The sequence below is a fragment of the Micromonospora lupini str. Lupac 08 genome (genome assembly GCF_000297395.2).
GTDB classification, from domain to species: Bacteria; Actinomycetota; Actinomycetes; order Mycobacteriales; family Micromonosporaceae; genus Micromonospora; species Micromonospora lupini.
Map to the genome: position 1 here is coordinate 695685 of NZ_HF570108.1, position 112619 is coordinate 808303.

At 70.9% G+C, this 112619-nt stretch carries 106 protein-coding genes, 1 tRNA gene and 3 pseudogenes (1 of these 110 only partly in view); 56 read left to right on the forward strand and 54 right to left on the reverse strand.

The window, feature by feature from the left end; translation table 11 throughout:
* Nucleotides 1–17: 17 nt before the first annotated feature.
* Nucleotides 18–1316 carry an NAD(P)/FAD-dependent oxidoreductase gene (locus MILUP08_RS04480; RefSeq protein ID WP_007455115.1) on the reverse strand — a complete coding sequence of 433 codons (1299 nt, stop codon included), beginning with the start codon at nucleotides 1314–1316 and terminating at the stop codon, nucleotides 18–20.
* Nucleotides 1317–1488: 172 nt separating this feature from the next.
* Between MILUP08_RS04480 and MILUP08_RS04485 the strand changes: the two genes are divergently transcribed.
* Nucleotides 1489–1887, forward strand: a complete 399-nt coding sequence (locus MILUP08_RS04485) for a ChaB family protein (protein ID WP_007455116.1) — start codon at nucleotides 1489–1491, stop codon at nucleotides 1885–1887.
* Nucleotides 1888–1896: 9 nt separating this feature from the next.
* On the opposite strand, the gene MILUP08_RS04490 is transcribed toward MILUP08_RS04485, so the two are convergent.
* The 3 genes from MILUP08_RS04490 to MILUP08_RS04500 all read right to left on the reverse strand — a co-directional run bounded on the left by MILUP08_RS04490 (nucleotide 1897) and on the right by MILUP08_RS04500 (nucleotide 7048).
* Entirely contained in the window at nucleotides 1897–2604 is a 708-nt protein-coding gene (locus tag MILUP08_RS04490) for a GAF and ANTAR domain-containing protein (RefSeq protein WP_007455117.1), read from the reverse strand.
* 298 nt (nucleotides 2605–2902) lie between these two features.
* Nucleotides 2903–5359, reverse strand: a complete 2457-nt coding sequence (locus MILUP08_RS04495) for a ricin-type beta-trefoil lectin domain protein (RefSeq protein ID WP_007455118.1) — start codon at nucleotides 5357–5359, stop codon at nucleotides 2903–2905.
* A 309-nt stretch (nucleotides 5360–5668) separates the two neighbouring features.
* Nucleotides 5669–7048, reverse strand: coding sequence for a ricin-type beta-trefoil lectin domain protein (locus MILUP08_RS04500; RefSeq protein ID WP_007455120.1), 1380 nt, complete (start codon nucleotides 7046–7048; stop codon nucleotides 5669–5671).
* 529 nt (nucleotides 7049–7577) lie between these two features.
* Here MILUP08_RS04500 and MILUP08_RS04505 point away from each other — a divergent pair.
* Both MILUP08_RS04505 and MILUP08_RS04510 read left to right on the forward strand, forming a co-directional pair.
* Complete coding sequence (locus MILUP08_RS04505) at nucleotides 7578–8747, forward strand: sensor histidine kinase (RefSeq protein ID WP_237747031.1); 1170 nt, start codon at nucleotides 7578–7580, stop codon at nucleotides 8745–8747.
* Nucleotides 8735–9394 carry a response regulator gene (locus MILUP08_RS04510; RefSeq protein WP_007455123.1) on the forward strand — a complete coding sequence of 220 codons (660 nt, stop codon included), beginning with the start codon at nucleotides 8735–8737 and terminating at the stop codon, nucleotides 9392–9394. The genes MILUP08_RS04505 and MILUP08_RS04510 overlap by 13 nt, the downstream gene beginning before the upstream one ends.
* A gap of 19 nt (nucleotides 9395–9413) precedes the next feature.
* On the opposite strand, the gene MILUP08_RS04515 is transcribed toward MILUP08_RS04510, so the two are convergent.
* The 3 genes from MILUP08_RS04515 to MILUP08_RS33625 form a co-directional block, all read right to left on the reverse strand.
* Complete coding sequence (locus MILUP08_RS04515) at nucleotides 9414–12023, reverse strand: ABC transporter permease (RefSeq protein WP_083915802.1); 2610 nt, start codon at nucleotides 12021–12023, stop codon at nucleotides 9414–9416.
* Nucleotides 12017–12826, reverse strand: a complete 810-nt coding sequence (locus MILUP08_RS04520; protein WP_007455127.1) for an ABC transporter ATP-binding protein — start codon at nucleotides 12824–12826, stop codon at nucleotides 12017–12019. The genes MILUP08_RS04515 and MILUP08_RS04520 overlap by 7 nt, the downstream gene beginning before the upstream one ends.
* 131 nt (nucleotides 12827–12957) lie before the next feature.
* Nucleotides 12958–13938: an AraC family transcriptional regulator gene (locus MILUP08_RS33625; protein WP_007455132.1), complete on the reverse strand. Its 981-nt coding sequence runs from the start codon at nucleotides 13936–13938 to the stop codon at nucleotides 12958–12960.
* Nucleotides 13939–14297: 359 nt separating this feature from the next.
* Here MILUP08_RS33625 and MILUP08_RS04530 point away from each other — a divergent pair, with 359 nt between their 5' ends.
* On the forward strand, nucleotides 14298–15686 hold the full coding sequence (locus MILUP08_RS04530; protein ID WP_007455136.1) for a glycoside hydrolase family 6 protein: 1389 nt from the start codon (nucleotides 14298–14300) through the stop codon (nucleotides 15684–15686).
* Nucleotides 15687–15814: 128 nt separating this feature from the next.
* Here the strand turns inward: MILUP08_RS04530 and MILUP08_RS04535 are convergent, their stop codons facing one another.
* Both MILUP08_RS04535 and MILUP08_RS04540 read right to left on the reverse strand, forming a co-directional pair.
* Nucleotides 15815–16798, reverse strand: a complete 984-nt coding sequence (locus tag MILUP08_RS04535) for an aldo/keto reductase (protein ID WP_007455138.1) — start codon at nucleotides 16796–16798, stop codon at nucleotides 15815–15817.
* A 71-nt stretch (nucleotides 16799–16869) separates the two neighbouring features.
* Nucleotides 16870–17754 (reverse strand): aldo/keto reductase, encoded by an 885-nt coding sequence (locus MILUP08_RS04540; protein WP_007455140.1) that lies wholly within the window; start codon nucleotides 17752–17754, stop codon nucleotides 16870–16872.
* Nucleotides 17755–17902: 148 nt separating this feature from the next.
* Here MILUP08_RS04540 and MILUP08_RS04545 point away from each other — a divergent pair, with 148 nt between their 5' ends.
* Entirely contained in the window at nucleotides 17903–18778 is an 876-nt protein-coding gene (locus MILUP08_RS04545; RefSeq protein ID WP_007455142.1) for a helix-turn-helix transcriptional regulator, read from the forward strand.
* 36 nt (nucleotides 18779–18814) lie between these two features.
* Here MILUP08_RS04545 and MILUP08_RS04550 read toward each other — a convergent pair whose 3' ends face one another.
* On the reverse strand, nucleotides 18815–20035 hold the full coding sequence (locus tag MILUP08_RS04550; RefSeq protein ID WP_007455144.1) for an MFS transporter: 1221 nt from the start codon (nucleotides 20033–20035) through the stop codon (nucleotides 18815–18817).
* A gap of 155 nt (nucleotides 20036–20190) precedes the next feature.
* Here MILUP08_RS04550 and MILUP08_RS33630 point away from each other — a divergent pair, with 155 nt between their 5' ends.
* The 4 genes from MILUP08_RS33630 to MILUP08_RS04570 all read left to right on the forward strand — a co-directional run bounded on the left by MILUP08_RS33630 (nucleotide 20191) and on the right by MILUP08_RS04570 (nucleotide 23473).
* Complete coding sequence (locus MILUP08_RS33630; protein WP_007455146.1) at nucleotides 20191–20841, forward strand: CGNR zinc finger domain-containing protein; 651 nt, start codon at nucleotides 20191–20193, stop codon at nucleotides 20839–20841.
* A 196-nt stretch (nucleotides 20842–21037) separates the two neighbouring features.
* Nucleotides 21038–21727 (forward strand): DUF998 domain-containing protein, encoded by a 690-nt coding sequence (locus MILUP08_RS04560; RefSeq protein WP_007455149.1) that lies wholly within the window; start codon nucleotides 21038–21040, stop codon nucleotides 21725–21727.
* 68 nt (nucleotides 21728–21795) lie between these two features.
* Nucleotides 21796–22167, forward strand: coding sequence for a YciI family protein (locus tag MILUP08_RS04565; RefSeq protein ID WP_007455152.1), 372 nt, complete (start codon nucleotides 21796–21798; stop codon nucleotides 22165–22167).
* A gap of 37 nt (nucleotides 22168–22204) precedes the next feature.
* Nucleotides 22205–23473 (forward strand): RNA polymerase sigma factor, encoded by a 1269-nt coding sequence (locus MILUP08_RS04570; RefSeq protein WP_007455153.1) that lies wholly within the window; start codon nucleotides 22205–22207, stop codon nucleotides 23471–23473.
* 127 nt (nucleotides 23474–23600) lie between these two features.
* Here the strand turns inward: MILUP08_RS04570 and MILUP08_RS04575 are convergent, their stop codons facing one another.
* Nucleotides 23601–23900, reverse strand: coding sequence for a helix-turn-helix domain-containing protein (locus MILUP08_RS04575; protein ID WP_007455156.1), 300 nt, complete (start codon nucleotides 23898–23900; stop codon nucleotides 23601–23603).
* Between the two features lie 1026 nt (nucleotides 23901–24926).
* On the opposite strand from MILUP08_RS04575, the gene MILUP08_RS04580 reads away from it, so the two are divergent.
* From MILUP08_RS04580 to MILUP08_RS04600, 5 genes are all read left to right on the forward strand, one after another.
* Nucleotides 24927–25394 carry a hypothetical protein gene (locus tag MILUP08_RS04580; RefSeq protein WP_039905365.1) on the forward strand — a complete coding sequence of 156 codons (468 nt, stop codon included), beginning with the start codon at nucleotides 24927–24929 and terminating at the stop codon, nucleotides 25392–25394.
* A 122-nt stretch (nucleotides 25395–25516) separates the two neighbouring features.
* Nucleotides 25517–26035, forward strand: a complete 519-nt coding sequence (locus MILUP08_RS04585) for a SigE family RNA polymerase sigma factor (protein ID WP_007455161.1) — start codon at nucleotides 25517–25519, stop codon at nucleotides 26033–26035.
* Nucleotides 26035–26529: a hypothetical protein gene (locus MILUP08_RS04590; RefSeq protein ID WP_007455163.1), complete on the forward strand. Its 495-nt coding sequence runs from the start codon at nucleotides 26035–26037 to the stop codon at nucleotides 26527–26529. Before MILUP08_RS04585 ends, MILUP08_RS04590 begins: the two co-directional genes overlap by 1 nt.
* A gap of 614 nt (nucleotides 26530–27143) precedes the next feature.
* Nucleotides 27144–27524 carry a hypothetical protein gene (locus tag MILUP08_RS33635; RefSeq protein WP_007455167.1) on the forward strand — a complete coding sequence of 127 codons (381 nt, stop codon included), beginning with the start codon at nucleotides 27144–27146 and terminating at the stop codon, nucleotides 27522–27524.
* A gap of 118 nt (nucleotides 27525–27642) precedes the next feature.
* Nucleotides 27643–29739, forward strand: a complete 2097-nt coding sequence (locus tag MILUP08_RS04600; RefSeq protein ID WP_167626030.1) for a tetratricopeptide repeat protein — start codon at nucleotides 27643–27645, stop codon at nucleotides 29737–29739.
* 338 nt (nucleotides 29740–30077) lie between these two features.
* On the opposite strand, the gene MILUP08_RS04605 is transcribed toward MILUP08_RS04600, so the two are convergent.
* Nucleotides 30078–31211, reverse strand: coding sequence for a hypothetical protein (locus tag MILUP08_RS04605; RefSeq protein WP_144056861.1), 1134 nt, complete (start codon nucleotides 31209–31211; stop codon nucleotides 30078–30080).
* A 298-nt stretch (nucleotides 31212–31509) separates the two neighbouring features.
* On the opposite strand from MILUP08_RS04605, the gene MILUP08_RS04610 reads away from it, so the two are divergent.
* From MILUP08_RS04610 to MILUP08_RS04625, 4 genes are all read left to right on the forward strand, one after another.
* Complete coding sequence (locus tag MILUP08_RS04610; protein WP_007455172.1) at nucleotides 31510–34404, forward strand: AfsR/SARP family transcriptional regulator; 2895 nt, start codon at nucleotides 31510–31512, stop codon at nucleotides 34402–34404.
* Between the two features lie 119 nt (nucleotides 34405–34523).
* Nucleotides 34524–35204: an NAD(P)-dependent oxidoreductase gene (locus MILUP08_RS04615; protein WP_007455174.1), complete on the forward strand. Its 681-nt coding sequence runs from the start codon at nucleotides 34524–34526 to the stop codon at nucleotides 35202–35204.
* Nucleotides 35205–35208: 4 nt separating this feature from the next.
* The gene (locus MILUP08_RS04620; RefSeq protein ID WP_007455176.1) at nucleotides 35209–36060 is read left to right on the forward strand and encodes a sigma-70 family RNA polymerase sigma factor; all 852 of its coding nucleotides are present in this window, start codon (nucleotides 35209–35211) and stop codon (nucleotides 36058–36060) included.
* Nucleotides 36061–36154: 94 nt separating this feature from the next.
* A complete protein-coding gene (locus tag MILUP08_RS04625; RefSeq protein WP_007455178.1) occupies nucleotides 36155–38119 on the forward strand; it encodes a serine hydrolase domain-containing protein in 1965 nt (654 codons plus the stop codon).
* Nucleotides 38120–38192: 73 nt separating this feature from the next.
* Here the strand turns inward: MILUP08_RS04625 and MILUP08_RS04630 are convergent, their stop codons facing one another.
* The 4 genes from MILUP08_RS04630 to MILUP08_RS04645 all read right to left on the reverse strand — a co-directional run bounded on the left by MILUP08_RS04630 (nucleotide 38193) and on the right by MILUP08_RS04645 (nucleotide 48604).
* Nucleotides 38193–41051: a glycosyl hydrolase family 95 catalytic domain-containing protein gene (locus MILUP08_RS04630; RefSeq protein WP_007455180.1), complete on the reverse strand. Its 2859-nt coding sequence runs from the start codon at nucleotides 41049–41051 to the stop codon at nucleotides 38193–38195.
* Between the two features lie 220 nt (nucleotides 41052–41271).
* Nucleotides 41272–44160 carry a glycosyl hydrolase family 95 catalytic domain-containing protein gene (locus tag MILUP08_RS04635; RefSeq protein WP_007455183.1) on the reverse strand — a complete coding sequence of 963 codons (2889 nt, stop codon included), beginning with the start codon at nucleotides 44158–44160 and terminating at the stop codon, nucleotides 41272–41274.
* A 135-nt stretch (nucleotides 44161–44295) separates the two neighbouring features.
* On the reverse strand, nucleotides 44296–46995 hold the full coding sequence (locus MILUP08_RS34360) for an RICIN domain-containing protein (protein ID WP_007455185.1): 2700 nt from the start codon (nucleotides 46993–46995) through the stop codon (nucleotides 44296–44298).
* A gap of 400 nt (nucleotides 46996–47395) precedes the next feature.
* Nucleotides 47396–48604, reverse strand: coding sequence for an MFS transporter (locus tag MILUP08_RS04645; RefSeq protein WP_007455187.1), 1209 nt, complete (start codon nucleotides 48602–48604; stop codon nucleotides 47396–47398).
* 565 nt (nucleotides 48605–49169) lie between these two features.
* On the opposite strand from MILUP08_RS04645, the gene MILUP08_RS04650 reads away from it, so the two are divergent.
* Nucleotides 49170–49245, forward strand: a tRNA-Arg gene (locus MILUP08_RS04650).
* 36 nt (nucleotides 49246–49281) lie between these two features.
* Here the strand turns inward: MILUP08_RS04650 and MILUP08_RS04655 are convergent.
* From MILUP08_RS04655 to MILUP08_RS04670, 4 genes are all read right to left on the reverse strand, one after another.
* Nucleotides 49282–50373: an IS630 family transposase gene (locus MILUP08_RS04655; protein WP_007455197.1), complete on the reverse strand. Its 1092-nt coding sequence runs from the start codon at nucleotides 50371–50373 to the stop codon at nucleotides 49282–49284.
* Between the two features lie 336 nt (nucleotides 50374–50709).
* Entirely contained in the window at nucleotides 50710–52041 is a 1332-nt protein-coding gene (locus tag MILUP08_RS04660) for a collagen-binding domain-containing protein (RefSeq protein WP_039907300.1), read from the reverse strand.
* 259 nt (nucleotides 52042–52300) lie between these two features.
* Nucleotides 52301–52687 carry a hypothetical protein gene (locus MILUP08_RS36540; protein ID WP_007455202.1) on the reverse strand — a complete coding sequence of 129 codons (387 nt, stop codon included), beginning with the start codon at nucleotides 52685–52687 and terminating at the stop codon, nucleotides 52301–52303.
* Nucleotides 52684–52902, reverse strand: a complete 219-nt coding sequence (locus tag MILUP08_RS04670) for a hypothetical protein (protein WP_007455204.1) — start codon at nucleotides 52900–52902, stop codon at nucleotides 52684–52686. The genes MILUP08_RS36540 and MILUP08_RS04670 overlap by 4 nt, the downstream gene beginning before the upstream one ends.
* Nucleotides 52903–53212: 310 nt before the next feature.
* On the opposite strand from MILUP08_RS04670, the gene MILUP08_RS04675 reads away from it, so the two are divergent.
* Both MILUP08_RS04675 and MILUP08_RS04680 read left to right on the forward strand, forming a co-directional pair.
* Entirely contained in the window at nucleotides 53213–53443 is a 231-nt protein-coding gene (locus tag MILUP08_RS04675) for a GntR family transcriptional regulator (protein ID WP_007455206.1), read from the forward strand.
* Between the two features lie 308 nt (nucleotides 53444–53751).
* The gene (locus MILUP08_RS04680; RefSeq protein WP_144056863.1) at nucleotides 53752–53994 is read left to right on the forward strand and encodes a hypothetical protein; all 243 of its coding nucleotides are present in this window, start codon (nucleotides 53752–53754) and stop codon (nucleotides 53992–53994) included.
* Nucleotides 53995–54043: 49 nt separating this feature from the next.
* Here the strand turns inward: MILUP08_RS04680 and MILUP08_RS04685 are convergent.
* Nucleotides 54044–55018, reverse strand: a pseudogene (locus tag MILUP08_RS04685) (sigma-70 family RNA polymerase sigma factor); the annotation flags it as partial.
* Between the two features lie 178 nt (nucleotides 55019–55196).
* Here MILUP08_RS04685 and MILUP08_RS04690 point away from each other — a divergent pair.
* Entirely contained in the window at nucleotides 55197–55475 is a 279-nt protein-coding gene (locus tag MILUP08_RS04690; protein WP_007455212.1) for a hypothetical protein, read from the forward strand.
* Nucleotides 55476–55501: 26 nt separating this feature from the next.
* On the opposite strand, the gene MILUP08_RS04695 is transcribed toward MILUP08_RS04690, so the two are convergent.
* The 4 genes from MILUP08_RS04695 to MILUP08_RS04710 all read right to left on the reverse strand — a co-directional run bounded on the left by MILUP08_RS04695 (nucleotide 55502) and on the right by MILUP08_RS04710 (nucleotide 58137).
* Nucleotides 55502–55852 carry a DoxX family protein gene (locus MILUP08_RS04695; RefSeq protein WP_007455214.1) on the reverse strand — a complete coding sequence of 117 codons (351 nt, stop codon included), beginning with the start codon at nucleotides 55850–55852 and terminating at the stop codon, nucleotides 55502–55504.
* A gap of 131 nt (nucleotides 55853–55983) precedes the next feature.
* A complete protein-coding gene (locus MILUP08_RS04700; protein ID WP_039905372.1) occupies nucleotides 55984–56601 on the reverse strand; it encodes a hypothetical protein in 618 nt (205 codons plus the stop codon).
* 213 nt (nucleotides 56602–56814) lie between these two features.
* Nucleotides 56815–57414, reverse strand: a complete 600-nt coding sequence (locus MILUP08_RS04705) for a ClpP family protease (protein ID WP_007455216.1) — start codon at nucleotides 57412–57414, stop codon at nucleotides 56815–56817.
* Between the two features lie 135 nt (nucleotides 57415–57549).
* Entirely contained in the window at nucleotides 57550–58137 is a 588-nt protein-coding gene (locus MILUP08_RS04710; protein WP_007455217.1) for a helix-turn-helix domain-containing protein, read from the reverse strand.
* Nucleotides 58138–58326: 189 nt separating this feature from the next.
* On the opposite strand from MILUP08_RS04710, the gene MILUP08_RS04715 reads away from it, so the two are divergent.
* The gene (locus tag MILUP08_RS04715) at nucleotides 58327–59340 is read left to right on the forward strand and encodes a potassium channel family protein (RefSeq protein WP_007455218.1); all 1014 of its coding nucleotides are present in this window, start codon (nucleotides 58327–58329) and stop codon (nucleotides 59338–59340) included.
* Between the two features lie 49 nt (nucleotides 59341–59389).
* Here the strand turns inward: MILUP08_RS04715 and MILUP08_RS04720 are convergent, their stop codons facing one another.
* Entirely contained in the window at nucleotides 59390–59869 is a 480-nt protein-coding gene (locus MILUP08_RS04720) for a MarR family winged helix-turn-helix transcriptional regulator (RefSeq protein WP_007455219.1), read from the reverse strand.
* 82 nt (nucleotides 59870–59951) lie between these two features.
* Here MILUP08_RS04720 and MILUP08_RS04725 point away from each other — a divergent pair, with 82 nt between their 5' ends.
* Nucleotides 59952–60596, forward strand: a complete 645-nt coding sequence (locus MILUP08_RS04725; RefSeq protein ID WP_007455220.1) for an FMN-dependent NADH-azoreductase — start codon at nucleotides 59952–59954, stop codon at nucleotides 60594–60596.
* Between the two features lie 71 nt (nucleotides 60597–60667).
* Here MILUP08_RS04725 and MILUP08_RS04730 read toward each other — a convergent pair whose 3' ends face one another.
* The 3 genes from MILUP08_RS04730 to MILUP08_RS04740 form a co-directional block, all read right to left on the reverse strand.
* Nucleotides 60668–61702, reverse strand: coding sequence for a 2-oxoacid:ferredoxin oxidoreductase subunit beta (locus MILUP08_RS04730; RefSeq protein WP_007455221.1), 1035 nt, complete (start codon nucleotides 61700–61702; stop codon nucleotides 60668–60670).
* Complete coding sequence (locus MILUP08_RS04735; protein ID WP_007455222.1) at nucleotides 61695–63542, reverse strand: 2-oxoacid:acceptor oxidoreductase subunit alpha; 1848 nt, start codon at nucleotides 63540–63542, stop codon at nucleotides 61695–61697. Before MILUP08_RS04735 ends, MILUP08_RS04730 begins: the two co-directional genes overlap by 8 nt.
* Nucleotides 63543–63829: 287 nt before the next feature.
* Nucleotides 63830–65275 (reverse strand): hypothetical protein, encoded by a 1446-nt coding sequence (locus MILUP08_RS04740; RefSeq protein WP_007455223.1) that lies wholly within the window; start codon nucleotides 65273–65275, stop codon nucleotides 63830–63832.
* Nucleotides 65276–65403: 128 nt separating this feature from the next.
* Here MILUP08_RS04740 and ndhC point away from each other — a divergent pair, with 128 nt between their 5' ends.
* The gene (ndhC, locus tag MILUP08_RS04745) at nucleotides 65404–65781 is read left to right on the forward strand and encodes an NADH-quinone oxidoreductase subunit A (protein ID WP_007455225.1); all 378 of its coding nucleotides are present in this window, start codon (nucleotides 65404–65406) and stop codon (nucleotides 65779–65781) included.
* 70 nt (nucleotides 65782–65851) lie between these two features.
* On the opposite strand, the gene folP is transcribed toward ndhC, so the two are convergent.
* Nucleotides 65852–66721: a dihydropteroate synthase gene (gene folP, locus MILUP08_RS04750; RefSeq protein ID WP_007455226.1), complete on the reverse strand. Its 870-nt coding sequence runs from the start codon at nucleotides 66719–66721 to the stop codon at nucleotides 65852–65854.
* Between the two features lie 151 nt (nucleotides 66722–66872).
* Here folP and MILUP08_RS04755 point away from each other — a divergent pair.
* The 4 genes and pseudogenes from MILUP08_RS04755 to MILUP08_RS04770 form a co-directional block, all read left to right on the forward strand.
* Nucleotides 66873–67274 (forward strand): annotated as a pseudogene (locus MILUP08_RS04755) (DivIVA domain-containing protein); the annotation flags it as partial.
* A gap of 391 nt (nucleotides 67275–67665) precedes the next feature.
* The gene (locus MILUP08_RS04760) at nucleotides 67666–68163 is read left to right on the forward strand and encodes an SRPBCC family protein (protein WP_007455234.1); all 498 of its coding nucleotides are present in this window, start codon (nucleotides 67666–67668) and stop codon (nucleotides 68161–68163) included.
* Between the two features lie 66 nt (nucleotides 68164–68229).
* On the forward strand, nucleotides 68230–68799 hold the full coding sequence (locus MILUP08_RS04765) for a DNA-3-methyladenine glycosylase I (protein ID WP_039907311.1): 570 nt from the start codon (nucleotides 68230–68232) through the stop codon (nucleotides 68797–68799).
* Between the two features lie 25 nt (nucleotides 68800–68824).
* Nucleotides 68825–69448 (forward strand): hypothetical protein, encoded by a 624-nt coding sequence (locus MILUP08_RS04770; RefSeq protein WP_007455238.1) that lies wholly within the window; start codon nucleotides 68825–68827, stop codon nucleotides 69446–69448.
* Here MILUP08_RS04770 and MILUP08_RS04775 read toward each other — a convergent pair.
* From MILUP08_RS04775 to MILUP08_RS04790, 4 genes are read right to left on the reverse strand one after another with little or no spacing between them, the layout of a single operon-like run.
* Nucleotides 69445–70686 (reverse strand): DUF1501 domain-containing protein, encoded by a 1242-nt coding sequence (locus MILUP08_RS04775; protein WP_007455239.1) that lies wholly within the window; start codon nucleotides 70684–70686, stop codon nucleotides 69445–69447. The two genes, MILUP08_RS04770 and MILUP08_RS04775, sit on opposite strands and share 4 nt — an antisense overlap.
* A gap of 16 nt (nucleotides 70687–70702) precedes the next feature.
* Nucleotides 70703–72001, reverse strand: a complete 1299-nt coding sequence (locus MILUP08_RS04780; RefSeq protein WP_007455240.1) for a DUF1800 domain-containing protein — start codon at nucleotides 71999–72001, stop codon at nucleotides 70703–70705.
* 59 nt (nucleotides 72002–72060) lie between these two features.
* Nucleotides 72061–72852, reverse strand: a complete 792-nt coding sequence (locus MILUP08_RS04785; protein ID WP_007455241.1) for an enoyl-CoA hydratase-related protein — start codon at nucleotides 72850–72852, stop codon at nucleotides 72061–72063.
* A 4-nt stretch (nucleotides 72853–72856) separates the two neighbouring features.
* Entirely contained in the window at nucleotides 72857–73675 is an 819-nt protein-coding gene (locus MILUP08_RS04790) for a PaaX family transcriptional regulator (RefSeq protein ID WP_007455243.1), read from the reverse strand.
* Between the two features lie 190 nt (nucleotides 73676–73865).
* Here MILUP08_RS04790 and MILUP08_RS34255 point away from each other — a divergent pair, with 190 nt between their 5' ends.
* Together MILUP08_RS34255 and MILUP08_RS04795 are read left to right on the forward strand one after the other, a co-directional pair.
* On the forward strand, nucleotides 73866–74033 hold the full coding sequence (locus tag MILUP08_RS34255; protein ID WP_007455245.1) for a DUF3117 domain-containing protein: 168 nt from the start codon (nucleotides 73866–73868) through the stop codon (nucleotides 74031–74033).
* A gap of 149 nt (nucleotides 74034–74182) precedes the next feature.
* Nucleotides 74183–75670: a leucyl aminopeptidase family protein gene (locus MILUP08_RS04795; protein WP_039907312.1), complete on the forward strand. Its 1488-nt coding sequence runs from the start codon at nucleotides 74183–74185 to the stop codon at nucleotides 75668–75670.
* A gap of 3 nt (nucleotides 75671–75673) precedes the next feature.
* Here the strand turns inward: MILUP08_RS04795 and MILUP08_RS04800 are convergent, their stop codons facing one another.
* The gene (locus tag MILUP08_RS04800) at nucleotides 75674–76261 is read right to left on the reverse strand and encodes an O-methyltransferase (protein ID WP_007455249.1); all 588 of its coding nucleotides are present in this window, start codon (nucleotides 76259–76261) and stop codon (nucleotides 75674–75676) included.
* A 296-nt stretch (nucleotides 76262–76557) separates the two neighbouring features.
* Between MILUP08_RS04800 and MILUP08_RS04805 the strand changes: the two genes are divergently transcribed.
* The gene (locus tag MILUP08_RS04805; protein ID WP_007455251.1) at nucleotides 76558–77889 is read left to right on the forward strand and encodes a S1C family serine protease; all 1332 of its coding nucleotides are present in this window, start codon (nucleotides 76558–76560) and stop codon (nucleotides 77887–77889) included.
* A 76-nt stretch (nucleotides 77890–77965) separates the two neighbouring features.
* Nucleotides 77966–78388 carry a twin-arginine translocase TatA/TatE family subunit gene (locus MILUP08_RS04810; RefSeq protein ID WP_007455253.1) on the forward strand — a complete coding sequence of 141 codons (423 nt, stop codon included), beginning with the start codon at nucleotides 77966–77968 and terminating at the stop codon, nucleotides 78386–78388.
* A 572-nt stretch (nucleotides 78389–78960) separates the two neighbouring features.
* On the opposite strand, the gene MILUP08_RS04815 is transcribed toward MILUP08_RS04810, so the two are convergent.
* The 3 genes from MILUP08_RS04815 to MILUP08_RS04825 form a co-directional block, all read right to left on the reverse strand.
* Nucleotides 78961–80109, reverse strand: coding sequence for an Mrp/NBP35 family ATP-binding protein (locus MILUP08_RS04815; protein WP_007455256.1), 1149 nt, complete (start codon nucleotides 80107–80109; stop codon nucleotides 78961–78963).
* Nucleotides 80110–80197: 88 nt separating this feature from the next.
* Nucleotides 80198–80824, reverse strand: a complete 627-nt coding sequence (locus MILUP08_RS04820; protein ID WP_007455258.1) for a DUF1003 domain-containing protein — start codon at nucleotides 80822–80824, stop codon at nucleotides 80198–80200.
* Complete coding sequence (locus MILUP08_RS04825) at nucleotides 80817–82103, reverse strand: magnesium transporter MgtE N-terminal domain-containing protein (RefSeq protein ID WP_007455259.1); 1287 nt, start codon at nucleotides 82101–82103, stop codon at nucleotides 80817–80819. The genes MILUP08_RS04820 and MILUP08_RS04825 overlap by 8 nt, the downstream gene beginning before the upstream one ends.
* Nucleotides 82104–82136: 33 nt before the next feature.
* On the opposite strand from MILUP08_RS04825, the gene MILUP08_RS04830 reads away from it, so the two are divergent.
* Complete coding sequence (locus MILUP08_RS04830; protein WP_007455261.1) at nucleotides 82137–83012, forward strand: PhzF family phenazine biosynthesis protein; 876 nt, start codon at nucleotides 82137–82139, stop codon at nucleotides 83010–83012.
* Nucleotides 83013–83024: 12 nt separating this feature from the next.
* Nucleotides 83025–83555: a hypothetical protein gene (locus MILUP08_RS04835; protein ID WP_007455264.1), complete on the forward strand. Its 531-nt coding sequence runs from the start codon at nucleotides 83025–83027 to the stop codon at nucleotides 83553–83555.
* A gap of 98 nt (nucleotides 83556–83653) precedes the next feature.
* On the opposite strand, the gene MILUP08_RS04840 is transcribed toward MILUP08_RS04835, so the two are convergent.
* A complete protein-coding gene (locus tag MILUP08_RS04840; RefSeq protein ID WP_007455266.1) occupies nucleotides 83654–84400 on the reverse strand; it encodes an HAD family hydrolase in 747 nt (248 codons plus the stop codon).
* Nucleotides 84401–84496: 96 nt separating this feature from the next.
* Between MILUP08_RS04840 and MILUP08_RS04845 the strand changes: the two genes are divergently transcribed.
* Nucleotides 84497–85465, forward strand: coding sequence for a DMT family transporter (locus tag MILUP08_RS04845; protein ID WP_051065669.1), 969 nt, complete (start codon nucleotides 84497–84499; stop codon nucleotides 85463–85465).
* A gap of 6 nt (nucleotides 85466–85471) precedes the next feature.
* On the opposite strand, the gene MILUP08_RS04850 is transcribed toward MILUP08_RS04845, so the two are convergent.
* On the reverse strand, nucleotides 85472–85747 hold the full coding sequence (locus MILUP08_RS04850; protein ID WP_039907318.1) for a hypothetical protein: 276 nt from the start codon (nucleotides 85745–85747) through the stop codon (nucleotides 85472–85474).
* Between the two features lie 10 nt (nucleotides 85748–85757).
* Nucleotides 85758–86582 carry an SDR family NAD(P)-dependent oxidoreductase gene (locus MILUP08_RS04855; RefSeq protein ID WP_039905383.1) on the reverse strand — a complete coding sequence of 275 codons (825 nt, stop codon included), beginning with the start codon at nucleotides 86580–86582 and terminating at the stop codon, nucleotides 85758–85760.
* A gap of 125 nt (nucleotides 86583–86707) precedes the next feature.
* Here MILUP08_RS04855 and MILUP08_RS04860 point away from each other — a divergent pair, with 125 nt between their 5' ends.
* On the forward strand, nucleotides 86708–87664 hold the full coding sequence (locus MILUP08_RS04860; RefSeq protein WP_007455274.1) for an HpcH/HpaI aldolase/citrate lyase family protein: 957 nt from the start codon (nucleotides 86708–86710) through the stop codon (nucleotides 87662–87664).
* Between the two features lie 76 nt (nucleotides 87665–87740).
* Here the strand turns inward: MILUP08_RS04860 and MILUP08_RS04865 are convergent, their stop codons facing one another.
* Nucleotides 87741–88244 (reverse strand): DUF4190 domain-containing protein, encoded by a 504-nt coding sequence (locus tag MILUP08_RS04865; RefSeq protein ID WP_007455276.1) that lies wholly within the window; start codon nucleotides 88242–88244, stop codon nucleotides 87741–87743.
* 117 nt (nucleotides 88245–88361) lie between these two features.
* Here MILUP08_RS04865 and MILUP08_RS04870 point away from each other — a divergent pair, with 117 nt between their 5' ends.
* Nucleotides 88362–89267 (forward strand): SDR family NAD(P)-dependent oxidoreductase, encoded by a 906-nt coding sequence (locus MILUP08_RS04870; protein ID WP_007455277.1) that lies wholly within the window; start codon nucleotides 88362–88364, stop codon nucleotides 89265–89267.
* A gap of 13 nt (nucleotides 89268–89280) precedes the next feature.
* Here MILUP08_RS04870 and MILUP08_RS04875 read toward each other — a convergent pair whose 3' ends face one another.
* Nucleotides 89281–89817 carry a DUF4190 domain-containing protein gene (locus MILUP08_RS04875; RefSeq protein WP_007455278.1) on the reverse strand — a complete coding sequence of 179 codons (537 nt, stop codon included), beginning with the start codon at nucleotides 89815–89817 and terminating at the stop codon, nucleotides 89281–89283.
* Nucleotides 89818–89993: 176 nt separating this feature from the next.
* On the opposite strand from MILUP08_RS04875, the gene MILUP08_RS04880 reads away from it, so the two are divergent.
* Complete coding sequence (locus MILUP08_RS04880; protein ID WP_007455279.1) at nucleotides 89994–91190, forward strand: acyl-CoA dehydrogenase family protein; 1197 nt, start codon at nucleotides 89994–89996, stop codon at nucleotides 91188–91190.
* Here the strand turns inward: MILUP08_RS04880 and MILUP08_RS04885 are convergent.
* From MILUP08_RS04885 to MILUP08_RS04895, 3 genes are read right to left on the reverse strand one after another with little or no spacing between them, the layout of a single operon-like run.
* A complete protein-coding gene (locus MILUP08_RS04885) occupies nucleotides 91171–91911 on the reverse strand; it encodes a hypothetical protein (protein WP_007455280.1) in 741 nt (246 codons plus the stop codon). The two genes, MILUP08_RS04880 and MILUP08_RS04885, sit on opposite strands and share 20 nt — an antisense overlap.
* Nucleotides 91912–91937: 26 nt before the next feature.
* The gene (locus MILUP08_RS04890; protein WP_007455281.1) at nucleotides 91938–92345 is read right to left on the reverse strand and encodes a CoA-binding protein; all 408 of its coding nucleotides are present in this window, start codon (nucleotides 92343–92345) and stop codon (nucleotides 91938–91940) included.
* Between the two features lie 26 nt (nucleotides 92346–92371).
* Nucleotides 92372–93418: an Rv2578c family radical SAM protein gene (locus MILUP08_RS04895; protein WP_007455282.1), complete on the reverse strand. Its 1047-nt coding sequence runs from the start codon at nucleotides 93416–93418 to the stop codon at nucleotides 92372–92374.
* 92 nt (nucleotides 93419–93510) lie between these two features.
* On the opposite strand from MILUP08_RS04895, the gene MILUP08_RS04900 reads away from it, so the two are divergent.
* Nucleotides 93511–93930 carry a thiol-disulfide oxidoreductase DCC family protein gene (locus MILUP08_RS04900; RefSeq protein WP_007455284.1) on the forward strand — a complete coding sequence of 140 codons (420 nt, stop codon included), beginning with the start codon at nucleotides 93511–93513 and terminating at the stop codon, nucleotides 93928–93930.
* Here the strand turns inward: MILUP08_RS04900 and MILUP08_RS04905 are convergent.
* The 3 genes from MILUP08_RS04905 to trxA all read right to left on the reverse strand — a co-directional run bounded on the left by MILUP08_RS04905 (nucleotide 93894) and on the right by trxA (nucleotide 95804).
* Nucleotides 93894–94850 carry an HTTM domain-containing protein gene (locus tag MILUP08_RS04905; protein ID WP_007455286.1) on the reverse strand — a complete coding sequence of 319 codons (957 nt, stop codon included), beginning with the start codon at nucleotides 94848–94850 and terminating at the stop codon, nucleotides 93894–93896. The genes MILUP08_RS04900 and MILUP08_RS04905 overlap by 37 nt on opposite strands.
* Nucleotides 94847–95287, reverse strand: coding sequence for a hypothetical protein (locus MILUP08_RS04910; RefSeq protein ID WP_007455288.1), 441 nt, complete (start codon nucleotides 95285–95287; stop codon nucleotides 94847–94849). Before MILUP08_RS04910 ends, MILUP08_RS04905 begins: the two co-directional genes overlap by 4 nt.
* Nucleotides 95288–95441: 154 nt before the next feature.
* A complete protein-coding gene (gene trxA / locus MILUP08_RS04915) occupies nucleotides 95442–95804 on the reverse strand; it encodes a thioredoxin (RefSeq protein ID WP_007455291.1) in 363 nt (120 codons plus the stop codon).
* A gap of 548 nt (nucleotides 95805–96352) precedes the next feature.
* Between trxA and MILUP08_RS04920 the strand changes: the two genes are divergently transcribed.
* The 11 genes from MILUP08_RS04920 (at nucleotide 96353) to MILUP08_RS04965 (ending at nucleotide 105042) form a co-directional block, all read left to right on the forward strand.
* On the forward strand, nucleotides 96353–96868 hold the full coding sequence (locus tag MILUP08_RS04920; protein ID WP_007455293.1) for a MaoC family dehydratase: 516 nt from the start codon (nucleotides 96353–96355) through the stop codon (nucleotides 96866–96868).
* Between the two features lie 123 nt (nucleotides 96869–96991).
* Nucleotides 96992–97516, forward strand: coding sequence for a hypothetical protein (locus MILUP08_RS04925; protein ID WP_039905387.1), 525 nt, complete (start codon nucleotides 96992–96994; stop codon nucleotides 97514–97516).
* Nucleotides 97517–97569: 53 nt separating this feature from the next.
* A complete protein-coding gene (locus MILUP08_RS04930) occupies nucleotides 97570–98193 on the forward strand; it encodes a TrmH family RNA methyltransferase (protein WP_039907321.1) in 624 nt (207 codons plus the stop codon).
* Between the two features lie 48 nt (nucleotides 98194–98241).
* The gene (locus tag MILUP08_RS04935; RefSeq protein WP_337588092.1) at nucleotides 98242–98952 is read left to right on the forward strand and encodes a DUF6758 family protein; all 711 of its coding nucleotides are present in this window, start codon (nucleotides 98242–98244) and stop codon (nucleotides 98950–98952) included.
* Between the two features lie 116 nt (nucleotides 98953–99068).
* Nucleotides 99069–99227, forward strand: a complete 159-nt coding sequence (locus MILUP08_RS35775) for a hypothetical protein (protein ID WP_007455302.1) — start codon at nucleotides 99069–99071, stop codon at nucleotides 99225–99227.
* A 6-nt stretch (nucleotides 99228–99233) separates the two neighbouring features.
* The gene (locus MILUP08_RS04940; protein ID WP_007455304.1) at nucleotides 99234–100109 is read left to right on the forward strand and encodes a PH domain-containing protein; all 876 of its coding nucleotides are present in this window, start codon (nucleotides 99234–99236) and stop codon (nucleotides 100107–100109) included.
* A gap of 103 nt (nucleotides 100110–100212) precedes the next feature.
* Nucleotides 100213–101103, forward strand: a complete 891-nt coding sequence (locus MILUP08_RS36545; protein ID WP_007455306.1) for a SigE family RNA polymerase sigma factor — start codon at nucleotides 100213–100215, stop codon at nucleotides 101101–101103.
* Nucleotides 101100–102362, forward strand: coding sequence for a hypothetical protein (locus MILUP08_RS04950; protein WP_007455307.1), 1263 nt, complete (start codon nucleotides 101100–101102; stop codon nucleotides 102360–102362). The genes MILUP08_RS36545 and MILUP08_RS04950 overlap by 4 nt, the downstream gene beginning before the upstream one ends.
* A 185-nt stretch (nucleotides 102363–102547) precedes the next feature.
* The gene (locus MILUP08_RS04955) at nucleotides 102548–103420 is read left to right on the forward strand and encodes a PHP domain-containing protein (protein ID WP_007455309.1); all 873 of its coding nucleotides are present in this window, start codon (nucleotides 102548–102550) and stop codon (nucleotides 103418–103420) included.
* A 41-nt stretch (nucleotides 103421–103461) separates the two neighbouring features.
* Nucleotides 103462–104076: a MarC family protein gene (locus tag MILUP08_RS04960; RefSeq protein ID WP_007455310.1), complete on the forward strand. Its 615-nt coding sequence runs from the start codon at nucleotides 103462–103464 to the stop codon at nucleotides 104074–104076.
* Nucleotides 104077–104091: 15 nt separating this feature from the next.
* The gene (locus tag MILUP08_RS04965) at nucleotides 104092–105042 is read left to right on the forward strand and encodes a RecB family exonuclease (protein ID WP_144056865.1); all 951 of its coding nucleotides are present in this window, start codon (nucleotides 104092–104094) and stop codon (nucleotides 105040–105042) included.
* Nucleotides 105043–105108: 66 nt separating this feature from the next.
* On the opposite strand, the gene MILUP08_RS04970 is transcribed toward MILUP08_RS04965, so the two are convergent.
* Nucleotides 105109–105972 (reverse strand): oxygenase MpaB family protein, encoded by an 864-nt coding sequence (locus tag MILUP08_RS04970; protein ID WP_007455314.1) that lies wholly within the window; start codon nucleotides 105970–105972, stop codon nucleotides 105109–105111.
* A 57-nt stretch (nucleotides 105973–106029) separates the two neighbouring features.
* The gene (locus MILUP08_RS04975) at nucleotides 106030–106458 is read right to left on the reverse strand and encodes a Fur family transcriptional regulator (RefSeq protein ID WP_007455316.1); all 429 of its coding nucleotides are present in this window, start codon (nucleotides 106456–106458) and stop codon (nucleotides 106030–106032) included.
* Nucleotides 106459–106661: 203 nt separating this feature from the next.
* Here MILUP08_RS04975 and MILUP08_RS04980 point away from each other — a divergent pair, with 203 nt between their 5' ends.
* Nucleotides 106662–107144, forward strand: coding sequence for a DUF2231 domain-containing protein (locus MILUP08_RS04980; protein ID WP_007455318.1), 483 nt, complete (start codon nucleotides 106662–106664; stop codon nucleotides 107142–107144).
* A 69-nt stretch (nucleotides 107145–107213) separates the two neighbouring features.
* On the opposite strand, the gene MILUP08_RS04985 is transcribed toward MILUP08_RS04980, so the two are convergent.
* Nucleotides 107214–107585, reverse strand: a complete 372-nt coding sequence (locus tag MILUP08_RS04985) for a hypothetical protein (protein WP_039905391.1) — start codon at nucleotides 107583–107585, stop codon at nucleotides 107214–107216.
* Nucleotides 107586–107691: 106 nt separating this feature from the next.
* On the opposite strand from MILUP08_RS04985, the gene MILUP08_RS04990 reads away from it, so the two are divergent.
* On the forward strand, nucleotides 107692–107874 hold the full coding sequence (locus tag MILUP08_RS04990) for a hypothetical protein (protein ID WP_007455325.1): 183 nt from the start codon (nucleotides 107692–107694) through the stop codon (nucleotides 107872–107874).
* A 456-nt stretch (nucleotides 107875–108330) separates the two neighbouring features.
* Nucleotides 108331–108711 carry a hypothetical protein gene (locus MILUP08_RS36550; protein ID WP_007455327.1) on the forward strand — a complete coding sequence of 127 codons (381 nt, stop codon included), beginning with the start codon at nucleotides 108331–108333 and terminating at the stop codon, nucleotides 108709–108711.
* Nucleotides 108712–108773: 62 nt separating this feature from the next.
* On the opposite strand, the pseudogene MILUP08_RS37065 reads toward MILUP08_RS36550, so the two are convergent.
* Together MILUP08_RS37065 and MILUP08_RS05000 are read right to left on the reverse strand one after the other, a co-directional pair.
* Nucleotides 108774–108902, reverse strand: a pseudogene (locus tag MILUP08_RS37065) (FmdB family zinc ribbon protein); the annotation flags it as partial.
* 27 nt (nucleotides 108903–108929) lie between these two features.
* Nucleotides 108930–109607, reverse strand: a complete 678-nt coding sequence (locus MILUP08_RS05000) for a 5-formyltetrahydrofolate cyclo-ligase (protein WP_007455329.1) — start codon at nucleotides 109605–109607, stop codon at nucleotides 108930–108932.
* An 85-nt stretch (nucleotides 109608–109692) separates the two neighbouring features.
* Between MILUP08_RS05000 and MILUP08_RS05005 the strand changes: the two genes are divergently transcribed.
* On the forward strand, nucleotides 109693–112077 hold the full coding sequence (locus tag MILUP08_RS05005) for a GGDEF domain-containing protein (protein ID WP_007455331.1): 2385 nt from the start codon (nucleotides 109693–109695) through the stop codon (nucleotides 112075–112077).
* 9 nt (nucleotides 112078–112086) lie between these two features.
* Nucleotides 112087–112619 carry the 5' portion of a UTP--glucose-1-phosphate uridylyltransferase gene (locus MILUP08_RS05010; RefSeq protein WP_007455333.1) on the forward strand. The gene runs 430 nt beyond the window's last position, so the window shows 533 of its 963 coding nt (coding positions 1–533); its start codon is at nucleotides 112087–112089; its stop codon lies beyond the right edge, outside the window.

Here is a 112619-nt window from a genome sequence, read left to right on the forward strand (position 1 = left end):
CGGATTTCGCGGAGGAGTCAGCGGTGGGCCCGTTCCGGTGCGGCCGTGTCCAGCGGCACCGCGGCGCCGGGCACCAGTCCGAGTTGGACGCTGGGCCGGGAGCCGACGGCGGCGAAGAGCCAGTCGGCGGCGGTGCGGGCACGGTTGGCGGGCAGGGACAGCAGGTGGTAACCGCGGGCCACGGCGCGGGCCGGCAGCCCGGACAGCGGCACGTGCAGGGGATCGGCGGTGGCCTGCCAGCCACCGAGGTCGACCACGAAACCGAGGTCGCGGTGGCGGTACGGGCGGCGGCGGCCGACGCCGTACGAGGCGGCGATGTTGTCGGCGGCGAGTCGGCCCTGTCGGACGGCGTGCTGGGCGGTCATCGGGGTGATCTCACCGGGTCGGGCCGGGTCCGGTACGGCGGCGGCGTCGCCGCAGGCGAGGATCTCCGGGTGGCCGGGCACGGCGAGGTGTTCGTCGACAGTGATCCGCCCCCTGGTGGTGGGCAGGCCGGTGGCCCCGACGAGCGGGTCGGGTCGCACCCCGACGCACCACACGAGGGTGCGGGACGCCACGAACCGGCCGTCGGACAGGTGGACGCCGTCGGCGGTGGCCTCGACGACGGACGTACCCAGGCACACCTCGATTCCGCGCTCGCCCAGGACCCGCCCGGCGACCCGGGACATGCGGTCGGCGAGCCCGGGCAGGACGCGGTCGGCGGTGTCCAGCAGCAGCCAGCGTGGGCGGATCCCGCTGAGTCTCGGGTGGTGGCGGACGATCTGGTCGGTGAACAGTTGGCCCTGGGCGGCGACCTCGGTGCCGGTGTAGCCGGCGCCGACCACCACGAAGGTGCAGCGCGCTTCCCGTTCGACCGGGTCGTCGGTGGCGTCGGCCATCTCGATCTGCTGGATCAGCTGTTCGCGCAGGTGCAGCGCCTCGGGGATGCCACGGAAGCCGTGGGCGTGATCGGCGACGCCGGGGATCGGGAGGAGCTTGTTGACGCTGCCGGCGGCGAGGACCAGCCGGTGGTACGCGAGCCGGCCGGGGCGTCCCTCGGGGTCCGCGTAGGAGACGGTACGACCGTCGGTGTCGATACCGTCCACCGCACCGAGGATCACCCGTACGCCGGGCAGGGTGTCGGCCAGCGGCACGGTGACCCGGCGTGGGTCGAGCACACCGCCGGAGACCTCCGGCAGCAGCGGCAGGTACAGGAAGTAGTCGGTCGGATTCACCAGCACCACGTCGGCGGCGCCACGGGCCACGCGGGTCAGGCGGCGGGCGGCGTGGAAGCCGGCGAATCCCGCGCCGACGATGACGATCCTGGGTCGGGCCATGACGGGTCCCCTCGATGATCGGCTGTCGTTCCTCGTCCCGAGCAAGAGGTAACCCCACTCGTGCGGCGGAAACCTGCCCGGCGGCAGCGGGCCGCATCTCCCGCCGGAACCGGTGTTTGGTGCGGCCACGACGCGGGCACGTCACCCGGGACGGCCGATGAGAGGAGCGATGATGCCGGCACGGAAGGACATGCCCAGCACCCTGAAGCGATCCCCGAAGAAGGCACAGGACACCTACGCGGAGGCGCACGACTCGGCGGTCGACTCGTACGGCGAGGGCGAGCGCGCCCATCGAACGGCGTTCGCGGCGGTCAAGCACTCCTTCGAGAAGGTGGGCGACCACTGGGAGCCGAAGAGCAAGAAGGGGCCGAGCGACGAGAAGGCCGCCGGCGGCCGTGGTTCCTCCGGCAGGACCGCCGATGGAGTCGACGCCAACGCCAGCAAGGATCATCTGATGGGCGTGGCGCGGAAGCTCGACATCCGTGGCCGGTCCCGGATGAAGAAGTCCGACCTCGTCGAGGCCATCCGCAAGGCCAGCAACAACAGCACCCGCAAGGCTCGCGGCAGGTAAGCGCAGCGCTCAGGTGTTCCGGGCGGCCCGTTCGACGAGGGCCTGAGCCACGTCGCGGACCTTGCGGTTGGAGTCCTGCGACACCTTCGACAGGACCGCGAACGCCTCGTCGGGAGTGCAGCGGCGTTCGGCCATGATGATGCCCTTGGCCTGTTCGATGACGGCGCGGCTGGCCATCGCCTCCTGCATCTGCTGGGCGAGGGTGGCCGTGCTGTCGTAGAGGTGCGCGTTGGCCAGGGCGACGGCGGCGTACGCGGCGAAGGTCTGTAGCACCGTGATGGTGTCGTCGTCGAAGGCGTGCGGGGTGCGGGCGTAGACGTTCAGCGCGCCGACGACCGCCTCCTGGATCGGCAGGCCGATCGACACGGAGCTGCCAAGCCCCGCTGCCCGTCCGAGTTCGGCCCACTCGGGCCACCGGTCCTCGGCGGGGAGGTCGGGCACGGACAGGACGTTGCCACCGGCGGCGGCCTCCAGGCACGGGCCGCGCCAGTGCGCGTACTGCCGCTCGTCCATCTCGAAGGCCAGGGCGTCGGTGAACGCCGCGGTGTGCCCGGTCCGGCCGCGAACCAGCGTGACGGACACCTCCACCGGCGGGGCAAGCACCCGTTTGGCCAGCTCCGCGACGCGCTGCAGGACGTCGTCGAGCGCCATCTCGCCGAGCCTGATGCGACCGAGTTCGGCGAAGGCGTCGGCGGGTTCCGTCGGCGGGCGGGGCATGGCACCAGGTCCTCACGGCCGGCGCGCCGCCACCAGAATCGGACCGGGGGATGAGGGCACGCGGGTGGCGGCCCACGCGTGGCGGACCGCTGCACGGACCCACCGGGGCGGATTCGGGACCAACGCCGTTGCTTGACGCCGATTCGCCACACCCGATACGGCGGATGTGGGCTACAGGCCCGTCACGATACTCCCGCCCGGGTCGAGCACCCCAGCGACGACATGGCGACGGCCGGCCGCTCACCTGAGCGGCCGGCCGCCACGATCCGGTACGGGTCCTCGTGCGGATCTCAGCCCGTCAGCCGCGGATCCACTGCTGGTTGCTGCCACCGGTGCAGGTCCAGGTCTGGACGGCGGTGCCGTTGGCGGTGCCCGCACCGTTGACGTCCAGGCAGAGCCCCGAGCCGACCCCGGAGATCGTGCCGTCGGAATTGACCCGCCACTGTTGGCCGCTACCGCCGTTGCAGGTCATGATCCGCGCGCGGCTCCCCGTTGCGGTGCCCGCCACGTCGAGGCACTTGTTGCCGTAGACGGTCAGTTGGTTGCTCGCGGTGAGCGTCCACTGCTGGTTGGCGCCGCTGTTGCAGTCCCAGATCTGCACGACCGAGCCGTCGGCCTGGCTGGCCCCGTTGACGTCCAGGCACCGGTTGGAGCCCGCGCCCCGGATCGTCCCGGTCGCGCCCGGCTCCCCGGAGTTGCCGACCGGCGTGATGGTGAGGTTGTCGAACTGGGCGGTGACTCCCTGACCCGTGCCGTACCCGATCTGGCCGGCGACCCAGGTCGAGTCGGAGACGGTGCCGACGGTGGTGCCGTCGATGGAGGCGCTGAGGGTGCTCCCGTTGAGCGTCAGCGACAGGGTGTGCCAGCGGCCGGTGCCCAGCGCCGAGGTGTTTCCGCTGGCCAGCGTGCGCCAGTTGCCGCTCGTGTTGTTGCTCCGGATGGACCACGCACCGCCGTCGGTCACCCGGAAGTAGTAACCGTTGAGGTTCTGCGGCCCCTGGTGGTTGTACGTGTTGGCGCGGCCGATGAGCTGCGCGTAGCCGGACTTCTCCAGCAGCACGTCCGAGGAGACCGTGTAGTTGCGCCACGACAGGTCACCCAGCAGGGTGAACGGCTCGGCCTGGCCGGACGTCCAGAAGATCGGCGTCTGCTCCGACATCTGCCGTACGCACAGGCCGGCGCGACCAGCCGCGCAGCCGGCGATCTCGAACGAGCCCTGCTGGTCCATCAGGTACTTCGCCTCGCGCCCGACGGCGTAGCTGTCGAAGGTGTCGTTGTACGGCAGCTTCAGGGCGCCCGCCGCCGGGCTGGTCGCCGTGCTCTTACCCTGACCGGTGGTGGTGGTGATGCTGTAGACGTAGCCGGGCTGGACGGTGAGCGAGAAGCGCCCGCCGCTCGGCGTGATGTCGCTGCCCCGGACGAAGTGGTCGGCGGTGTTGTTCGACCGGACGTTCGTCGACCAGACGTGCACGGCGCCGGTGGACAGTCCGCCGGTGACGGTGAAGTCGAGGGTCTGCGCGGAGCCGGCGTCCATCGTCTCGATGATGGTGCTGTAGTCGCTGTTGTTCGTGGACTTCAGCGAGACGTAGCTGCCGTTGTTGCGGTTGCCGCCGAGGTAGCCGCTCGAGGAGTCGAGGTAGCGCCAGCCCGGGGCGGTGAACTGGGTGGTCTGCGCCATCACCCAGGTGTTCTTGCCGATGGAGTAGGCACCGGACCAGGGCTGCTGGGCGACCGCCACGCCAGTGGTCGCCCAGGGGATGTTGGGGGTGATGGCGGCGATGGCGGGCCAGTTGATGTAGCCGGTCATCTTGCCGTCGATGTAGCCACGGTTGATGCCCCGGGCGAGGGCCTGCGCTCCGGCGTTGTAGTCGTCGGAGCCGTTCTCACTGGCCCAGAGCTGCTTGCCGGTGGACACCGCGTTGCCGGAGCTGGGGCAGCTGGTCTGGGCGCTGCGGTAGCCGCAGACGTAGTGGCTGCCGAAGACCTGCACGGCGTTGGCGAACGCCGGGTCGCGCAGCGATTCGTCCGCCGCGCCCCAGCCGAAGTCGTCCGAGGCGACGATCTTCACGTTGCTGTAGCCGTGGGAGTTGAGGGCCGAGCGCAGGTTCTTGTACCAGCCGGCGTTGTAGCCCTTCTCGTTCCACCCGCCGAGGTAGTTGATGGTCAGACCGTGGGTGGCCGCGCAGTCCAGCCAGGCCACCAGGTAGTCGATCGAGTCCTGGGACCAGAAGTTGCGGTTCCCGATCCAGCCCGGCGCTCCCCAGGCCAGGCCCGCCAGGGCGATGTTGGCGTTGCGCGACCTCGCCTGCTCCATCAGCCACCACTCGTAGCCCCGGTTGCAGTTGATGGCGCCCCGGGTGTGTTCGTGGCTGGGCTCCGCGCCGGAGGTGGAGTTGGTGTCCCCGCCGATCTCCGTCTTCAGCAGCTGCATCGCGGCGCCGCGGCCCGGCTTGAACAGGTAGTCCAGGATGTCACTGCGCTGCGGTTCCGGGTAGTCGATCAGCAACCGGCTGTTGCCGCCACCGCCGCTGACCGCGCCGATCCCGTCGAGCGCCCGTCCACCGGATCCGCCGTTGATCGTGATGGCGGTCGCCGCCTGGGCCGGGGAGGCGAATCCGGTAAGCACGGCTGCCGCCAGCACCACCGCCCCCGCCAGCGAAGCGGTCAACCGCCGCGGACGCCACGTGCTGCGCCATGATCGGCGGCGTGGGCCGCCCTCTCCAGCGCCGCGCCGATGACTCTCTCTGTCGAACATCTGGCTCGCCTCCCCAGGCAGGTTCGGCCCCGAGGTCGTACGGCGCGCGTCGAGCCGCCCGTACCGCACACAGGGCCGCCTATTGAAGATCATTAATGCAAAGACGTCATATGTTAGGCACCGGATCGATCGGCGGTCAACGCCCGGCTACCAGGCAATGTTCGGATCGATACCGCCAGCATCGGCGACGGATGCGTCGGAATCTCGGAAAGAGATCTGATGAATTTCGGTCGGTGGATCGGCGGCCGAGCCATCCGGCTCGGCCGCCGATCCGTACCCGCGGAGATCCCTACCGCTGCCCCGCCGGTCTCAGCTGCGGCTCCATCGTTGGTTGGCCGCGCCGTTGCAGTCCCAGATCTGGACGCGCGTGCCGTTGGCCGTACCGCTGCCGACCACGTCCAGGCACCGGCCCGAACCAACGCCGGTGATCGAGCCGTCGGCGTTGAACCGCCATTTCTGGTTGGACTGGCCGTTGCAGTCCCAAATGATCACCGAGCTGCCGTTCGCGGTGCTGGCGCCGTTGACGTCCAGGCACTTGCCGCCGAAGACGCGCAGCTCCTGGGCCGCGGTCGAGGTCCAGCTCTGGTTGCTCTGGCTGTGGCAGTCCCAGATGATCGCCGCCGTGCCGTTGGTCTGCGCGGCGCCGTTGACGTCCAGGCACCGGCCGGAGGTCCCGTTGCGCAGGGCCGACGTGCCACCCGCGGGCGGGGTGGTCGGGCTCGCGGTCGGCGACGCGGTCGGCGACACGGTCGGGCTCGGCGTGGGGTCGGTGCTTCCGAACTGGGTGAAGAACCTCCACACCTCGCCCTTGGTCCAGGTCCTGGCGCCGCTGTCCCCGCCGCCGTCCACCGGGCCGGGGCCGTGCCCACCGTCGAAGGCGGCCCACACCACCGGATAGCCGGACCGGCAGCCGGAGTAGGTGGTGGTGATGTGGGTCAGGCTGCCCGCTCGTGGCTCGGGCGGGTTCTGCGCGGTGCACCCGTTGTTGCGGACGAACCTGTCCCGCAGGGACCGCCCGGCGGAGATGTTGAGCACCGGGTCCCCGATGCCGTGGATCCCCATGTACGCGATGGGTTGGGTGCCGCCGCTGCACCCGCTGAGCTGCCCGCCGGAGTAGACCGCGACGGCGCGGAAGACGCCGGCCCGGGAGCAGGCCAGCGAATAGCTCATGCCCCCGCCGTAGCTGAAGCCGAGCGCGAAGAGCTGCGTCGTGTCGACACACAGGTCCGCCTCGATCAGGCTGATCATGTTGTCGACGAAGGTGACGTCCTGGCCGTTGGGGTTGGCCCAGCCGTTGCCGTTGCCCTGGGGGGCGACGAAAATGGTGCTGTTGTTCGCCTGCTGCCGCAGCCCGTAGTAGGACCAGGCCGCCCCGTCCGAGCCGCCGCCGTCGACGTCGTTCATGGTGCCGCCGTTCCAGTGGAATCCGAAGATCAACCGGTACGGGTGGTTGCGGTCGTAGTTGTCGGGGATCCGCAGGATGAAGCTACGGTTCTGGCCGCTGCTCTGGATGGACCGTTGACCGCTCGTCAACGTGGGCGCCTTGCCGCACCCGGCGGTCGCTGCCGCCGGAACCATGTCCGCGGCCGACGGGGTGCTCAGACCGCCGGTCAGCGCCGTCGCGCCCACGGTGGCGACGAGAAGCGCCGCCGTCGCGAGTGAAGCAAGGATGGGTCTACGTCTTGTCATGATGGGGCTCCCGCCACTCGGCACGAACTGATTCAGGTACAGGGGTCCACGGCGACTCCCACGCCGCCACGGCACGCCACTCCCGGTCGCCCCCGCCGGCCGCACTCGCCGCGGACGACACTCCGGAAGGCGCGAGGTGGCCACGGCGCCCGGCCGGCTCATCGCCACAGGCTCTCGCCACTGGTCTCGCTGCCCGGGCGCGACCAGGTGGTCGTCGAGTCGCTGGTGGCCCACACCCCGGGGTGCCCGAACACCACGCGCCCGACCGTCGGACGGCGCCGGAGCACTCGCCTCGGCGTCGAATCGATTCGGCCCGACGCTAGATCGCACAGTGAAATATGTCAATGCCGTGTCCGGCAGGTTGCGGCCCGGAGAGCCGGTCCGGTGGCGGCCGTGCGACGCCACACGACCTCGGTCGTGGCGTGACCCCGCCCAAGGGGGCAGACTCGACGCCGTGTCGGCACGGCGAGCTTCCCCGACGAGCGGAGAGAAGCGACGTCCGGTGACGCCAGGCTCACGATGGGCGCAGGTGCGGCGCGCCGGCCTCTACCTGCTGGTTTCGCTGGCCTCCGCCGTCGTCACGGTGCTGGCGCTGCCGCTGCTGTGCATCCCGCGACTCACCCGATTCTGGGCCAACTGGCACCGTGACCGCGCGGGCTGGCTGCTCGGTGCGCCGATGGGACCGGACCACGCACCGCGCGCGACGGGACGCCGAGCATGGACGGACGCGGCCACGGGCCGCACCTCCCGCGCCCTGCTCTGGCTGCCGGTCAACGCGACGGCCGGCCTGGCGTTCGGCCTGCCGGCCCTGCTGTGCGTCGGCAACATCGTCACCGCCCTGATCGCCACACCGCTGTGGTGGGCGTTCAGGCCGGAGGGCCGGCCACGACTGTTCATCGATGTGCCGGTGACCGACTGGCGGACGGCCCTCGTCCTCGGCCCTCTGCAGATCATCGTGCTCAGCGCGCTGGCGTACGGGGGCTTCCCGCCGATCGCTCGCGCACACGCCCGGCTCTGCCTGACGACGCTGTCGCACACGCCGGCCGGTCAGCTCGCCGAACGGGTCGCCGTGTTGACCCGCACCCGCGCCGACGTGCTCGACGCGCACAGCGCGGAGTTGCGCCGGATCGAACGCGACCTGCACGACGGCACCCAGGCCCGCCTCGTGGCCATCGCGATGCGGCTGGCCGTGGCCCGGCAGGCGTTCTCCGACCACCCACGAGACGACCGGTTCCTGGAGGGACTTCTTCGGGACGCGCACGAGGGAACCGAGGAGGCGATGACCGAACTGCGTGAGGTGATCAGGTCGGTCTACCCGCCGATTCTCGCCGACCGGGGCCTCGACGGCGCGCTGACCGCTGTCACCACCCGCTGTGGGGTGCCGACGCGACTGGACATCGACGAGCTTGCCCGGGTGCCGGCGGCCGTGGAGGCCGTCGTCTACTTCGCCGTCGCCGAGGCGCTCACCAACGTGACCAGGCACAGTCAGGCGACCGCGGCCAGCGTGCGGCTCAGTCGACGGGCAGACCGGTTGTCGGTGGTGATCACGGACGACGGCACCGGTGGTGCCGACGATCGGCGGGGTACGGGCATTGCCGGGATTCGTCGCCGGGTGCTCGCGCTCGACGGCGCCGTCGACGTGGACAGTCCGGTCGGCGGCCCGACGGCCATCACCCTGGAGTTGCCGTGCGGGTGGTGATCGCCGAGGACAACGTGCTGCTGTCCACCGGGCTGGAACTGCTGCTGGGCCGTGCGGGCTTCCAGGTCGTCGCCGTAGCCGACGACGCGGCGGGGTTCCTCACCGCTGTACGGGAGCACCGGCCCGACGTCACGATCGTCGACGTCCGACTGCCACCGTCATATCGCGACGAAGGCGTCCGGGCCGCCCTGCAGGCCCGCCGGGAGCATCCCGGTCTGCCGGTCCTGGTGCTGTCGCAGTACGTCGAGCAGACGTACGCCGCCGAACTGCTCTCCACCACCGGAGGCGGCGTCGGCTATCTCCTCAAGGACCGGGTCAGTCGGGTGGACGGGTTCGTCGACGCGCTGCGCCGCGTCGCGGCAGGTGGTACCGCGATGGATCCGGAGGTGATCGCGCAGCTCGTCCAACGCGCCGGTGACCCGGTCGACGCCCTCACTCCCCGGGAACGCGAGGTGCTCGCTCTCATGGCGCAGGGGCACGACAACACCGCCATCGCCGCGCAGCTCGTCGTCACGGACAACGCCGTCCACAAGCACATCGGCAACATCTTCGCCAAGCTCGGCCTCGCCGTGACGGACAGCGGTCACCGCCGCGTCCTCGCCGTTCTCGCCTACCTCAACGCCGCGGGCCAGATGGGCGGTCACTGACCGGCCCGCTCGGCCTCCGTCACTGCCGCCCGCCGATCGCGTCGACGGGTGCCTGTCGCATCGTCCACCGGGTGGCCATCGTCGTCGCGCCCCAGGAGAGAGCGACGGTGAGCGCCACGATCGCGGCAAGTCCGGTCAGGGAGATGGTGGGGATCGGGGACCGGGTCAGTCCCAGGCTGGTGCCGATCAGCGGCGGGACCGCCGCCAGCAGGCCGAACAGCAGCGCCGCGGCGACGACGACCCGGACCTCACCGTTCATCATCGCGCGGAGCTGGTCCCGGCTCGCGCCGATGAGTCGCAGCATCGCGAACTCGCGAACCCGTGCGGTCGTCGCCATGACCAGGGTGTTCACCACGGCGATGGCGATGTAGGCCAGCAGTACGGTCTGGAACAGCAGGTTGAGCGCCCAGTCACCCGATCCGCCCGGCCCCGGCGCTGCCAGGAACGCGTCCCGCTCGCCGACCTGGACCGTCGGGTAGCGCGCGACAGCGCCGCGCAGCGCGCCGGCGAGCGCCTCGGGGTCAGTTCCGTCGGCGGACCTGATCAGTAGCGCGGTGTCGACCCGCGCGGTCGTGTGGGCGACGACGATGTCGTTGGGCAGGGTGACGTCTCCGAAGCCCAGGCCGTTCTCGTAGATCGCGACCACCCTCGGCCTGATCAGCGTGCCGTCGCCGAGGTGGAGCTCGGTCGTGTCGTCGACGTGCGCCCGGACGGTCTCCGCGACGACCCGGCTCAGCGCCACCGTCTCGCCGCGCAACTGCCCGAGGTCGCCCTCGACGACCGAGAGGCCCATGGTTTCGGGAAGCCGTTCCGGCGTCACGCCCTGGGCGGCGAAGACCCGGGTCGCGGTGCTGTCCTCGGACGGAAAGGTCAACAGCACCCGCGTCCGTGCCACAGGCGTCGCCACCGCGACGCCGGGTACGCCACGCACGGCCTCCACGACCTCCGGGGACACCCCGGCGCCGGACGCCGCCGTCACCACGTGGTCGGCGCGCAGACCGTCCTCCAGTTGGTGCCGCGCCCCCGCGATCATCGTGGCGGCGCCGAACACCTGCACGGCCGCCAGGGCCACACCCATGGCCAGCGGCGTGGTGGCCGTACTGAGCTGCCGCCAGTTGGCCCGCGCGTTGCTCTGGGCGAGGAAGCCGCTCGCCGTGGCCCGGCGGTTCAGGAGCGAGCCGAACAGCGTCAGGGCGCCCCGAAGCAGCAGAGGTCCCAGACACCCGACCGCCACGACGAACAACAGGACGGCACTCCCCGCGGTGTCGGCGACCGAGTCGCCCGGTGACGCCACGCCGCCCAGGGTCAACAGCAGCCCGAGCGGGATGAGCAGGACGCCGATGGTCAACCGGACCCGGCCGAGCCGCTTCGGCTCGACAGCGGCGTCCCCGAGCGCCTCGACCGGGCTGACGTGGGCCACCCGGCGCGCGACAAGCCAGCCGGCGAGCCGCGCACTGGTCATGCACAGCACCAGCGAGGCCAGGACGGGCAGCAACCCGACGCGCAGCGGGAAATCCGGGGGCATCGCGCCGGCACGGACGAACACCAGGCGCATCACGAACGCGAGCACCACGCCGGGCGTCGCACCGACAAGCGCGCCCACCGACGACACGAGCGTCATCTCGGCGCCGATCATCCAGTGGATCTGCCGGGGCTTCGCGCCGATGGCACGGAGCAGGGCCAGCTCCCGCCTGCGCTGCCGTACCGACAGCGCGAGGGTGCTCGCCACCACGAACACCACGATCAGCACCATGGTGCCGCCGAAGGACGCGGCCGTCTCGACCACCAGGTTGCGCGCGTCGCCGACGTCCAGGAACTCCACGTCGCCGCGTCCGGCGCCGGTGTGGGCCACCACGCCGGACACGGTGGACGTGATGCGCCCGGCCAACTCGTCCGGGGCGACACCGGGCGTGGCGAGCACCCCGACGGCGTCCACCCGGTCCGGACGGCCGGACAGCCTGGTCGCCTGGTCGTCGGTGACGAACACGGCGGACTGCCGGCGCAATTCGACTCCCCGCGCGGTCGTGATGCCCACCACACGGTGGGGCGACGGAACCGAGCCGGTCACGAGTCGTACCGTCGCGCCGACCGGCACCTGACCGCGCGCCGCGAGGTCGGCGTCGAGCACGACCTCGTCGGACGCCGAGGGTGTACGGCCCTCGCGTAGCGCGAACGGCCCGAGCGCCGCAGCGGACCAGCCGTGCGCGAGCACCGGAAAGCCGTCCGGACCGCCCACCGTCTCGCCGTTCGGTGCCAGCAGGCCGACCTCGACGGTGACATCTCCGACGGCCGACTGCACACCGGGCACCGCGGCGACGGCAGCGACAGTGGTGGCGGGCAGCGTGACGCGCTCGCCGTAGCGGACCGCGGAGGTCTCGTCCAGCCGGAACGACTGCTGAGCGCCGAGGACCACCGCCGCGCCCGAGTAGCGTTCCGGGGTCACACCGGTGCCCAGCCCGGACAGCAGCAGCGTCCCACAGGCGGTGATCACCGCCGAGCCCGCCGCGACCGCGACGAAGGAGCCGACGAAACCGCCTCTGCGTCCCTTGATCGTGCTCCACGCCAGCGACAGGTCCCTGCGGTACGGCAACACGGGCCGGACCAGCCGCCGGATCTGGCGGATCACCACTCGCCCAGGTGTGTCATGCGCGACGCCACCTGCGCCGAGGTCGGTTGGGTCAGCTCGCCCGCGAGCCGGCCGTCGGCCAGGAACACGACCGAGTCGGCGTACGACGCGGCGACCGGGTCGTGGGTGACCATCAGCACCGTCTGGCCCATCCGGTCCACGACGTGTCGCAGCAGCTCCAGAACCTGGGTGCTGGAGAACGTGTCAAGCGCGCCGGTCGGCTCGTCGGCGACCACCACGTCCGGTTGGGTGATCAGCGCACGGGCGACTGCGACCCGCTGCTGTTGACCGCCGGAGAGTTCACTCGGGCGCCGTCCGACGTGCTCGTGGAGGCCGACGGCGGTGAGCACCTCCCGCAGGAACGCCTGGTCGGTCCTCCGGTCCGCCAGCCGCAGTGGCAGCGTGACGTTCTCCTCGACGGTAAGCGCGCCCAACAGGTTGTACGCCTGGAAGACGAAACCGATCCGGTCTCGCCGCAGCTCGGTCAGCTCGGTCTCCGAACGGCCGGACAGCTCTGTGCCACCCAGCACGACCCGGCCCGACGTCGGCCGGTCCAGACCGGCCGCGCAGTTCAGCAGGGTGCTCTTGCCGGACCCGGAAGGCCCCATGACCGCAGTGAACGTGCCGCGCCGGAACCGGGCCGTCACCGCGTCGAGCGCCCGTACCGCGTTCCTCCCCGACCCGTACTCCTTCGACACGGACTCCAGGCGCACCGCGTACGCGGGCGGCCCGGGAACCGACAACTCGCGACCGTGCCCGGAGCTGGCCGGGGCGATCTCGGCGGGTCGAGCCCTCTTCGATCTCATGCCGCCGATGCTAGGAACGGCGGCGGCCCGAACCGATACCTCGTGCCACCCGACCCGAGGTACAGCCAGCTGTAGTGCACATCCCGGTGCGAACGGGAAATGTCAGCGGCCTTCCCACGACGAGGTCGACGTCAGGTGCGCAGTGTGTGGCGAGGGCTGTTGCCGTAGGTGGCGCGGTAGTCCGTGCCGAAGCGTCCGGGGTGCGTGAAGCCCCAGCGAGTGGCGATCATGGCGACGGTGACACCTGTGGTCGGGTCGGCGGCCTGCAGATCGCGATGCGCGCGTTCGAGGCGGACCTGGCGGACGTACCGCATCGGGGTGGTGTCGTGGTGGCGGCGGAACGCGAGTTGCAGCGCGCGGGGACCTACGCCGGCTGCGGCGGCGATCTGGTCGACAGTGATCGGCTGGTCGGCGTGGTCGTCGACGTAGGCCAGGGCTCGGCGTAGCGCCCGGGGAGTGACCTCGCCGGCGACGCGGGGGGCCGCGGCGTGCGCGGTGTTGGAGAACACGGCCAGGGCCGTCGCCGCGAGCAGGTCACGGGCGTTCCCCGTGATCAGCGGGTTGGCCAGGAGCGCGGGGTCGGCCAGGACGCTGCGGGTCAGGTGAGCGACGGTCTGGGTCCAGTGCCGACCGAGCGCCGCCGAGATCGGCCGGGAGCTGTCGAAGCCCAGCTCCGTACCGTTGATGCCGGTCTGCGCGTGGGCGACCTTCTCCAGCAGGGCGCGGGGAAGGCGGACGACGAACGTGTCGACGTCGTCGTAGGTGAGGTCCTCGGACTGGTCCGGCAGGAGCAGCATCACGTCCCCGGACCGCATGCGGTACTCGTCCTTGGCGCTGGCGACGGTGAAGCGGCCGCCCATCAGGTGGGCGATGTTCAGGTCGCCGTCCGGGGCCGTCTGAACCTGGGTACGCGCCGAGTAGTGCAGCCGGGTCACGCCGACGTCGGCGAGTGCGGTGGCGACGGTGCGCAGGCCGGCTCCGTCGCGGCCCGCACCGGAGGACCGCACCTTGATGTCGAGGAAAGCCCGCCGGACGAAGTCGTGCGCCTCGTCAGCGTCGCGGGTGGCGTAGCTCTGCCAGTGCGGACCTGAGTAGAGGCTGCCGTCTCTCATGTCGACGCCTCTCGTGGGACCCCCGGCTGACCGTTCTGTCCACGATACGCATCACCTTCGCGACAGGCGTAGCCCGCCGCCCGCTCCCGTGGCGACACGACCCCGACTAGCGATATGCAGCAGGTGGATCGCCGCTCGGGCCCTTGCCAGGGCGATCCGGCGGGTGCCTCTGGTCAAGCAGTCGGGCAGGGGCACCCGCGCCCGACCATTCGCGTCGCCGTCCGTCCGAGCGAACAAAGCGGCTCCCCGCACCTATCGACAACCGTGTACGTCTTGGCAGCGACGCGCGCCTCCGCTACCGTCCATGGGAACGCTCCCACAAAATTGGAAACGTCAATGTGACCAGGAGGCAACACGTCGTGGCTATCCTCTCGTCGCTCCGCCACAGATCGGCGGTCACCAGCGCGGCGGCCGTCGTGGGCGCCGCCGCCATCGGCGTCTGCCTCGCCGTCAGCAGCGCCTCCGCCGGCACGCTGTCCGGGTCGCTCTACCGCGACCCGAGTTCGGCAGTCATCCGCTGGGTCGCCGCCAACCCCGGCGACTCGCGGGCCGCCGTCATCCGGGACAAGATCGCGAGTCAGCCGCAGGCCCGCTGGTTCGCCAACTTCAACCCGTCGACCGTGCAGTCCGAGGTCTCCGGGTTCATCGGCGCCGCCAACGCGGCGCAGCAGATCCCGGTGCTGGCGGTGTACGAGATCACCAACCGGGACTGCGGCGGAGCCAGCGCCGGTGGCGCGCCGGACCTCAACCAGTACCAGACGTGGGTCTCCAACTTCGCCCGCGGGCTGGGCAACCAGACGGTCATCATCATCCTGGAGACCGACTCACTCGCCCTCACGACGTGCCTGAGCAGCGGTGAGCTCAACGCCCGCAATCAGGCGATCTCGACGGCCACCCGGACCATCAAGTCGGGCAACCCGAACGCCAAGGTCTACCTCGACGGCGGCCACTCCACGTGGAACAGCGCGGGTGAGACGGCCAACCGGCTCCGGGCCGCGGGCGTGCAGTACGCCGACGGGTTCTTCACCAACGTGTCGAACTTCAACTCCACCTCCAACGAGGCGAACTTCGGCCGGAACGTCATCTCCTCGCTCAACGGCATGGGCATCTCGGGCAAGCGCCAGGTCATCGACACCAGCCGCAACGGTGGTGCCAGCGGGGACTGGTGCGGCGACGACAACACCGACCGCCGCATCGGCCCGTACCCGACCACCAACACCGGCGACGGCAACATCGACGCGTACCTCTGGGTGAAGCCGCCGGGGGAGGCGGACGGTTGCCGCTTCACCGCCGGTTCGTTCCAGCCCGACCTGGCCTTCAGCCTGGCCAACGGCGCGCCCAACCCGCCGACGACCGCTCCGCCGACGACGGCGCCGCCCACTACCGCGCCGCCGACCACCGCGCCGCCCACCACGGCTCCGCCGACGACCGCGCCGCCCACCACGCCGCCGCCGACCGGTAACGGCTGCTCGGCCTCGGTGACGGTCAACCAGTGGAACGGTGGATTCACCGCGAGCGTGACGGTCACCGCCGGCTCCGCGAGCATCAACGGCTGGACCGTGACCATCACGCTGCCCGGCGGTGCCGCGATCACCGGCGTGTGGAGCGCCCAGCCCAGCGGCACCAGCGGAACCGTCCGGTTCACCAACGTGGGCTACAACGGACAGGTCGGCGCCGGGCAGTCGACCAACTTCGGCTTCCAGGGCACCGGCACCGGCCCGGCGACGGCCGCCTGCGCGTCCGCCTGACCCCACCCGATGCGGCGGCCCGGCGCGGAGGATCACCCTCCGCGCCGGGCCAGCTCCCTTTTTGGGGTACGGAGTGACGGCGGCCAGGACCGCTGTTCCCGGGCCCAGCGGGAGGGTCGGCCGGCTGGTCAGCGCTCGATCACCCGCATCTGTTCGTCGGTGTGGTGACCGCCCTCGGCGACCGGCAGCGCGGTGAGCGTGGCTACCTGTTCGGGCGTCAGCGTGACAGTGTCCGCGGCGACGTTCTCCTGCACGCGGCTCACCCGCTTGGTGCCGGGAATGGGGACGATGTCGTCGCCCTGAGCCAGCAGCCAGGCCAGGGCGACCTGCGCCGACGTGGCACCCACCTGGTCGGCGACCTCCTGGACCTGGTCGGCGATGCGCAGGTTGCGCTGGAAGTTCTCCCCGGTGAAGCGCGGATGGTTCTTGCGGAAGTCGCTGTCGTCGAGGCGCTCGACGTCCGCCGGAGACCGGAGGGCGCCGGTGAGGAAGCCGCGGCCGAGAGGGGAGTACGCCACCAGCCCGATGCCCAACTCGCGCAGCACGGGAAGGAGCGGTTCCTGGTCACGGGTCCACAGCGAGTACTCGGACTGCAGGGCGGTGACCGGGTGTACGGCGTGGGCGCGTCGGATGGTCTCGATCCACGCCTCGGACAGGCCGACGTAGCGGATCTTGCCTTCCTGCACCAGGGCCGCGAGAGCGCCCATGGTGTCCTCGATCGGGGTGCTCGGGTCGACGCGGTGCTGGTAGTACAGGTCGATGTGGTCGGTGCCGAGACGCTTGAGCGAGCCCTCGACCGCGGTGCGGATGTTGTCCGGGCTGCTGTCCAGGCCACCGGGGACGCGGCCGTCGTGGGAGACGAGGCCGAACTTGGTGGCCAGCACGACCTGGTCGCGGCGGCCCTGCAGGGCACGGCCGACAAGTTCCTCGTTGGCGTACGGGCCGTAGATCTCCGCGGTGTCGATCAGGGTGACACCCAGTTCGAGGGCCCGGTGGATGGTGCGGATCGACTCGGCATCGTCGCTGCCGGCGCCGCTGTAGCCGTGCGACATCCCCATCGCACCCAGACCGATGCGGCCAACCTCAAGCTCGCCCAACTTCACCGTACGCATGCTGTTCTCCCTGTCGTTCATCGAATGGACAGCCCACTGCCCGGCGAGGCGGACGACGGGCTCGGGGTGGATCAGGCCTCGGGGATCGGCCTGCTGAAGGTGGCGAGGGTGACGTCGGCCGGTTCGGGCCCCCCGCGCTTGCCGGTGTCCAGAGCGTCGATGGCGGCGAGTTCCTCGGTGGTGAGCGCGAAGTCGAAGACGTCGAAGTTCTCCGCGATCCGCGCGGGCTTCGTCGACTTCGGAATCGCTGACCGCCCCTGCTGCACGTGCCAGCGCAGCATCACCTGCGCGGGGGTCCTGCCGTGTGCCTTCGCGATCGCACCGATCACCGGGTCCTGCAACGTGCTGGTGTGCTCACCGTCGCGGTAGAAGGTGATGCCACCGATCGGTGACCACGCCTGCGCCAGGATGCCGTGCTGCGCGCCGAAGCCCTGCACCTCGCGTTGCGCGAAGTAGGGGTGCACCTCGATCTGGTTGACCGCCGGCACGACGGTCGCGGTGTCGAGCAGCGCGGTGAGGTGATCGACCATGAAGTTGCTGACGCCGATGGCGCGTACCCTGCCGTCGGCCAGCAGCTTCTCCAGAGCCCGGTACGCGTCCAGGGTCCGGTCGAACTCCGACGGCAACGCCTGGTGCAGGATCAGCAGGTCGATCTGCTCGACACCCAGCTTGGTGGCGCTCTTCTGGAAACCGTGCAGCGTCTGGTCGTACCCGTAGTCGTTGATCCAGATCTTGGTCTCGACGAACACCTCGGAACGGTCGACGTCCGAGGCGGCGATCGCCTCGCCCACCTCACGCTCGTTGCCGTACGCGGCTGCGGTGTCGATGTGTCGGTAGCCTTGGACGAGCGCCGCCTCGACCGCCGAGCGGGTCTCCTGCGGAGGGGTCTGGAAGACCCCGAATCCGAGAGCGGGAATCTCGACGCCGTTGTTCAGCGTCAGGTGCGGGATTGGCATGAGAGCGGTTCCTCTCAATTCTCTGTCGATGTCGGTGCCACGGCGTCCCCTCAAGCACACACCGCTCTGTGGTTTCCGGGGAGCCCCTGCTCAAACGGGTACCGCCAGGGACCCTCTCCTGCCGGACGGGGTGCCTAACCTGGGAACCATGGACAACCGCAGCGAGGTCCGTGCGTTTCTCACCTCCCGCCGGGCCAAGGTCAGCCCGGAGCAGGCCGGCATCCCCGCGTACGGCAACCGCCGCGTCGCCGGGCTGCGCCGGGGCGAGGTCGCCGCGCTGGCCGGTGTGAGCGTCGAGTACTACACCCGCCTGGAGCGCGGCAACCTCGCCGGGGCGTCCGACAGCGTCCTGGACGCCATTGCCCGCGCGCTGCGGCTCGACGACACCGAGACCGCTCACCTGCACCATCTCGCCCGTGCCGTCGGCCCTCAGCCGGCCCGCGCCCGCGCCCGCCGCGACAAGGCTCCCGAGATCCGGCCGGCGATCCGCCGAGTCCTGCGCTCGATGGGTGTGCCGGCGTTCCTGCGCAACCACCGTTTCGACGTCCTCGCCGCGAACTCCCTGGGCAGGGCCCTCTACGCGCCCATGTTCGCCGCGAACACGGCGCTGCCGGTGAACTCGATGCGGTTCACCTTCCTGGACCCGCACGCTCAGGCGTTCTATCCGGACTGGCCGCAGGTGGCCCGCTCCGCCGTCGCCGCGCTGCGTAGCGCCGCCGTACGGCACCCGGACGACCAGGCGCTGATGAACCTGATCGGTGAGCTGTCCATGCGCAGCGAGCCCTTCCGCTCCTGGTGGGCCGCCCAGGACGTGTATGTGCACCGCCACGGCGCGAAGCGTTTCCGCCACCCGGCCATCGGGGACCTGGACCTGACCTTCGAAGTGCTGGAGTTGTCCGGCGACGACGTTCTGACGGTCCTGACCTACTCCGCCGAGCCGGGCACCAGCTCGGGTGATGGCCTGGAACTGCTCGCCACCTGGGCTGCCACGCAGGAAGACGCCGCGACCCGGGCGAGCGGGTAAGCCCGCGACCTCCGGGGGCGCCGCAGGTCACGGGACTCAGGCGCGACCTGCGGGTTGCCCGACCGGCTGCCGTTGGGGATCGTGACCGGCCGTTCCGTGCTCTCTGCGCCTCCTGCGGGACAGCTCGTGGCAGGCGAGCAACGCGAATGCCCCGACCGTCAGCAGGCCCCCGAACAACGGGATGACGCGTACCCCGGCCGTCGCCAGCAGGCCCGCACCGATGAGGGAGCCGGCCGCGAGGCCGACGTTGAACGCGACGCTGAGGCTGGCCGACGCCATGTCGGTGGTCGACGGGGCCACCTGCATGATGCGGTGCTGGATTCCCGCGATCAGCGAGCTGAACGACATCCCCGCCACGGCGAGCAACGGAATCGTCAGTGCCTTGTTCGCGCCAAGCCCGTAGAGGCCGAGCATCGCGACGGTGATGAGCCCGAGCAGACCCAGCACGACACCGAGCGGAAACCGGTCCAGGATCCGGCCGACCGCCCAGGTGCCGACGACGCCGAACGAGCCTTGGACGAAGAGCAGCATGCCGAGGGATGCGGCGGCGAACCCGCTGACGTCGAGGAGGAAGACGGTCATGTAGGTGAACGCGCCCATGGCGCCGGTGACCGCGAGGACGGTGGCGACGAGGAGCACGACGAAGCGGTGTCGATCCGGCATCGACCCGATGTCGCCAGCACTCTGTTGCGGTGTGACGCTCGGCAGGAGCAGGACGACCGCGACACAGATGACGAAGCCGAGGACGGCCATCGCGACGAAGGCGGCCCGCCACCCGGCCTGCCCGCCCAACCAGGTGCTCAGCGGCACGCCGAGGACCGGGCCGAGAGCGTTGCCGATCGACAGTCGAGCCACGATGCGGCCTCGGATGTTCGCGGGGAACATCGAGATCGCCACGGGGAACACCACCGCCCAGAAGACACCGTTGGTGGTGGCGGACACCAGCCGCGCGGCGAGCAGCATCTCGTAGGAGGTTGCGAACGCCGACACCGTCGTCGCCGCGACGAACACACCGAGGGTGCCGGCGAGCAGCGGACGCCGGGGCAGCCGCCGAGTGACCCGGGTCAGCGGGAGCGCCACGATCATGACCACCACGGCGTATCCGGTCACCAGCAGACCGGCCTCGGACCTCGAGCGCCCCAGGTCCGGCGCGATCAGCGTGAGCAGCCCGATCGGGAGCACCTCGGTGGTGACGTAACAGAAGGTGGCGGCGGACAACGCGGCGAGGGCGTAGACCGCACGTCGTTGGTGCGTCATCGGCTACCTCCCAGATGCGATTCCGGCTAAACGATTTTTGACGGTAGCATAGATCAACGGAAATTCCTCGCCGTGTCCATAAGCAGGGGTCAACCGGCTCCGCAGCGGCGCTACAACCAACCTCCATCGACGGTTTGGGTGGTAGCATTGCCGGCATGCCGCTCGACGTGTGCCAGCTACCGTTGGTCGGCGGGCATCCCGCGCTCGATCTGGTCAACACCCTCGAGCGAGGGGGCACGTCGCCGCACGACTTCCTGTCCGACAGCTCCGCCCTGCTGCGCTGGTCGGTCCGGGTGGGCGTGCTCGGCGACGCGGACGCCGACCGGGTCGACCAGGCGTGGCGCGACGAACCCGCGGCGGCGCAGGCGGGACTGGCCGCTGTGCGGGACATCCGGGAAGCACTGCATCTGGTGCTGCTCGCGACCGTCACCGATGCCGACGGCGCTTCGGCGGGTGACCCTGTCGCGGCCGGCGCCGCACTTGTCGCACTCCATCAGCGCTGGTCCGGCGCTGCCGCCCGAGCGCGACTCGTGCTCGACTCGTCGCGGGTACGCCTGGCCTACGGCACCGTGCCGGGCATGCTGGTGCCCGACCGGATCGCCGAGGCCGCCCTCGACGTCGTGCTGACGGCCGACCTGACCCGGGTGCGCCGCTGCCCGGTGCGCGAAGGCGGCTGTGGCTGGCTGTTCCTCGACCAGAGTCGCAGCGGTTCCCGCCGTTGGTGCCGCATGGCCGACTGCGGCAACGCGGTGAAGGCACGACGGCTCACCGAGCGTCGCCGCGCCGCCCGCGCATCACACTCGTAGGCAGTCGACGATGGCGGTGTGGGGCTGTCCCGCGTCGGAGCCCACCAAGGCCGTGACGGAGCCTGCCTGAACGCGGCAGGGGCGATCATCGCGCTCTCGGAAAAAATCTTGGGGTAGGTTGTCGAAGTCGGGTCTGGTCGTTCGAGGGAGTGGGTGAAGGGCCGGACAAGCCGGCCCGCCGCGAAGGGCAACGACCATGACCGAGCAGATGACCACCACCGCGTCGACCGTGCTGACCTGCGACCCGGCGGTCAGGGTCACGAAATCCCTGTTGGCGTACGGCGTCATCGCCGGCCCGTTGTACGTCGCGGTGTCGCTGGTCGAGGTGTTCACCCGCTCGGGATTCGACCCGACGCGGCACGCGTGGAGCATGCTCAGCAACGGTGACCGAGGGTGGATCCACATCACGAACTTCCTGGTGAGCGGTCTGCTGACCATCGTGTTCGCGGTCGGACTGCGTCGGGCGTTGGCGAGTGGGCCGGGGGCGCGCTGGGCGCCGAGGCTCATCGGCGCGTACGGCGTGAGCCTGATTGCCGCCGGTCTGCTGCGCGCGGACCCGGGGTTGGGTTTCCCGGTCGGTACGCCGGACGGCCCTGGGGCGATCAGCTGGCACGGCTACGGGCATTTCGCCTCCGGGGCCATCGGGTTCAGTTGCCTGATCGCGGCGTGTTTCGTGCTGGCCCGCCGCTTCGCCGCCGAGGGTGCCGCTGGTTGGGCCTGGTCCTCGCGGGTCGTCGGCGTGGTGTTCGGCGCCGGCTTCCTGGGTGTGACCGCGGGTGCCGGCGCCGCCTGGAGCATCCTCGCCTTCACCGCTGCCGTACTGCTGATCTCGGGCTGGCAGGCGGCCGTCGCGGTCGATCGCTATCGGCGCGTGTCACGGCACTGATCGTCAGCACAGTCGAACCACACTTGTTCCGGTATCAATCCGACGTGCACAGACCACGAGGAGAAGAAATGCGTTATCTGGTGATTCTCAAAGCAGCACAGCCAGACGGCCCGCCGCCTGCCGAGCTGATGGAGGCCATCGCGAAACTCGGCATGGACGCGACGAACGCCGGCGTGATGCTCGACATGGGCGGGCTCGCTCCCGCCATGAACAGCGTCCGGATCGCGGTCGACGCCGGTGGGCTCAGCGTCGTCGACGGTCCCTTCGCCGAGGCAAAGGAGCTGATCAGCTACGTGGTGTACGACGTCCGCTCCAAGGAGGAAGCTGTCGAGTGGGCCGGCCGGTTCATGCGGCTGCACCGTGACCTGTGGCAGGGCTGGGAGGGGGAGGCTGAGGTCTCGCGGGTCTTCGGGCCGGAGGATTTCGCACCACAGGGATGAGCGGGCGAGCACCTCGATGGTGGTTGGATCGGTAGCCATGACGGCTACCGATCCCTATCGCGTTGTCGAGGCGGTCTGGCGGATCGAGGCGGCTCACCTCATCGCGAAGCTGACCCGGATGGTGCGTGACGTCGGCCTGGCCGAGGAGATCGCCCAGGACACCCTTGTCATCGCGCTTGAACAGTGGCCGAAGCAGGGCGTGCCGACGGATCCCGGGCCGTGGCTGATGGCTACCGCCAAGCACCGGGCGATCGACCTCGTCCGGCGGCGAATCCGGTACGGCGAGAAGCTCGCCGAAATCGGCCGGGCCCTGGAGATCGCGCCGGTCGACGAGCAGGACGCCGTGGACGACGCGTTGGACGACCGCGTCGGCGACGACCTGCTGCGGCTGATCTTCATCTCCTGCCATCCGGTGCTGTCAACCGAGGCGCGCACCGCGCTCACCCTGCGCGTGCTCGGCGGGCTGAGCACCGAGGAGATCGCCCGGGCCTTCCTCGTCGCCGAATCGACAGTCGGTCAACGGATCGTGCGGGCCAAGCGAACTCTGGCCGCCAAACGAGTGCCGTTCGAACTTCCGCCACCGGATCAACTCGCCCACCGGCTCACCTCGGTCCTGGAAGTCCTCTACCTGATCTTCAACGAGGGATACTCGGCGACCGCCGGTCAGGACTGGATGCGGCCCGACCTCTGCCGGGAGGCGTTGCGGCTGGGCCGAGTGCTGGCCGGACTGATGCCGGAGCAGGCCGAGGTGCACGGGCTGGTGGCGCTGATGGAGATCCAATCGTCGCGGACGTGGGCGCGCACCGACGGAGCCGGTGCGGCAATTCTGCTCGGCGACCAGGACCGGGCCCGCTGGGACCGGCTGCTGATCCGGCGCGGCCTCGCCGCCCTGGCTCGGGCGCAGGAGATCGGCGGCATACTCGGACCGTTCGTGCTGCAGGCCGAAATCGCAGCCTGTCACGCCCGAGCCCGGTCCACGCAGGAGACCGACTGGTCACGAATTGCGGCACTCTACCTGGTGCTGTCCCACGTCTGGCCGTCACCGGTTGCCGAGTTGAATCGGGCGGTCGCGGTCGGAATGGCCGAAGGGGCGGCCGAGGGATTGAGGATTGCCGACAGGGTGCAGGCGAGTCGGGCGCTGGACCAGTACCCGCAGCTTCCCGCCGTACGCGCCGACCTCTTGGCGAAGCTCGGCCGGACGGCCGAGTCCCAGCAGGAGTACGCGCGAGCCGCCGCGCTGACCCGCAACGCCAAAGAGCGAGAGATCTTTCAGGCGAAGGCAGACAGCTGTAGCCCGGTCGACTGAGCCGGCCGCGGGGATTGCCGTGGACGCGGGGCCGTAACCGACAGGTGGGTGGGTACGCCGGGCACGGGACCTGCCGTGCCCGGCCTGCGAGGGGCGGCATCACTCGACATCGTGCGGCCGGCGACCCTCACTGCGGCTTTTCGTTCTGCCGGAGGGCTTCCTCGAGTTGGTCTTCCAGGATGATGATCCGGCAGGCCGCCTCCAGGGCGGTGCCGCCGTCGACCATCTCGCGGGCACGGGCGGCCAGGCGCAGCTGGTAGCGCGAGTACCGGCGGTGCCCGCCGCTGGAGCGGTGTGGGTCGATCAGTTTCGCCTCGTCCAGCCGGCGTAGGAAATCCTGCGTGGTGCCGAGCATCTCCGCAGCCTGCCCGATGGTGTAGGCGGGGTAGTCCTCGTCGCCGAACATGTCCTCGGGGTTTCGCCCCATGTCACCTCCACGTCGAGGGCCCCGGCGCGTAAGCGCCGGGGCCCAGGGTTACGGGTCAGAACACCATCTGCCGACTGGAACGTCGGTTCTTCGTATCCACACCAGCCGTCACTGACGGCAACGGGTGCGAGGATCGCATATGCGTGACCGGAGACCACCTCTCGTTCGATGGAAACTGCGGTGTCCGCCCGGCCTGACATGACGGCCGAAAGCGGGCGATCCAACGGTGTACGGCCCTCCCTTTCCTCTGCATCTCTTCCAACGTGCCGACGTGCGGTCCGCCGGTGTCGGAGCCCACGCAACTTCATGGCCCCGCACACGTACGGCGAACATCAGCTGGAGCCCTGAGCGGTTCCTTGGCCCCACCTGCGGTGCCCCGTCGCGCATCACGCCGGGGCTGACGTGCTCACTGCCGTTCTGGAGCAGAAACAGGGTCCTGCTCTGACGCCCGTCGTGACCTCACGGCCGGGCGGTCCGTCTGCGTCTTCGTATCCCTCTGCTCTCTACCTGAGGAACAGTATCCCTGGCTCTCAAGAATGTCTAGCCGTTTGAGCATAGATTTTCTGGGCTGCCCGCCGGGGGTCTCCTCGGGGGCCGTCGTGGGTCGCGGGACTGCTGGCCGTGGCCCACTGGCGCGTGGGGTCATTGGGCATGACCTGCCGCGAACACCGTCTGAGCAAGATCGCCAAAGATTTCGAAGAATATTTCTGGATGGCGGCAACCTGCGGGCGACGGATCGCATGTACCCCGATGTAAGCGACGATCGCCACGATCCATAGGGGTCCGGAAATGTCTGCACGTCACCTCCTGTTGCTGCCCGTTGTCACTGTCCTCATTGGACTGTCCGCCTGCGACTCCGGGGAGCCGGCTGGTCCGAGCCCAACCGCATCCGCTCCGACGTCGGCTGCTGGGGCCCCCAGTGCGTCGCCCGCTGCGGCCTCGCCGGCGGCCGGTACTGCCGACTGCCCCACGGCGACGGCCCTCCAGACGCTTGTCGAGCTGCCGAAGGACTGGTCCTTCGGGGAAGTGAAGTGCTTCAAGGACTGGGCTACGGCCGATCCGCAGGGTCCGACGGCGGGTGACGGCGTCTACCTGTTCCGCTACGTGGCCGGCACGGGCTGGAAGTACTACGACCAGGGCAGTGACTGGGACTGCAAGGATCTCGGCATCAGCGAGGCGCCGTTCTGCGTCTCGGAGCCGACGAAGTCGGCGCCGAAGTCGGCGCCGAAGCCGTCGAGCGGTACGGCCACGAGTGCCAAGTGCCCCTCGGCGAAGACCCTCGAGGCTCTGGTCGAACTTCCGAAGGGCTGGACGTTCGGCAGTGTCGACTGTGTCAAGGACTGGGCGGGAGCCGATCCGGAGGGCCCGGGCGTCGGTGACGGCTCGTACCTGTTCCACTTCGTGCCCGGCACGGGCTGGAAGTACTACGGCGATGGCAGTGGATACGACTGCGTGGACCTCGGCCTCAAGGAGGCGCCGTTCTGCATCTACTGACCGGGTGACCGCTGTCGCTTGCTGTGGCGCACACCAGTTAAGGTGTGCGCCACAGTCAACCGGCCGCATCGACGCCGCCGCTGCCTGAACGACTTTGGGTACGTGGGGGGAACGAGCGCGGCATGGCGGACTCCATAGACGATCTTTTCTGTGAGTTCGTGCGGACCCGCTCACCGGCGTTGCTGCGGACGGCGTTCCTGTTGACAGGTGACCGGCACCTGGCCGAGGACCTGGTGCAGGATGCGCTGGCCCGCACCCATCGGGGCCGACGGCGGCTGAATGATCCCGGGCACTTCGAGGCGTACACCCGCACCGCCATGTACCACCAGCATGTGAGCTGGTGGCGGCGCCGCAAGGTGGCCGAGTCGTTGCCCGGGGAACTGGCCGACGTGGCGCAGCCCGGCAGTGACCATGCACGCCGTACGGATCTCAAGGTCGCCCTGCACCAGGCTCTCGCCCAACTCACGCAGCGGCAACGGGCCGTGCTGGTGGCACGGTTCTTCGAGGACCGCAGCGAGGCCGAGGCCGCGGAACTGTTGCAGTGCTCGGTCGGCACGATCAAGAGTCAAACCAGCAAAGCGCTGGCGCGCATGCGGCAGATAGCGCCGGATCTGCTCTCGGCCGTGATGGAGGAGGCCTGATGACCGACAACCTCGGGCCGCTACGTCAGGCCATGTCCGACCTGAGCGAGCTGGGCGGCACCGCCGACATGTACGAACGCACCCTGCGCAGATCGCGGCAGGTGCAACGACGCAGGGCGGTCGCCACCGGCGTCGCGGTGGCGGCGGTGTTCGCCATCGGCGGTACGGCCACCTTCGCCACCCTGCACCGGCCCGACCCGCTGCTGCCGCCCGCAGCCACCCCCACCAGTGTCGACCCCCAAAAACCCACCTGTCCGTCGACTGAGAGCCTCGGGACCCTGGTCGAGCTGCCGGCGGGCTGGTCCTTCGCTTCCAGGCCGGTGGAGTGCGTCGAGACGTGGGCTGCCGTCGACGTGGAACGTCCGGACGACAACGCCATCATCTACCTGTTCCATTACACGGCCGGCACGGGCTGGCGACTCCAGGACCAGAGCACCGGATGGGACTGCAAGGAACTCGGCCTGACCGAACCGGCAACGTTCTGCACGTCCTGAACACCCGTCCGGGCAATCCTCCGGTTCCGGAGGGCCGTCAGTCGGTCGTGGACAGGCAGGTCAGCCAGTGGTGGCCTCAGGCCCGCCTCGAGCCCGGAACGGTGAGCTGGTCGTAGCAAGAGAGTGCGCCGCCGGCCCTCTGGCCGGCGGCGCACACGCAACGGGTGGACGAGTCATGCGTTAGATGATCGTCAGGCGACCCACTTCACCCAGAGTGACCACACGGTTGCGTCACTCAACCCTGCGGCGCAGGAACTGATCATCGTCAGTGCGGGCTCGGCGAGCGATGCCAGGGAGTGTGCGGGGAGTGCGGAGAGGAGGTCGACAGCGACCTGAAGGCCCCAGCTGAAGATCATGAGGAGGGAGGCTAGCGGGTGCCGATCTTGCGGGGAAAATATTCTCGCCTTGTGGACGTGTCCTTTATGTCGTATTCAGTATTACTTACAGAGAATTCTCCTTATTTAGATACTCATAAATGACTCGCAAGGATGAGGATGATTATGGCGATCTGAGTCGACTGCGGAAACCCATTGTCGGTTGACCTTTGGCGATAGGCTCGCCGGTAACGGCAATGCGAAGCGTCTATGTGAATCGTGGTTCGTGGGAGGCCGTACATGGAGGATCAGATCGTCCTGGCCGTCGCGACCGCGCTGGCTACCAAGGGTGCGGAGGTGCTCGGTGTCGGCGCCCGGAGTGCGATCGGTTCGTTGTTCAGTCTGGTCCGCAGCCGATTCGGAACGGGGACGCGAGAATCTGCGGCACTCGATGCCGCCATGGCCCACCCGCAGGAGCGTTGGCGGCATACTGCGCTCGCCTCGGCTCTGGCAGACGTGATGGCACGGGACCCGGACTTCAGCGCTGCCCTCGCCGACGAATGGCGCAGGCTGGCGGGGACGGGCGTCGTTGTTGATCAAGGCCAGGTGGTGAACCACTTCAGCGGAACGGCCGGGAAGGTCGTGCAGGCGCGCGACGTGCAGGGCGACATCACCTTCTAGGTCCGGCCGAGCCGGAGGTGCGGCGGGCGGGCGGGTTGGGGCGCGGCGATTGGGAACGAATTCCCGCGGAACCGAGCGAACGGTGCCGTCCGGTACATCGAACGAGCAGTCCGGGAACGTGTCCGGATTGAGCGTCCAGGCCGGAGTCATCCACGGCGGTGTGCATTTCGGTGGCGCTTCCGTCGATCGTTCTCCGATCCCCCGGCAGCTACCCGCACCCTCGCCGAACTTCACCAACAGAACGAGCGAGCTGTCCGCACTGGACGGATACCTCGCCGAGCGGGGGAACCTCGTCGCCGTTCTGCTCGGGCCGGGCGGCGTGGGAAAGTCGGCACTGGCGAGGCAGTGGGCGCACGGCCGGCTGGACCGTTTCGTGGACGGGCAACTCTATGCCGACCTACGGGGGTTCAGCGGCGCCGAGCCCCTGGATCCGGGCGTGGTGCTGTCCGCCTTCCTCCGGGCCCTGGGGGTGGCCCCGGACCGGATCCCCTTGCACCTGGCAGAACAGGTCACCCTCTATCGCACGATGACCGCGAACAGCTCCCTACTGGTGGTCCTCGACGATGCGTACTCGGCAGCTCAGGTCAGGACGCTGCTGCCGGCGTCGACGTCGGCGGTGGTCGTGGTGACCAGCCGTCGGCGGCTGACCGGTTTGCTGCCCGACGGTGCGTGCCTGGTCGAGGTGGGTCCGTTGCCGGCTCCGGAAGCGGTGGAGTTGTTGGAGCGAGCCGTCGGTCGGGAGCGGATTCTCAAGGAGTTCGCGTCGGCGGAGGAGTTGGCGGGAATCTGTGGCGGATTGCCCATCGCGCTCGTCGTGGCGGCGGCGCGGCTGGCTTCTCGTCCCAAGTTGACAGTTCGTCGGATGGTCGCCGAACTGGCCGACGAGGCGCAGCGGCTGACCCGGCTTTCGGTGGTGGACGGGTTGTCGATCAGGACGACGTTCCAGTTCTCGTACCAGAGCTTGACGGCGGAGGCGTCGGCGTTGTACCGGAAGCTGGCTCTGCACCCGGGGGCGGAGTTCGGGATGGATCTGATCACGGCGGTGGCCGGAGCGGGCAGGGCCGGTGGGGCCCAGGTGGGCACAGTGGTGGGGGAGTTGCTGGACGCGAACCTGCTGGAGGAGGTGGCCGAGGATCGCTTCCGCTACCACGACCTCCTCCGGCTGTACGCGCGTGAGATGTCCGAGCAGGATGACCCGCCCGACGGGCGGCTGGCGGCTGTGCGCACGATGCTGGAGTTCTACCTCGCCGCCGCCCGCCGGGCGGACCTCGTGGTGACTCCCTACCGGCGGCGGCTGCCGTACGTCTATCAAGATGCCTTGGACGGGCCACCCGAGTTCTCCGACCGGGCTGGTGCCCTCGGCTGGTTGGATCGGGAGCGGAGCAACCTGCTGGAAGCCGGCCGGGTCGCCTTCGATCTGGGCCTTCATGAGCTGGCCTGGCAGCTCAGTGACGTGACCTGGCCGCTCCTTCTCTATTTCAAGGGCTACCAAGAGCGACTGAAGGTCGACGAGCGTGGTGTGCGGGCCGCCCAGGCATGGGGAAACGTCTGGGCCGAGGCGGTCATGCTCAAACGACTGGGCCGGGCGTGCAGCCGCGTCGGCGCCCACGAGGCCGCCGAGCGGCATGGTCGGGCGGCGGTCGACCGGTATCGACAAGCGGGCGACATCCAGGGCGTCATCGACGCCGAGGAGGGGTTGGCCACCCTCTATGCCGATACCGGCCGCGAGGAACAGGCGGCGGAGGCGTACACCCGGGTCCTCGCCGGACGGCGGGCCCTGCCGAATGTCCGAAGCGTGGGCCTGTCCTGTCTCAACCTGGGCATGCTCCGGACCCGGACCGGCCGACCGGCAGAGGCGTTACCGCTGTTGGTGGAGGCCGGGCAGATCTTCGCCGAGCTGTCCGACGTCGACCCCTACAACGCCGCCCGGGTGTTGATCGGCCTCGCCGATGTGTACCTCGGCGTCGGCGACCTGGGCGCCGCCGAGGAGTCCGCCACTGAGGCGGTACGCCGGATGGCCGAACTCGGAGCCGACAGTGAACGGGCAGAGGCGGTGTTCCTGCTCGGTCGCATCGCCCGGCGGCGCGGCGACGACGAGGCCGCACGACAACACTATCGGGAGGCCGCCGCCGTCTTCGCCACACTCGCCGCGCCCCGGCTGCCCGACGTGCTCCGCCGGCTTGACGAGTTGGACGGCAGCGCGGACGAGCAATAGCACGTCTCCGCTGGTGCGCCGGTGATACAGGGTTCCGGCGACCCACCGGCTGTGGAGCAGTCGAGCGACAACGGTGAGCAGTCCGATCGTCACCGGGCCGGGTGCGGCCAACTGGCTGAGGCGAAGTGGCGGGTCGTCGTGTACCCCGACGGCGACGTCCCCCGACGAGGTGCCGACGACGGCGAGGGCCAGCCCGGGGTACGCCGTCAGCAGGTCGGCGCCGACCCTGACCGGGTCACCGCTGTCGACGACGGTCACGACGATGTCGGCCAACCGGGCCGAGCGGGGCGCCTGCCGGCAGGGCAACAGCGCCACGACGACGGGCTCAGCCGGCGAGGTCATGCCGGGCCTCCCCATCGGCGGGTGCGAGGCGCCGGCACGGGGGCCGTCTGTCGGTGCCGGCCGGGCTCGGTCAGCTGGAGCAGGCGGTACATCGTGCGCCGCAACAACACGCGGGCGTTCCCCGGACGGCTGGTCAGTGCGGCCATCACCGTCTGCTGGTCCACGCCCTTGGCCAGGGAGAGCTGGGGAGGAAGCGGCCGGCGTGGGTCCAAGCTATTGGCGCCGGCGGCCAGCAGGTGTTGAGGCGTGCCGGGGGCGGGCGCCGACCGTAGCTCGGGGAGCAGCAGGGTCGGGCGTCCGATGGCAGCGGCGTACGCGGTGACGGAGCCGTGGTCACCGATGACGTGGTCAGCGGCGACCACCAGGCTTCGCCAGTCCTCGGTCGGATCGGGCAGCAGCAGCCCGACGTCGACGCAGTCCCGGAGCCAGGCTCGGATCTGGCGGTGTCCGTGTGCGTCCCAGACCGCCGGGTGCAACAGCGCGGCGACCCGGTACCGGCCCGGCGGGAGCTGGGTCATCAACTGCGGAAGCAGGTCGGGCCAACGCCCGAAGACACCGTCCCGGCCCCAGGTGGAGGAGACCACGACGAGCTCCTGCCGCTCGCCCAGCCCCAGGCTGCGCCGGTAGTCGTGCCGCCAGGGAAGGCTGGCGACGAGCCGGTCGGCGCAGGGGTCACCGACGACCACGGCGGCCTCGACCGCCTCCGGACACTGCCGGCGCAGCACCTCCAACTCGTGTTCGTGGGAGAGGGCGAGGGCCGTCGGAAGTACCCGCCCGCCATGGGTCAGTCGCTGCGCGTCGAGGCCGTACACAGGCGGGTCCGCGAGCACCGGTCCGCCGTACGGCCCGGGTCGCACCCGTTTGCCGCGCCCTGCTCCGTGGGCCATCAGGAGCAGGGGTGCGTGCAGTTGGTGGAGTCCGCCGTAGGCGGCGGCGAGACCGAGGTCGAACCGTTCCCGGATGGCCTGGTGCCAGGGGAGGACAAGCGCGTCCAGCCGGTCGAGGAGCCGCTTCACCTGATGGTTGAAGACGTCCGGCGCCACCGTGAAGACCAGCTGCACCCTCGGGTCGCTCTCGACGTACTCGATCACGTCGAGGAGTCGCTGGCAGCTCGCGATGCTGTGTGCCACGACGAGCACCGTCCGGCAGCCTGTCCGGCTCGCCCAATGGTTGGCGTCGATGCCAACTGGCGTAGATGACCATTCCAGCGACGTCATTGGTGCCCCCTCCAGCATTGAATGTCGGCGGGATTCAGCGTCGAGGAGCGGGCTGCGGATCAGCTTGCCGGTCGCCTTGCAGTGGGCTTGCAATGGCCTGGGAAGTGGAATGTCTGATTTTTGATTCTACGGAGAAGGAAAGTTTGAAATGCCTGGTCGCTGGAAGAAGAATGAATAGGCAGGTGTCGATCAAGAGCGGGGGGCGGAGCTGATGGAGTTCACGATTCTGGGTCCCACGAAACTCACGGTCGAGGGGCGGTCGATCCCGCTGGGCGCGGCGAAGCAGCGCGGCCTACTCGCCGTCCTTCTCTACCACGCCGGCAATCCGGTGCGGATCGAGACGATCGTGGAATTTCTGTGGCAGGACTCGGTTGTCGATGCTCGCCGCCCGCTGCTCTACGCGCTGGCCAGTCGAGTGCGCGCCGTCCTGAGGGCGGTCGGTCTGCAGGATGCCCTGGTGCGGGTGCCCGGTACCGGCGCCTACCGCCTGACCGTCGATCCTGATCTGGTCGACTACCACCGTTTCCTGCGGTTGACCGCCGAGGCGCGGCAGGCGGTCGACCGAAATCAGCATGACCGGTGCGTCGCCCTGCTCACCCGAGCGGACGAACTGTGGCGGGGTGATCCTCTCGCAGACCTGCGTGGCGCGCGGGGCGAACACCTTCGACGGGATATGCGAGAAAGGCAATTCGGTGCAGCGAAAATGCTGGCGGAAAGCGAGTTGGCTACCGGCCAACACAACCGTGCGCTGGCCCGGCTGGAGCCGCTGCTGATCGAGAACCCGCTCGACGAGGGCCTGGCGAGGTTGTGGGTCACCGCTCTCCATGCGGCCGGTCGCACCTACGACGCGCGGGACTTCCTGGTCGCCTACCGCCGCCGCTACCGCCGTACGATGCGCACCGATCCGGTACTGGACATCGCGGATCTCCTGCCCGCCGCGTCCGCCAGGAACCACCTCGCCATCGTGGACGCGGCGGCACCGGTGCCCCGGCAGTTGCCGAACGACGTACCCGACTACACCGGACACCGTGGGCTGCTGGACGAGTTGGACGCCCTCGCCGCCGGCGAGGGCACCTCGAAGGTGGTGGTGCTGACCGGGATGCCCGGGGTGGGCAAGACGACCCTCGCCGGGCAGTGGGGGCATCGCCGGCAGGGGTGGTTCCCCGACGGGCAGCTCTACCTCAACGCGGAGGCGCACGGCCCGGTGCCGCCCGTTGGTGCGCAGGAAGCGCTGCACCGCTTCCTCGTCGCCCTGGGTGTCCCCGCGGATCGGGTGCCCGCCGATTCCCATCGGCGCGTCGAGCTGTACCACCGGCTGATGGATGGGCGGAGGATGCTCGTCGTGCTGGACAACGTCGTCGACTCCGACCAGGCGCAGCAGCTCTTGCCCCGCTCCGACACCAGCCTCACGGTGGTGATCAGTCGCAATCGACTCCGCGGGTTGAGTGTCCGGCACGGCATCCGCAGCCTCACCGTCGCACCCCTGTCACACCTCGAACGACATCAGATGCTCGGCCGCATCATCGGGCCAGAACGCACCGGCGCGGAGCCCGCAGCACTGGAGACGCTGGCCGCGCTGTCGGGCGGGCTGCCACTCGCGTTGCGGGTCATCGGCGAGCACGTGGTCTCCCGGCCCCAGGCACGGCTCGGCGATCTGGCCGACGAACTCGCCGGGCGGCTGCTCGACATCGAGGGCGACGACACCGACGAGATGACCCTGCGGATCGTCTTCGCCTGGTCGGTCAACGCTCTCGCCCCGATGCCCGCCCGGCTCTTCCTTCGCCTCGGCCTTTTTCCGGGCGGCACCATCGGGGCCGAGGCCGCAGCGGCGATGCTGGCGGTGGACGTGGCCGGGGCTGAGCGGGCCCTCGACCAACTCGCCCGCGCCCACCTGGTCAACCACGACACCGTCCGGCGGTATCGGATGCATGACCTGCTGCGCCGGTACGCCGCCGACCGGGCCCAGGCCGAGGAGCCTGCCGAGCAGCGGCGAGCCGCACTGCACCGGCTGTTGGACTGGTACCTGCTCACGGCCGTGAACGCCGTCACTGCCCTGGAGCCGGACCACGCCCCCGTCCCTGACCTGCCCGACGCGGGCGCGGTGACACCGATGACCTTCACCTCGGACGGCGCCGCCCTGCGATGGTGCGAGACGGAGCGGACCAACGTGCTCGCCCTGGTCCGCAGCGCGGCGGTAGAAGGTTTCCACCGGTATGCCTGGCAGACCGTCGACACGGTCCACGAGGTCTTCGACCGCTCCGGAAGCCAGGAGGACATGCGGGAGATGTTGCGCATCGCCCTCGACGCCGCGACTGCCGACGGTCACGACCCGGGCCGGGTGGGCACCCTCGTCAACCTTGGGGCCACCTACTTCACCACCCACGACTACGACCGCGCCGGCAACCTGTTCGCCGAGGCTCTGCGTCTCGCCGAGGAGAACGGCTTCGCCGAGCTGCAGACGGTCTGCCGACACAATCTCGCCTCCGTGCACCTGCGGACCGGTGCGATCGGTACGGCCATCGAGACCTTCCGGGCGGTCCTGACCGACTGTCGCGCGGCCGAGAACGCGACCGGTGAGGCGTACACGCTCTACCACCTCGCTGACGCCCACCGCCAGCTCGGACAGTACGACCAGGCCCGTCTTCTCTACCAGCAGGCCCTTGCCATCTGGGACCGCATCGGCTCTCTGCGCGGCCGAAGCCTCAACCGTGTTCGGCTCGCCGAGCTCAGCCTCGACACGGGCCAGCCCGAGATGGCCCTCGACCTCGGCCGCGCCGCTCTCGACCTGCACGACCGGGTCACCGACGACACGATCCGTTGCGACGCCCTCATCGTCGTGGCCGAGGCCCAACTCCGCCTGGGTCGGCACCGTGACGCGCTGGCCGAGGCCACCCTCGCCCGGGTGACCGGCGACGAGCTGGGCGACCCGATACGCCAGGCACGCGCCCTCGCCGTACTGGCGGAGGCCCTACGCGCGGTCGGCGACCACGACAACGCTCTCAGTCGGGGCCGGGAAGCCCTCGACCTGCTCGACGACACCGACGACCCGCAGCGACAGGCCATCCGGGAGCGGATCTCCGCGCACCGCATCCCCCAGGATCGGTGAACGGCGCTCAGGACGTGGCGGGCGTGTGGATCTGACGGAGACCTGGCCTGTGGTTTGTCACAAACCAACCGCGCGGATCGACGTTCCTTCCGAAGCCACCTCGGAAGGGAGCACACCGGATGCGTATCGTCGTTCTCGGCGCGAACGGGGGCACGGGCCGTCGCCTGGTACAGCAGGCGCTGGACGCCGGCCATGACGTGCGGGCGGTGACCCGGCAGCCGCGGTCGTTCCCGGTCCGAGGCCCCGGCCTGGAGGTCGTGGCCGCCGACGCCACGGTGGAGGCCCCGGTGAGTGGTGCCGCCGTGGTGCTGTCGACGCTCGGCACGCCGTTCACTCGGCGACCGGTGCGGCTCTACAGCCGCAGCACCGCGACGGTCCTGGCCGCGATGCGTCGCGAGGGTGTGCGGCGGCTCGTCGTTGTCAGTTCCAGCGGCACCGAGCCGCATCACCATGCCGAGGGCGGGTTCCTGCTCAACCGCATCATCCAGCCGTTGGTCACCGCCACGATCGCCAGGTCCACCTACGACGACATGCGCATCATGGAGAAGATGGTGCGCGACAGCGACCTCGACTGGACGATCGTGCGCCCGTCGGGGCTGTTCGACAGCGACAGCGTCACCCGCTACCGGCTCTCCGAGAGCCGCTCCGACGGTGTCTTCACCAGCCGAGCCGACCTGGCGGCCTGTCTGCTCGCGCAGGCCACCGACACCGCCTGGGTCAGGCGGACCGTGGCCGTCACCACCGCCGAGGGCACCCCGACGCTGTTGGCGATGCTGCGGCGGGAAGCGTTCGGGAACTAGGGAGATGGACGACCAGCAGTGGTTCGCCGAGCAGTTGGCGCAGCACCGCCCGCGTCTACGGGCCGTTGCCTATCGCCTGCTGGGCTCGCAGGCCGAGGTCGACGATGCGCTGCAGGAGGCGTGGCTGCGCACGACGCGCGCCGACCCGACCGCGATCACCAACCCCGCGGCGTGGCTGACCACGCTCGTCGGACGCGTGTGCATCGACATGCTGCGGGCCCGGCAAGCGCGCCGCGAGCAGTTCGGCGCAACCTGGGAGCCGCTGGTCAGTGAGTACGGGGATCCGGAGGCGGCCAGCCTGCACACCGACGCGGTCGGCATCGCGTTGCTCGTGGTTCTGGACAGCCTCGAGCCCGCCGAACGGCTCGCGGTCGTGCTGCACGACATGTTCGGCATGCCGTTCGCGCAGGTGGCCACCGTCGTGGGACGTACACCGGCGGCCACCAGGCAGCTTGCCAGCCGAGCCCGGCGGCGACTGCGCGAGAGCGCGCCGCAGCCCCGGGCCGGCCTGCCCGCCCAGCGACGTGTCGTCGACGCGTTCCTGGCCGCCGCCCGCGCCGGCGACTTCGACGCCCTGCTGACCCTGCTGGACCCCGACGTGGTGTTCCGCTCCGACCACGGACGCCGTGCACGGCTCGCACCGGCAGTGCTCACTGGCGCCCGTGCGGTGGCCACCCGCGCGGCCGACGCCGGACCCCGGTTCGCGCGCCTCTGCGCTCCCGCACTGGTCAATGGAGCCGCCGGGGTTGTCGCCCGCGACCGGCGCGGCAGGCCCGTCGCCGTGGTCGGCTTCACCGTCCACGACGAACGCATCGTCGCCATCGACATGATCCTCGACCCGGACAAGCTCCGGTGACCGCTCTCCGGCTCGGCTCGGTAGGGATAGCCCTACCCCTTAGACGAGCGCCAGCCTGATCGAGATCCGGCCGCCGTTTCGGAAGGCTCGGGGTATGCAACTGACCCGCCCGATGCGCATGCTGGTCGCCGGCGTCACCGCTGCGGCTCTGGCCCTCGCTCCTCTCGCGGCGGCCTCCGCGGCGCCCTTGACCCGGGATGACCTGGCGCGGGCAGCCGCAGTGGCGCAGGCGAGGGCGCCGGCCGCCGAGTTCGGCGGTATCGGACAGCTGGTGGATCAGGTTGTCTCGACCCAGTTGGCGCGTGACCGGATTCCTGGCGCTGCGGTCGTCGTCGTAGCCGGCGGAAAGCAGGTCTTCGCCAAGGGATACGGCATCTCGAACGTCCCGGCCCGAACGCCTGTCGATGCAGCCTCGACCGTGTTCTTCACCGGCTCGGTGGCCAAGATCTTCACGGCGACGGCTGCCGCGCAGCTGATCCGCCAGGACAAACTCGATCCCGGCGCCGACGTGAACACGTACCTCACGACCTTCAAGATTCGTGACACCTATCCTGGGCGTCCGGTCCGGGTGGCGGATCTGCTGACCCACACGGCGGGCTTCGACGACGGCCCGCGGGGGGTCGCCGTGGCTGACCCCGCAGCCGTGCCCGCCCTGGGCGAGTACCTCGCCGCGCACCAGCCCGACCGGGTCCGGCCGCCGGGAACCCTGGCGCAATATGACAACTACGGCGTCGCACTGGCCGGATATCTGGTTGAGGTCGTCTCCGGCCAGCCGTTCGCACAGTACGTCCAGGACCACGTCTTCGGGCCGCTGGGGATGAGCGCAACGACACTCGTTCAGCCGCATCCCGCCCCGATCCAGGCGCACAGGGCGGACGGCTACCGTCCCGTAGGCCGCGGTCAGGTTCGAGAAGACGGCCAGTACGGCGCCTGGTCACCGACCGGGGCGGGCACCGTGGCCACCGCGACCGATATGGGCACTTTCATGATCGCCCAGATGGGCGACGACCCACGGCTCGGCGCGGGCGTCGCCAAGTCGCTGCGGCAGCAGCACTTCACGATGGACCCACGTCTGCCAGGGATGGGCTGGGTGCTGCAGCAAGAGCCGCGCAATGGACAGCCGCTGCTGTTCAAGGACGGCGACGTCCCCGGCTTCCACGCCAACCTCGCGATGCTGCCCGAGCGGAAACTCGGGATCTACGTGGTCTACAACGGCGACGGGACGAACGGCGTCGCGAACTGGGACGGCAAGGACCTCATCCACCAGATCGTCGACCAGTACGTTCCGGACACGAGTCCAGCACGCAAGGCGGTGAGCGGGATCGACACGTCTGGTCTCGCGGGAAGCTATCGCGTCAACCGCACCAGCCACACCCAGGTGACGAAGGTGGTAGCGCTGCTCTCGACGGCCACCGTCGCCGTCGCCCCCGGCGGGTCGCTGACCACGAGCGGCCTGTCGTTGGATCCGAACGCGGGCGTCCAGCACTGGTACCCGATCGGTACCGGACTGTTCCAGGAGCAAGCCGGCCAGGCGCAGATCGCCTTCGACGGCAAGGGCAATCTGTTCACGACGGACGACCCGACGGTCGCGTACACGAAACTGGCCTGGTATTCGTCGCCGACCCTGCACCAGATCATGCTCGGGATCGGCGTGGTGGTCCTGCTGTTGGCGTTCTTCTGGTTCCCGATCCTGGCGCTGGTGCGACTGCGCAAGGGCAAGCCGGTGCACTCGCGCTGGGCGCGGGTCGCACGGGTCGCAGCCTGGCTCACTGGCCTACTCACAACGGTCTTCATCGGCTGGCTCGCCTTGATGGCGTCGGACCTGAACGCCCTCACTGAAACGGTCATCCTCGGGTCGGTGGCGCTGACGGCCCTGCTGTCCCTGAACGGACTCGCGGTGGCCACATCGGCAGTGATGATCGCCGGCACGGGAGCCGCGTGGACCAGGCGATGGTGGACCGTGAAGGGTCGAATGGCTTACACGATCACGACTGTCGCGGCCATCAGCTACCTGACGGTGGCCTTCACCTACAACCTCATCGGAATCCCGCTCGGGTGAGGGCCGGCTGGCCCTCACCCGAGCGCAGGTCAAACCTTGGGTGATCGGTAGCTGTGAGACAGCCCCGAAGCCCCTAGATTCGTTGGAGTTTGAATCGCTGGTTGGCACCGGTGCCGGGTGTCCACTGGGAGATGCGGGCACCGTCGGCGGTCGAAGACTGCCAAACGTCCATCGCCAGACCGCTTTGCCGGTTGATGAGTCTGACCACCCCGCCGCCCTGGTCGTCGATCCGCCATTGCTGGCTGGCGGCGTTTGGTGAGTCGGGTTGTTGGGTGATGTCAGCGCCGGTGCTGTTGCTGGCGACCTGCAGGAACAGGCCGCTGTGCCGCGCCCTGATCCGGAAGTGGCCCCCGTCGGCCGACAGAAAATCGAACTGCTGGTTCTGTCCGCTGCCGCTCTGCCACTGGATCAGCGTCGCGCCGGCGGCGGTGGACGCACCGTTGATGTCGGCGGCCTTACCGCTGTGCTGGGCAACGAGCCGGTAGTACGCACCAGCCTCGACCGGCCCCGAGCTGACCCCGGACGCGCGGTAGGTGTGGCCGGCCTGGCCGGTGAACTCCACGAGATCGGCCTCGATCCGCGTCGGCTGGACGGCGCTGCCGCTCGTCTCGTCGCGCAGCTCGAAGGTGCCGGCGAAGATCCGGTTGCGAACGCGGATGGGTCCGGCGCGGTCGGGAGTGATGACGAGCTCGATTCGGCTGCTGCTCCAAGCGGCGCCGACGGTGTATCCACCGCGGCCTCGGAGCCCGGTGACCTGCCCGGTTGGCCAGGCGGATGGTAGTGCGGGCAGGAGGTGTAGTTCGCCGGCGTGGCTCTGGAGCAGCATTTCGGCGATGCCGGAGGTGGCGCCGAAGTTGCCGTCGATCTGGAAGGGCGGGTGCAGGTCGAACATGTTCGGCGCGAGCCGGTCGGTGCGTACGAGGTCGCCGAGGAGCTTGTGGGCGCGGGTGCCGTCTTCCAGCCGAGCCCAATAGTTGATCTTCCACGCGAGTGACCAGCCGGTGCCGTCGTCGCCGCGCAGTTCCAGGGTCTGTCGCGCGGCCTGGTGCAGCTGTGGTGTGCCGCGTTTGGTGATCTGGTTGCTGGGGTGCAGCCCGTACAGGTGGGAGACGTGCCGGTGGGTCCGCTCGGTCTCCACCCAGTCGGCGAGCCATTCCTGGACGTTGCCGCGGGACCCGACCCGCGTCGGTGGCAGCCGGTCCCGGGCGGTCAGTACCTGGGCGCGGTAGGTGGCATCCACGTTGAGGACTTCGGAGGCCCGTGCGACGCCGTTGAACAGGTCACGCAGGATCTGGTTGTCCATCGTCGGCCCCGCGCACACGCTGGCGTTCGTGTGATGACGCAGCTCGGGCGAGTTCGACGGATTGGTGACGAGGTAGCCGAGCGTCGGGTGGCTGACCAGCGTGTCGAGGAAGAACTGGGCAGCGCCCTTCATGGCCGGGTAGTTGGCGCGCAGGAACTCGATGTCTCCGGTGAACTGGTAGTGGTCCCAGATCATCGTGGCCAGCCACGCGCCGCCGGTCTGCCACATTCCCCACAGGGCTTCGTCGACCACCGACGAGCCGCGCCACGCGTCGGTGTTGTGGTGGGTGACCCAACCCCCTGCGCCGTACTGCACCTGAGCGGTGCGGGCACCGGTCACCGTCAGATCTTTGATCATGTCGAAGACCGGCAGGTAGCACTCGGCCAGGTTGGTGGTGTCGGCCGGCCAGTAGTTCATCGGCAGGTTCGCGTTGATGGTGAACTTCGAATCCCAGGAGGGGGCCATCTGGTCATTCCAGATCCCCTGCAGGTTCGCCGGCTGACTGCCCGGCCGTGAGGAGGAGATCAGCAGGTAGCGACCGTACTGGAACAGCAGCGCGGAGAACTGCGGATCGTTGACGCTCGCGTGCTGTGCGATCCGCACGTCGGTGGTCTGGTCGGCCGCCGTCGTACGTCCCAGATCAATCGACACCCGGTTGAACAGCGCCTGATAGTCGGCCACGTGGCGGCCGCGCAACTGGTCGAAGCCGATGGCACGGGCCGCGTCGAGGTGCCGCCGCGCGATGCCCTGGTAGTCGCCGTTGACGGTCCGGTAGTTGACGTAACTGGAGCCGATCGACACCAGCAGGGTGACGCTTGTCGCGCCGGAGACCCGCAGCGTGCCACCGGAGCTGCTGACCGTACCGCCGCTCACGGAGGCATTGGCCAGAGCGAGGAACCGGACCTGCCCGGTGATGCCCTCCATGCTGCCGGAGACACCGTCGAGGCCGATCGTGGCGGCGTCCGGGCTGGACACGGTCGTCCGTTGCGGGCTGCTGAACGTGGCGGTGAACGTGATCGCGTTTGCCCGGTCGGCGGTCAACCGGATCACGATCACCTGGTCCGGTGCGCTGGCGAACATCTCACGCTGAAACCGCACCCCGTTGAGCACGTAGCTGGTGGTAGTGGTGGCCGTGGTCAGATCGAGGGTCCGCTGGTACTGCGACGCCCCGCTGGCACTGCCAAAAGCGAGCCGCAGGTCGCCGACCGGCTGGTAGGCCAACTGCCCGACCGGACTGCCCAGCATGGTCTGGTTGATCAGATCCTGCGCCTGCGTCCACTGGTCGGCGAAGACCCTTCGCCGAATTTCCGCCAGGTTGGCGGCTCCACGGGTGTTGGCCGAGTCGTACGGGCCACCGGCCCACACGGTGTCCTCGTTGAGCTGCAGCCGTTCGGTGTCGACGTTCCCGAACACCATCGCGCCCAACCGGCCGTTACCGATCGGCAGCGCCCGTAACCAATCGGTACCCGCCGACTCGTCGTACCACAACGCCATGTCGTTGGCTGCCAGCACCTGTGGGGGTGCAGTCGACCCGGCCCGCGCGGCTGCGGTCCAACCCGTCGGCAGCAGCATGACACCAGCCCCGGCCGCCCCGGCTCCGAGAAGTTTCCTTCGTGTCACTTCAGACATCGTGTCTCCTTCGTGTGGCCGAGCGACGCAGCGGCGGCCCCAGCCGCCCCGGTCGTGGCGACCGCAGGGGAGGAGGAGCGGAACGTTGACGAGGGCATCGCCTGAGTCGTTCGAGCGATGTCACGGCCGCAAATATTCATCAGACGTCACATGTTAACTATTAATATCAAAGAGGGTCAATGCGTTGCCACGGGGAAACATGTGGTGCTCCCGTTCCGCCTCAGACATCAAAGATCTGCCACTCCTGGCTGATCTCGCCGCTGACCGGCTGCTGGACCACCCGGGCGCCGTCGGCGGTGGAGCCGCCTTCGACCCCGACACACAGGCCATTGCTCACGTTGACGAACCGGTAGAAACCGCTGGTCGTCGCCGGGACGAGATTCCACCACTGGTTACGTCCGCCGTTGTCGGCCCATTGAACGAGTGCCGCGCCCTGGCCCGAGCCACCTGGACTGTCCAGGACCTTCCCGCTCTTGACACCGGACAGTCGGAATGAGCCGTCGCTGTTGGGCAGCAGCCGCCACTGCTGGTTGGTCGCGCCGGTCCACGGCCACTGGATGACAGTCGCCCCGTCCGTGGTGGAGCCGCCGTTGACGTCCAGCACCTTTGCGCTGCGCCGGTTGACAAGTCGAACGACGCCGCCGGCGGCGGCCGGCAGACCTACGACGACCTGTATCTGTTGCCCGGCCGTCAACGAGATCACCCGGGCATTCGGGCCGAGCGGCGACGAGGTGACAGTCGCGGACGTGGTGATGGATGCCATCCCGCGCCGGCTGATCAGGGTGATCGCCTGGGTGATCGTCGAGGTGAGTGCCACGGTTACCGAGCGGCCAGGAAGATCCCAGGTGAGGCTGTGGATGCGGACCTGATTGCGTCCGCGTACCCCGGTGATGGTGCCCTTGGCGAGCTGGCTGGGCACGGCGGGCAGCAGCTCGATGATGCCCGGCCTGGTGTAGACGAGCGCTTCGCTGAGCACAGCCGGCAGCGTGTTGGCGGCATCGGCGTTGTAGGTCTCCAGGTTCGGGTTGTGTGCTGTCATCAGCGACCGGAAGATCATGTTGTTTCCGATGATCTTCCGGAGGTTGCTGTAGACACCGGCGCCGTCCTTGAGTCGGGCGTAGGCGAGGGCTCGATGCAGGCTGCCGTGCGCGGAGGTGTTCTCGTCACCGCGCAGCGCCAGGGCCCTGAGCGCGGCGGTGACCAGACCGGGCGCCTCCTCGGGGTTGATCTCGTGCAGGGGCCACGCGCCGTACAGGTGATGGACGTGCCGATGGTTGTAGCGATCCGTGAGTCCCGGCCAGGACCATTCGGCGAGGGCGCCGCTGCCGTTGACCGTGTAGGGCGGGAGCTTCGCCAGCAGGGCGGTCCATCGTGCGACACCTTGACCGGCGCCCTGCTCGACACCGAGCGCGTTGGCGGCCTCGACAGCCGCCCGCAGGGCGTGTCTGCCGGCCTGGATGTCGCCGGTGGCGTTGATCGCCAGCAGGACGTTCGTGCTGGCCGGTGAGTTCTCCATCGAGAACGACGGCACGAACACCACACGGCCGGCCGAGTCGGTGCGGGTCAGGAAGTCCTCGTAGAACAGCGCCAGCTCCATCAGCGCCGGTCCCAGCTTCTCGGCCAGAAACGTCCGGTCCCCGGTGACCTGGTAATACTCCAGCAGCGGGTAGAGCAACCAGTCCGCGCCACCGGTCCAGCACTGGCCGGGGAAGCCGGGGTCGAAGTGCAGCATGTGCCCGTACTCGCCGTCGGTTCGCGACGGGGCCAGGAAGCCGCGGGCGCCGTACAGGTTGCGAGCGTTGGTGCGCCAGTGCGCGAGCTGGCCGAGGATCAGGTTGAAGTAGCCCTGCATGGCATCGGTGAGGTCGAGAATGTTGCCGCCGGCGACCTGGAGGTTGATGTTGGCATCGGTGGTGAAATCGTCGGCCCAGGCGCCGTTCCAGGTGCCGGCCCAGATTCCGGTCAAGCGCGGCGGCAGTACGCCGCTGGAGCTGATGAACAGGTAACGGCCGCTGTCGTAGAGGCGCTCCAGCAGGGCCAGATCGATGGTGTTGCGATTGGCGTTCTGCCGGGCGATCAGCGCGGTGGTCGACAGCTGCCGGTCGGCGGCGGAGACGTTCAGGTCCAGGCGGGAGCGGTCGAACATCGCCGAGTGCAGGGCGACGTGCCGGGTCCGCAGCTCGGCATAGTCGGCGCGTACCGCGGCCAGCGCCGCGTGCAATGGCCTGCTGTCCCAGGCAGTGGATGACTCGTACCTGTCGAGTTTGGTCAGCAGGAGAAGCCTGGTCGCCGCGGTGACGACGATTGTCGAGCCGTTCGCGGCTACCGTGCCGCCGGTGGCGACGACCCGGGTGACGCCCTCGAAGCCGAACGCGCCCTGCCCGGACGGGTAGGTGCCGCGCAGGTTCAGGTAACCGGAACCGTCGCTGACGCTGGCCAGGGTGGTGAAACGGACCGAGCCGGGGACGCCCGCGAGGGAGGTGTTGACGCTCAGCGTCGCGTCGATCGTTCGGCCGGATGCCGGGGTCAGTTCGTGTACGACGACATTGTCGGCTCGGGAGGCGAAGGCGCGGCGGGTCCAGGTGCCGTTGCTGTCGGTCCAGGTGGAGGTGACCTCGCCGGTCCGGAAGTCGGTGCTGCGGGCGTACCCGTTGGCGGTGGTCATGCCTGGCGTGCTGATCTGCAGCTCGAAGCCGGGGTGGTAGGTCTGGGTCCAGCGCAGGCTCCAGCCGGCCGCGAAGTCCGAGTTGGCTCCGGCGTAGTTCCCGGCCAGCGCCTTGTCCCGCACACCGGCCAGCCGCCCGGAGATTACCGGCGGGGTCACGCCCCGGCTGCCGTTGGGCAGCACGAAGCGGTGGTGATTGAAGATCACCTTCTCGAGGGTCGGTGTTCCGTACAGGACTGCGCCGTACTCGCCGTTGCCGGTGAGGAACCCGTCCGTCCAGGTTGTCGCAGCCGTCGCGTCGTAGATCCCGCGCTCGGGCAGCGCGACCTGAGGCGCGGCGGCGGCGGCCCGTCCGGCGCCCACGGCCGGGATCAGGGCCGTCGAGCCCGCCGTCAGCGCGGCGGTGGCGAGTAGGCGCCTACGGCTCACGGGCAGATCTGTCATCAGAAGGTCCTCTCGACACCGAGGCTGAAGGATTGTGGTCTACTCGGGCGCGGGAACCCCCGCGCCCGAGTAGGCCTTACGACGATCGTCAGGCCGTCATCGGCGGTCGGGCTTGTCGACCACCTCTGGGGCTGGTCAGGCGGGTACGAACTGCCACTGTTGGTTGGTCCCGCCAGTGGCGGTCCACTGCACGACCTGCGCGCCCTCGCTTGTCGAGGCGGCGTAGACGTCGGCCACGAGTCCGCTGGCCTGGCTGACGATGGTGTAGTAGCCGTTACCGGTGGGCCGCAGGTACCACGACTGGTTGGTGCCGCCGTTTGCCGACCACTGCTGCAGTTGCAGGCCCTGGGTGGTGCTGCTGCCGTTGACGTCGAGCATCTTCCCCGAGGCGGTGTAACGCAGGGTGTAGGCCTCCTGCGTGGCGCTGATCGTCCAGGTGGGGGTGCCGCTCTGCTGGACCGCCTTGGCGCCGTCGGCCGTGGAGTTGCCGGCGATGGCGAGGGGCTTGCCGCTGTTGCGGTTGACGATGCGGTAGGTCCCTGGCGTGGGTCCGGTTCCGCCGCCTCCACCGAGGTTCAGGTACTCGACCGCGTCGGTGAAGACGGTGCTGCCGGACTTCGTTGTCGACAGCTGCAGGTACACGCGGCTACCGGTGGCGGGGGCGGTGAAGGACACCGGTTGGGTGACCCGCGAGCCGAGCGGGACGCTCAGGGTGGTGTTGCCGGAGGCGACGACCGCGCCGGTGGGGCTGTCGAGCCGGGCGGTCCAGGTGAAGCCCACCGAGGTGTTGGTGAAGTCGTCGTTGAACACGGTGATGGTGCGGGTCACCGTGGCGTTGCGGGCGTAGCTGGGTACCGCCTGCGCCAGCGGGAAACTGCCGTTCGAGTCCGAATTGCCGGAGGCGGACCAGTAGGGGAGGTCGACCGCGGCCACCGGGTTGAACGCCGCCTGCACGCGCTGGATCTGTGCGTTGCTCCACGGGTCGGGCAGGTTGTCCGCTCCGTAGACCGGGCGAGTGTTCTCCTCCGTGGTGAAGTCGGTGGTTCGCACGCCCGGCACCACGCTGGCCCAGGCAGACAGCAGCGTGTACGGGCGTAGGTCGCTGGCGTCCTTGCCGCGCTTGGCAGCAGTCGCGGTGGCGAACCACGTGAAGCCCTGCCTGCTGCTGCAGGCAGGCCAGATGTACTCGCCTTCGCCGTCCGGGCGCCCGGAATAGCGATTCAGGGCCTCGCCGTAGCGGCCGACGCCGTCCAGGTAGTGCCCGAAGATGGCGAAGTTGGGGTAGTTCATGGCCGGGTACCGGCTGGGCGAGTCCGCGCCCGGACCGGCGTCGATGCTGACCGGCCGGGTGCCGTCGTTGCCGTTCATCGCCGCGTACAGGTCCTGTTGGAACTGCTGCGAGTCGTTGTTGTTGGAGCTGGGCTCGTTGATCTGGCTCCAGCGGATGATCGCCGGATGGTTGCGGTCGCGCAGGGTCAGCGCACGAGCGTGGGCCACCATGTTGTTGCGTCCGGACACGAAGTCCTGGGAACCACTGCGGATGGCGGTCTCGTCGATGACCATCAGGCCCATCTCGTCGGCCACGTCGAGCATGTACGGGCTGGCCGGCTCCATGTGCATGCGTACCACGTTGTAGTTGAGACGCTGGTAGTTGTCCACCGCCTGGGGCCAGCCGCCGTTGTTCGACGACGGTGGCAGGAAGCCGGGCAGGGTGTCGTACGCGTCGCCCTTACCGCCGTTGTTGACCCGGTCGTAGTCGGCGCCCTGCAGGCTGTCGCCACGGAAGTTCACCCGCACGCCGTTGAGGTAGTAGTACTCGCCGTTCTGCGTGCTCTCCCGGAACCCGAAGCGGTACGTGGCGTCACTGGTGCGGCCGTCGTCAGCGGTGGAGTGGATCGCCAGGCGGTGCAGTTGGGCCCGGTACCCGGACCGGTACGGCACATTGGGCCACCAGTACGAGGTGGCGCCGAGGTCCCACGCCACGGGGCCCACCGTGACCTTCGCCGTCGAACGGGCCGCCACCGTCACGGTCTGTTGCGGCAACTGCGGGTAGCTGAAGGAGCCCGCGCCGTCGGACGTGAGCGACCCGCCCAGGGTGACCGTTCTGGTCGCGGCCGAGGAGTTGGTCACCGACACGTCGTAGCTGAGGGTGCGGTTCGCCACCGAGGTACGGACGAACGCGTCGCTGACATACACCGCGGGGTACACCCGCAGGGACGCGGACCGGTAGATGCCCTGCGGTATCGCCTCGGACCAGTCGGCCGCTATGGGGACCAGGTACTTGCCGTCGGACGACCTCAACGCACCGCGGCCCTTCACCTGCACACTGATCGTGTGGGTGGTGCCCGGTGCGGCGTAGCTGCTGATGTCGAAGTTCGACGGGGTGAACGCGGTGGTCTGGGTCGCCACCACCCGGCCGTCGACGGAGAGCGTCGCCTGGTGGTTCACGGCGCCGAACTCGATCCAGGTCGACTGCGGCTGCCCCGAGTCCGGCACGGTGATGCTGCGCGAGTACACCGCCTCGGTCACATCGGTGAAGCCCTGCTTGTACCAGCCGCCACCGGGCACCGTGATCGAGGTCGTTCCCCGACCCGAGGGCGTGAAGCTCCACGTCCCGCCCAGATCGACCGAGGCGATTGCGGCGTTACCGGCCGCCACACCGTCAGGTCCGGCGGCCGCGACACTCCGCGTCGCGGCCGGCGCGGCCAGGGCCGACCCGGCGGGCGCAACGGTCAGGCCACCCAGCGTCAGGGGCAGGGCGAGCGCCACGGTCGCGGCCAGGCCTCTGGCCGACGCCGACGATCGGCCACCCCAGCAGACGTTCGTACGATGCACGGAAACCTCCTGTGACTCACCGACGCCCTCAAGGCTTCGAGTAAAGGCACTTACACAGGCTGTAGTCGAATCGATTCGACGCGGTGCCGATGTCGTTGACCACCCGGGCGGGTGAACACAGTCGACACGTAGCTGTGATTAACCGGCAACACGGGGCGCTGAGTCAAGGATTTCCACTCATCTATCTTCTGGCGAAGCCTGAAATCCCCTCAATCCTTCCAAAGGCCGCAGCAAAGATAGGATGAAAGCTCCGCCGGGGTCATCCGGCCAGCACCGCCGCCCGACCAGCCTCGCCACCGCCGACGCCTCGACCACGCGCGTGTGGCATCACGGAATCGGCCACGTACCGGCCGTTGGCGGTGACCGACGCGTGTACGCCACGACGGCCGCACCTACGACGTCAAGTGGTGTCGGCGTCGCCGGGAAACGAGCTGCGGTCAGCTGACATGGTTCGGATCGTCATGGCTAGGACGAGGGCGGCCGCCGCGAGCACCGGCGGCAGCATGAGCGGGGCCCAGTGTCCGGATTGCTCCACGAGCAGGCCGGCGAGTGACTGGCCAGCAGCTGTGCCGACGGGTCCGGCGGCGCAGACGATAGTCATGGTGGTCGCGACTCGCGTGGGTGCCAACTGTTCGGTCATGGCGTAGATAGTGATCATGTAAGGCGCGATGGCGATTCCCGCTATGAGGACGACCGCCGCAAGCGGCAGCCGCGTCCCGCCGGCGGGCAGCAGAATCATGGCGACGAGAAGCCCGAGAGCGAAGAGGCGATAGCGGGTCCGCAGGGCCACGCGGGATGGGATCCAGGCGTAGGCGATGCCAGCGATGGCACTGCCCGCGCCAAGTGCGGCGTATAGCATTCCGGCGGCAGAGGGGTTGTTTGCCGCAGTGGCGTATGCCGTCACTCCTACCTGGACGGCGCCGAAGATGGCGCCCATGATCGCCATGGCGGCACACATTGCTGCCAGCCCTGCCCGGGGCAGCGGCGCCGGCATGGACCGCGACGGCGCCCGCTCGGGAGCAGCCGTGTAGAGCAACGCCACCGGAGCCGCTGCTGCAAGGAGAAGCACGATGCAGGCCGTGAGTGGCGCACCTGCTGGGACGGGCGCCCATGCCGCGGCGAGGAGCCCGACAACGGCAGGCCCAGCGATGAAGCTCGCTTCGTCCGCAGCAGCCTCGTACGACAGCGCGGTGGTAATCAGAGTTGCCTTCTCCGGCCGCGACCGCGTCACGTGAGACCAGTGGACTCGGATCAGGGGACCTACCTGTGGTTGAGTCGCGCCGACGAGGACAGCAGCGGCGAAAAGTGTCGGACGGTCGGCGAAGGTGGCGGCGAGCAGACCCGCCAGGGCGACGGCGTTCGCAACCGCCAGGTAGACGCCAAGCTGACGGATGCTGGTGCGGTCGGCCAGCCGTCCGACGATGACACCTCCCGCGCCGATGGCGAGGCTCTGAGCTGCCGCGGCCGCGCCAGCGAAGGCGTAGCTGCCCGTGGCATGGTGCAACAGAAGTAGCGTGCCCAGGGGTGTCATTGCATACGGCAACCGGGCCAGAAAACCGATGGGGAAGAAAGCGGGATGAGTTGCACGGGCAAGCTCCCGGTATGACATGGCGTTCTCCTCGCATGACGAAGAGACGCGCCTACCCAGCCACCGGACGCGTGCAAATCCCGATTCTGCTCGCAGGCTAACGGCGTCGATGCCATCGATCAAGGCAGGGCCGCAGCGCTGAGGGTCGCCGGCCAACTCGACCAGCATCTCTCGCGCCGATCGTCGGGAGCCCGCCCGGCACGGGCGTCCTGCTCACTGCCGAACTGCTGGTGCACGCCGCCGGTGGCCGCAAAACCTTCACCCGACCGGCACCGGTGATCCGCGGCAGCCTGAACCAGACCGCTCCCCGTCGGCGAGCCCGTAATCCCGCCGGCCACTCCACCGCGTCCGTCAAGATCAACTGGAGTCGCAGGGAGACTCGCCGTGTGGTCTCCAGCAGAGGTCACCCCGGGTCAATCCGCGCCACTTCAGGTTAACGGGGGTCAACGATGATGGTCGCTGACCCGCCTGGTGTGGTCAGCGTGTGGTCGTCGGTCGGTGCGGATCGCCGGGTCAACGCAGGTTCAACATGGGTCGCTCCCTGCCAACGCGGGTCGACCCGCAGGTCGTTACACTGACCACTCGCGCCCTCGTAGCTCAGGGGATAGAGCATCGGTTTCCTAAACCGTGTGTCGCAGGTTCGAATCCTGCCGGGGGCACCAATGCGAGGCCCTGACCAGCGGAGAGCTAGTGCCTCGTCATGCAGCCTTGAACGGGTAATCCGGGTGGCGGATTTTTGAGTCGATCGCGAATCCGGTCTTGGGTCGGGCTCGCTGGTTGCGCCACCGGATGTAGCTGCCGATCGCGGTGTCTTGCTCGGCGTGGCTGCGGTGGTCGGTGCCGTTGAGGGCGAAGTAGCGCACGGCGGCGAACTCGGCTTCGATCCAGTTCAGCCAGGAGGCGTAGGTGGGTAGGAAGACCAGGTCGACGTGGTTGGTGGCGCACCAGGCGCGGACCTCGGGGTGTTTGTGCGGGGAGAAGTTGTCGCAGATCAGGTAGAGGTGCTCGCCGGGCCAGCGGGCGCGCAGGGTCTTGAGGAAGCTGAGGAACTCGCGCCAGCGTTTGCGGTCGCGGATGCGGTAGTGCAGCTTGCCGGTGCTCAGGTCGAGGGCGGCGATCATGTGTCGCACACCTTGGTCGCGGGTGTAGGTGGCGCGTAGTCGCACAGGTTGTCCGACCGGGCGCCATGCCCGTCCCGGGCGGGGTTGCAGGTTCAGTGGGCCGAACTCGTCCACGCAGAGGACCCGGCCAGCCGGCGGCGGGTGGTCGTAGAGGTCCAGGATCCGGCGCATCTTCGTCGTGAAGTCGGGGTCGGTGCTGGCCTTCCACGTCTTGGTGGCCTGCCAGGACACGCCACGCTCGTGCAGGATCCGGCGAACGGTCTCGACGCTGATCGTGGTGACATAGCCGGCGGCGATGAGGTACTCGCACAGCTTCGACAGGGACCAGCAGGAGAACGGCTGGCCGAGGAAGCGGGGGTCGCACCGGGCGATGACGCAGATCCAGTCACGAGTCTGCTCATCGATCCGTCTCGGTGCGCCCCCGCTCCATTTTGGGTCCAGCGCGTCGAACCCCCGATCGTTGAACGCGTGGATCACGTCGCGGACGTAGTCCTCGGTCACCTTCAGCAGGTGAGCGATGTCCGGTGCAGGTTGACCCTGGGCCGACATCAACACCACGATCGCCCGCCGAAGCTTCACCGGGTCCTTCGCCGTGCGGGTGATCTTCTGCAACCGCTGACCCTCGACCATCGACACCTGCCGGACGAACACCTCCGGGCGTCTGCCCACGACCATCACCTCCCACAGCCAACCGATGGGAGACAGCCTGCCCGAAACGCCCTCAGAACCGGCGGATTACACGATCAACGTTCAAAGACGAGGCACTAGCCAGGGCCTCGATTTCTATCTACGCATACGTGAGTCGCCCCCGGAAACCCCCAATAACGCTTCTGGGCGATCCGATTGGCGTGGTGTGTCGGCAGCCGTCCCCGTGCGCCCTGTCCGGCGTGACGTGGGTCGCGGTCGGCGGCGGCGCGGGCGGCAGAGGAACCTCGCGAGTGCAGGCGAGCAGGGCGTCACCCCGAGGCGGTTGTCCCGCCTCGGGGTGACTTCTGTTCATCCGAATCAACGCTGGGTGCGACGCCGTTTGGTTGCGAGCAACAGCAGGGTCAACCCGACGCCCGTCAGGACTGCGCCAGTGCCGGCCAGGGGCAGGCTTGCCGGACCGGTCACCGGCAGCGGGGGCTGCGTCGGCGTTGGTTGCGGCGGGAAGGTCGGTGTCGGTTGCGTCGGGCTGGGGGTAGGCGCCGTCGGGCTCACCGTCGGGCTCGGCGTTGGTGTCTGGGTCGGGGTGGTGGTTGGACTGCCTGTCGGCGTTACGGTCGGGCTCGGGGTGGGCTGCTGGCAGTTGAGGGTGGTCGAGAACGGGAAGTTGTGGATCTCTCCGCCGTCGTGGAGCAGCGTTCGACTGATCACGCTGCCCTCGATGTTGCTGTTGGTGAGGGCGTTCAGGTCGGCGTTAGGGGCGTAGATCGTGCCCTCGATGGTCGCGCTGGCGTCCGTCAGCGTGACCGACGTGGCGGTGGGGAAATTGAAGAGGATGAAGCGCGCCTGGGGGCCACCGATCCCGGAGAAGTTCGGGGCCTGCCAGACGAACTCGTCGGCCACGCCCGTGGTGTCCACGTTGACGAGCAGCGGCGTGTCGGCGGTGGGTTGGGTGGCGAAGGTGAAGGTCCCGATGTTGGCCAGGTCGGTCGCGCTTAGATTGAGCGTGTTGGTCACCCCTGGGGTCAACGTGACCACAGCGTTGCTGCCCGGTGGGATCGGGCGGGGCAACACGGCGCCCTCCGGCGTCCGGAGCACCACGTTCTGCAGGCAGGTGGCGAGGCTTCCGGCGGTCTGCCGGAAGCTGGCGAACGCGGCGGCGAAGTCGATCGGCGAGGCCGGTCCGACGCTGGGCACGGGTTGCCGGGTGACCAACTCGACGCGTGGACTCGCGTCGTAGTCGTTGGTCGGCAGCACGCGAGTGTTCACCAGCGCCCCGTTGTTGTCCACGTTCCGGACGAAGGCTCCGGTCAGGTCGCCGACCTTCACGTATCCGTTCTGTAGCACCTGGAGGCGGGTACCCGGCACGCTGCCGGCAAAGTCGACCCGGCCGCCCACGACAAGAGCGGTCGGGTTGGTGTCACCCTGGACGATGAACGAGCCGGCAGTGTTTGTCGCTACCTGATAGTTGCTGAAGCTCAGGTTGCCGCCGATGGCGACGGTGCCCTCGTTCTCGCTGCCGAGCAGCCTGCCATTCCCCTGCGTCATCACCAGGAAGCCCTGGGCAGGTGCAACCGGGTCGATCACTGCCCTCGGCTCGGCCGCGCCAGGCTGGGCCACCACCAACGTCAGGGCCAACAGTGCCGCGAGACCCGCCAGCGGCGGCAGCGTCAACCGTGCTCGTTTGCTCAACAAAACCGACTTGGCCATCATCTTCTACCAATCCCCCGAGAATTCACGAATCGATAAACGATCGACTTCGGCCGCCGGTGCTATGGGCGCGGATAGATGCTCCGATCGGATGAATTTCCGAGAATGCCGACTCTGTGCCTGATAGATCCTGCTCGGTGTGCCCAGCCCTCATCCGGGGTCGTGCAGGACTCAGCGACAAGTCGTGAGATGCCGGCGATTGGGCCTCGCCGCGATGAACGGGTAACGATAGGAAAGACGTTCATACCCTTCGGGGAATTTCTGAGAAATTGTTCAGGAACTGCGTTCGACCGGTTGATCCCGAGCGGGGCTGCTGCGTCTCTCGTGGTGCTAGCCGACCCGTGCGCGGGCGGGTCTGGTGCGAGGCTCGGCGTACGGCTTCCGGCACGAGCGTTGGAGCCGGCGCCCTCCTCTCGACCACGATGCCGGCGCGCTGGACGTACAGCTCCCGCTTGGCGGTGGCGTCGCCCCTCACGTCCAGGACGTAGCCCGTCAACCACATCCAGCCGCTGTACGGGTCGATCTCCCCGACCGACACGAGTCGGAGCCGCAGCGCCCGGTCCCCGGTGAACTGCGGCGAGCACGCCGGCCCGATCAGCAGCAGGTCGCCGGGGTTGAGCGCGTTCACGGCAACCAGCCGAGGAAGCGGAGACGGAGCGCGTCCGGCGGAGCCCAGCTCATGTCCCGCTCGGCGGACACCAGAAGCGTGCCCAGGTAGACGGCCAGGGTGAACGACGAGTCGGCGTACTCGTCCAACAGCTCCTCGCGGCGGATCGCGCAGGGCCACGGTCGGTCGCACATCTCGCAGAGCCAGAGGGGTAGGACCGGCCCGTGCTGCGTCATCGGCCCTCACTCGGCCAGTGCCCGCGGTTGATCGGTATGGGGTGACGGAAGCGGCAGGGGAGCTCCGCACCGCAGCGGCAGACGTTCCGCCATCGAATCCACGACCACACCGGCCGATGCCGGCGCGCGAGAGTCATCGCTACTGACAGCACGTAATCGTCGAACCGGACTCTTCGCACCTGGCCTCCCACAGCGGGTCCACTTCCTGCAACCCACCGTAGACCAACCTGTACATACGGTATAGCCCGTCTAGGACGGGCAGCCTGTACCCGACGCACATCCTGTGCGACCCGTCCATAAGCTGCCGATCATGGTTGACGAGATGTCCCCGGTGCCGTTCTATGTCCAGCTCGCGGATGCCCTCGCCAAGCAGATCGAAAGCGGGAAGCTCAAGCCGCGTCAGCCCCTTCCGAGCGAGTCCACGCTCCAGCAGGAGTACGGCGTGGCTCGGGGGACCGTCCGCTCGGCGGTGCGCCTGCTGCGGGAGCGCGGGCTGGTCGTCACGTTCACCGGACGCGGGACCTTCGTCAGCGACAAGTAGGCGAGTGGACACCCCTGGCGGGTGCGCAGCTGACTTTGCGGGGAGTCCGAAGGCCGGCGGAAGGCTTGTCCGGTCAGAGTGGGTGCGGATGACGTACGTCCGTCTGTGAAACTGCGCTGAGCCCCGGGGGCGTCAAGGTTCGATTGACCGTGCGGGCCGGCGCTGGCCCGCCCCCCGAACGGGCGGGTCCGGCGGCAGCCGGGGTGGTTGAGGATGGCCGCTAGTCTCGCTGTGTCCGCGGGGTTGCCCGGGAGTCGGTTGGCGGAGGCATTGGTATGGGCCGTGTTCTTCTCGGGCTCCTGGTGGGAGTGCTCCTGATCCTGATCGGAGCGGCCCTTGCGAGCGATTATCGCGGCATCGCCACGAAGCACATTGAGCTATCGATGCAGACAGTTCGTTCGGTAAGTCCCTTCCGGTGGACCGATGACCGACTCGCTCGACGCCGCGCTCGCTTCATTGCGTTCGACAGGCTTTTTGGCGTGTTGACGATGTTGGCGGGCGCGACGATGCTGGTTGGCGGAGCGCACCTGCTGCTCAGCGAGCACCAGTAGTTCGACGCGGTGCTGGCGGGCGCGTGGTCTCTGAATGCCGCGGGCGCCGTCACTCTGGTGGTTGCCTGTCGATCGGCAGTCCGAAGAGGGGGAACAGGTCGGCCCGGTGGAACGCCAGCACCGCGGAGACGCCGGCCTTCGTCAGCGTCAGCACCTGCAACGTGTGCGCGTGGAAGGCGTCGTCCGGTCCGCGGGTGTAGCAGGCGAACGCGGGCTGCCCGTTCGCGGACGTCTCCACCATGATCCGCCGTCCCTCTCCCGGCAGCAGCTTCGCGGTCAGCAGACGCAGTACGTCCTTGCGGCCGTCGAACCAGGTGGGGATCGGCGGCATCTCCCACCGGGTGTCCTGGGTCAGTAAGCCCTCCAGCGCGACCAGATCGGTCTTCTCGAAGGCTGTGGCGTACTGGTCGAGCAGCGCACGGCGGGCGGGTTCGTCCGGTTCGCTGAACTGGTCCTCGGCCGGTGCGAGCCTGGCCAGCTCCGCCCGCGCCCGCTGGAGGGAACTGTTCACCGCTGCCGTCGTCGTCTCGAGCAGATCCGCCACCTCGGACGCCTGCCACGCGAGCACCTCCCGCAAAATCAGTACCGCGCGCTGCCGCGGTGGCAGGTGCTGCAACGCGGCAACCATCGCCAGCCGGAGGCTCTGCCGGGTCCCCACGACCAGAGCCGGATCGGCGTTCAGCACGAGATCCGGGAACGGCTCCAACCAGGTCGCCTCCAGCGCCTGTGCCTCCAGGTGGTCGGGATCGGCGCCAGGAGCGCCCAACGCTGACGGCACCATTCGACGGCTGCTGTGCTGCAACGCGTTCAGGCAGACCCGGGTGGCGATCCGGTACAGCCAGGTCTTCACCGATGAGCGCTGCTCGAACTCGGCGAATCCCCGCCACGCACGTAGGTACGTCTCCTGTACCGCGTCCTCCGCGTCGTGCAGCGAACCGAGCATCCGGTAGCAGTGCGCGACCAGCTCACCCCGGTGCTGCGCGAACTCGTCCTCCAGGTCCACGGCATCTCCTCGATCGGCTCCTGACGGGCAACCAGAGCCCCCGGACCGGGATCAGGCCGTACGACGCGATGCCGAGTCCGGAGAGTGCTCCCCGCAATGACAGCACGCCGCACATGGAGGGCCGGAGTGATCGTGGCGATGAGTTTCCGGTTTCCGAGCGGTCAGTACCAGTGACAGCGAAACCAGCAGGGAGGGCCCGATGAGCGCCACAGTGATCCGCTACCAGACCAAGCCCGAAGCGGCGGACGAGAACCAGCGTCTGATCGAGAACGTCTTCGCCGAGCTGGCGGCCACGGCACCGCCCGGCCTGCGGTACAGCGCCTTCCGGCTGGCCGACGGGGTCACCTTCGTCCACGTGGTCGACGGCGACGGACTCACCGAAGTGACCGCCTTCAAGGAGTTCCAGCGCACCATCGGGGACCGCCTGGCCGGCGGCCCCACCCGCGACGACGCCACAACGATCGGCTCCTATTCGTAGCGGAGCAGGGCGTCTGGAAAGCCCACCTAGAAACGGTAGGCCAGGTTGACGGCCAGCGCGGCCAGCACGGTGACGAAGAAGACCGCCCAGCCCACGAGCTTGCGGGACCCCACCCGCAGGTGCGCGATCAGCGCGCCGACGAAGTACAGCACGAGGCCCACGGCGGCGAGTGTCCCCAGCAGTGGCACGGCGAACCCGACCAGCAGGCCCGCCGATCCCGCCGCCAGCAGCAGGCCCAGCACCGGCAGCCACGAATGAGGGATCCGCTTCATGTCCGCCTGGGCCTTGGGATAGTCGTGGCCGATCAGGTAGGTGACCGCGGCGATGGCGGTGAAGACGGAAGCGATGATGGTGACTGTCACGTAAGCGGCGAACATGGATCCTCCTTGTGGTTGTCACCCCAAGGACGGGACAGCGCGGCGAAACGTTACCGCGCAGGCCAACAGCAGAGCCCGGAAAACAGCGGTGCCCTCCGGATCGTCCGGAGGGCACCGCGTCTTCGTAGGGGTCAGAGGAACTTGTACATATCCGCGGAGGCCGGCTCGGTGTCGCCGGCGGGCGGCGCGGTCACCGAGACCTGCTCGCCGAAGCCGCTCATCTTCATGTCGGTGACGAGATCACCGACGCTCTTCGTGGCGATCGTGTAGGACAGGGCGGTGAGCCGGCCGTCGGAGTCGACGGTCGCCTCGAAGGGGATGGCCTTCGGGTCCTTCGCCAGCTTGGCGGTGGACTTGAGGCCGTCGCGCATTCCGCCGTCGGCGCCGGCGGCCTCCGCGGCCTTGTTCAGGTCGGCGGTCCCGCTGTAGTGGCCGGGGCTCACCTCCTGGGCGGTCACGATGCCACCGATGATGCCGGTCTGTGCTTTCAGGTCGAACGACTGGCGCAGCGAGCTGGCCGGCCGGAGCTTGTTGAGGTCGATCTTCATCCAGGGCTTGTCGCCGTCGAGCGAGTCCGACTTGATGTAGGCGGCGTCGCCGATCAGCCGGGCCTCGATCGGCTCCGGGGCGTTGCCGGTGACGTGGATCGCCTTGGCGGCGGGGTCCATCTTGCCGCTGAGGGTGATCGACTGGTTGCCGGCCTTGACCGAGGCGTCCATGGTGACCGTGCCGGCGAGGCTGCGGTCCATGGCCTGCCGGACTGCGGCAACCGGTTCGAGTTTGGTCGTGGCGGGCGCGGCGGAGGGCCCAGCGGAGGACCCGGACCCTCCAGTGCCGTCGGAGGTGGTGCCGCAGCCGGCCACGAGGACGGCGGCGAGGGCAATCGAAAGGGTAGGGATCAGTCGACGCATAGACGCGACCCTAACCAACGGGCACCACCCGCGTGTGCCTGCCGCGTCGGGTCATTCCGCCGGCAGTTGCTCGGCTCGGGCGAGCACCCGGTCGATGAGGCCGTACTCCCGGGCCTGCTCGGCGGTGAACCAGCGATCCCGGTCCCAGTCCTGCTGAATCTCGTCGAGCGTTCGTCCACTGTGCTCGGCGATCAACTCCTGCATCGTCCGCTTCACGTGCAGCATGTTCTCCGCCTGGATGGTGATGTCCGAGGCGGTGCCGCCCATCCCACCGGAGGGCTGGTGCATCATGATCCGCGAGTGCGGCAGCGCGTACCGCTTGCCGGCCGCGCCCGCGCACAGCAGAAACTGCCCCATCGAGCCGGCGAACCCGAGCGCCAGCGTGGCCACGTCGTTGCGGACGTAGCGCATCGTGTCGTACACCGCCATGCCGGCGCTCACCGAGCCGCCCGGCGAGTTGATGTAGAGGTAGATGTCCCGGTCGGCGTCCTCGGCGGCGAGCAGCAGGATCTGCGCGCAGATCTGGTTGGCCGACTCCTCGGTCACCTCGGTGCCGAGGAAGACGATCCGCTCCCGCAACAGCCGCTCGAACACCTGATCACCGAAGGTCGGCTGCCCACCGTCCCGCATCCACACGCCGTACCCGATCATCTGCCGCCACCCTCCACCGTGCCGGCGGGCGGGAGACCGCCCGGGGGACCGGCCCCTCCAGCGTGCGGCGACGCCCGGCCGCCGACCAGGGATTCTGCCGCCGGCAGATCCGCCCAGGGCAGAACCCCGGCCGGCCTACACCAGGCTCAGCCGCCGCCGGCCCGCCCGGGCCCGGCGGCAGGCCAGCATCTTGGAGGTACGCGGGCCGGGGCGCCCGGCCGGCGCGGAGGCGATCAGCCGGACCCGCAGCCCCGCCCCGCCGACTGTCGACCCGACCGGCGATGCCGGACCGCCGACGTGCAGGATCGGCCCGCCCAGCCGCAGCACCGGCCCGGCCGGCTGCCGGACGGGGGCCGGGACGGCGGCCACGGGTGGCGTCGACCCACTCGGCTGGAAGCCGATCCGGAAGGTCGAACCGGTCTCGGTGCGCGCCGACGGCACCCGCTCCAACTGGGCCAGCGCGGCCCGGGGCGCGGCGGGAATGCGACGTTCGACCCGGCGCAGGTCGTCGCGGGCCTGTTCGAGCAGGTCGGAGAGCTGGATGCCGAGCGCCCGGCAGATCGCCGCGAGGACCTCCGACGAGGCCTCCTTGCGGCCCCGCTCGACCTCGGACAGGTAGGGCACGGACACCCCGGCGGACGCGGCCACGTCGCGCAGTGTGCGGCCCTGGCTCTGGCGCAGCCGGCGCAGCACCCCGCCGATCACTCGTCGCAGCAACGACATGCCGGCCTCACTCTCGCGGTCGTCGTCGGAGGAACACCCCCATCATGCCGGTTGTCGGCCCTGCCTACCGACCCCTGCGCGCCAGGTCGGCCGTTGGCGGTGGTGCGTCGGCGTGACCCGGGCGTGCAGTCGGCGGCGTACCCGCTATGTTGTGGTCGTGCAGGCGACGGCGGCGGAACAGGTTCGACGGTGATCCATTTTCCCGCGCAGCGCCGGGGTCCGCTGAGCGCGCTGAGCCTTCGGCTCGCTGCCGCCCTGGGCCTGGTCTTCGCCGTGGTGGCGGCGGTCTACCTGGACCGGGACGGCTACCGCGACGTCAACGAGGACGGCCTCACCCTGCTCGACTGCTTCTACTACGCGGTCGTCTCGCTCTCCACGACCGGCTACGGGGACATCACCCCGGCCGCGCCGTCGGCCCGGCTGGTGAACGTCCTGTTCGTCACCCCGGCCCGGGTGCTCTTCCTGATCATCCTGGTCGGCACCACACTGGAAGTCCTGACCGAGCAGTACCGGACCGGCCGTCGCCTGTCGCGGTGGAGGAGAGTCGTGAAGGACCACGTCATCATCTGCGGCTACGGCACCAAGGGCCGCAGCGCGGTCAACGCCCTGATGGAGAACGGCCTGGACCGGTCGCGGATCGTGGTGGTGGAGCGCAGCAGCGTCGCCCTGCGGCAGGCCACGTCGGCCGGGCTGGTGGCGATCGAGGGGTCGGCGACCCGGTCGTCGGTCCTGAACGAGGCGCATGTCAAGAACGCGAAGGCAGTGATCATCGCGACTGACAGTGACGACGCCTCGGTGCTGGTGGCGCTCACCGTACGGCAGCTCACCGCCGGGCAGGTCCGGATCATCGCGGCGGCGCGGGAGGCGGAGAACGCCCCGCTGCTCAAACAGAGCGGCGCGCACCACGTCATCGTCTCGTCGGCGACCGCCGGCCGCCTGCTCGGCCTGTCCACCTCGGCGCCGCCGCTTATCGACGTGGTGGAGGACCTGCTCACGCCGGGGCAGGGCATGGCGCTGGCGATGCGCTCCGCCGAGCGGGACGAGGTGGGTCGCTCGCCGCGCGAGCTGGACTCGCTGGTGATCGCCCTGGTCCGGCGGGGCAAGGTGGTCACCCTGGCCGACCGGGCCGGTGCGGTGATCGAGACCGGCGACATGCTTGTGCACGTCCGTGACGACCGCCCGCAGTCCACGGCGACTGTCTGACGCACCCTGCTCTGGCGCACCCTGCTCCGACGCACCCTGCTCTGGCGCCTCAGCAGGCGTCGGGCTCCTCGTCGATCGCCGCGCTGCAGCTGATCGGCGTCGTGGTGGCGGCACGCCGGAGCAGCTCGTAGAGCGTCTCCCGCTCAGCTGGCTCCAACGCCCCCAACACCTCGTCCTCGACACCCGCGAGGGCGCATTCCGCCTCTTTGAGGCGTTTCGCACCATCTTCGGTGAGTTCGACGACGTGTCGTCGACGGTCCTGGGGTGACCGCCGCCGCTCGACCAGTTCCTTCGCTTCGAGGTCGTTGAGCAGCCCGACGATGTTGGTGCTGTCCATCTCGAGGGTCGTGGCGAGCGCCTGCTGACTGGTGCCCCCGCCCGCGCGCAGCACCGTGAGCGCCACCAGATGCCGGGGCCGCAGGCCCAGTGGCGCCAGTACCGACTCGGCCCGCAGTCGCATCCGCCGGGCCAGGTGATCCAGCAGGGCACCTGAGCGGTGCTCAGAGGGATCCAGCGGCAGGGCGGACATGTGACCCAGTCTACCGACGCCTCGGAACATCTGCCTGCTATAAATAGTTGGTGCAACACAGACGATCCTTGGAGGAGGAATCATGAACCTGCTACATATCGATTCGAGCATCCGGGGCGACTGGTCGGTCAGCCGGCGACTCACCGCCCGCGCCGCCGCCGCCTGGCGCGCGGCACACCCCGACGGCACGGTCACCTACCGTGACCTGGGCGCCGAGCCGCTGCCGCACCTGGACTCGGACGGCGGGCTGGCGCGGATGACACCGCCGGACCAGCACACCCCGGCCCAGCGCGATTCCTGGGAGCTCAGCGAGCGGCTGGTCGACGAGGTGAAGCGGGCCGACGTGGTGCTGCTCGGGCTGCCGCTCTACAACTTCGGCGCGCCCAGCAGCGTCAAGTCCTGGGTCGACCACCTGATCGTCCCCGGCCTGGCGTACGACCCGACGACCCAGGAGGGCCTGCTCGGCGGCCGCGAGTTCGTGGTTCTGACGACCCGGGGCGGCGGTTACGGCGAGGGCACCCCTCGCTTCGGCTGGGACCACGCGGAGCCGTGGCTCCCGCACGGTCTGTCGATGACCGGCATGCAGCCGCGCTTCATCAGCACCGAATTGACCCTCGCGCCGTCGGTGCCGGCGATGGCCGAGCTGATCCCGTTGCACGAGGCCAGCCTCGCGGCCAGTGAGAAGGAGATCGACAATCTCTGGACCCCCGCCTCCGCCCAGCGCTGAGGCAGCACGGCACGACAAGAGCGGCCGCCCCCGGGTATCGGGGACGGCCGCTGTCGTTCAGGTCGGGCGGGTCAGAGGATCGTCCAGGTGTCGCCGCTGCCCAGCAGGCCGGCGAGCTGCTGCTCGGGGGTCTCGGTGACAGTCGCCTTGGCGGCGGCGAGCTGGTCCTGGACCACCCTGTCGTAGGACGGCCGGTCCACGGACCGGAACACCCCGATCGGGGTGTTGCGCAGGTCCAGGCCGGGCAGGCGGGACAGCGCGAACGCGTACGCCGGGTCGGTGACCGTCGCGTCGTGCACGACGATCTCCTCCGGGCGCACCGAGCTGGTCTCGCGGACCTCCAGGCCGAACGCGCCCGGCGGGTGCACCACGCAGAACTGCCCGTCGGCGCCGAAGGTGATCGGCTGCCCGTGCTCCAGGCGGATCAGGTAGTCGTCCCGGGTGGACGGGTCCTTGAGCTGCTCGAACGCCCCGTCGTTGAAGATGTTGCAGTTCTGGTAGATCTCCACGAACGCCGAACCCTCGTGCTCCGCGGCCGCCCGCAGCACCGACTGCAGGTGCTTGCGGTCGGAGTCGATGGTCCGACCGACGAAGCTGGCCTCCGCGCCGAGGGCCAGCGAGAGCGGGTTGAACGGCGCGTCCGCCGAGCCGGCCGGCGTCGACTTGGTGACCTTGCCGACCTCGGACGTCGGCGAGTACTGACCCTTGGTCAGGCCGTAGATCCGGTTGTTGAACAACAGGATCTTGAGGTTGACGTTGCGCCGCAGCGCGTGGATCAGGTGGTTGCCGCCGATGGACAGCGCGTCGCCGTCACCGGTGACCACCCACACCGACAGGTCCGGCCGGGACACCGACAGGCCGGTCGCGATCGCCGGGGCACGACCGTGGATCGAGTGCATCCCGTACGTGTTCATGTAGTACGGGAAGCGCGACGAGCAGCCGATCCCGGAGACGAACACCGTCCGCTCGCGGGGGATGTTCAACTCCGGCATGAACTGCTGGATCGCCGCCAGGATCGCGTAGTCACCGCATCCGGGGCACCACCGCACCTCCTGGTCGGACTTGAAGTCCTTCGCGGTGAGCTTGAGGGCAACCGGCTCAGACATTCTTCAGGACCTCTTCCAGCGTCGTCTCCAGCTCGGCGGCCGTGAACGGCAGACCGCGGACCTGGTTGTAGCTGATCGCGTCGACCAGGTAGCGGGCCCGGATGACGTGGGCCAGCTGACCCAGGTTCATCTCCGGGATGACCACCTTGTCGTAGGAGCGCAGGACCTCACCGAGGTTGGCCGGCATCGGGGCGAGGTGCCGCAGGTGTGCCTGGGCGATGGACAGCCCGCGCTGACGCACCCCACGGCAGGCCGCGCCGATCGGGCCGTACGTCGAGCCCCAGCCCAGCACCAGCACCCGGGCGTCGCCGTCCGGGTCCTCCACCTCGATGTCCGGCACCGGAATCGTCTCGATGCGGGCCGCCCGGGTACGCACCATGAAGTCGTGGTTCGCCGGGTCGTACGAGATGTCACCGGTCTTGTCGGCCTTCTCCAGCCCACCGATCCGGTGCTCCAGCCCCGCCGTGCCCGGAATGGCCCACGGCCGGGCCAGGGTCTCCGGATCGCGCAGGTACGGCAGGAAGGTGGTGCCGTCGTCGCCGTTGGGCTCGGTGGCGAACTCGACCCGGAGGTCGGGCAGCGACTCGACGTCGGGCAGCAGCCACGGCTCGGAGCCGTTCGCCACGTAGTTGTCCGACAGCAGGATCACCGGCGTGCGGTAGGTCAACGCGATCCGGGCCGCCTCCAGCGCCGCGAAGAAGCAGTCCGACGGCGACTTCGGCGCGATGACCGCGACGGGCGCCTCGCCGTGTCGGCCGTAGAGCGCCATGTTCAGGTCGGCCTGCTCGGTCTTGGTCGGCATGCCCGTCGACGGGCCGGCCCGCTGCACGTCCACGATCACCAGCGGCAGCTCCAAGGCCACGGCCAGGGAGATCGTCTCGCTCTTGAGGGCCACACCGGGACCGGACGTGGTGGTCACGCCCAGGGCTCCGCCGTACGACGCGCCGAGCGCCGCGCCGACCGCGGCGATCTCGTCCTCGGCCTGCATGGTCAGCACACCGAAGCGCTTGTGCTTGCTCAGCTCGTGCAGGATGTCCGACGCCGGGGTGATCGGGTACGCCCCGAGGAAGACCGGCAGCCCGGAGCGGACCCCGGCGGCGACCAGGCCCAGCGAGAGCGCGGCGTTGCCGGTGATGTTGCGGTAGGTGCCCGGCCGCATCTTGGCCGGCTTGACCTCGTAGCGGACCGCGAAGTCCTCGGTGGTCTCGCCGAAGTTCCAGCCGGCCCGGAAGGCGGCCACGTTCGCGGCGACCAGCTCGGGGCGGGCCGCGAACTTACGTTCCAGGAAGCGCAGGGTCGACTCGTACGGTCGCGAGTACATCCAGGAGAGCAGGCCGAGGGCGAACATGTTCTTCGACCGCTCGGCGTCCTTCTTGGACACCTGCAACTCGGTGAGCGCCCCGACCGTCATCGAGGTCAGGGCCACCGGGTGCACGACGTAGCCGGCCAGCGAGTCGTCGTCCAGCGGGCTGGTCTGGTAGCCGACCTTGGCCAGGTTGCGCTTGGTGAACTCGTCGGTGTTGACGATGATGTCCGCGCCGCGCGGCAGGTCGGCCAGGTTGGCCTTGAGCGCCGCCGGGTTCATCGCCACCAGCACGTGGGGGGAGTCGCCAGGCGTGAGGATGTCGTAGTCGGCGAAGTGCACCTGGAAGCTCGACACGCCGGGCAGGGTGCCGGCGGGAGCCCGGATCTCGGCGGGGAAGTTCGGCAGCGTGGAGATGTCGTTGCCGAGCTGTGCCGTCTCCGAGGTGAACCGGTCGCCGGTCAACTGCATGCCGTCGCCGGAGTCACCGGCGAACCGGATGACCACCCGGTCGAGTTGACGGATCTGCTTGGTCACTGTGCCACCTTCGTTCGCGACTGCGGGACCTCGCCCTGCCCGGCCACGGGACCTCCTTGACGCAACGTTCCACCGCACCGCCCCAGGCTGGTCCGGTCCGCTGTCGTTCCTCACTGAGAGCCTACGTCGAACGGACCCCCGACCCTCCCCGGAGGTCCGCCGACTGAGACCCGATCAACGCCGAATCTGCCCAGGATTGCGGCGTTTCGCCCCGCCCGCCGTAATTCAGATCACCGTCCACGGCCGGCCGCGACCCCCGGCCGTCGACGGCCAGGGTCGTCGATCGGTCAGTCGGTGGGCGGAGCGGTGGGCTCGGCCACCGACCCGCCGAGGCGGCGGCGCAGCGAGGTGGTCGCCAGCGCGAGGGCCAGCACCACCAGCAGCGCGGAGACCGCGATCAGGATGACCGCGGTGCGCTGCACCGAGGTCATGCCGCCGTCGTCGTCGGTGGTGGCGCCCGCCGGGAGTACGCCCTGGGAGCCGGTCGGCGCGGGCGGCGAGACGACAGGCGTGGCCAGCGCGGCCGCCGCCGTGATGCGGAAGCTCATCTGCACCCGCCGGGTCGCGCCGTTGCGCGGGTCGAGCTGACCGATCACCGCCCCGGACAGCGGCGCCTCCCGCTGGGCCTGGGCGGTCGCCTCCACCGGCAGCCGCAGCTCGCGGGTCTCGCCGGCCGCCAGCAGGCCCGCGTCACACCGGGTGCGGGACGCCTCGACCGCCACGCAACCCACCGGTGGGGTCGGCACGCTCACCCCCGCCGGCAGGATCACCTCCAGCAGGCCGGCGGCGTCCACCTTGCCGGTGTTGACCAGCCGTACCGCGAGGGTGCTCGCCGCGCCGCTGATGTCGAACGCGACCTCGTCCGCGGCCAGCGAGATCCCGGGCACCGGCGGGCCGGGCGGGAACAGCACCGCGAAGCCCTGGTCGTCGGCCACCTCGCCGGGCACCCCCGGCGCGTCCGCGACGACCTGCACGGAGCCGCTGAGCGGCATCCGCTCCCAGGCGTTGCCGGCGACCCGCAACCGGATCAGGCTGCTGAACCGCACGCCCGCCTCGGCCGTCCAGGCCCCGCAGCGGTACACGCCACCGCCCGCGGCGACGCACCCCTTCGTCCCGGCGTCGCTCAGCCCGGCCGGCAGGGTGTACGAGAGTCGGACCCGCTGCGCGGCGGTGCCGGTGTTCGCCACGGTGACCCGCAGCGTGGTGGTGGTGCTTGTCGCGTTCCAGTACGCCTCGGGCAGGGTGACGTCCTCGGTGGTCACCTGCACGCCGAGTGGGCTCGGCGCCGGCGCCGGCGTGCCACCCGGCGCGGGCGGGTTGACCGGGGGCACCGGGGGCGTCGGCGGCCCGGCAGTCGGCGGCCGGGTGCTGCCGCCCGGGGCGGGAGCGGCGGTGGTCGGTACCGGTGGGGCGGTGGTCTGCGGAGGCGCAGGCGGCGTCGTCTCCGGTGGCGGCGCGGTGGTCGCCGGGGCCGGGTCGGTCGGCGCGGGATCGCCGCCCGGATCCTCGGTCGGGGTGGGCTCCTCCGCCGGGCTGGTCTCCGGGTCCGGATCGGGTTCGGGCGCCGACTCCGTCACGGCGGCGATCGGGTGCGTGTGCGGCACCGCCGCGCTCGCGAGGGTCGGAGCGGCGGCGAGCGCCGCGAGCAGCCCGAGCGCGAGCGAGGTCGCCAGCAGGGGCGCGGGAGGTCGCCCCGCAACCCGGCGTTCGGGCGATACCTTCACGCGGGCCATCTGTCCTCCGGTGCCATGGGTGGATGTCCAATGTTCGTTAACAGTTGCCTCGGTGCACTAGTCCCACCCGGAAACAAATCCGTAACGTGTTTGGGACGGCCCGTTCGGGTGGGCGGTAAGCTGCCGATGTGACCGGTTACCTGGGCTCGTACGCGACGCTCGGGCTCCTGCTGCTCGTCAGTGTCCTGTTCTTTGTGACGGCGTTCTCGGCCAACCGGGTGTTACGTCCCGCCCGTCCGGCCGACCCGTTCGGCAAGCGGACCAGCTACGAGTGCGGGCTCGATCCGGTCGGCGCGGACTGGGCGCAGATGCAGATCCGCTACTACGTCTACGCCTACCTGTACGTGCTGTTCGCGGTCGAGGCGGTGTTCCTCTTCCCGTGGGCGGTGGTCTTCGACCGTCCGGGCTTCGGCCTGGTCACCGTCGTGGAGATGGCGGTGTTCGTGGCGGTGCTCGCCCTCGGCATCCTCTACGCGTGGCGTAGGAACATCCTGCGCTGGACCTGAGCGTCGGTGCCTCCGGCGATCGTGCCGCTCCGCCGGCCGTTCACGTCGGTTGCCGCACCGACCGGCCGACTCAGGCCAGACCCCGCCGGGTCGCCGCGGGCGGGCGGTCGCCACGGATCGAGGCGACCATGTCCAGCACCCGACGGGTGGGCCCGACCTGGTGGGCCCGGAACACCCGAGCGCCCAACCAGGCGGAGACCGCCGTCGCGGCGAGCGTGCCCTCCAGCCGCTCGGCCACCGGCAGGTCAAGCGTCTCGCCGACGAAGTCCTTGTTGGAGAGCGCCACCAGCACCGGCCAACCGGTCGCGGTCAGCTCGTCCAGCCGGCGGGTGATCTCCAGGGAGTGCCGGGTGTTCTTGCCGAAGTCGTGCGCCGGGTCGATGAGGATGCCGTCGGGGCGTACCCCCGCCGCCACCGCGCGCTCGGCGAGCCCGGTCACCGTCTCGACCACGTCGGCGACCACGTCGTCGAAGGCCGCCCGGTGCGGCCGGGTCCGGGGGACCAGCCCGCCGGCGTGCGAGCAGACCAGGCCGGCGCCCGTGTCCGCCGCGACCCGGGCGAGCGCCGGGTCGGCGCCCGACCAGGTGTCGTTGAGCAGGTCCGCGCCGGCCGCCACGGCCTCCGTCGCGACCTCGGCCCGCCAGGTGTCGATGGAGATGACCACCTCCGGGAACGCGGCCCGTACGGCGGCGATGGTGTCCACCGTGCGCCGGATCTCCTCGGCGACGTCCACCTCGGTGCCCGGCCCCGCCTTGACCCCGCCGATGTCGATGATCGCCGCGCCCTCGTCGACCGCCCGCTCGACGGCGCGCAGCGCGCTGTCGGCGGCAAAGGTGGCGCCCCGGTCGAAGAACGAGTCCGGTGTGCGGTTGACGATGGCCATCACCACCAGCTCACCCGGGGCGAACGTCCGCCCACCAAGCCGAAGTGCCCCGGCCATGACGCCTCCCGACTGTCCGCACCGTCGCCGCCGCTCCGGCCGCTACCGACGCTAGCCGGTCGGCCGGCCACCACGCGGGGCGGGCGCGGGCGTCGATGGTGATCGGGGTGGTGGGGTCGCTCCCAGCCGGCTGTCGTGCCACGATCAGTGCATGGGTCAGCTTCTGCTCCTCCTGGTCGTGGCGTTGACTGTCGCGGCGGTCGTTTTCGGCGTGACGGTGTTGGTCAGTGGCCGCGATCCGGGCCTCGCGTCGACCGAGCCGGATTCGCAGGCCATCCCCCTGCCGGGCACCCGGCCACTGCGGGAATCCGACGTCGGGGCGGTCCGCTTCGACACCGGACTGCGCGGGTACCGGATGGCCCAGGTCGACCAGGCGATGCGCCGTGCCGCCTACGACATCGGCTACAAGTCCGAGCTGATCGGCGTGCTGGAGGCGGAGGTCATCGCATTGCGCGAGGGCCGTACCGACGACGCCGACGTGCTGCGCCAGGCCCGGGAGCAGGCCGCCGGAGCGGCGTCGGGCGCGACCGCGGCGGAGCCGGACGACGCCGCGGTGCCGGCCGACGCCGTTGCGCCTGCGGACGCCGGCACGGGGCCGGCCGGGGCGGACGCCCTGCCCGCCGCCACCTCCTCGGCGGCCGACTCCGACGGCGTGGCGCCTGCGGACGCCGGCGCGGGGCCGCCGGGGCGGACGCCCTGCCCGCCACCTCCTCCGCTGCCGACGCGGACGCTCTGCCCGCCACCACCTCGGCGGCCGACGCGGACGGCGTGGCGCCGGCCGACGGCGAGCCGCCCGCCGTCGACAAGCCCATCGCCCGTAAGCCGGCCGACGAGCCCCTCGCCCGCAAGCCGGGCGACGACGAGCCGAGCGCTGACGAGCCGGCCGAGGACGAGCCGGCCGGCGGTGCCGGGCAGCACGGCGCGGTGGTCCGGTCGGAGTCGGCGTGACCGGCCCGGAGGGCGTTGATGATCTTCAGGAGGCGGCGCAACCCGGCGCCGGCGAGGTGACCGCCACGGTCATCGTCAACGCCCCGGCGGCCCGGGTCTTCGCCGCGTTACTCGCCTGGGAACGGCAGTCGGACTGGATCCCGTTCACCCGGGTCCGGGTCGTCGAGGGCGACGGGCGCGAGGGCAGCCGGATCGAGGCGGTGACCGCGCTCGGCCGGGCGACGCTGCGCGACGAGATGCGGGTGGTCCGGGTCGACGAGCCGTACGAGATCGGCGTGGTCCACCACGGCCAGGTGCTGCGCGGTCCGGGCGTCCTGCGCTGCACCCAACTCGGCGAGGCCCGCACCCAGGTCGTCTGGCACGAGTGGTTCCATCTGCCGGGCGGCCGGGCCGGCCGGCTGGCGTGGCCGGTGCTCTGGCCCGGTTCCAAGCTGGGCCTCACCCAGGCGCTGAAGAGGTTCGGCCGTCTGGTCGAGCAGGGCCGACTGCCCTGACTGTGAGGCTGGCCGGGTAGGCCCGACGGTGCGGGGCTGTCGGTGCGATGGCCTAGCGTGTGCGACGTGAGTGACCTGGTGATCGGCGCCGACGGGCTGGCCCGCTGCGCCTGGGGGGCGAGCACCCCGGACTACGCCGTCTACCACGACACCGAGTGGGGGCGGCCGCTGCGCGGCGACGACGCGCTCTACGAGCGGATGACCCTGGAGGCGTTCCAGTCCGGCCTGTCCTGGCTGACCATCCTGCGCAAACGCCCGGCGTTCCGGCTGGCCTTCGACGAGTTCCACATCGAGACCGTGGCCGGCTACGGCGAGGCCGACGTGACCCGGCTGCTCGCCGACGCCGGCATCGTCCGCAACCGGGCCAAGATCGAGGCGGCGATCGCCAACGCCCGTGCCGCGCTGGAGCTGCCCGACGGGCTGTCCGCGCTGCTCTGGTCGTTCGCGCCGGAGCGCCGGCCGTCCCGCCCCGCCTCGTTCGCCGAGCTGGCGCCGATCACCGGAGAGTCGACGGCCATGGCCAAGGCACTCAAGAAGCGCGGCTTCCGATTCGTCGGCCCGACCACCGCGTACGCCCTCATGCAGGCCACCGGGATGGTCGACGATCACATCGTCGGCTGTCACGTCACCCGTTGACCGGCGGCGTGATGGGATGGCAGGCATGACGACCGAGACCGCGTACCGGGCCGGTGCGGCCGGCCACGCCGACGGGCCGGGCACCTGGGCCGTGCTGCTGCCCCCGGAACGTTACGAGGCCGAGCGGCTCGTGCACCACGACACCCTGGAGCTGACCGGGCTGACCGACGTCGGGCGTCCCGGCCTCGGCGACCGGGTGGCGGTGCTGGCCGACGCGCCACCGCGACTGGTGGCCCTCGGCCGGGTCACCGCGCCGTCGCGGCGGCACTCCGAGGATCCGGACGATCCGCAGTCCGACGTCGAGCCGGGGACGCTCGTCGTGACGTACACCCGGCGGGCCTTCGACGAGCCGGTGCCGACCGGCCTGCTCGCGCTCGACGGGCCGGTCACCGCGCTGGAGCCGGCCACCTTCCGGGCGCTGGCCGACCAGCTCGGCCCGCCCCCGGCGCGGCGCACCTGGCTGGTCAGCCTCGACCTGCCGATCGAGGCCGGCACGCCGGCCGAGGCGGTGCGGCTGTTCTGGTCCTACGTGCAGGAGCTGGGGCCGCGCGAGCTGCCCGCCTTCGTGTCACCGGCCGGCGACGAGCTGGCCATGCAGGCGTTCGTGCTCGGCGCGGAGGCCAACCAGGACCCGGAAGAGGACGACTAGAAGAGCTTGTCCAGGCGTCCCTTCCAGTCGGCCAGCACCGGACCCGGGTCGGTGTCCAACACCCGCTCCAACAGCGTGGCGTAGACGTCCCGGAAGTCGGTGGTGTATTTCAGGTCGCCGTCGTCGAGGTCGGTGAGGCTTGGCGCGTCCCCGTGCCAGCCGCCGCGCACCCCCGCGCCGAGCAGCAGCATGTCCGAGGCGGTGCCGTGGTCGGTGCCGTCCGAGGCGTTGGCCCGGACCCGGCGACCGAACTCGGAGTAGACCGCCACCACCACCTTCCGGCCCGCCTCGCTGCGACTCATCCGGTCGGCGAACCCGGTCAACGCCCGGTCCAGCTGACCCAGCAGGACGGCCTGCAACTGCTTCTCGTCGGCGTGCGTGTCGAAGCCTCCCAACGACACCGAGAAGACCCGGGTGGACACCTCCGCCTCCACACACTGCGCGACCAGATCCAACTGCGCGTCCAGCGGGGTTCGGGCCCCGCCGGTGGCCGTCGCGGGCGCCTGCTCGCCGTCCGGGTCGTCGGTCTCCGCGGCGGCGGAGTCGCGTACCTGGCGGATCATCTCGTCCACCGACCGCAGGTCGGCGAAGCAGGCGGCGGCACGGCCCCGGGCTGCCGACTCGCCCGCCTCGGCGGCGGCGAACGCGGTGAGCGTCTCCGCCGGCAGGCCCTTGGCGGCCTTGCGGTCGGTCACCGGCACGGCGGCGCCCGCGCTGTGCGCCCCGGCCAGCAGCGGCGGCAGCGCCGGCTCGAACGACACCGCCAGCCGGGGGTCGCCGCCCGCCCCGTCCAGCCAGCGGCCGAGCCAACCGGTGTTGCCCGGCCGGTCCGGTTGCGCCGTGTGCCAGATGTCCATCGACCGGAAGTGGCTGCGGTCCGGCTTCGGGTAGCCGATCCCACGCACGATCGCCAGCCCGCCACTCGACCAGCGCTTGTGCAGCCCCTCCATCGCCGGGTTGAGGGCGAAGTCGTCGTCCAACCGCCGCACCTCGCCGTCGGGGTACGCCAGCTCGGGTCGGGCCGCCCGGTAGGCCGGGTCGCCGTACGGGATGACGGTGTTCAGGCCGTCGTTTCCGCCGTAGAGGGTGACAAGCACCAGCGTGCGCGACTGGGGGTCCCGGTCTCCGGAGGTGTCCAGCAGGTCCCGCAGTCCGTACGCGCCGGCGCCGGCGGCCAACGCGCCCGCGCCGACCACCCCGCTGGTGAGCAGGAACCTGCGTCGGGTCAGGGCGTCCATTTCTCGACTCCTCCGCTCAGCTGACGGTGTACTCGGGGCTGACCAGGCCGGCGGCCAGCAGTTTCCGTGGTTCGCCGGCCAGCGGTGTGAGAGCGGCCCGGGTGCGGGCGCCCCAGCCGTCGACGACAAGCAGTCGGGCCAGGGCGTCCGGCCGCCCGGCGGTGGGCGCGGCGGTCAGCCGGGCCAGCACCGCCGGGGTGGCCGCGGCGGCAAGCATTCCGGCCATCCGGAGCCGGGCCTGCAACGACGAGGTGGTCAGCCACGCCGCGCCGGCCGGCCAGCCACCCACGCTGGGCGGCCGCAGCGGCACCTGATCCAGCGCGTTCAGGCCGGACAGCAGTTGTTTGCGCTGCTGCTCCGGCAGGGCCGAGGGCCGGACGCCGAGCTGTCGCAGCGCGCCGACCAGCCACTCCACCGGCTGCTTCACGAGGGTGCCGCGGGTCTGGGCGAAGGCCGGCGACGAGAACAGCGCACGCAGGGTCGCCACGGTGTCCGCGCCGGCCAGCCCGTCCGGGGCCGGGACGTCGGTGCCGGCGTAGCGGAACCAGAGCCGCCCCGCCACGAACGTCGCCGCCGCCGGCTGGGCGGACAGCAGTCCGGCGTACGCCTCGGCGTCGAAGCGGCCGGTCTGCCCCAGGATCGTCTTCTCCCCGGGGTCGTGCCGCTTGGCCTCGAAGCGCGCGACGCCGGTGCGCCGGTCCACCGTCCAGCCGGTCAACGCCCGCGCGCCGGCCTTCACGTCGGCCTCCGTGTACGCGCCGATGCCGAGGGTGAACAGCTCCATCAGCTCGCGCGCCAGGTTCTCGTTCGGCGCCTTGCGGGTGTTCTTCTGCCCGTCCAGCCAGATGATCAGAGCCGGGTCGCGCACCATCGCGGCGACAAGTGGGGCAAGCGGCCCGCGCCCGTGGCGGCGCAGCGTCTCCAACTGGCCCAGCATCACCCGCGCCGACTTCACCTTCTGCGCGCTGGTGGCCCAGTGCCCGTGCCAGAAGAAGAGCAGCTTCTCGGTCAGCCCGTCCTCGGCGGCGACCATCCGGTCCAGCCACCAGAGGGTCACCTGCTGGAGCTGCTCCTTGCGCTGGGCGTTGGCCTTCTGCCGCTGCTCGCGGGTGGACTCCTTGGTCAGCCCGGCGTACGGGTCGGCGGGCAGCGTCGGCGGCGGGGTGGCCGCCGCGCCCCGGTCGGCCCGAGCCGGGGCGAGCAGCTTGTCCAGGGTCGCCGCCGGCCCGGCCCGCTCGGCCGCGTCCACCTCGTCGGCGGTCGGCCCGAAGGTCGCCCGACGCAGCAGATGCGCCACCGCTTCACGATCGCTCATGCGGTCCGACGTTAGGCGGCCCGCGTACGAGGACGGTAAGGGTGGGGTGCGAATCGCGTTCAGTGTCCCTCGAAGACCGGTTTCTGCTTGGCGACGAACGCGAGGGTGGCCGCCCGGTGGTCGGCGGTGGCGCCGCAGATCGCCTGGGCCTGCGCCTCGGCCGAGAGGGCGTCGGCGAGGGTGCCGGCGTCGGCGATCGAGAGCTGCCGCTTGATGGCCCCGTACGCCACGGTGGGGCCGGCGGCGAGCCGGGCCGCGAGCTCCTGCGCGACGGGCAGCACCTGCTCGTCGTCGTCCGTCAGCCGGGTGATCAGCCCCAGCCGGCAGGCCTCCTCGGCGCGGACCGGCTCGGCGAGCATGAGCAGCTCCACGGCCTTGGCGTGGCCGACCAGCCGGGGCAGCGTCCAGGAGGCGCCGGTGTCGGCGGCCAGACCGACCTTGGCGAACGCCATCAGGAAGCTGGTGCTCGGGCCGCCGATCCGGATGTCGGCGAGGAAGGCCAGCGACGCGCCCGCCCCGGCGGCCATCCCACGGACCGCTGCCACCACCGGCTTGGGCAGGTTGGCCAGCCGGGCGGCGATCGGGTTGTAGTGCGCCCGCACGGTGTCCAGCGGCTGGCCGGAGGAGCTGCCCAGGGTGGCCACGTGCTCGCGCAGGTCCTGCCCGGCGCTGAACGCCCCGCCGGCCCCGGCCAGGACTACCGCCCGGCAGGACCGGTCGGTCTCCAACTCGGCGAGCGTGTCCCGCAGCGCCTCCTTGAGCGCCAGGTCGAGCGCGTTCATCGCCTGCGGCCGGTTCAGGGTGAGGGTGACGACGGCGTCGGTCCGGTCGACGAGCAAAGGCTCGGTCACGTGTCTAACGACCCTTCTGTCGAACGATGCGGTTGCCGGCGTCGAGGCACTGCTCGACGTACCGGTCGGCGGCCGGACGCAGGCGGGCCGCGTGCCGGTCGAAGAAGCTGGCGGCGGCCGTGCCGGGCCAGCGCTCGGGGAGCAGCGCCGGGGGCAGCTGTGGGTCCCGGAACAGGAAGGTACGCCACGCGTGCACGAGCCGGAACCGGGCCGCGTACGCCTCCTCGTCGCTGCTGCGCACGGTGACCGCGCCGAGGAGGGGGCGCTGGTCGGCGACGAACCGCTCGTAGGCGCGGCCGATCTCGGCCAGGTCCCAGGCGCGGCGGACGACGCCCATCGCGCCGGGGGTGCCGGAGAAGTGCGAGGCCGTGAACCGCTCGAACCGGATGCCGGCCTCGGCCAGCAACAGGTCGACGTCCTCGGCGGGTCGGGTCGCCACCCAGGTCTGCTCGTCGAGCGTGCCGTAGCCGAGGAAGCTGAGGGTGGCCGCGAGTCGCTGCCGGTCCCGCCGGGAACCCGGAGCGTCGAGGACGAGCAGATCGAACCGACCGTCCCAGGTGACCCGGCCGGTGCGGTAGATCCGGGCCGCCGCCTCGTCCAGTCGGCGGGCGGCTTTCGGTGTGATCGAATATCCCGGTCCGGAGGCCAGCCGGAGCGGGTCGAGCCAGCCTTGACGCACCATCCGGGACACGGCGGTGCGAACGGCGGGCGGCGCGATTCCCAACGGCGCCAGTAGCTTGACCAGGGCGGCGACCGGTGCCCGGCCACCCCTCGGTCGGAGGTGGTCGCCGTACAGGTCGAAGAGTGCCGACCGTGCCTGCATGACCGCACATTGTGACAGGCCTTCTCAAGATAAGCTAGATGCTGTTACATCAATGCTGCTCCGGTTTGGGTCCGGCGGTGTTCATCAGGGAAAATCGTCTGTCGACACCCCCGCGACCGTTGCGGGTGGTCGTGACGAAGTGGCTGTGGGGCAACCCACCGACCCTGGTGTAGGTCTGAGGGGAGACAACATGGCGGCGATGAAGCCGCGGACGGGCGACGGTCCGCTGGAAGTCACCAAGGAGGGTCGGGGCATCGTCATGCGGGTCCCGCTGGAGGGCGGTGGCCGGCTCGTCGTCGAGATGACTCCCGACGAGGCCAACGCGCTCGGTGACGCGTTGAAGGCAGCCGCCGGCTGAGTGAGGAACGACCCGGACGGCGTACGCCGCCCGGAGCGTTTCCTGGACCCTGAGCCACCGGAATCGCCGGTGGCTCAGGGTCTTCATCGGTGTGGGCGGGCGCTTGCCCGGTCCCACTCTGCGACATGTCCTGGAAGGTACGGTTCTGCGTGCTCGCCATTCGTCCGCTCGCCGAGCCAGACCGGCTCGACGTCCTCGTCCTGCCCGTCCGCCCCACCGATCGGGCGGCGGGAGGCGAAGCCGGAGATGACGCCCCGGCGGAGCTGGCGCCCGCCGCTGTGACGCTGCCGGACGGCACCGCCGAGGAGGCTGCCGCGCTGGTGCCGGTCGCCCGACTGAGCGGCCGGGCGGGCGAGATCCGTACCCACCTGCGTCCCGGGCGCAGCCCCGGACGGTTGGTGCTGCTCGGTGTCGGCGACGGCGGAGAGTCCTCCTGGCGGGCTGCCGGCGCCGCCCTGGCCCGCTCGGCGGCAGATGAGACGCACATCACTATCGCGCTGCCGGCCGACGTGACGTCCGACGCGGTCCGTGGGTTGACCGAGGGGCTGCTGCTCGCGTCGTACCGGTTCCGGATGGCCGAGACCGACGATCCGCCCGCGCTCGGCGGCGTCGACCTGCTGCTCGCCGAGACGGAGGCGTACGAGAGCGCCGTGGCCACGGCGCGGACCACCGCCGCGATGACCCGCCTCGCCCGCGATCTGACCAACACCCCCTCCTCGGTGAAGACCCCGCAGTGGTTCGCCGAGCAGGTGGCCTCCGCCGCCGTGGACCTTCCGGACCTGCGCCTCACGGTGCGCCACCCGGCCGAGCTGACCGCGGAGGGCTTCGGTGGGATCCTCGCCGTGGGCGGCGGCTCGGCCAGTGGCCCGCGGCTGGTCGAGATGGACTGGCATCCCGCCAACGCGCGCACCCACGTGGTGCTGATCGGCAAGGGCATCACCTTCGACACCGGCGGCCTCTCGATCAAACCGGTGCCGGCGATGAAGCTGATGCGCAAGGACATGGCCGGCGCGGCGGCGGTCGTCGCCGCCACCCTCGGCGCGGCGGCGCTGCGCCTGCCGGTCCGCGTCACCACCCTCGCCCCGCTCGCCGAGAACATGGTCAGCGGCTCGGCGTTCCGCCCGGGCGACGTGATCCGGCACTACGACGGGACGACAAGCGAGACGACCAACTCCGACGCCGAGGGCCGCCTGGTCCTCGCCGACGCGCTGGCGTACGCGGTGCGGCAGCTCAAGCCCGATCTGCTGATCGACCTGGCGACCCTCACCGGCGCGAACGCCGTGGCACTGGGCAAGCGAACCGCCGCCCTCTACAGCGAGAACGACGAGCTGGCCGCCGACCTGCTGGCCGCGATCGGGGCGGCCGGCGAGGCGGCCTGGCGGATGCCGCTGCACACCGACTACGTCGAGTACCTGGGCAGCGAGATCGCCGACCTCTACAGCGCGCCCGCGCAGGGCGCCGGATCGGTGCTGGCCGCGCTCTACCTGCGCGAGTTCACCGGCGAACTCCGGGACCGCTGGCTGCACCTGGACATGTCCGCCCCGTCCTGGGCGGACGGCGACCAGGCCGAACTCACCCGCGGTGCGACGGGCTGGGGCGTCCGCTCCCTGCTGCGCTGGCTGGCCAGCCTCGACTGACCGTCAGCACTTCACGGCGGCGAGCACCCCGTGCCCGACCGGGAGCAGCGCGGGAATCCAGTGCTCCGACTCCCGGACCGCCTTGATCGTTTCGCGGACCGTCACCGTCTCCGCGTCCCGGGCGGCCGGGTCACCGATCCGACCGTGCGCCAGCATGCCGTTGAGCGCGAGCACGCCGCCCGGGCGCAGCAGCCGCAGCGCCGCTTCCACGCAGGCGTGGAACCCGGTCGCCTCGGCGTCGACGAAGACCAGGTCGTACGCCCCGTCGGCGAGCCGCGGCAGTACGTCCAGCGCGCGACCGGTGATGATCCGGGTGCGGCCGGCGGCGAAGCCGGCCTCGGCGAAGATCCGCCGGGCGATCCGCTGGTGCTCCACCTCAAGGTCGATGGTGGTGAGCACGCCGTCGGCGCGCATGCCACGCAGCAGCCAGACGCCGCTCACGCCCGTGCCGGTGCCGATCTCCACCACCGCGCGGGCGTTCCCGGCCGCGGCCAGCAGCCGCAGGGCCGCCCCCGCTCCGGGAGTGACCGCGTCGAGGCCCACCTCGTGGGCCAGGCTGCGGGCGGTCCGCAGGACGAGATCCTCGGTCACGTACGACTCGGCGAACTGCTGAGCCTGGGTCGTCGAACTGCCGGAACCGGCGACCGTGGCGATGGGGCACCTCCGGGCGGTGCGTGGTGCGGGGGCGGGTTGGCACTGTGAGCGTAGAGGCGACCGGCGGGAGGCGCAGCCGCGCCTCCGTCCCCGCGCGATCGCCGCACCCAACCGCTGACTCCACCGCGCGCATCCGTGCAATCCTGGAAGCGGTATTCCGTCAGCCTCGACCGCGCCGAACCGTGGCCGGGCGACGCCGCGCGGGATCCGGGGACGGACTGGGAGGCACCGACGTGACCGACGGCTGGGATTGGCGCCGGGGCGGTGAGACTCCGGCTCCGGCGAGCCCGCCCGGGGCAGGGGTCCCGCCGGCGGGGCCGCCGACCACGCCGGGGAGTGACACCGCGCCCACGGCTGCGGTCGGCGCCTCGCCCTGGTGGTCCGACGCGCTCGGCGATCCGTGGCGTGACCCGGCGGCGCCCGCCGCGGTGGTGGTGCCCGGGGTGGTGGCGGTCGGCACCGAACCCGAACCGGTCACCGACCCGGACGCGCCGGGCCGACCGACGCTGCGCCATCTGCTGCTCATCCCGGTGATCACCGCACTGCTGGCGGGCACGCTCGGTGGCGCGTTGGGTTACGCCTTCGCGGTGCGCGGCGGCGCCGCGGGCACGGTGCTCGGCGCGCCGGCCGTGGACCCGCCGGCGCTGGCCCAGCGCAAGCCGGAGTCACTGGCCGGAGTCGCCGAACGTGTCCTGCCCAGCGTGGTCACCGTCCGGGTGAGCAGCCTCGGCGGGATCAGCGAGGGCTCCGGCTTCATCGCCAGCGCCGACGGTCACGTGATCACCAACGACCACGTGGTGGCCGGCGGCAGCGGTAAGGCCTCGGTGATCTTCAACGACGGCACGGCCGCTCCGGCCACAGTCGTCGGGCAGGACCCGGAGTCCGACATCGCCGTGATCAAGGTGAACCGCACGGGGCTGCGACCGGTGGAGTTCGGCGACTCCGAAGCGCTGGCCGTCGGCGACCCGGTGCTCGCCGTCGGCTCACCCCTGTCGCTGGCCAACACTGTCACCGCAGGCATCGTGAGCGCCCTGGACCGGACGATGCAGGCCGGTGAGCCGGGCGGCCCGGTGCGCTACTACGCGGCCATCCAGACCGACGCCGCCGTCAACCACGGCAACTCGGGCGGCCCACTCGTCGACGGCGCCGGGCGGGTGGTCGGGGTCAACTCCACCATCAAGTCGCTGGTGGCCGACGGGCAGGAGGCCGGCAACATCGGGCTCGCCTTCGCCATCCCGATCAACCAGGCCAAGCGGGTCACCCAGGACATCATCGGCACCGGCAAGGCCCGGCGTACGGTCATCGGCGCCCAGGTCGGCGGCCCCGGCGCGGGCGCCAACGGCGGCGTACGGCTGGCCGCCGTGGAACCCTCCGGGCCTGCGGCCGGGGCCGGGCTGAAGGTCGGCGACGTGATCCTGAAGCTCAACGGCCGGCCGATGACCGAGCCGACCGACCTGATCGCCCTGGTCCGCAAGTTCGCTCCGGGTTCGGTGGTGACCGTCGAGTTCCGGCGGGGGGCCGCTCGGCAGAACACGTCGGTGACCCTCGCCGCGGATGCCAAGTGAACAGCGCGTCACCCCCTGCCGGAAAGCCGTCCGACGTGCGTAGTCTTGCTGCTGACGCCGAGAGGAGGCCCGCGGGATGTTCGAGAACCTGAACATGTGGGAAGTCGGGGCGCTGCTGCTCCTGGCGCTGTTGATCTTTGGTGACCGGCTGCCTGCCGTGATCAACGACGGCCTGCGGATGGTGCGCAATCTGCGCAACATGGCCCGCAACGCCACCGGCGATCTCAGTCGCGAGCTGGGCACCGACATCCAGCTCGAGGATCTGCACCCGAAGGCCTTCATCCGCAAGCACCTCCTCAGCGAGGAGGACGAGGCGGCGATCCGCAAGCCGATGCAGGGCGTCTACGACAACCTGCGCGCGGACGTCAGCGGCGTGCACAACGAGCTGAAGGACGTGGCAAACGCCGTGGACCCGCGCTCGAACGGCTCCCGGCCCGGCACGGCCACCGGCTCAGCGCCGGCGCCGGCTCCCCGGGCCAGCTACGACGACGCCACCTGACCGACCCGCGCGTCCTGGCCCGCCCCGGCTTGCTGTCCGCGCGGCCCGGCCTTGTTCCGCGCGGCCCCGGCCTTGTGTCCGCGCGGCCCGGCCTTGTGTGCGCGCGGCCTGGACTCACGCCCGCGCCGCCTTGGGCTCGCGCCGGCGCGGCCTAGGCTTGTCCTGGCCTGGCGTTATGCCTTGATCAACTCGGGTTCCAGGAAATCGGCCTTTCAACCTTCGCGGGATGCCCCGACTTCCAGAAACCCGAGTTGACCATGCCGTGCCCGGCGCTTCGGGCCGTGCCGTGTCTGGCGTCGTGGCGTGCCCGGCGCTCCGGGCCGTGCCGGCCGTGCCGGCTGTGCCGGGCTGTGCCGGCTGTGCCGGGCTGTGCCGGCGGTGCCGGGCTGTGCCGGCTGTGCCGGGCTGTGCCGGCTGTGCCGGGCTGTGCCGGCTGTGCCGGGCTGTGCCGGCTGTGCCGGGCTGTGCCGGGCCGTGCCGGCTGTGCCGTGCTGCGGCGGCCTGGCCGCCTACCGGTACGACTCAGCCCGCCGGCCAACAGCGGCCGACGGGCTGGTGGTGCTTACGGGAATTCAGCGCCCGGCGGGCTTGAGGCCGAGCGGCTTGCCGAGCAGCGACTCACGGCGCAGCGCGAGCCGGTCGGCGATGGTGCCGAGCGCCTGCGCGGCCGGGGACTCCGGCTCGGCCAGCACGATCGGGTTGCCGGCGTCGCCGGCCTCGCGGACCCGCGTGTCCAGCGGGATCTGACCGAGCAGCGGCACCTGCGCGCCGATGGTCCGGCTCAGCGACTCGGCGACGGCGGTGCCGCCCCCGGCGCCGAAGATCTCCATCCGGGAGCCGTCCGGCAGCTCCAGCCAGGACATGTTCTCGATGACGCCGACCACCCGCTGGTGGGTCTGCAGGGCGATCGCCCCGGCTCGCTCCGCCACCTCGGCGGCGGCGGTCTGCGGGGTGGTGACGATCAGGATCTCCGAGTTGGGCAGGAGCTGGGCCAGTGAGATGGCCACGTCGCCGGTGCCCGGGGGCAGGTCGAGCAGGAGCACGTCCAGGTCGCCCCAGTAGACGTCGGCCAGGAACTGCTGCAATGCCCGGTGCAGCATCGGGCCGCGCCACACCACTGCCGCGTTGCCCGAGGTGAACATGCCGATCGAGATCACCTTCACGCCGTGCGACTGCGGCGGCATGATCATGTCTTCGACGCGGGTCGGTCGGGCCTCCGTGCCGAGCATCCGCGGCACCGAGTGGCCGTAGATGTCCGCGTCGACCACGCCCACGGAGAGCCCACGGGCGGCGAGCGCCGCCGCCAGGTTGACCGTCACGCTGGACTTGCCGACACCGCCCTTGCCGCTGGCCACCGCGTACACCCGGGTGCGCGAGCCGGGCTGGGCGAACGGGATGACCGGCTCCTCGCTGGCGCCACCGCCGCGCAGCTGCGACTGCAACGACTGCCGCTGCTCGGGGCTCATCACACCGAAGTCGATCTCCACGCCGGTCACGCCGGGCACGGCCGCGACGGCGACGGTGATGTCCGTACGCAGCTTGTCCTTGAGCGGGCAGCCGGCGACGGTGAGCAGCAGCTCGACCCGTACGACGCCGTCGGCGCCGATCGTGGCGGAGCGGACCATGCCCAGTTCGGTGATGGGCCGGCGGATCTCCGGGTCGTTGACGGTGGCCAGGGCGGCCTGGATCGCGTCCTCGACGGTGCTCACGGGTGCTGACATGCCCGCAATGCTACGTCGCGGGGCATCCGCTTCGGCCGCTGGCCGGGAGTGGTGTGAGCCAAACGATGAGCGGAATCCGACCCGTTGATCAGCGGTCGGGCCGGGCGTCGCGGGCGAAGTCCCCGTCCAGGTCGTCGCGCGGCTCGTCCAGGCCCAGGCCGTCGGTCGCCCGCTGCGCCCGCCGCTCCTGCTGGCCGTCCTTCTCCTGCTGCCGGCGCTCCAGGCGTTGCCGGCGCTGCCCCGCCTCGTCCAGCTCCTCGGCCAGCCGGGTCAGCTCGGAACGGAGGAAGTCACGGGTGGCCACCTCGCCGAGCGCGATCCGCAGCGCGGCGATCTCCCGTGCCAGGTACTCGGTGTCCGCCTTCTGGGCGGTGGCCCGCCGCCGGTCCTCCTCCAGCGCCAACCGGTCCCGGTCGGCCTGCCGGTTCTGGGCCAGCAGGATCAGCGGCGCGGCGTAGCTGGCCTGCAACGACAACACCAGAGTGAGAAACGTGAAGGTGTACGGGTCGAAGCGCAGCTCGGCCGGGGCGAGAGTGTTCCAGCCGAACCAGATCGCGATCACCACAGTCATGACGACGATGAAGTTCGCGGTGCCCATGCCCCGGGCGATGCCCTCCGACCAGCGACCGAAAGCCTCCGCGTCGAACCGGGGGAGCTTGATGCCCCGGGGCTCGCGGGGTTGGTCGAGCCGCTCCGTACGCCGCTGCTCAGCCACCGTCGCCGTCCAGCACCGCGTCGGAGGCCCCCGGGGCGCCCAGGGCGTCCCGGTCGCGCCAGTCCCGGGGCAGGGAGTGGTCCAGCACGTCGTCGACAGTCACGGCGCCGACCAGCCGGTTGCTCCGGTCGATCACCGGCATGGCGACCAGGTCGTAGGTGGCCATGCGGCGGGTGATCTCCGGCAGCGGGGTGGTGGGACGCAGCGGGTCGATGTCGTTGACCACCACCTTGCCCAGCAGGTCGGCCGGCGGTTCCCGCAGCAACGCCTGGAAGTGCACCATGCCCAGGTAGCGGCCGGTCGGGGTGTTCTGCGGCGCCCGGGTCACGAAGACCTGCGCGGCGATGGCGGGGGAGAGCTGCGGCTCCCGGATCCGGGCCAGCGCCTCGGCGACTGTGGCGTCCGGCGGCAGGATGACCGGCTCCGAGGTCATCACGCTGCCCGCCGTGCCGGGGGTGTACTTCAGCAACTGTCGTACCGGGTCGGCCTCGTCCGGCTCCATCAGGTCCAGCAGCACGTCCTGCTCCGGCGGGGGCAGCTCGTTGAGCAGGTCCGCCGCGTCGTCCGGGTCCATCTCCTCCAGCACGTCCGCGGCCCGTTCCCGGTCCAGCGCGGCGAGGATCTCCACCTGGTCGTGCTCCGGCAGCTCGCTGAGCACGTCGGCGAGCCGCTCGTCGTTCAACGCCGCCGCGACCTCGTTGCGCCGTGTGTCGGGCAGGTCCTGCAGGGCGTTGGCCAGGTCGGCCGGGCGCATGTCCTCCAGGACGGCGAGCAGGTTCGCCGTACCCCGGTTGTCGGCGATGCCGCTGAGCCCGCGCACCCGGTCCCACTCGACCTGGTGCAGGTGGCCGCGGCGGCTGAGCCGGCCGGTCTGCTCGCGGACCGCGACCCGGCTGAGTGACCACTCACCGCCGCGCGTGCACTCCATCGCGACGTCCACCACCGCTCCGGGCTGGCCGCCCGGTTCGAGCTGTACGCGCCGGTCCAGCAGTTCCTGAAGCACCAGCAGCTCGTTCGGGCGCTTCTCGAAGCGGCGCAGGTTGAGGGTGCCGGAGCCGAGGACCACCGCGTCCGCGTCGATCGAGGTGATCCGGTTGATGGACAGGAAGATCCGTCGGCGCATCGGCATCTCGGCGACCAGACCCACCACCTCGGGGGGCCGCTTGGTCGCCCGCAGCCGTGCCACGGCGTCACGGACCCGTCCCACCTGGTCACCGTTCGGATCGAAGACGGCGACTCCGGCGAGACGGGCGATGTAGACCCGGGTCGGCGTGCTCACGGGCACCAGCCTAAGCGCCTAGTGTTTATCAACATGTCGACCTTGGCCTACGAGATCGTGGACGTCTTCACCGACCGCCCGTTCGCCGGCAACCCGCTGGCCGTGGTGTTCGGCGCTGAGGCGCTGGCCACGGAGCAGATGCAGGCGCTGGCGCTGGAGTTCAACCTCTCCGAGACGGTGTTCGTGCTGCCACCCACGCAGGTGGGAGCCACCTACCGGGCCCGCATCTTCACACCGGCCGAGGAGCTGCCGTTCGCCGGGCACCCGAGTGTCGGCGCGGCGGTCGTCGCGAGTCGACGCGGAATGTTCGGTGTGGGGCAGGTCACCCAGGAGTGCGGCGCCGGTGTGCTGCCGATCGAGGTGACCGCGTCCGGGGCGACGCTCACCGGAGGCAGCCCCACCCTCGGCCCCGAGCTGGACCCGGAGCCGTTGCTGGAGATCGCCGGGCTGGTCGCGGACGACCATGACCGTGCCGGGCCCGCCCCCCGGGTGGCCGGCTGCGGGCTGGAGTTCCCCTACCTGCCGGTCCGTCCGGATGCGGTGGCCCGGGCTCGGGTGAACCCGGCAGCAGCGGAACGGTACGGGGTGGCGCACGTCAGCGTCTTCTCCTGGGACGCCGGCACGCAAACCGCGCACGCCCGGGTCTTCGTGCCGGGGATCGGCGTTCCGGAGGACCCGGCGACCGGTTCGGCGGCGCTCGGGCTCGGGGTCTGGCTGGTGGCGACCGGTCTGCTTCCGGGCGAGGGCCTGGCGCACTACGCGGTACGCCAGGGCATCGAGATGAACCGCCCGTCCGCGCTGGCCTGCACGGTGACCGCGGCGAACGGTGTGGCCGTCGGCGCGACGGTCGCCGGCCAGGTGATGCCGGTGGCCCGGGGCGAGATCGCCGTGCCGCCGTTCGTGGGCTGAGTGACGGCGCCGATGCGGGAGAATGCCCGTGTGACGGACGAGAATGCCTCCGGTGGCACGCCGCTGGTCGACGAGGCGATGAAGAAGGCCGCGGTGGCCTGGGTCAGCGTGTCCGGTGGGCCGGCGCTCGCGCTCTGGTGCGCTCCGCTGGAGGGCGCGCTCCTCGTGGTGAGCGGGCCGGGCGAGCAGGCCGCGCCGGGGCTTGCCGACGCGACCGAGGCGCAGGTCACCCTGCGCGGCGACCACGGAGGACGGATCGTCACCTGGCCGGCCCGGGTGACCCGGCTGGCACCCGGCACCGACGCGTGGGACACCGCCGCGCCGCTGGTGGCGGCCAAGCGCCTGAACGCTCCCGGCCCGACCGCCGACCTGGTGGCCCGCTGGGCGGCCGAGGGTTGCGCGGTGAACCGACTCGCCCCGGCCGGCGAGCCGCTGACCGGCGCCGGCCTGCCGTCCGACGCGCAGACCGAGGAGCCTCGGGAGACTCCGGCGGTTCGCGCCACCCGCAAGCCGTTCCGCCTGCACCGCGTCCGCCGCCGCTGACCACGGGCCGCTGGCCCGGCCCTGCGGGCCGCTGACCCGTGCGGCCGGCCGACCCGTGCGGCCCGCCGGCAGGCTGGTCCGTTCGGTCGGCGTCGTGGTCAGGCCGCCGGGCCGCCGACGCCTGAGCCGACGCCGAAGGTGCCCACGCCGGCTGTCTCGGCGGCGGTGCCCACGAGGTCGAGCACCTCGCGCAGGGCGCCGAGCGTGCGGCCGCGCCATTCCCGGTCCGCGTTGAACACCATGTGCTCGGCCAGGTCGGGCGCGGCCAGCCGGACGGCGGTCATCCCGGCCCGTTCGGCGCCGGTCAGCTCCTGACTGCCGCCGTCGCCGACGTACAGGCACTCGTCCGGCGCGAGCCCGAGCCGACGGCACGCGGTCAGGTAGAGCGCCGCGTCCGGCTTGCAGCGTCCGACCTGCACGGAGAAGACCCGCACGTCGAGCAGGGGTGCGATCGCGAGCTGCGGCAGGAAGGCCGGCAGTTCGTGCGTACAGTCGCTGACCACGCCGGTGCGCAGGCCGCGCTGGCGCAGCGCGGCCAGCACGGGCACCGCGTCGGCCCGTAGCCGGGTGTCCGCGCGGATCGCCCGGTGCCGGGACGCCACCGCCGCCCGCAGGGCACGGTCACTGGGGTGTACGCCGGCCTGGGCGCACACCCACCGCAGGGTCGCCTCCGCGTTGCCGAGCAGCCCGCTGGCCCGCTCGTAGTAGGTGCGATTCAGCACCTCGGTCAGTGTCTCGGTGGGGCAGCCGAGCAACTCCGCGGTGCCGAGGTGCGCGGCACCACGCTGGACCGAACGGGTAAGCGTGCCGAAGAAGTCGAACAGCACCGCCTGGTAGTCGGGCATCGGGGAGCGCCTCCGGGCGGTAGAGGGTCGTCGGCGCGAACGCGCGTGATCGTAACGGAGCGCTGACGGTCCGTGCTGCCCGTGATCGTGTGACCATTGCTTCCCGTGCCCCCTGGATCTCCCCGCCCGCCGCTGGACCCGCTGACCACCGGCGCCGTCGGCCTGGCCGTCGTCGCCGTGTCGTCGTCCGCGCCGCTGATCGCGTACGCCGCCGCTCCCGCCCTGGCCATCGCCTTCTGGCGCAACCTGCTCGCGGTGGCCGTGTTGAGCCCGTTCTCGCTGGCCCGGCGGCGCGCGGAGTTCCGCAGGCTGGCCGTCGGCGCGGGCCGGCGGGAGGGTCTGTTCTGCGTCCTCTCCGGGGTCGCGTTGGCCGGGCACTTCGCGACCTGGGTCCCGAGCGCCAAGCTCACGTCCGTCGCCGCTGCCACCGCGCTTGTCGCCACCCAGCCGGTCTGGCAGGGGCTGATCGCGCGTGCCCAGGGCCGTCGGCTGCCGCCGGTGGTGTGGATCGGCATCGCCGTGGCCGTCGGCGGAGCGGTGATCGCCACCGGCGCGGACGCGGGCATCTCCGGCCGGGCCGTCGTCGGCGACCTGCTGGCGGTGACCGGGGGAATGTTCGCGGCCGTCTACACCGCCTTCGGCGAACGGGCCCGGGCCAGCATCAGCACCACCACCTACACGACCATCTGCTACGGCATCTGCGCGCTGATCCTGCTGGTGATCTGTCTGGTCGGTGGGGTCCGGATGACCGGCTTCGACGGGCGGACGTGGCTGGCGATCCTGGCCCTGGTGGCCGGCGCCCAACTGCTCGGGCACTCGATGTTCAACTACGCCCTGCAGAAGATCCCCGCCACCACGGTGAGCGTGCTGATCCTGCTGGAGGCCCCCGGCGCGGCCCTGCTCGGCTGGGCCTGGCTGGGTCAGCTGCCCCGCCCGTACGCGCTGCTGGGCATGGCGTTGCTGCTGGTCGGGGTCGTGGTGGTGGTGTTGGGCGGCGCCCGCGCCGGCCGCCGTACGACGCCGCCAACCGCTCTGCCAGCCGACCCCGCCCCACTGGAGGGCTGAGGGCTCTCAGACCTCGTGGACCTCGATCACCCGGGTGTTCGGAGCTGCCGTGCCCAGGGCGGCACGCAGGTCGGTCCGCTCCGGGTCGACGAGGAACGACTCGTAGCCGGCCCGGTCGTCGAAGGTGATCACGTGGACCTCGGTCCGCCCGTCGGTGCCGCGCAGCCGTCGTTCCAGCCGGCCACCGTGCCGGTCGAGCAGCGCCAGAACGGTGTCCTCGTAGCGCTGACCGGCGGCCTCGGCCCCGGCCGGATACTCGACGATCGCGACAAGCGTCAGCATGACGGCCACGCTACCCAGCGATGCCGACGGCCGTGGCGCTGGCTTCCCAGAGCCGGGCCGCGAGCCGCGGGTCGGCCGCCTTGCGGTACGGCCGGCGTGGCCGGCGGTTGTAGTGGTACGCCCCGTTGACGAGCCGGGCCGGATCCTGGTTGGCCAGCCAGACCAGCGTCTCGGCGCCCTTCTCCGGGCTGCGGAACGGCAGGAACCGCATGCCGAACGCGACCATCGGGCTGTCGTTGGCGAACCTCGTACGCACCACCCCCGGGTGGAAGCTGTGCGTGGGAATGTGCGGCCAGCGGCGGGCCGCCTCGGCGGCGAACAGGATGTTTGCCTGTTTGCTGGTGCCGTACGCGCCCATTGGCCGGTAACCGCGCAGCGGCTTGTTGAGGTCGTCCGGGTCGAGCGCGCCGAAGCGGTGCGCACCCGAGGCGGTCACCACGATCCGGCCGACCCGGTCGGCGAGCAGATTGGTCAGCAGGAAGGGGGCTAGGTGGTTGGCCTGGATCGACAGCTCGAAACCGTCGACGGTGGTGAGCGGTTGGAGCGCGATGGCCCCGGCGTTGTTGGCAAGCACGTCGATCCGGTCGTACGCGTCGCGCAGCCGCTCGGCGAGCCCGCGTACGTCGTCGAGGACCGCGAAGTCGGCCCGGAACAACTCGGGACGCGCGCCCGAGGTCTCCCGTACCCGTTCCGCCGCGGCCTGCAGGCGGGCCGGGTCCCGTCCGACAAGCACCACCTGGTCTCCGCGGCACGCGAAGTTCACCGCGGCGGCCAGTCCGATGCCGGAGCTGGCCCCGGTCACCACCACGAGTCGACGCCCAGTGAGATCTTCCACAGGTCCATTCACCCCGGTCATGGCGCGAGGTTACCGTGACGTCACCACGTCCTTTGGGATCGTTAAGTTTTCCTCGGAGTCAGCTGGCGTCGGCGTGCCCGCCGGACGCTGGAAGGAGCGCATTCATGGCCGCAGTCGGTCGCCCCCGCCGGTCCTGCCTCGCCGTGCCGGGTTCGAGCGTCAAGATGCTCGGCAAGGCGCAGGGTCTCCCCGCCGACCAGGTCTTCCTCGATCTGGAGGACGCCGTCGCGCCGCTGGCCAAGCCGGATGCCCGCAAGAACATCGTGGCCGCTCTCAACGACGGTGACTGGGCCGGCAAGACCCGGGTGGTCCGGGTCAACGACCTGACGACCCCGTGGACCTACCGGGACGTCATCGAGGTGGTCGAGGGCGCCGGCGCGAACCTCGACTGCATCATGCTGCCGAAGGTGCAGAACGCCGCCCAGGTGCAGTGGCTGGACCTGACGCTCACCCAGATCGAGAAGACGATAGGCCTCGAGGTCGGTCGGATCGGCATCGAGGCGCAGATCGAGAACGCGGCGGGTCTGGTCAACGTGGACGCCATCGCGGCCGCCTCGCCGCGCGTGGAGACCATCATCTTCGGCCCGGCCGACTTCATGGCGTCGATCAACATGAGGTCGCTGGTGGTCGGCGGCCTGATCCCGGACTACCCGGGCGACCCGTACCACTACATCCTGATGCGCATCCTGATGGCCGCGCGGATGCACGACAAGCAGGCCATCGACGGCCCGTTCCTGCAGATCCGCGACGTCGACGCGTTCCGCGAGGTGGCCAAGCGCTCGGCGGCGCTGGGCTTCGACGGCAAGTGGGTGCTGCACCCGGGCCAGATCGACGCCGCCAACGAGGTCTACCAGCCCGCCCAGGCCGACTACGACCACGCCGAGTTGATCCTCGACGCGTACGAGCACTACACCTCGGAGGCCGGCGGCAGGCTCGGCGCGGTGATGCTCGGCGACGAGATGATCGACGAAGCGTCCCGCAAGATGGCACTGGTGATCGCCGCCAAGGGCCGCGCCGCCGGGATGAGCCGTACCTCGTCGTTCACCCCGCCGGCCGAGTGACGGGTCGGGCCGGGGCGGCCGCCGCCGGCTGCCGACCCGGCCCACCAGCAGGCGGTACGCGGACCCGCCGGCCGGGTCAGTAGCTGCTGCTGCTGCTGCTGTCGTTGCCGGTCGTGACCGCGAAGACGATCGCGACGACGTAGAACGCGATCAGCAGCACCATCAGCGCGGTGACGATCCAGCCGACGATGATGCCGGCCTTCGCCATCCCCTCGCCGCCCTCGCCACTGGCCCGGATCTGCTTCCGCGCCACGTGACCGAGGATCGCCCCGATCGGCCCGGTGATGCCGCAGGTGGTCAGGCCGGCCAGGGCCAGCACGAGCGCCGCGATGGCCAGCCCGTTGGTCTTCGGCGGTGGCGGGTAGCCGTAACCGGGTTGCGGCGGGTAGCCGGGCGGCGCGTACGCCCCCGGCGGCACCTGCCCACCGGCGTACGGGTCGACAGGCCCGTACGGGTTTCCGGGGCCAGGTTGGGTCGGGACCGGCTGGCCGGCCACCAGGGTCGGGTCCGGCGGTGCGCTCGACGGCTGAGCCGACCAGGTGGGGTCGGTCCAACCGCCGGGGGGTGGGGGATTGGTCATGCGAACTCTCCGTCGGCTCGGGTGCGCCGTCAGAGTAGCCAGGGGTACCCAAACCCGATGGCCCCGCTCCCGGGTGCCGCGTTGCTCGGGCCGGTCGTAACGGGCAGGATCCCTGTCATGGCAATAGACGCGCGCGCCGCGGACCGTTCCGGCAGTCGACCGCGACGGGACGTGAGCCGCCCGGGTGCGGGCCGCCGCGGTCGGGCCGCCGCGCCGGCCGGCGCGCCCGGCCCCGACGAGCCGGTCGCACTCGATGACCCGGTGACCATGCGGCTCGACGGTCGGGTCGCCCTGGTGACCGGGGCCGGCAGCCCGGACGGCATCGGGTACGCCACCGCCCGGCGACTCGCCGACCTGGGGGCGCGGGTGGCCATCGTCAGCACCACCCGGCGCATCCACGAGCGCGCCGGTGAGCTGGGAGCGACCGGGTTCGTCGCGGACCTGACCGACGAGTCCGAGGTCGGCGCGCTTGCCGACGCCGTCGCCGAGCAGTTGGGTGACGTCGAGGTGCTTGTCAACAACGCCGGACTGGCGAGCCGGGCCAGCCAGGGGGTGCTGCGTCCCGTCGCCCAGTTGACCTACGACGAGTGGCGCGGCGAGATCGACCGCAACCTGTCCACCGCGTTCCTGTGCAGTCGCGCGTTCATCGGCGGGATGGCCGAGCGGGGCTGGGGGCGGATCGTCAACCTCGCGGCCACCGCCGGGCCGGTCAACGCCCTGCCCACCGAGGCCGCGTACGCCGCCGCGAAGGCCGGTGTCGTCGGGCTGACCCGTGCGCTGGCCATGGAGATGATCGCCGACGGGGTGACAGTGAACGCGGTCGCGCCGGGCACCATCTACACGGCGGCGTCCACGATGGCCGAGATCAAGCAGGGTCTGGGCACGCCTGTCGGTCGACCGGGCACCCCGGACGAGGTCGCCGCGGCCATCAGCTTCCTCTGCTCGCCTGCCGCCTCGTACATCACCGGTCAGATGCTTGTGGTGGACGGCGGCAACAGCGTCCGGGAGGCGCGCTTCCGCTGATCGGCCCGGCGGTTCAGTAGCCGCCGCTGTCGCCGTTGTTGCTGAAGATGACGAGCGCCAGCCAGCCGCAGCAGGCCAGCAGGGTCAGCGCGGTGAAGGCGTAGCCGAGGATCAGCCCCCAGGTGGCGAGCTGGTCGCCGTCCTCGCCGCTGGTGCGGATCTGTCGCTTGGCCAGGTGACCGAGGACGGCGCCGGCCGGGGGGAACACGAAGGCGAACACCAGCGACAGGATCGCCAGCACGTTTGTGCCCCGACCGGGTCCGGAGGGCGGCGGGCCGTACTGGCCGTAGGGGCCCTGCGGCGGGTACGGCGGCTGCTGCCCCCAGTGCGCCGGCTGGTGCGGGTTCTGCTGCTGGTACGGCGACGGTTCGTCCGCGGGAGGCCCGTACGGCGAGCGTTCCGGTGGCCCGAACGACGACTGGTCCGGTGGCGGCGGGTACGGCGTCTGGCCGGCCGGCGGCGGCGCGTACGGCGACTGGTCCGGGGGTGGCTCGTAGGGTGACGGCGGCGGCTCGTCCCCCGGGGGGCCCGACGGTGGCGGGTAGCTCACGGCTGTCCTCCTCCTGCCGGTGCCGGAAAGGTCCTTCTTGCCGGACGGTACCCGCAGCGGTGAACCTTTTCACAGCTGTTGTGTGGACTGGTCACCTTGGCCTCACCGACCGGGAGGCCGATACTGACCGAGCGTTCAGTTACCCATGAGTAGTGCGCTGATCCCCGGAGGCTGAGATGGCCCGACTCGCCCAGACGCCCGGCCTGACCGATGTGCAGCGATCGATCCTGGAGACCGTCCGGGAGTTCGCCGACAAGGAGATCATCCCGCACGCCCAGCGGCTGGAGCACGCCGACGAGTACCCCACCGACATCCTCGACGGGATGCGCGAGATGGGCCTGTTCGGCCTCACCATCGACGAGGAGTACGGCGGGCTCGGCGAGTCGCTGCTCACGTACGCCCTCGTGGTGGAACAGCTGTCCCGGGGCTGGATGTCGATCTCCGGCATCGTCAACACCCACTTCATCGTGGCGTACCTGATCTCCCAGCACGGCTCCGCCGAGCAGAAGACCCGCCTGCTGCCGAAGATGGCCACCGGCGAGGTGCGCGGCGCGTTCTCCATGTCCGAGCCCGAGACCGGCTCCGACGTCTCGGCGATCACGTCCCGGGCCGTCCGCGACGGCGACAACTACGTGCTCAACGGGCAGAAGATGTGGCTCACCAACGGGGCGTACTCCTCGGTGGTGGCCACCCTGGTCAAGACCGACACCGGCGCCGAGTCGGTGTACGGCAACATGAGCACCTTCCTGCTGGAGAAGGAGCCGGGCTTCGGCGAGACCGCCCCCGGCCTCACCATCCCCGGCAAGATCGAAAAAATGGGTTACAAGGGCGTCGAGACCACCGAGATGGTGCTCGACGGCGTGACCGTTCCCGACTCGGCCATCCTCGGCGGTGCCGACAAGGTGGGCCGCGGCTTCTACCAGATGATGGACGGCATCGAGGTGGGCCGCGTCAACGTGGCCGCCCGCGCCTGCGGCATCTCGCTCCGCGCCTTCGAGTTGGCCGTCGCGTACGCCCAGCAGCGCAAGACCTTCGGCCAGCCGCTCGCCAAGCACCAGGCCATCGCCTTCAAGCTCGCCGAGATGGGCACGAAGATCGAGGCCGCGCACGCCCTCATGGTCAACGCCGCACGCCTCAAGGACGCCGGCCAGCGCAACGACGTCGAGGCCGGAATGGCCAAGCTGCTCGCCTCGGAATACTGCGCCGAGGTCGTCCAGGAGGCGTTCCGGATCCACGGCGGCTACGGCTACTCCAAGGAGTACGAGATCGAGCGGCTGATGCGCGAGGCCCCGTTCCTGCTCATCGGGGAGGGCACCTCGGAGATCCAGAAGACCATCATCTCCCGCGGCCTGCTCAAGGAGTACAAGCTCTGAGCGACCCCTGTCGTGGCTCGGCGGCCAGGTCCTGCGGTCGGAACCGGTAGTCGTCCAGGGCGGCGATCAGACGATCCTCCGGCACCGCCGTGTCCCGGCCGCCGACCACCGGCGCCGGCCGCAGCGACTGCCAGACCGCCGGCCGCAGCCGTACCCCGTTCAACCGGCCGTCGCGCCGGTGCGGGCTGACCCGGTCGATGTTCGTCCAGTCCAGAGCTGTGCGGCCGTGTCGGATCGCGCTGGCGGTCAGCGCCAGCCGGCCGGTGAACCGTACCTCCTCATAGACCGTCCGACCGGCCCAGACCGCGAACCCGACGGCGAGCACCGGCCGGACCATGTCGACCCAGCGGTCGTGCGGGGGCAGGCTGGCGAGCAGGCACCCACCGATCACAATCAACTGGATCGCCCCCGCCACCAGGTCGACCCACCCGGCGAGCGACCGACGTGCCACCAGACCCGGTTCGATCGTGTCCAGGCCGGCGACACGCTCCCGCCAGCGCAGGTGGCCGTCCCGCCGTGGCCACCACCGCCCGGTCAGGTGCCGGGCGCCGATGGTCAGCCAGATCGTCAGGCTCACGATGGCGGGGCTGATCGGAGGCACCAGCAGCAGCCCACCGGCGACCCCCGCCGTCACCGTCGTCGCGGTCGCCAGAGCCGAGACCCGGCGTAGCCAGAGTCCGTCTCGCAGCGAAGGCACGCGACCGAGCCGCAGGAGGACCATGCCGCGAGGGTACGACCACCGGGAAACTAGGACAGCCGGGTCAGGCCGGCTGCGGCGCGCTCGACGATGAGGCAGCGGTCCTCGACATAGTCCATTCCGGCCTCCTCGGCGATCCGTCGCGCCTCGGCCGAGACGATGCCCAGTTGCAGCCAGACAGCGGGGGCGCCGATCGCCGCCGCGTCCCGGACCACCTGCACGGCGTCGGCCGCCGGCCGGAACACGTCCACCAGATCCACCGGGTGCGGGATGTCGGCAAGCGTCGCGTACGCTCGCTCGCCGAAGAGTTCGTCGACTGTCGGGTTGACCGGGATGATCCGCCAGCCGTACTGCTGCATCTGCAACGGCACACCGTGCGCGGCCTTTCGCGGGTCGCGCGACGCGCCCACGACGGCGATGACTGCGGAGTCGGCGAGGATCTGCTGAGCGGTACGCACCCGCCGACTGTAGCGCCGCCGCCTCGCTAGAGCAGGGTCAGCTGCTCGGCGGCCGGCGGTGGGGGCGGCTCGGGCAGGCGACGGTTGTCACCCAGCTCGCCCCGGTGCAGCCCGTGCCGCCGCGCGGCGATCCGCACCCGCGCGGTCAGCTCCCGCTGGTACGCCTGCGGGGCGTACGCGCCGGCCCGGTAGAGCTCGCGGTAGCGGGGCACGAGGTGTGGATGGTCCCGGGCGAGCCACTGCGCGTACCACTCCCGGGCGCCGGGGCGCAGGTGCAGCGCAAGCGGCGTCACGCTTGTCGCCCCGGCTGCCGCGATCGCCGCCACGGTCGCGTCGATCGATTCGTCGCCGTCGCTGAGGCCGGGCAGGATCGGCGCCATCAGCACTCCGACCTCGAAGCCGGCGTCGGTGAGCCGGCGGACCGCGTCCAGCCGGCGGCTCGGGTGCGGCGTGCCCGGCTCGACGGCACGCCAGAGCTGCTCGTCGACGAAGCCCACCGAGTAGGAGATGCCGACCCGGGTCACCTCGGCGGCCTCGCGCAGCAGGGGCAGGTCCCGCAGGATCAGCGTGCCCTTGGTCAGGATGGAGAACGGGTTGGCGAAGTCCCGCAGCGCCGCGATGATCTCCGGCATCAACCGGTAACGACCCTCGGCCCGCTGGTAGCAGTCCACGTTGGTGCCCATCGCCACGTGCGCGCCCCGCCACTTCGGCGCGGCCAACTCCCGCCGGACCAGCTCACCCGCGTTGACCTTGACAATCACCTGCCGGTCGAAATCCGCGCCGGCATCGAGATCGAGATAAGTGTGAGTATTTCTCGCGAAACAGTAAACACATGCATGGGAGCAGCCTCGGTACGGGTTGATGGTCCACTCGAAGGGGACGCGGGACTGGCCGGGCACCCGGTTGAGGATGGATTTGGCCTGCACCTCGTAGAAGGTCATCCCGGCGAACTCGGGGGTGTCGAAGGTGCGCACGACGGCGCCGGGCAGCGCCAGCGGCAGGGGTGGCGTCGCTGGCGCTGCCCGCTCGGGGTCTCCCTCAGTCGGGGGAGCGGTGAGGTTGTCCCAGCGCATGGCCACTATTCGAACACGTGTACGAGGTGTGCGCAAGTGACGCGCCGGACACCGGAGCCCAAGGGGCGGTCGCGCGGGGGAGGATGGACACCATGGAGAGGTCGACCTTCGTCTACGACGGGGACTGCGCGTTCTGCACGAGCTGCGCGGAGTTCATCGAACGCCGCATCCCCACCGCCGCCCGGGTGGTGCCCTGGCAGTTCGCCGACCTGGACGCGCTCGGTCTCACGGCCGCGCAGTGCGAGGAGGCCGTGCAGTGGGTCGGCGAGGACGGCTCACGCGCCGCCGGGCCGGACGCCATCGCGAAGCTGCTCGCCGCGAGTGGTCCGCTCTGGCGGGTCGCCGGGGCCGGGCTGCGGTTCCCGCCGGCGCGCGCGGTGGCCTGGCCCGCGTACCGCTGGGTGGCGCGCAACCGGCACCGACTCCCCGGTGGTACGGCGGCGTGCTCCCTGCCGCAGGAGGCCCGGGACCGGCTCTACGGGCCGGCCGGCCGCCCGAGCGCCGGGGCCTGATCGTCGAGCGGCGTCGGCTTCGTGCCGGCGCCGATCCGCTCCTGATCTGGTGGTGTCGCCGCGGTGTCGACGTCCGTCGAGGTCGATCCCGAGGTGTCGCGGCCGGCGAGCCGGCGGGCCCAGACCAGCGGGCGGACCCGCTCCAGCGGCAGGAAGCTCGTCATCGCGGCGAGGTGCGGCGCGAACGAGATCGTGATGGTCGCGATGGTCACCACGTGGAACGAGTAGAAGAAGCCGACCATCGCCAGTCGCCAGCGGGCCGGCAGCAGGAACACCACGGGGCTGAACAGTTCGAACGCCACGATGCCGAACTGGGCGACGATCAGCAGGTACGGCACCTGGGCGACGAGGTCCGCCAGGTCGGTGCCGCGTCGGATGATGGCCCGCGCCAGGACCGAGCCGGTCAGCCAGTCCAGGCCGCCGAAGCGCAGCTTGGCCCAGGCCGCCAGGAAGTACGTGCAGATCACCGCGATCTGGGTGACCCGCAGGGCCCAGCCACCGGCCTCGGTGCGTGTGGTGTCGCCGTGGCGGGCGCGGCCTGCGGTGGGCAGCACGGCCAGCGCGACGAGGAGCCCGAACCGGTCGTGGTCGACCTTTCCGTAGCTCATCGCGATGATCATCCACTCGAGGTAGAGCGCGCAGACCGTCCAGCCGAGCAGCCGGGGCGCCCGGCCGGTCGCGGCGAGCACTGCGAGCAGCAGCAGCGCCCAGAAGATCACCGCCACCACCGTCGGCGTCGGCGTCGGCAGCGGGAGCAGCCGGCCGACGAGCAGGGGCTGGTACAGCTCGCCGGGCACGCTGGCCCTGGTGCGTACCCACGGGGTGAAGACCACCAGGTCGGCGGCGACGAAGAGGTAGATCAGGGTGCGGAAGGCGGCGATCCGGCCGCGGGGCACCGCCTCGGTCAGCCAGCCGCTCATCGGGAGACCTGCCAGCGGACCACTGTCTCGTCGGTGTGCTTTCCGGTGGGCCGACCGGCGCGGATGCCCTGCCAGCGGATGACGATGCGGACCTCGACAAGCGCCGGGGCGTCCGGGTGGCGTTCGGCGTACGCGTCGGCGACCTCGGCGAGCAGCGTCGGGTCGGCGGCGTACCGGTCCTGCTGGCCCTCGATCTCGGCGCGGCGGATGCCTGTCGCGTTCTGGTCGAGGTCGACCACGACGCCGGTGCTGTTCACCCCCTCCACGCGGGTGTCCGGGGCGGGGGCGTTCGGCGGGTTGGAGGTGGCGTACATCCGGAACGGGCCGAACGGGAAGTCGTCGTCGCTGCCCCAGAACGTGCCGAGCAGCAGCAGGACGAGACCGAGGGCGGTCGCGCCCAGCCGGGTCGCGCGCCCGCGGGTGGTGAGGGTCTCCATCGGGTGGTGACGATACGGGATGTACCGGCCGCGCCGGGTCCCACCGACGGTCAGTTCCGCCTGCCCAGGTCGGTGATCATGCGCGGGTGCCCGGGTACGACGAAGGGCCGGACCCGAACCGGGCCCGGCCCTCGCGCGCCGTCGCGGGGACGGCTCAGTGGTTGTGCTCGGCCAGCTGCTTGCGGACGTCGTCCATGTCCAGCGCCTCGACCTGCTCGATCAGGTTCTCCAGCGCGGACTCGGGAAGTGCGCCCGGCTGGGCGAAGACGATGACGCCGTCGCGGATCGCCATGATCGTCGGGATCGACCGGATGTCGAACTTCGCGCCCAGCTCCTGCTGAGCCTCGGTGTCGACCTTGCCGAAGACGATGTTCTGGTGCTTCTCCGAGGAGCGCTCGTAGACCGGGGCGAACCGCTTGCACGGACCACACCAGTCGGCCCAGAAATCGACCAGGACGATGCCGTCGTTGCCGGTCACCTCGTCGAAGTTCGTCGAGGTCAGCTCAACGGTTGCCATTGCACTCTCCGATCACCGCGGTTTGTCTGCGTCCCGTAGAACCAGGGCTGACCGTATCGAATTCCCGGGCCGTCCCGCACGAAACGTGCGCCGGGCTGCGTGGGGCCCTCGGGGGTCATCGAACTGTGTCAGTTCATCCCGTCCTGCGGAACGCAAGTGCATGACGCACTTGCGTGACCTGCGGTGATGGGAGCGGTTCCAGGGAGATCCACCCGATTGAGCGCTACGAATCGGTAACTTGAGCCCTGACGAGGAGGTATCCGGCCTGCGGAGATCGCTGATCAACCCGCCCTCCGTCACGGAGAGTATTGTTACAAAAAGATAAATGTGACCTCGATCTCTGTTGAACCTACGCCGCCGTAGGGCAGAATTCCTCACATCAGAGCGTGGGCGGCGGGTGCCGGGGAGGGCCCCGCCGCTCATTGCGTCTCCCCTCGGGTGAGTGACCGGTGTGACATTTCCGCCGGGGTCGCGCCCCGGCCGTCGCCTTAACCATCGGTAAGGCATGCTGTGCCGAACTCCATCGCCGCCCGTCGAAGGGGACCAGGATGCAGTTCGGCCGCTACTACGAGGAGTTCGAGGTCGGCGCGGTCTACCGGCACTGGCCGGGCAAGACCGTCACCGAGTACGACGACCACCTCTTCTGCCTGCTCACCATGAACCACCACCCGCTGCACATGGACGCGCACTACGCCGCCACGGCCAGCCAGTTCAAGCGCAACGTCGTGGTCGGCAACTACATCTACTCGCTGCTGCTCGGGATGTCGGTGCCGGACGTGAGCGGCAAGGCCATCGCCAACCTGGAGGTCGAGTCACTGCGGCACGTGGCGCCCACCTTCCACGGCGACACCATCTACGGCGAGACGACCGTGCTGGACAAGCGGGAGTCCGGCTCCAAGCCCGACCGGGGCGTGGTGTCGGTCGAGACCCGGGGCTACAACCAGGACGGCACGATGGTCTGCGTCTTCCGCCGCAAGGTCATGGTCCCCAAGCGGGAGTACGCGGCAAGCGCCGTCGCCGAGGGCGTGGACCCGGAGCGACCCAGCTTCCCCGACCCGCGCTGACGTTCCCGGGTCGGCGCAGAGTTCCCGACCCCGCTGACCAGGCACCGCCGCCGGACGCAGGGCTCTCCCTCCTCGCCGTAGCAGGTTCTGCGGGGGAGGGCCTTGGTCACCCTTTCGGGGCTTATGCTGGCGCCGGAGGTTCCGATGAGCCACTCCGTCGCCGGAGAGCCGCCCTCTGCCGGCCGCCGCGCCGCGCCCCTGACCACCGCCGTCTACTCCGCCGCCGAGTGGGACCTGCTCACCAGCCTGCCCGCTCGGGTGCTCGTGGCCGCCGCCGCGCCCGGCGCCGGCCGCCCGGAACGGGGTGTGCTGGCGGGCCTGGCCGGCCTGGACGCGGTCGCCGCCGGCCGTGGGTTCGACAGCGATCTCGTCCGTGCCGTCGTCGCCGCGATCTACGCCCGCCACGACGGCGGCCCCGCGCCCGCCGAGCGGCTCACCGACCTGGTGGACCTGCTGGTCGCCTGCCGGGCAGCGGTTCGGGTCCTGGCGCAACGGGCCGATCCCGCCGACTCGGCCGCGTACCGCCAGTGGGTGCAGTCGGTCGCGGCCCGCGTCTGCCGGGCGGTGCCCGGCCCTGGCGGACGGCTGGCCAGCCCCGCCGACCGACGCTTCCTGGACCGGCTCGGTGGCGCGCTCGGCCTGGGCTGAGGTCGGCGGGCCGTCGCGGCGGGCGCCGAGGTGGCCCGTACCCTCTGATGACCGTGACCGACGACCAGCTTGAGGTGGGCGTGGGCCCCTGGCCGGGGGACCTGCCCGAGGACCCGCGCTACGACACACAGTTGCTGGCCGAGGGGGACCGGCGCAACGTAGTCGACCGCTACCGCTACTGGCGGCACGAGGCGATCGTCGCCGACCTGGACCGGCACCGACACGGCTTCCACGTCGCCATCGAGAACTGGCAGCACGACTTCAACATCGGCACGGTGGTGCGCAACGCCAACGCCTTCAACGCCGCCGAGGTGCACATCGTCGGACGGCGGCGGTGGAACCGGCGGGGCGCCATGGTGACCGACCGCTACCAGCACGTCCGTCACCACGAGACGATCGAGGAGTTCGTCGACTGGGCGGCGGGGCGGCGGCTGCCCGTGCTCGGCATCGACAACCTGCCCGGCTCCCGCCCGCTGGAGACCGGCACCCTGCCCCGGGACTGCGTGCTGCTCTTCGGCCAGGAGGGGCCCGGCCTGTCCGAGCCCGCCCGTGCCGCCTGCGCTCAGCTCTACTCCATCGCCCAGTACGGCTCGACCCGGTCGATCAACGCGGGTGTGGCCAGCGGCATCGCCATGCACGCGTGGATCCGTACGCACGCCGGCCCGCCGCCGGACTGACCCTCGCCCCGTCGGCGCAATCGGGCGTTCCGGCTTGACGTGCCAGCGATGCCGGGTGACGGTGGGGTTGTGAGTGTCGCGGTGAGTTGTCCGAGATGCGGGGGCCCGGTACGGGCGCCGGATCTGATGCACACCGAGTCGAGGTGCCTGCGCTGCGGCCCCGTGCCGCCGCTGCACGTGCCCGAACACATCGGAGCGGAGATCGTCGCGAGCGTGGTGGAGCGGATCACCGCGACCGCGGGTCCACCGGGGACGCCGCTGTGGTGCCCGTGGCCGCTGCCGCCCGGGTGGACGCTCACCGGCGTGGCGTACGCCGGTGACGACCGCACCGGGGTGCGGGCGACGGCGGTGGCCTGCGCGGGGCCGGCGCCGCTCGACGACGGTCCGGCGGATCTGGTCTTCGTGGCCGAGGAGCCCGGCGTCGGCCTGGGCACCCGGCTCGCCGGCCTGGCCGGCCCGGATCCCGGACCGGAACTCGTCGACGCGCTGACCGACCCCGGCCCGGGGCACCCCGAGCACGTCGGGCAGGCCAGGATCCGGGTCGGCGGGCACCCGACTCCACTGTGGTTGGTGAATTCTCCGACGGATCGAAGCGCGTACGCCGGCGAGGCTCGGGGAATGTGGCTGCATGCGATAGCCTGGCCGGCGAGTGCGGGTCATCTCCTCGCGGAAGAGGTCGTGTTGCACGACCTGACCGAGTGGACTCCGCCCGAGCTCGTGTACGGCGCACCGTCCCCGTACCTGTCCGGGAAGGCTTGACAACCTTTCCGGTTTGACGGAGAACGGACGCAGATCTTCACTGTACGACACCACACTGATACTCTGGGTGCCGCTGCGGTAATGGGACCCGGCGCCGCGCGAGAGGATGGCCCGCCATGGTCAAGAAGGTCCTCACCTGGGCCGGAATCGCATTCTTGATCTTCTTCGTCGCCTATAGGCCAAACTCTGCGGCTGATGTTTTCAAGTCGCTTGGCGGCGGGATCATGGATATCGCCCAGGGGTTCGGCGACTTCTTCACCAGCCTCGTCGCCTAACCGTCGATGGGCAGCCCTTCCGGTCCACCCTTCGACCCGGACGACCCCGACCGGGAACGTCGCGAGCGCGACACCGAGCCGATCCCGCGGATCGGGCCGGATGACGGCCCGGGCTACGGAGCCGGTCCCGGCCTGTCCGACGGGCCGTCCCTTTCGGACGACGTCGGCTACGGCGACGGGCCCGGCTACGCCGGCGAAGGGCGGTCCGGTCGGGCCTGGATCCGTGATCCCGAGGCCGCCTACCAGCCACCGCAGATCTCCGAGGACGAGCTCGCGGGGCTGCGTGCCGACGCGACGGGGGCGACTCCACGGCGGGTGCTTCCGCTGGAGGACGAGCCCAGCTCGCTTGTCGCCCGCTACCTCTTCCCCACCGAGCGCTACCGGGGCGAGTGGAAGCGGCACTGGATCCACCTCACCAACCCGCTCCTGATCGGCGTCGCGGCGACGTTCGTGCTCGGCTACCTGTCCGGCTTCCTCGCCGGCAACAACGTGGGCGCGCTGACGACAATCGCGGTGCTGCTCTGGTTCGCCGTCATGGGCTGGGTGGCCTGGAAGGTCGCCGACTGGTGGTATGACCGGTTCATCCTGACCAACAAGCGGGTGATGGTCGTCAACGGCATCGTCACCCGCAAGGTGGCCATGATGCCGCTGGTCCGGGTCACCGACATGAAGTACGAGCAGACGCCGACCGGCCGTGCGCTCAACTACGGCACCTTCGTCCTGGAGTCCGCCGGCCAGGAGCAGGCCCTGCGCGAGGTCAAGAATCTGCCCAACCCGAACGAGCTGTACCTGCGAGTCGTGGAAGAGATGTACGAGCCGCAGGCGGTCGAGGCGCGGTTGGGCAAGGAGGCCGACGAGGCCAAGGCCGACGACGGCGCGTGAAACTTTTCGTCCGAACATCGGAGTAAGTGCGCACCTTTCGTCATGGACCGGAACGCCTCTGACGTGGCACTCTGCCAGGACGGTATGGGTGCGGAGGTGTGCGGTGGCGAGCAGGGACCCGTTGGAGGAGGAGTTTCGCGAGTTCGTCGCGGCTCGCTCCGCCGCGCTGCTCCGTACCGCCTATCTGCTCGCCGGCGACTGGGCGACAGCCGAGGATCTGCTCCAGACCGCACTGACCAAGACCTACCTCGCCTGGAAGCGGCTCGGCGGGATCGAGGCCGTCGAGCCGTACGCCCGCCGTGTGATGGTCAACACCTCGACGAGCTGGTGGCGGCGGCGCTGGCACGGTGAGCGCCCCACCGAAGTGCTGCCCGAACGGCCCGGGGTCGACGAGATCGAGCAGCAGCTCGACCGTGACCTGCTCTGGCGGCACCTCCGGGAGCTGCCCAACCGGCAGCGGGCGGTACTCGTCCTGCGCTACTACGAGGACATGTCGGAAGCGCAGACGGCCGCGCTGCTGGACATCTCGCCGGGCACCGTGAAGAGCCAGTCCTCCCGGGCGCTTGCCACCCTGCGCCGACGGATGGGCGCCGCCACCCCGGACCTGGCCGACGCCCCCGGTCCGGACCGGAGCGCCAACACCGCTCTCTCGGGTCGGGGCCGTGACGCCGGTCTGCCCGGTCGGGGCCGCGATGCCGCTCTCTCGGGCCGGGGCCGCGACGCCGCTCTCTCGGGTCGGGGCCGCGACGCCGCTCTCACCGGCCGGGGCGACGCCACCCGAGCTGGCCGAGGTGCCGACGCTGCCCGACCAGGCCCGGCCGTGCGGGATCCGGGGGGCCGTGCCGCGGCGACGCCGCGTCCGGCGGCCGGTCGGACCGAGCCGGGAGCTGTCGCACCGCGCCCGTCCGTGCCCCGCCCGATCGCACCGGCGGTCGAACTGCCCACCGCTCCGGCAGCCGTGCCCGTCGGCACCGGCGCCGGAGATCAGCAGTGAGCGCATTCCCGCGGCGGCCCGACAACCTGACGGGCGGTCCGCAGCGTCCTAACCAGGTGCGACGTGACCAGCTGGAAGGTGCGGTGCGAGAGACTCTCTCGCACCAGGTTGCCGTCACCCGTCCGTTGACCGCCGACCCGGCCGGTCAGGCCATCCGCCGGGCCAACCGGATCCGGCGGCGGCGTGCCGGGGTCGGTGTGGCGCTCGGAATGGTCACCACCGTGCTGATCGGCGCCGGCATGACGCAGCTCGCCGACGAGACCGGCCGGGAGGGCGCGCCCACCGTCGTGATCGGCGATCCGGATCTGTCGGTCCAGCCGCTCCTCTCGGCCACCGTCGCCCCACCCGCGCCGTCGCCCGGAACGCCCGCTGGCCTGCTCCTCGACGGCACCTTGATCAACGCCGAGGGCAAGCGGCTGGCGCTGCCCAGCGTCGGTCCCGCCGAGCGCGCCCACAGCCTGCCCAGCGGCGCCGGTCTGCTGGTGGTCGGCGCCCCGACCACCGCCGGCCGTTCCCTCTGGGTCGCCAAAGACGATGGCCTGGTGCAGGTGCTGCTGGCCGGCGCGGGTCAGATCGTTCTCGCGCCGGACGCCAGTCAGGTCGCCTGGCGGGACGGCAAGGACCTGCTCGTGGCGGGAGTGGTTGGGGACCAACTCATCGGCACGGTGCGCACCCCGGTCCCGGACGACGCGGAACCCGTCCGGTTCGTCGGAAACAGCGTGCTGGTCCGGCTCGACCGCAACGGGCCGGCCCACGCCCTGTGGCGGCCCGGCGCGGGGGAGCTGACCGCGGTGCCCGAGTGGGGCATCCTGAACGTCTACGGCGCGCTGCCCGACGGGCGGCTGATCGGCCAGGTGTCCGGGAGCGGGCCGGATGGGACCTGTCTGGCGGCGCTCGACCCGAAGCGGGCCCTGAAGCCGGTACGCACCGGCTGCGGCACACAGCTGAGCCTGGACGGCGCGGGCGGCGTGTCCGACGACGGGCGGTGGCTGCTGGTGAACGGGAAGGTCGGCGCGACCGACCAGGCACTCCTGGTCGATCTGCAGCGGCTCGGGACGACGCTGAACGTCGTACCGGCCGGTCCGGCACTCAGCGGCGCTGTCGCCTGGACGGCCGGGACGGACGTCTCCTACGTCGACAGCGCCGGCAAACTGGTGCAGGTCGACGTCGAACGGGTGCGCGCCGGGCAACCGGCCGAGCCGGTGCCCGTGGCCGGCCTTGAGCCCGGCGACCGGCCGGTCCTGGTCACCGGCTCCTGAGGCCCCGGGCTCTTCACGGCGTCTCGGGGCTACGAACGCCCGGCTCGGTTGGCTGGCCGGCACCCCGTCGCCGCGCTGCGGGTGACTGGCCTGCCCTGCTGGTAGGCGCGCGCTGAGGGGTCCCGCCCTATGGCTGGCCGGCACCTACGCGAGCCGGATTCGGGTCTGCCCGATAGCGTCGGGAGGTGACCTCGCGTACCGGCCCGGCGCCGCGGATCGACCTGCACGCCCACTCGACCGCCAGCGACGGCACGCTGAGCCCGGCCGAACTGGTCCGCGCCGGCGCCGACGCGGGTCTGGACGTGCTGGCCATCACCGACCACGACACCACCGCCGGGTGGGCGCCGGCCGTGCGGGCGCTGTCGCCCGGTCTGCGCCTGATCCGAGGCGCCGAGCTGTCCTGCCACTGGTCCGGCGCGCACCCTCCGGTGCCACTGCACCTGCTGGCGTACCTGTTCGACCCGGAACACCCGGAGCTGGTCGCCGAGCTGGCCCGGGTGCGGGCCGCCCGCGAGGAGCGTGGCGAGCGGATCGTGGCGCTGCTGCGCGCCGACGGCATCGACGTGAGCTGGCCGGACATCCTCTCCGGGGCGGGCGGCGGCACGGTGGGTCGCCCGCACATCGCGCAGGCGCTGATCCGCGCCGGCCTGGTCGCCAGCACCCGGGAGGCGTTCGGCCCGGACTGGCTGGGCGAGCGGTACCGGCTGCCGAAGGAGGACATCGACGTCTTCCGCGCGGTCCGGCTGGTCCGGGCCGCCGGGGGCGTACCGGTCTTCGCCCATCCCCGCGCCACCCGACGCGGCCGGGTGGTGCCCGACGAGCTGATCGCCGAGCTGGCCGCCGCCGGGCTGGCCGGCCTGGAGGCCGACCACGAGGACCACAGCCCGGCCGAGCAGGCGCACGTACGCGCGCTCGCCGCCGAGCTGGGCCTGCTGGTCACCGGCTCCTCCGACTTCCACGGCACCCACAAGAGCGTCCAGCTCGGCGCGTTCACCACAGGCGTCGAGGCGTACGAGCGGATCGTCGCCGCGGGGGTGACCGAGGTCGCTTCGGGCTGATCCGCGTATTTCGCCCACCATGCCGCGGCTAGGTTGATCACGTGGATCTGAAGCTGTTCGGCGAGGTTTTCGTGACCCTGCTGGTGATCACCGACCCGCCGGGCATGATGCCGATCTTCCTGGCGCTGACCGGGCCGCTGCCCGCACGGGACCGCAACCGGGCGGCCTGGCAGGCCGTCGCGCTGGCCCTCGGCGTAATCGTGATCTTCGCGGTGGCCGGGCAGACCCTGCTCGACTACCTGCACGTGGACCTGCCCGCGTTGCAGGCAGCCGGTGGACTGCTGCTCGTCCTGGTCGCCCTGGAGCTGCTGACCGGCAAGGCCGACGATCCCAGCCAGCAGGTCACCTCGAACATCGCGCTGGTGCCGCTGGGCACCCCGTTGCTGGCCGGTCCGGGCGCCATCGTGGCGACCATGCTCTTCGTCCAGCAGGCCGACGGGCTGGGTGACTTCACCGCCATCGCCCTGGCCATCCTCGCCGTCATGGTCGCGGTGTGGATCGTGCTGCGCTTCTCCGGCGGCATCGTGAAGATCCTGCGCCCCGGCGGCATCGAGGTGCTGACCCGGATCGCCGGCCTCCTCCTGGCCGCGATCGCCGTACAGCTCATCGCCGACGCCGTGGCGGCGTTCGTGACGCAGTACGTCAACATGACCTGACCCGGCTCACGCGGAATGTCGGCGGTGGATGGCAGGATCGCAGGCGTGCGACGAGCCTCTTCAGCCGGACGACCCGCCGCGGGCGGTCGAGCCCCCCAGCAGCGCCCCGGTGGTGCCGAGCAGCTCGGCTTCGAGGGAATGCCGGAACGACTGTTCGTCTGCACCCCGAGCAAGCTCGGCGCGTACGCGGACTGCCCCCGCCGCTACCGCTACTCCTACGTCGACCGGCCCGCCCCGCCGAAGGGCCCGCCGTGGGCGCACAACTCGCTCGGCGCCAGCGTGCACACCGCCCTGAAGAACTGGTACGCGCTGCCCGCCGACCGACGCCGACCCGAGGCGCTGGCCACCCTGCTCAAGGGCACCTGGGTCCGTGAGGGCTACCGCGACGACGAGCAGGAGCGAGCCGCCTACCGACGGGCGCTGGGCTGGCTGGAGGCGTACGTCGAGACGCTGGAACCGGAGGCCGACCCGCTCGGAGTCGAGCGGGTGGTGGCGGTCAAGACCGCCGTGCTGGCCTTCAACGGCCGCGCCGACCGCATCGACTCGCGCCCCGGACCGGAGGGCCCGGAGCTGGTCATCGTCGACTACAAGACGGGCCGCACCGGGCTGGACGCCGACGACGCCCGCGGCTCGCAGGCGCTGGCGCTCTACGCGTACGCGGCCGAGCGGGTGTTCCGCCGGCCGTGTCGCCGGGTGGAGCTGCACCACCTGCCGACCGGCACGATCGCCGGCCACGACCACACCACCGAGTCGTTGACCCGCCAGTTGACCCGGGCCGAGGACACGGCCCGCGACATCATGGCGGCCGAGCGGGCGGTCGCCGACGGCGGCGACGCCGACGAGGCGTTCCCGGTGGCGCCCGGCCCGCGCTGCGGTTGGTGCGACTACCGGCGGCACTGCCCGACCGGGGCGCAGACGCCGGGCAAGGAGCCGTGGGCGGCCGTGGACCGGTCCGTCGAGGGCTGACACGCCCTGCTCGCACCTGCCCTCGGGCCGCCGGCCCGCCCCTGGTCCTCGGTCGGGCGTGACCGGTCAGCTGGCCAGTGGGGTCGCGGCGTGCCGTTCGGCCCGCTCCTTGGCGGCCTGCAACAACGGCCCCTCGAAGTAGCGGCGCGGCACCGCCCCGAGCGCCAGGCGCAGGGCACGCAGGGTGAGGTCCGCCGACAACTCGGTGGTGGGCAGCCCCAACCCGCCGTACATCCGCCGGGCCCACGGAGGCAGCAGCGCAAGCGCGGTGCCGGCAATCCCCAGGTACGCCCAGCGCGGCGGGCCGAGGGTGAGGCCCAGTCGGGCCGGCAGGCTGAGCTTCCACGGCAGCGGTGGAGCGGTGAGGAAGAGCGCCGTCTCGGCGGCCTCCCGGGTCATCCGCAGCTCCGGCCGCACGGCGCGGTAGTACGCCTCCACCTCGGCAGCGGTGCCCGGCACCGTTGCCGGGTCCAGCCCGACCAGGGCGGCCGACCGACGCTGCTCGGTGTAGTAGCCGTCCACCTCGTCGTCGCTGAGCGGCAGACCCGCCCGCCGGGCCGTGCTGAGGAACGACTCGACCTCGGTGACGTGCACCCAGCGCAACAGGGCCGGGTCGTCGATCCGGAACTCCTCGCCGGTGCCGTGGTCGGTGGCCCGCAGCCGGGCGTGCAGGCGACGCAGTCGCGCCCCCGCCTGCTCCGCTTCGGCAGTGGTGCCGTAGACGGTGGTCGCCACGTAGGTGGCGGTGCGGACGAGTCGTCCCCACGCGTCGGTGCGGTAGTTGCTGTTCTGCGCCACCCCGGCCATGGCCCGGGGGTGCAACGCCTGGAGGTAGAGCGAGCGCAGGCCGGCGACGATCAGGATCGGCTCCTCGTGCACCTTCCACGTGACCGAACCCGGACCGAAGAGGCCGAGGTCATCGGAGTCCACCGACCAAGCGTGCCACGGCCCGCCCGTCCGTGCCGGTGGTGCGGGTCGCGTCAGCTGTCAGCTGTCGGCGGCCCGGCGCGACTGGCAGCTCGGGCAGAGACCCCAGAAGGTCACCTCTGCCTCGTCCACCTCGAAGCCGTGCGCGACGCCCGGCTCCAGGCACGGAGCACTGCCGACCGCGCAGTCGACGTCGGCGATCTCGCCGCAGCCCCGGCAGACCACGTGGTGGTGGTTGTCGCCGGCGCGCGCCTCGTACCGGGCGGGACTGCCGGCCGGCTCGATCCGGCGGGACAACCCGGCCCGGCTCAACGCCCCCAGCACGTCGTAGACCGCCTGGGTGGAGACCGAGTCGAGGCGTTCGCGGACCCGCCGGGTGATCTCGTCGACCTCCAGGTGACCGCCGTCGGCGAGAACGTCGAGCACCGCGAGGCGCGGTCGGGTGACGCGCAGGCCCCTCGACCGCAACAGTTCCTCGCCACCGGACACAGGCCAATGACAGCACGTACGACAAGCAGCGACAACCGTCGCCAGCCCCGGGTGGCCACGGACACAGGCCGCCGGACCGGCCCGTGGGGTCGCGCCGTGCTGAACCTGATCGCCGCAGCGCGCGTGTCTCCGGGCGAGAGCTCGGGGACGACAGGCGGTCCGTACGCTGACGACCCCTCACCGTGATCCACCTGGAGGTGTCGATGTTCGAGGAGATCCTGGGTCTACCGGTACACGTCCTCGTGGTCCACGCGGTGGTCGTCTTCGTCCCACTGCTGGCGGTGCTGGCCATCGGCTACGTGGGGCTGCCGCGCTGGCGGCACCGACTGGACTGGGCGCTGGGCATCCTCGCCGTGGTCGCGCCGGTGACCGCGTTCGTGGCCGTCGAATCCGGTGAGGCCTTCACCGACGCCCTGGTCGCCCGCGGCTTCCAGGGCGAGATTCTCGATCAGATCTTCGAGCACTCCCGCTACGGCGACATCCTGTTCCGGATCGTGGTGCCCCTGGGGATCGTGGCCATCGCGCTGCTCGTGGCGACCAGCGGGCACCCGCGGGTGCCGCGACTGCCGGCACTGGTGACGCCGGTGCTCGCGGTGGCGGTCGTCGCGCTGGCCATCGCCGCCCTGATCTACGTCTACCTCACCGGTCACTCCGGCGCCGAGGCCGTCTGGGGAACCACCCTCTGACCGGCCGGTCCGGGCTGGCGCCCCTCGACGCCGCTCAGAACTTGCCGCCGCTCAGAATTCGACGCCGCTTCAGAAGATGAGGCGCGAGCAGAGCAGGCAGACGAGAACGACAAGCACCACGGCGGCCGCGGCGCCGAAGCCGTAGGTGACCCGCTGGGAACGCTGCTCGGCCATGTCCAGGACGGCCGCGTCCTGTGGCGGGAGGTGTCGGGGCGGGGCCGGCTCCAGGTGCACCGGGGGACGCCAGCCGGCCGGGGGCGGGACGCTCGGGGGTGGCCCCGCGTACCCGCTCGTGGGTGCGGTGGCGGGCGGGGGTGGCCCCGCGTACCCGCTCGTGGGTGCCGTGGCGGGCGGGGGTCGGTCCGCCGTCCCGCCGTCGCCGGTCCCGGGCCGGCGCCAGTAGTCGTCGTCCGGGGTGCTGCCACCGCTGGGGGTCGTCACGCCGTCCGACGCTACCAACGGAGCCGGCGGTCCGGTCGTTTCTCCGTCGGTGTGCCAATCGTCGGCGAGCGGCCCGCCGCCCCCGCCTGCGCTAGTCTTGCCGCTCGTGAGCACCGAGAACCCCGGCACGCAGGGCGCGCGCGGCGATGACGACCGCACCGTCGACCTGAGCGACGACTTCGTGGTGCTGCCCGAGCAGACCTCGGACGACACCGACCACGGCTGGGGCGAGCGGAGCAGCGGCAACGACGACTGGCTCCTCGCCCAACGCCCCCCACACTGGGACTGACCCCGACGCCACGCGCCGGACCACCGGCCGCCCGACAGGTTCCGCAGCCCGGACTGACAGCCCGCCCGCGCCGTTGGTCGCCGGGCAGCCGGCCGGGGTGTCCGTGCCGGTTGAGGTGTGCAGGATCGCGGCGGCAAGGCCGAGCAGCGCGGCGACCAGCCCGGCCCGCAGCAGGGCGCGACCGGCGGGCAGGGCCGGCCGGCGCAGTGGACGCAACGCCCGTGCGGAATCCAGCTTGCGGATGATCATCTGCCGCCTCCGTCCCGGGTGCCGTCGTGGTGGCACCCGTAGAGCGGCACGTTAGGCCGGCGACGGCCGGCGGTGCAGGCCCTTCGTCCCCGCCTGTGGACAACCGGCCGGCCTGTGGATAACGCCCACCGACCGGCCGGGCCTGCTAGGGGACGGCGGCCCGGTGCGGCACGGGAGGGGCCCCGGCTTCTCGATCAACACGGGTTCATGGAAACCGGGCGATCAACACGGCCCGGAGGGGCCGATTTCCTGCATCCCGAGTGGATCAAGGCCGACAGCGCCGCCCGGGTGATCGTGGGCGGCGCTGTCGGTGCGGACCGGAGAGGCTGCGGTCAGGACGCGGAGCTTGCGGCCGGCGCCTTGCCGCCGCCCGACCCACCGGACGACGACCCACCGGACGACGACCCGGACGACGACCCACCGGACGACGACCCGGACGACGACCCGCCGGACGACCCGGACGACCCGGACGATCCGGACGACCCGGAATCCCCACCCGAGGACGAGGACGACGAGGACGACTCGGACTTGGCCGGCTTGCCGCCAGCGGTCGTCTCGGAACCGGACGCGCGGGAGTCGGTGCGGTAGAAGCCCGAGCCCTTGAAGACGATGCCGACCGAGTTGAAGACCTTGCGCAGCCGCCCCTGACACGCCGGGCACTCGGTCAGCGGCTCGTCCGAGAAGGACTGCACCGCCTCGAGCTGGTGACCGCACGCGGTGCAGGCGTACTGGTACGTGGGCACGTTCTCCTCCGGTATCTGGGCTCGGCCAGTTGGCACTCGACGTATTCGAGTGCCAATGGTGCGTCATTCGGCCCGGGTTCGTCCAGCGGACGTGTGGGGCGCGACACCGTGCGCCGTACCCGGGCCGTCGTCAAGCGTACGCATCCCGTCGGTGGGGGTGACGACCGCGCGGACCGGACGGTCGTGCGGCTCCGCCGGCAGTGCCTCGACCAGCTCGCCGTCGTGCAACGGGACGACAGTCAGGGCCGTCCCGGGCACCCGCGCCAAGGCCCTGTCGTACGAGCCGCCGCCGCGGCCCAGCCGTCGGCCGCGGAGGTCCACGGCGAGCGCCGGCACGACCACCAGCTCCGCGCCGGTGACCGCTGCCATGCCCAGGCGGGGGCCGATCGGCTCCCGGATGCCCCGCCCGGCCGCCACCAGAGCGTCGGGACCGGAGTACGCCGCCCAGTCCAGGTCCAGATCGGGGCGGAGCACCGGGAGCAGCAACTCGGCGTCGGGCGGCAGCGCCGAGCGCAGCACCTCGGGCAGGTCGGCCCCGCCCGGCTCGGAGCCGACCGGGACGTACGCCGTCATGCGGCGCGGGCGCAGCCGGCGTACCAGGGCGACCAGCTCGGCCTGGACGCGCCCGGCGGCCTCGGCCCGCGCCGCGGGGGTCAGGGCCCGGCGGCGGGCGAGCAGGTCGACACGGGTGTCCCGCTTCGTCACTCGGGTCACTTCCGCTTCATCAGAAAATTCCGGCACGCAACACTCCTGACGCAACGCCACTCCCACGGTTGCTCTGTGTCAGCATCGCAAGCAACGGAGGCGGAACTTCCGGGGGGACCGAGTGACGCTACGCGGGCGGTTGACTGCAGCCTTCCTCGTGGTGGTGCTCGGCCCGGTCCTGCTCGGGGCGTTCTTCGTCGCCTCCACCGTCACGGCCGTCGACCGCAGCCGGTCCACCGAGCGCCTCGCGGTGGCGGCGTCCACGGTGCGTACCTCGGTCGACGCCCTCTGCCAGCAGCTGCGCGCCACCGCCGACGCGGTCGCCCTCACCGGTGACCCGGCCGTCGCCGCCGCGCAGCTCGTCGGCCGTGGCCTGGCCGCGGCGGTGCTGGTCACCGACGTGACCGGACGCGTCACGTACGCCTCGCCCGACGCTCCGCCGACCCCCTGGCGGGACTGCTCCGAGCCGGCCACCGCGTCGTCGGGCCCGGTCCGCGCGCTGGCCGCCCGGGTCGACCGCCGCGACCCGGCCGGCGCCCTGCTGGGCACGGTCGCCGCCGCGCACCTGGTCGATCCGGCCTTCGTGGCCCGGCTCGCGGCGGTGACCGGTGTCGCGGTCACCCTGCTCGACGGCGGCGCGAGCGCCGCCCGCTTCACCCACACCACCGAGTCCCGCGAGGGACGCGACGCGGTGCTGGCCGCCGCCGGGGCCACCAGCGGTGAGCGGGTCACCGAGAGCACCAAGGGCCGGTACGTGCGCCGGATCGGGCCGTCGACGGGCCAGCCTCTGCCGCTGGTGTTGTCGGTGCCGAGCGAGCGGCCGCCCATGCTGCACGTCACGCTTGCCGGCGTGGTCGTGCTGGCCGGGCTGCTCGCCGTGTTCACCGCCTGGCGTCTGGCCCGGGTGACCACCCGACCACTGGCGGAGCTGGCGGGTGCGGTCGACCGGGTGGCGCACGGCGACCTGACCGCCCGGGTGCCGGTGCGCAGCCACGACGAGCTGGGACGGCTGGCGGCCGCCTTCAACCGGATGACCCGCGAGACGGGGTCGTACGTCGCGGCGCTGACCAGCAGCCGCGACCAGCTCCGCGGGCACCTCGCGGTGCTCGGCGACACCCTGGCCAGCACCCACGACCTGCAACGCATCCTGCGGGTGATCCTGCACAGCGCCATCGCCGCCACCGGGGCGCGGGCCGGCGCGGTGCTGCTGGTGGAGGCCGGCGGGGTGCTCGTGGCGCAGTGCAGCGAGGGGTTGGACGGGCGTTGGCCGGCGGGGGACCCGGACGGGTCGCAGGGCCTGCGGGTGCCCGTGGGCGTCGGCGTGGTCGGCGCGGTGGCCGCGACCGGCGAGCCGCAGCGGGGCCGGAGGGAACCGGCCGACGCCCCGACCGGCGAGCCGCGCTGCCGCACCTACGTCGCGGTCCCCTTCGCCACCCCGACCGGCGCGACCACATCGAGTGGCGGCACGACACCGGGCGTCGCGACCACACCGAACGGCGCGGCGACGACCATCCCGGGCGGCGAGAGGAGTCTCGACGAGGCCGGCGCTCCGGCGGCGGCGCTCGGTGTGCTTGCCCTCTACGACCGGGTGGGCGCTGCCGAGTTCGACGACGACGACCTGGACACGCTGCGCACCTTCGCCGGGCACGCGGCCGTGGCGGTGGAGAACGTCCGGGTGCACGAGGAGGCGCAGCGGCTCTCCCTCACCGACCCGCTCACCGGGCTGTGGAACTACCGGTACCTGCGCGAGTCGATCCGCCGGGAGGTGGAGCGGGCCAGCCGGTTCGGCCGGATGCTCAGCGTCCTCGCCCTCGACCTGGACCGCTTCAAGGACGTCAACGACACGTACGGGCACGCGGCGGGGGACACCGTGCTGGCCGAGTTCGCCCGGCGGGTACGCGGTGAGATCCGCGAGGTCGACCTGGCCTTCCGGCAGGGCGGTGAGGAGTTCGTGCTGCTCCTACCGGAGACCGACGCCCGGGGCGCGGCGATCGTCGCGGAGCGGCTGGGCGCGGCGGTGCGCGAGACACCGATCGCCGTGGAGGCGTACGCGGGGCCGATAGTGGTGACCGTGTCGGTGGGCATCGCCGTCTACCCGGACCACGGAAGCACCGGACGGGAGGTGCTGGAAGCCGCCGACGACGCCCTCTACGCGGCCAAGGCGGCCGGTCGGGACACCTACCGCGTGGCCGAGGCCCGCCCCGAGGTGCCGACGCGGGAGATACCGGTGCCCGCCGGTGCCGTCAGCCCACCCGACGGGCTGCCGCGTGCCGGCCGGCCCGTGCAGGTCCCGCGGGAGCCGGGCGGCCACGCCCGGTCGGAGTCGGCTGCGGGCGTACCGGAATCGAACCTGTCGGGGCCCGCGCACGCCCGGCCGGATCCGGCGGACGAGCCGGCGGCCACCTCCGCGGACGCCGCGCGGGCCGGCCCCGACGTCGCCCGGCCGGGGCCGGGCGGCGGCGCGTCTTCTGGGCCACACCCGCCGCGGCAGAGCCGTGGCCGATAGTCTCGCGGCATGTCGGAGCACTCAGCGAACCCCTCATCGACGGTCGCCGCAACCGGCCGTCCCCTGGCGGTCAAGGCAGTCATCCCGGCCGCCGGACTGGCCACCCGCTTCCTGCCGGCCACCAAGGCGGTCCCGAAGGAACTGTTGCCGGTGGTCGACCGGCCGGTGTTGCAGTACATCGTCGAGGAGGCCACCCAGGCCGGCATCGGCGACGTGTTGCTGATCACCGGTCGGGGTAAGACGTCGATGGTGGACCACTTCGATCGACGCCCCGACCTGGAGACCAGGCTGGAGGAGAAGGGCGACGCCGAGCGGCTGGCCGCCGTGCGCCGGCCCAGTGAGCTGGCCGAGATCTACACCGTCCGGCAGCCGGAGCAGCTCGGGCTGGGCCACGCCATCGGGTACGCCGAGTCGCACGTCGGCGACCAGCCCTTCGCGGTGCTGCTCGGCGACGAGTTCGTCAAGCCGTCCGAGCCGCTGCTGCCGGCGATGCTGGAGTTGCAGGCCCGCACCGGCGGTGTGGTGCTCGCCTTCTTCGAGGT

Coding starts and splice junctions, on each gene's coding strand:
- MILUP08_RS04725 (WP_007455220.1), top strand. CDS start 59,952: ATGAACCTGCTACATATCGATTCGAGCATCCGGGGCGACTGGTCGGTC.
- MILUP08_RS04495 (WP_007455118.1), bottom strand. CDS start 5,359: ATGTTCGACAGAGAGAGTCATCGGCGCGGCGCTGGAGAGGGCGGCCCA.
- MILUP08_RS04690 (WP_007455212.1), top strand. CDS start 55,197: ATGAGCGCCACAGTGATCCGCTACCAGACCAAGCCCGAAGCGGCGGAC.
- MILUP08_RS04730 (WP_007455221.1), bottom strand. CDS start 61,702: ATGTCTGAGCCGGTTGCCCTCAAGCTCACCGCGAAGGACTTCAAGTCC.
- MILUP08_RS04965 (WP_144056865.1), top strand. CDS start 104,092: ATGTCGGCGGTGGATGGCAGGATCGCAGGCGTGCGACGAGCCTCTTCA.
- MILUP08_RS04740 (WP_007455223.1), bottom strand. CDS start 65,275: ATGGCCCGCGTGAAGGTATCGCCCGAACGCCGGGTTGCGGGGCGACCT.
- MILUP08_RS04870 (WP_007455277.1), top strand. CDS start 88,362: ATGGCAATAGACGCGCGCGCCGCGGACCGTTCCGGCAGTCGACCGCGA.
- MILUP08_RS04815 (WP_007455256.1), bottom strand. CDS start 80,109: ATGTCAGCACCCGTGAGCACCGTCGAGGACGCGATCCAGGCCGCCCTG.
- MILUP08_RS04485 (WP_007455116.1), top strand. CDS start 1,489: ATGCCGGCACGGAAGGACATGCCCAGCACCCTGAAGCGATCCCCGAAG.
- MILUP08_RS04780 (WP_007455240.1), bottom strand. CDS start 72,001: ATGAGCGATCGTGAAGCGGTGGCGCATCTGCTGCGTCGGGCGACCTTC.
- MILUP08_RS04935 (WP_337588092.1), top strand. CDS start 98,242: ATGCCGGGTGACGGTGGGGTTGTGAGTGTCGCGGTGAGTTGTCCGAGA.
- MILUP08_RS04695 (WP_007455214.1), bottom strand. CDS start 55,852: ATGTTCGCCGCTTACGTGACAGTCACCATCATCGCTTCCGTCTTCACC.
- MILUP08_RS04545 (WP_007455142.1), top strand. CDS start 17,903: ATGGACAACCGCAGCGAGGTCCGTGCGTTTCTCACCTCCCGCCGGGCC.
- MILUP08_RS04710 (WP_007455217.1), bottom strand. CDS start 58,137: ATGTCGTTGCTGCGACGAGTGATCGGCGGGGTGCTGCGCCGGCTGCGC.
- MILUP08_RS04585 (WP_007455161.1), top strand. CDS start 25,517: ATGGCGGACTCCATAGACGATCTTTTCTGTGAGTTCGTGCGGACCCGC.
- MILUP08_RS04920 (WP_007455293.1), top strand. CDS start 96,353: ATGCAGTTCGGCCGCTACTACGAGGAGTTCGAGGTCGGCGCGGTCTAC.
- MILUP08_RS04560 (WP_007455149.1), top strand. CDS start 21,038: ATGACCGAGCAGATGACCACCACCGCGTCGACCGTGCTGACCTGCGAC.
- MILUP08_RS04480 (WP_007455115.1), bottom strand. CDS start 1,316: ATGGCCCGACCCAGGATCGTCATCGTCGGCGCGGGATTCGCCGGCTTC.
- MILUP08_RS04900 (WP_007455284.1), top strand. CDS start 93,511: ATGGAGAGGTCGACCTTCGTCTACGACGGGGACTGCGCGTTCTGCACG.
- MILUP08_RS04980 (WP_007455318.1), top strand. CDS start 106,662: ATGTTCGAGGAGATCCTGGGTCTACCGGTACACGTCCTCGTGGTCCAC.
- MILUP08_RS04705 (WP_007455216.1), bottom strand. CDS start 57,414: ATGATCGGGTACGGCGTGTGGATGCGGGACGGTGGGCAGCCGACCTTC.
- MILUP08_RS33625 (WP_007455132.1), bottom strand. CDS start 13,938: ATGAGAGACGGCAGCCTCTACTCAGGTCCGCACTGGCAGAGCTACGCC.
- MILUP08_RS04670 (WP_007455204.1), bottom strand. CDS start 52,902: ATGACGCAGCACGGGCCGGTCCTACCCCTCTGGCTCTGCGAGATGTGC.
- MILUP08_RS04885 (WP_007455280.1), bottom strand. CDS start 91,911: ATGGTCCTCCTGCGGCTCGGTCGCGTGCCTTCGCTGCGAGACGGACTC.
- MILUP08_RS04635 (WP_007455183.1), bottom strand. CDS start 44,160: ATGACAGATCTGCCCGTGAGCCGTAGGCGCCTACTCGCCACCGCCGCG.
- MILUP08_RS04775 (WP_007455239.1), bottom strand. CDS start 70,686: ATGGACGCCCTGACCCGACGCAGGTTCCTGCTCACCAGCGGGGTGGTC.
- MILUP08_RS04940 (WP_007455304.1), top strand. CDS start 99,234: ATGGGCAGCCCTTCCGGTCCACCCTTCGACCCGGACGACCCCGACCGG.
- MILUP08_RS04625 (WP_007455178.1), top strand. CDS start 36,155: ATGCAACTGACCCGCCCGATGCGCATGCTGGTCGCCGGCGTCACCGCT.
- MILUP08_RS04925 (WP_039905387.1), top strand. CDS start 96,992: ATGCTGGCGCCGGAGGTTCCGATGAGCCACTCCGTCGCCGGAGAGCCG.
- MILUP08_RS04535 (WP_007455138.1), bottom strand. CDS start 16,798: ATGCGTACGGTGAAGTTGGGCGAGCTTGAGGTTGGCCGCATCGGTCTG.
- MILUP08_RS04630 (WP_007455180.1), bottom strand. CDS start 41,051: ATGTCTGAAGTGACACGAAGGAAACTTCTCGGAGCCGGGGCGGCCGGG.
- trxA (WP_007455291.1), bottom strand. CDS start 95,804: ATGGCAACCGTTGAGCTGACCTCGACGAACTTCGACGAGGTGACCGGC.
- MILUP08_RS04550 (WP_007455144.1), bottom strand. CDS start 20,035: ATGACGCACCAACGACGTGCGGTCTACGCCCTCGCCGCGTTGTCCGCC.
- MILUP08_RS04620 (WP_007455176.1), top strand. CDS start 35,209: ATGGACGACCAGCAGTGGTTCGCCGAGCAGTTGGCGCAGCACCGCCCG.
- folP (WP_007455226.1), bottom strand. CDS start 66,721: ATGGCCGGGGCACTTCGGCTTGGTGGGCGGACGTTCGCCCCGGGTGAG.
- MILUP08_RS04645 (WP_007455187.1), bottom strand. CDS start 48,604: ATGTCATACCGGGAGCTTGCCCGTGCAACTCATCCCGCTTTCTTCCCC.
- MILUP08_RS33635 (WP_007455167.1), top strand. CDS start 27,144: ATGGAGGATCAGATCGTCCTGGCCGTCGCGACCGCGCTGGCTACCAAG.
- MILUP08_RS36550 (WP_007455327.1), top strand. CDS start 108,331: ATGGAAACCGGGCGATCAACACGGCCCGGAGGGGCCGATTTCCTGCAT.
- MILUP08_RS04850 (WP_039907318.1), bottom strand. CDS start 85,747: ATGCTGACGCTTGTCGCGATCGTCGAGTATCCGGCCGGGGCCGAGGCC.
- MILUP08_RS04520 (WP_007455127.1), bottom strand. CDS start 12,826: ATGAGATCGAAGAGGGCTCGACCCGCCGAGATCGCCCCGGCCAGCTCC.
- MILUP08_RS04500 (WP_007455120.1), bottom strand. CDS start 7,048: ATGACAAGACGTAGACCCATCCTTGCTTCACTCGCGACGGCGGCGCTT.
- MILUP08_RS04910 (WP_007455288.1), bottom strand. CDS start 95,287: ATGGAGACCCTCACCACCCGCGGGCGCGCGACCCGGCTGGGCGCGACC.
- MILUP08_RS04490 (WP_007455117.1), bottom strand. CDS start 2,604: ATGCCCCGCCCGCCGACGGAACCCGCCGACGCCTTCGCCGAACTCGGT.
- MILUP08_RS04540 (WP_007455140.1), bottom strand. CDS start 17,754: ATGCCAATCCCGCACCTGACGCTGAACAACGGCGTCGAGATTCCCGCT.
- MILUP08_RS33630 (WP_007455146.1), top strand. CDS start 20,191: ATGCCGCTCGACGTGTGCCAGCTACCGTTGGTCGGCGGGCATCCCGCG.
- MILUP08_RS04790 (WP_007455243.1), bottom strand. CDS start 73,675: ATGCAGGCACGGTCGGCACTCTTCGACCTGTACGGCGACCACCTCCGA.
- MILUP08_RS04840 (WP_007455266.1), bottom strand. CDS start 84,400: ATGCCCGACTACCAGGCGGTGCTGTTCGACTTCTTCGGCACGCTTACC.
- MILUP08_RS04720 (WP_007455219.1), bottom strand. CDS start 59,869: ATGTCCGCCCTGCCGCTGGATCCCTCTGAGCACCGCTCAGGTGCCCTG.
- MILUP08_RS34255 (WP_007455245.1), top strand. CDS start 73,866: ATGGCGGCGATGAAGCCGCGGACGGGCGACGGTCCGCTGGAAGTCACC.
- MILUP08_RS04565 (WP_007455152.1), top strand. CDS start 21,796: ATGCGTTATCTGGTGATTCTCAAAGCAGCACAGCCAGACGGCCCGCCG.
- MILUP08_RS04575 (WP_007455156.1), bottom strand. CDS start 23,900: ATGGGGCGAAACCCCGAGGACATGTTCGGCGACGAGGACTACCCCGCC.
- MILUP08_RS04615 (WP_007455174.1), top strand. CDS start 34,524: ATGCGTATCGTCGTTCTCGGCGCGAACGGGGGCACGGGCCGTCGCCTG.
- MILUP08_RS04810 (WP_007455253.1), top strand. CDS start 77,966: ATGTTCGAGAACCTGAACATGTGGGAAGTCGGGGCGCTGCTGCTCCTG.
- MILUP08_RS04905 (WP_007455286.1), bottom strand. CDS start 94,850: ATGAGCGGCTGGCTGACCGAGGCGGTGCCCCGCGGCCGGATCGCCGCC.
- MILUP08_RS04830 (WP_007455261.1), top strand. CDS start 82,137: ATGTCGACCTTGGCCTACGAGATCGTGGACGTCTTCACCGACCGCCCG.
- MILUP08_RS04865 (WP_007455276.1), bottom strand. CDS start 88,244: ATGACCAATCCCCCACCCCCCGGCGGTTGGACCGACCCCACCTGGTCG.
- MILUP08_RS04880 (WP_007455279.1), top strand. CDS start 89,994: ATGGCCCGACTCGCCCAGACGCCCGGCCTGACCGATGTGCAGCGATCG.
- MILUP08_RS35775 (WP_007455302.1), top strand. CDS start 99,069: ATGGTCAAGAAGGTCCTCACCTGGGCCGGAATCGCATTCTTGATCTTC.
- MILUP08_RS04770 (WP_007455238.1), top strand. CDS start 68,825: ATGACGACCGAGACCGCGTACCGGGCCGGTGCGGCCGGCCACGCCGAC.
- MILUP08_RS04835 (WP_007455264.1), top strand. CDS start 83,025: ATGCGGGAGAATGCCCGTGTGACGGACGAGAATGCCTCCGGTGGCACG.
- MILUP08_RS04675 (WP_007455206.1), top strand. CDS start 53,213: ATGGTTGACGAGATGTCCCCGGTGCCGTTCTATGTCCAGCTCGCGGAT.
- MILUP08_RS04610 (WP_007455172.1), top strand. CDS start 31,510: ATGGAGTTCACGATTCTGGGTCCCACGAAACTCACGGTCGAGGGGCGG.
- MILUP08_RS04570 (WP_007455153.1), top strand. CDS start 22,205: ATGACGGCTACCGATCCCTATCGCGTTGTCGAGGCGGTCTGGCGGATC.
- MILUP08_RS04700 (WP_039905372.1), bottom strand. CDS start 56,601: ATGGACCGCAGCCTCGCCGGCACGGTCACCATGGACGCCTCGGTCAAG.
- MILUP08_RS04590 (WP_007455163.1), top strand. CDS start 26,035: ATGACCGACAACCTCGGGCCGCTACGTCAGGCCATGTCCGACCTGAGC.
- MILUP08_RS04860 (WP_007455274.1), top strand. CDS start 86,708: ATGGCCGCAGTCGGTCGCCCCCGCCGGTCCTGCCTCGCCGTGCCGGGT.
- MILUP08_RS04895 (WP_007455282.1), bottom strand. CDS start 93,418: ATGCGCTGGGACAACCTCACCGCTCCCCCGACTGAGGGAGACCCCGAG.